This window comes from Flavobacterium sp., from assembly GCF_041911335.1.
Lineage (GTDB): Bacteria > Bacteroidota > Bacteroidia > Flavobacteriales > Flavobacteriaceae > Flavobacterium.
On the sequence record NZ_JAYRPD010000071.1, the window covers coordinates 1 to 111,549 of the forward strand.

Consider the following 111,549-nt stretch of genomic DNA (forward strand, 5'->3'; position numbering starts at 1 on the left):
AATTTTTTACTATATTTGACATAGATATTGTTTTGTTTGGCGACATCAAGATACTGAATTTCAGTATCTTGAACAATATCTAAACCATTTTTTTTTACTAAATTCTCTCTTTTTTCTCTCAAATAATTACACCCAACGGGTTAAATTAGTAAATTGCTAATCTATTTAACCAAACTATTTAAAATGAAAACCAAACTTTTCCTTTTTGCTTTATTGGTATCGTCATGCTTATTTGCGCAACGCACGCCAGAAACTATCGAATCAAAAAAATTAGGCACACGAACTTTTACAGTTGTAACACCACCATCATACGCTACTAGTCCAGAAAAAAGCTACCCAACTTTATTAGTTTTAGATGGCGAATATCTGTTAGATCCATTTGAAGGAATTTTAAAATATGGCGCGTATTGGGACGATTTACCAGAAATGATCATCATCGCTGTAAATCAAAATTATGGTGAAACTCGTTTTGCTGATAGTGAATTTGATGATGCTGGATTTCCAGCAGGATCTGGAGCGAATTTCTTCGAATTCATTGGACAAGAATTATATCCGTACATAGATAAAAAATACCGTACAATTCCTTTCCGAATGATTGCAGGTCACGATACCACTGCAGGTTTCTTGAACTTTTACCTTTACAAAGACAACCCAATTTTCAACGCCTACATTTCGTTAGCTCCAGAAATGGCTCCAGAAATGGAAAAACGCGTAGCAGAACGTTTGGCTAAAATAGCAAAACCTATTTTCTACTATCAAGCTACAGGCGAAGGTGATTTAAAAGAAATCAACGAAAAAGCTGCGGAATTAGACGCTAACATCAAAGCGATTCCAAATGCTACGTTTAAATATCAAAACGATGCATTCAAAGGTGCTTCGCATTATTCGTTAGTAGCTAAAGCGGTACCCAATTCTATTTACTTTATTTTTGATGGGTACCAACCGATTTCAATGGTGGAATTTCAAGATAAAATCCTAAAATTAGATGCCGGTTATACCGATTATTTGATTGCCAAATACGACGAATTAGAAAAACGTTTTGGTTTTAAAATGAAACCAAGATTGACCGATTTCAAAGCTATTGAAGCAGCAATCATGAAGAATAAAGCGTATAATGAGTTGTTACCATTAAGTGATTATGCTAACAAACATTATCCAAAAACAACTTTAGGAACGTACCACGAGGCATTGTATTACGAAAAAACAGGAAACTACAAAAGAGCAATCAAAACGTATCAACGAGCTTTTACTCAAGAAGCGATTCGCGAGATCACAAAAGATTTCATGTTAAATAGAGCCGAAGCTTTGAAAGGTAAAGAAGACAAACCAACTGAAGATGTTCCAGCGGAAGTACCTGCTGAAACTCCTACAGAAGAACCAACAGAAAAAAAGGAATAAAACAAAATGAGTAAAGTAAAAACCGCTTTCTTTTGCCAAAATTGTGGCACCCAATATTCAAAATGGCAAGGCCAATGTAATGCTTGCAAAGAATGGAACACCATTGTAGAAGAATTGGTTCAAAAAGAAGAAAAAGTAGCTTGGAAAACCACAACAGCTACATCTAAAGCGGCTACAAAACCTTTACTTGTAAAAGAAATAGACACCGCACAAGAAATCCGATTAAACACGACTGATAACGAGTTAAATCGGGTTTTAGGTGGCGGATTGGTTCCGGGTTCCTTAACTTTGTTAGGTGGTGAACCAGGAATTGGAAAAAGTACGTTGCTCTTGCAAATTGCTTTAAAATTACCTTATAAAACCCTTTATGTTTCGGGAGAAGAAAGCCAAAAACAAATTAAAATGCGTGCCGAACGCATTACTTCTAATGGCGATAATTGCTACATTTTAACCGAAACCAAAACCCAGAATATCTTCCGTCAAATTTTAGAAATTGAACCTGATATTGTGATTATCGATTCGATTCAAACTTTACATACCGATTATATTGAATCGTCGGCAGGAAGTATTTCTCAGATTAGAGAATGCACAGCCGAGTTGATAAAATTTGCCAAAGAAACCAATACACCGGTACTTTTAATTGGACATATCACCAAAGACGGAACCATCGCTGGACCGAAGATTTTGGAACACATGGTCGATACTGTTTTACAATTTGAAGGCGATAGAAATCACGTGTACCGAATTTTACGTTCGTTAAAAAACCGTTTTGGTTCAACTGCCGAATTAGGTATTTATGAAATGCAAGGTTCGGGTTTACGCGAAGTTGACAATCCGTCTGAAATATTAATTTCGCATAAAGACGAACAACTTTCAGGAACAGCAATTGCTACTACATTAGAAGGAATGCGTCCTTTGATGATTGAAATTCAAGCTTTAGTTAGCACTGCTGTTTACGGAACACCGCAACGAAGCACAACAGGTTACAATGCCAAACGTTTGAACATGATTTTGGCAGTTTTAGAAAAACGTGCTGGTTTCAGGTTGGGAACAAAAGATGTTTTCTTGAATGTAACCGGAGGAATTTCAGTTGAAGATACTGCGATTGATTTAGCTGTTGTGGCTGCTATTTTATCCTCAAACGAAGACATTGCAATTGAAGAAGGCTTTTGTTTTGCTGGAGAAGTTGGGCTTTCAGGTGAAATTAGACCCGTTAACCGAATTGAACAACGCATTCAGGAAGCAGAAAAATTAGGATTTACCACAATTTTTGTTTCCAAACACAATAAAATTTCTTTAAAAAACACCGGAATCAAAATTGTTTTAGTAGCTAAAATTGAAGATGTGGTGAGTGAATTGTTTGGGTAACCTTTTTAATCTTTTAAATATGATGAAAGAAAAATTAAAAATACTTCCTTTTTTACTATTGTTATTCTATTATGGGATTACCAAACTTTTTAAAGATTTGTCTTTTGAAAAGAAAATGATAATGTTATTACCTATTATTATAATTTCATTAATAATCTACATCATTCAATACAAAAACAATCCAGCGGAAAACAAAAAAACAAAATTTTACATTTTCTTCGATAGCGCGGAATTGCATTCCGTGCCCACAATCAATTTTAAAACAAATCTAACAATACGATTTCCAATTCATTCTCTAAACCGGCATAATTTCTAGCGGAGCTAAAATAGTAATCTTCAGGTAGCGTAACTATTTTATCTTTAACAGGATTATTGTGAATGTATTCAATCTTTTGTTTTATAAAGGAATTGCTATAAATATGCTCGGCATGATAGCCATCTTGCCAAACTTTATATTGTTGTTCTCGTTTTAAATGTTTACAGGCTTTTTGAAAATAGGGTAACAACCATTCTCTTCTGCTCTCAGGCTCATCTATTATGGTTTGGATAATTTTTTTGGAAGTAAATTTTTTGAAATCTCTTATTACATCCGATAAAATAAAACCATTAGTTGCTTTGCAGAATAAATGAACATGACTGCTCATGATGCAATACGCATAAATTTCTAATCCTTTATTTTGTTGACAATGCTTTAAAGAATCAGTGATAATATATTTTTGATTTAATCGTGTAAAAACATCTACCCAACCTACAGTTGTAATAGTAATAAAGTAAGCGTCTTCTGTTGTAGTGGCTTTGTATTTTGTTGACATGGCGTATAATTTATATTCAAATATAAAAAAACTATGTCAATTACAATGTTGTGCTTTTTATTTACTTTGTGGGCACGGAATGCAATTCCGCGCTATCGTTGCGGTGGGATATCCGAGCGGTAGGTTGATTAAAAAATCTTTATTTTATTAAAACATCTTCAATATCTAATACAAAAGAGTCAATATTAAAATCTTTTAACCTTTTATCATCTAAAATTATTTTAGACTTCGATATAAATTCATTTTTTAATATTTTTAAACGTTCCTCATCATTAGCTTCGTAAAACACATCAAAATCAAGTTTAATTTCATATTCGATTGCTGGTTCATTTCTGAGGATTTTTAAAGGCCTAACCATAAAAAATGGTTCAAATCCTTTTGATACACATATAAAACTGCAATATACTTTCGCTATTCTTTTATGATATACTTTCTGTTTAAACTCATTATTTAAAACTTCTTCCAAGACATCTACAATTCTAGTTTTTTCAAAACTAATTTCTCTAGAAAACTGCCCCCCAATACTAAATTCCATATCATTAATAAACTTAAAAAAACATATAATCCTAAATCCCCTCCAACAACTCCAGCGCCTTATTCACACTTTTCACGTTATCAAAAGTAAGCAATAAACGTAAGCCGTTTTTAGTTTCTTTTTCTTTTATTTTACAAACATTACCGTTGCGTTGGGCAAATTGAAGCACTTTCATAAAACGGTTACTTTGGTAAAAATCACTTTGTTGGTCGCCAATAAAATAACCTATCATTTTACCTTGTTTCATCATCAAACGTTCAATTCCCATTGCGGTAGCTTTCCATTTAATACGCACGCTATTTAGCAACGCAATAGCTGGTTTTGGTAACGCTCCAAAACGGTCGATTAGTTTTTGTTCAAATTGTTGTAAAGCTGCTTCGTCTTTAATTTGGCTCAACTCGTTGTATAAATTCAAACGTTCGGTGATGTTGTTGATGTATTCATCTGGGAACAGCAATTCAAAATCGGTATCAATTTGAATGTCTTTGACAAATTCTTTGGTTTCGATGTCGTTTTCTTCTTGGTATAAATCTTTGAATTCGTTTTCTTTCAACTCATCAATGGCTTCGTTCATGATTTTTTGGTAGGTATCAAAGCCAATTTCGTTGATAAAACCACTTTGTTCTCCGCCTAATAAATCACCCGCACCACGAATTTCCAAATCCTTCATCGCAATATTGAAACCGCTTCCTAATTCGCTGAATTGTTCCAAAGCCGTAATACGTTTTTGCGCTTCACCCGTCATCATCGAATACGGTGGTGTAATGAAATAACAAAATGCTTTTTTATTACTTCTTCCCACACGACCACGCATTTGGTGCAAATCAGACAAGCCGAAATTATTAGCGTTATTGATAAAAATTGTATTCGCATTTGGCACATCTAAACCACTTTCAATAATGGTAGTTGCGACCAAAACATCAAATTCGCCTTCCATGAAAGCTAACATCAATTCTTCTAGCTTTTTCCCATCCATTTGACCGTGACCGATGCCCACTTTTGCTCCTGGCACCAATCGCTGAATCATTCCGGCAACTTCTTTGATGTTTTCAATTCGGTTGTTAATGAAATAAACTTGTCCACCACGCTGAATTTCGTACGAAACCGCATCTCGAATAGCTTCTTCGTTAAAACGAATTACTTGTGTTTCTATAGGATAACGGTTTGGTGGAGGCGTTGTAATTACCGATAAATCGCGAGCTGCCATCAATGAAAACTGCAATGTTCTCGGAATCGGAGTTGCAGTTAACGTTAATGTATCAACATTAGTAGCAATCGTTTTCAATTTATCTTTTACGTTCACGCCAAACTTTTGTTCTTCGTCGATAATCAACAATCCTAAATCTTTAAAAACGACATTTTTATTTACTAATTGATGGGTTCCAATCAAAATATCAACTTTACCATCAGCTAATTTTTGAATAGTTTCCGATTTTTGCTTGGCAGTTCTAAATCGATTCAAATAGCTAACCGTTACTGGCATATCTTTCAAACGTTCCGAAAATGTTCGGTAATGTTGATACGCTAAAATGGTTGTTGGCACTAAAACTGCGACTTGTTTCCCATTATCTACAGCTTTAAAAGCAGCACGAATTGCCACTTCTGTTTTTCCGAAACCAACATCACCACAAACTAATCGGTCCATTGGTCGTTCGCTTTCCATATCCGTTTTTACATCTAATGTAGCCGTAATTTGATCTGGCGTATCTTCGTAAATGAACGAACTTTCTAATTCTTTTTGCAAATAACTATCGGGTGCAAACTGAAAACCTTTGTCTAATCTTCGCTTCGCATACAACTGAATTAGGTTGAAAGCAATGTGTTTTACACGTGCTTTTGTCTTTTGTTTTAGGGTTTTCCAAGCGTTGCTTCCTAATTTGTAAATCTTTGGAGGCGCGCCATCTTTTCCGTTATATTTTGAGATTTTATGAAGCGAATGAATGCTCACATACACAATATCGTTATCGGCATAAACCAATTTTATGGCTTCTTGCGTTTTACCTTCTACCTGAATTTTCTGCAAGCCACCAAACTTTCCAATTCCGTGGTCGATATGCGTTACATAATCGCCAACCGACAATGAAGTCAGTTCTTTTAACGTAATGGTTTGCTTTTTAGAATAGCCATTTTTGATGGAAAACTTATGATATCGCTCAAAAATTTGATGATCAGTATAACACGCAATTTGATTTTCTTCATCGATAAAACCTTCAAACAAAGGCAACACCATGGTTTTATATTGCTTGCGAATACTTTCATGATTGGCTTCGTCGATATCTTCAAAAATATCATGAAAACGACTCGCCTGATTTTCGTTGGAACAACATAAATAATTTTTGTAACCGTTGAAATGATTCTCGCTCAAGCTATTTAACAATAAATCGAATTGTTTATTAAATGATGGTTGCGGTTGAATATGAAATTCAACTTTTTTATCTGTTTTAAAAACGGTAGTTGAACTTAGCTCAATTACAGTAAAATCAATCGCACGTTTTAAAAACTGTTTTTGGTTAAGGAATAATTCTTCTGGTGGTGCGTGTTGAATATCTTTTGATAATTTCTCGAAAGCTTCATTGGCTTTGTCAAATAATTTATCTAATTGTTGCCCTAATAATTCGGTGTTTTGAATTACTAAAACCGTTTTTTCGTTGATATAATCTAAGAAACTTTCGCGGTTTTCTTGTAGTAATTTATTTTCGACATTGGGAATGATGGAAATCTTTTTCAGCTTTTCAACTGATAATTGGGTTTCCACATCAAAACTTCTGATGCTATCGACTTCGTTACCGAAAAATTCAATTCGGTATGGATTATCATTGGAAAACGAAAACACGTCGATAATTCCACCACGAACAGAAAATTCGCCTGGTTCTGTTACAAAATCGACGCGTTTGAAATTGTATTCGAATAAAGTTTCATTGATAAAATCGATAGACAAATTATCGCCAACCGACAATTTTAAGGTGTTTTTCTCTAATTCTTTTCGAGTAACTACTTTCTCGAAAATGGCTTCGGCATAGGAAACAATAATCGCAGGTTTTTTACGGGAATTGATTCGGTTTAAAACCTCAGCACGTAAAAGAACATTGGCATTATCCGTTTCTTCAATTTGGTAAGGTCTTCGGTATGAACTTGGATAAAAAAGAACGTCTTCGGTATTAATTAATTGCTCTAAATCGTTCAAATAATAAGCTGCTTCTTCTTTATTACTGAATAAAATCAAGAACGGAAGTTCGGATTTTTTAAACAACGAATTTGCCACAAAAGACAACGACGAGCCGACCAAACCCGTCATTTGAGACTTTTGGCGCGCTGCGAATGTACTTTCTAAAACGGCAATCTTTGGTGACTTATCGTAAATGGATATAATGTCGGACTTGCTCAAAATGAATTTTTTAATTGAATACAAAAATAAAAAAACCACTACGTTTTCAATAGAAAAGTAGTGGTTATATTGCTGAAACGTTTGTTAAAAAATGAATTTCTTAGCAACCGTAACGTTATTTTCTAATGTTGTTTTAATGATTAATGCTTGATTGTTCGCTATTAAATTTGAAAGGACAACTTCTGAAGCGTTTATTTTATCTTTTGAAAATACAACTCTACCAAGCATATCGTAAACCATTACACTTGCAATATTTGATTTTGTAGAAACCACTTTTGGTTGGTTATCATTTTTGAAAACATATACCGAATTTTCGTTTCCTGTAAAATCTTCATTTGACAATGGAATATTTTGATAGTGAATTTTAAATCTAGTATCAAAAGTCCCAATGGCAGTACTGAAAGTAAAAGCACTATTTTTCAAATTATGGAAAGTTCCGTTAGTCGTGTCTTCTAAGAAAATGTCTTTATCAGCGAAAAAAGTATCAAAATGATCAATCGCAATATCAAAAGTTCCCGCTTGTGTTGTCATATATCCTAAAGGAACAACATCTGTAATTACCCATGGATACGCTTTTGCTTGAATTCCTAATGGATACGTTAAAGACGGAATTAAAGAATAAAAACGAATTGCTCCCTGAGTTGACGCTAAGGCATCAGATCCAAAATCATAACCATCCGTTGCGTCTTCTTGATAACCAATCGCTATTTGTTTAAAAGCCCCTTGTGTATTAGTCATATTTAGATGGTAATAATAATTTAAAGGTAAGTCTTGCGCTTCTCTATAAAATTGCGAATTATTTCCGTCAACACGCATTGCATTAGTTAAATTAAAAGATGAAGTAGTAGCTGCTGAGGCAAAGAAACCTTGTCCTGCACCAATGTAAATTCCAGGAGCATCACCACCAGTTACTGCGGCAGTTCCCGTTGTTCTTGTACGAATCGCGTAATCATCTGTTGTAAAAACATTATTCGTAATTGCGGAATTATGCGTCCAAAAATAAAGTGTCCCTAAATTACTATTATCAATCAAAGTAATTACATTAATTGCAGAAGGGTAAGGATTTGAAATAAAATTATAGTTCAACAACATTGGATTAAATGCTTCTACATTTACTGAAATATTTCCGTTGTTTGGAGTTCCAACAAATTCTCCGTTAAAAACTTGCGGTGTAGTTGTATAACCCTGTGGCGCTCTAATTGCATAACCTTTACCTGGAGCCATAACATTTGATTGGTTTTCAATCACCCAGTTATTAACTGCCGGATTTGCATTATATGAATAAAATTTATCTCCTAAAGTAAGCGGTGAAAACACATTTAAAACTTGACCTGAAACTGGCGCTCCCCAATATGTAAATTCGTATTGGCGCATTGGTTTTGCATTTCTCTTGTAATTAATGTTTCCAGTATTTACAGCTAAAGCATTTGCTTGTAAAAGAGCTGCATCATTTTCAAAAACCAAATTTGATCCAGCAACAACATTAACTCCATTTTCAACAGATATAGTGTGATTTGAATTGATAGTTACAATTGCGTTGTTTGAAACAGAAATAGAACAAGCTGCTAAATTTGCTGTAGAAGAATAATCTCCTGTGAAAACAACATTTTTATTAGCATTTGGTTCACCTTTATCCCATGACGTTCCGTTCCAAGTGGTAGTCATTGCACACTTTTGAACCAATAAATTGTTAGCATGTAAATTATTTAAATCATTTCCAGGATCTGTATTACCAACATATAATTTGAATCCAGAAAACTGCCCAGTTCTTATTCCTGAAGAATAAACTTCTGAACCTCTCGTTATGATTACTTCATACGAATTTACATCTGTTTGATTTACTTGCAACATAAAAATTGATGCTTGATCATAAGCCCAACCCAAATCTGCAACCGTTGTTGTTGAATATACATCTGAACCAACATTAAAATTGAATAACGCACCAAAGTTCTGGTCCATTAAATCGATTCCTTTATAGCCGTTTCTATATGCAATTGCCAAATCAATCTTAAAAGATTGTCCAGGCAACAAATACTGACGACCACTAACAGCAGGCGAACCAGTGTTTGTTAAAAAACGTTGTGCATTTGCTTGAACAGATGTCCCTCCTGGATTTGCATACATAGAAAAAGAACTTCCAGAAGTATTAATATCTCCAAATCCTTGAGCAGAAGAACTCCCTAAAAAATGCCCTGCAAAATGAGTTCCATCGGTATTTTGAGTCCATAAATCCCAAACTGAAAAACCAGTTCCAGCGTTACTTCCATTTGTCCATGTACCATAATTAGCAGCACTATCAGAGAATAAAGTAGCCTGAGCTAAACTTGATTGTAAATGAAATAATGCGAAAACTGTCGCGATTATTAAAGAGCAATTTTTTTTCATGTGTAACTATTTGATAGTAAATATAATAAAATATTTTATTTGATTCCGTCTGAAATTTCCATCTTCTCACGCATTCTGTTTGGATCAGCATGGCGAGCAGTATCTAATGCTTGTAACATTAGTTCTTCCCCTATTTCTTTTGGGATAGCTTTTTTGATAATAATTTCATCCCATTGATTATACAATCCTTTAATTTCTTCATTTATTTCTGGAATTAATTTGGCAATTCTTTGCTCTGGAATTACTCTTAAATTCATAAATGTTTCTAACGATTTTAATTTCGTATTAAGGGTTGTTATTCTACTTAAAATTTGAGGTTTATTGTATTCTAATGGAATAGTTAAAGACAAAGTATCTGCTTTTTTTGACAAATTCTTAGTTTTCATTTGAAAAGCCGACAAAGTAGATTGTGGTTTTTGAAGCATTTCGATTTCAAACTGGCGCCATTCGTTCCATTTGTTCAAAGTAACATTTATTTCTGGTCGTGCATTAGGAAAATTAAATTGCCACATTTTAGAAATGTTTTTAAAAACAGCTTCGTTTCTTTGTGCTACTTTTTGGGCTTCTAATTGCTGGTTTTCATTTTCGCATGAAATTAATGTCAATACTAAAAGTGTTAAACTATATAAAAAAACTTTCATTCGGATAAATTAAAAAGCAAAGGTACAAATGTTTACTTAACGTAGTTACTTTTCTAATAATATCTTAACACTGGTTTTGCACCTAAATTGTTAATCCATTAAGAAAAGTCTTTGAAAAGATGTTAATTTATTAAATATCCAAATTAAGCTGGTGATTTGTAAAAATATCACAAAAAATCATCTAAAAAATTACTTCTAAATGTTATATTTGTTACCACTTTTACACAACCAAATGGATACGAAAATTTTAATAATTGGTGCTTGTGGTCAAATTGGCACCGAACTTACAGCTAAATTAAGAGCAACTTACGGAGTTAACAACGTTATTGCATCAGATATTAGAAAATTAGAAAATGATGTAGTTAAAAACGGAATTTTTGAAGTAGTAAACGCTCTTGATTATAACCAAATTGAGCATTTACTTGAGAAATATCAAATTACTGATGTGTATTTAATGGCGGCATTGCTTTCGGCTACAGCTGAGAAAAATCCGGCTTTTGCTTGGGATTTAAATATGAATTCGTTGTTTCATGTTTTAAATTTAGCCAAAGCAGGAAAAATCAAAAAGATTTTTTGGCCTTCGAGTATTGCCGTTTTTGGACCTACAACTCCAAGACACAATACACCTCAATATACTGTTATGGAGCCTTCAACGGTTTATGGAATCTCGAAACAATCAGGCGAAAGATGGTGTGAATATTACCACAAACAATATGGTGTAGATGTAAGAAGTATTCGTTATCCTGGTTTAATTAGCTGGAGTACCGAAGCTGGTGGAGGAACTACCGATTACGCAGTAGATATTTATCACAAAGCGATTACCGATGGAAAATTCACGAGTTTCTTATCTGAAAACTCTGAATTACCTATGATGTATATGGACGATGCAATTAAAGCAACTATCGGAATTATGCAAGCTCCATCGGAACAAATTAAAATTCGTTCGTCTTATAATTTAGCTGCGATGAGTTTTACTCCTAAACAAATTGGCGAAGAAATTAAGAAACACTATCCAAATTTCGAATTAAGCTACGAACCTGATTTCCGCCAGAAAATCGCTGATAGTTGGCCAGCAAGTATTGACGATACTTCGGCAAGAGAAGATTGGGGTTGGAAAAACGATTTCGACTTAGAGAGTATGACAGTGGATATGTTCAAAAATTTAAAAGAAAAAATTTATAATAAATAAAAAAAACGTCCCGAAATATCGGGACGTTTTCCATTAAAACAAAAAACAAACCTACTCCTGAACGATAGGAGCTCTCAATGATTCTAACACTGCCACAACTTCATTTATAAGTGCTGGATCAGTTACGCCATTTAAACCTGCCGCTGCTCCAACATATCCAATAAATTTATCGTATTCTGCATTATTTGATTTTTTTCCCATTCTAGGATTTTGAGCTGGATCATGAGCTGCCACCATGTTTAATCCTGTGTAGGTATTAGTAGCTCCGCCACCTGTATTTGCCGAAAAGAAATCAGTTAAATTATCACTCAAAATAGCTACGTTAGTAGTGTTTCCGCTTAAAGCTTCTGAAATTACTGGTGCAAAATGTTGCCCTAAATTTCCTTCTGCTCCTACCACAATGTCAGAAACAATTAAAGTAATTGTAGAATCTACAACCGAACGATAGCTTAAACGCCCTTGTTCTATCATTTGTCCTGGATTGTTAGGATCCGCAACCATTGTAGTTCCTCCTAATTTTTGATATAACGTTTGTGGTTCTGGAGTCTTATCATCGTCACTACATGAAGTAACAAACGCTCCCGATGCAATAAATAAAGCCAATAAGGCTAGTTTTGAAAAATTTTTCATAGTAATAGTATTTAGAAATTAATTAAAAATTCGTTGAATTCCTCTTGAAAATTTATAGCTGAAGCTATCCTCATTCATTACTGGACAAGCTGTTTTGTTTTCTAATTCTTTTGGTAAAACAAAACGCTCTGCTTTGTAATTACCCATAGCCATAAGTTTATTGTAAATAGTTTTCGAATCAGCCACTTTGATATCATGAAAGAAAACTAAAACACCTGTTTCTTTATTTAACCTATCTGTTTTTACACCTGGAATGGATTTTAAGTTTCGATGAATCTCTTTTGCTTTAAGCGAATCTATTGGCTCTTTGAAATCGATTCGACTAATTTGCAAGGACGCGTTATCTACTTCAAGCGGTTTTGCAGTTGCAATATGAACCACTAAAACCACAAATAAAATCAGGAAGATTCCGAAGATACTTCCTAAAGCAATTTTGACTTTTCTATTAATTTTCATTTTGTTTGAGATTTTTGTTTAGTTGCATTTACGAGAACTACATCAACTTGGTTTTCTCAAACTATAAAAAATTAAATTTTTTAACATTTGGCTATAAAAAATCCCAAGACAAATTATCTTGGGATTAACTATTACTTATGTTTATTTTTACTTCTTTTCGGAAAGAATTTTATCTTCTATTACCGATTTTATTTTTACAACTTCATCCACATTGTCATTTGGAACCGTCATTGAAAGCACATAATGTTTAATTTTCCACTGCCCATTTTCTTGAACCAAAACACCTGAACCGCGACAGATTTTCATTTGTGTACTTAACAATTCATCAAACCAAACGATTTTTCCATTTTCACTAAAATAGATATTACGTTCAATAGCTTTAAAATTCCATGCTCTTCCTTTATCAAAATAAGGTTTTGCAAATGCTTGAAATTCTTTTTTGTTCCAATTTTCTGTTGCATCAGTACCAATAAAAATTGATTCATCTGACATTGCATTAAAATAGGCATTGAAATTTGCTTGCGCTGCCGCCTTATGCCAATTATCTAAAATAGCATTAATTGATGATTTTTGAGTATCTAAATTCTGATGAGTTGAACAACTAACAATAACTAGAAAAAAAAGATAATAGAGTTTCATTTTTGATTGTTTAAAAAATTGAGTATATCAAAAATAACATATTCTACCTAAAATTTTTCGTTATGTTGAGACAAATCAAGACCAAGTTGCTCTGATTCTTCTGAAACTCGTAACGGAATAAACCAATTTGCTACTTTGTATAATAAAATAGATCCAAAAAAAGTAAAGAAAGCAACCAATATCAATGCCATCATGTGGTGTCCAAAAACCGACCAACCACCGTGAAGTAAACTTGCATTTTCTCCTTCAGCAAAAATAGCTGTTAAAATCATTCCCATAATACCACCAACACCATGACAAGCAAAAACATCAAGTGTATCATCAATTTCTTTAAGTTTTTTCCAATACAACATTTTATTAGAAACTATTGCGGTAATAAATCCAAAGAAAATACTTTTTGGAATGGATACAAATCCTGCAGCTGGCGTTATAGCAACTAATCCTACAACAGCTCCAATACATGCTCCAAGAGCGGAAGCTTTACGACCATTAATTCTATCAAAAAACACCCAAGTTAACATGGCTGAGGCTGAAGCTACAGTAGTTGTTGCAAAAGCCATTGCTGCAGTTCCATTAGCAGCCAAAGCCGAACCCGCATTAAAACCAAACCAACCAAACCATAACATTCCGGTTCCAAGTAGTACAAAAGGAATATTCGTTGGAATATGTTCGCTATTTTTACGTTTACCAAGCACTAAAACACCTGCTAAAGCAGCAAATCCTGCGCTCATGTGAACTACTGTTCCACCTGCAAAATCTTTAACTCCAAAATAAGAACCTAATAATCCGCTAGGATGCCAAACCATATGACATAATGGAGTATAAATAAATAATGTAAACAAACAAATAAAGAACAAGTAACCTATAAAACGCACACGTTCTGCAAATGAACCTGTAATAATTGCCGGTGTAATTACTGCAAACTTCATTTGAAACAAAGCAAACAAAACAAAAGGAATTGTTCCTGCTAATTGTTTGTGAGGCAACGAACCTACATTATCAAAAAACATAAAATCAAATGGGTTTCCAATTATTCCATAATGTTTTCCTCCTATTTCAAAACCTAGACTATCTCCAAAAGAAAGACTAAATCCTACAACAACCCAAAGTAAACTCACCACACCAAGTGATATAAAACTTTGTAACATCGTAGAAATTACATTTTTCTTTCCCACCATTCCACCATAGAAAAAAGACAATCCTGGCGTCATTAATAACACGAAGGATGATGATGTTAACAACCAAGCAACATCGGCAAAATTTATAGCTTCAACCGTTGAAAATTGTGATTGCAATTCATTTTTATTTTCCCAAAACAAACTAATTATCGATACTATCGAAATAATCACAAAAGAAACCAACCATCTTTTTTTTACTTTCATACCCCTATTTTTTTATAGGGTAAATTTAATAAAAAGTATTTTATTTAAAAAACTTTATGAAAAATAGGGGGTTGTTTTAATAATTTATATAAATTTTTTATTTAATACCTCTAAAAATATAGGGTAAAAATTAAAAAGTATTAATTACAACCGTTTTTACATTTATAAACTCTTTAATACCATCTTCAGACAATTCTCTTCCATAACCAGATTTTTTAACACCACCGAAAGGCAGTCTTGGATCTGATTTCACCATTTCGTTAATGAAAACCGCACCTTCATTAAAATCAACAATTCTATTTTTAATTACATCTACATTTTGTGTAAAAACCGAAACCCCCAATCCAAACTCCGATTGATTACTTAATTTAATTGCTTCATCAACATTTTTAAAAGTCACAATCGCAGCAACTGGTCCAAAAGTTTCTTCTTTAAAAATCGGCATTTCAGTAGTTACTTCAGTCAAAATAGTAGGTTCATAAAAAGCGTCTTTCCTGTTTCCGCCAACAATTAACTTTGCTCCCATTTGAATGGATTTTTGAACTTGAATTTCCAATTCTTCGGCTAAGTCAACTCGTGCTAACGAACCAATTTGAGTTTGTTTATCTAACGGATTTCCAGTTTTTAAGTTTAGAATGGCAACTTTGAATTTATCAATAAACTCTTCTGCAATATTTTCGTGAACTAAAAATCGCTTAGCTGCAATACAACTTTGACCTGTATTTTGCATTCGAGCGTTTACTGCTGTTGCAACTGCTTTTTCAAGGTTTGCGTCTTCTAAAATGATGAAAGCATTACTTCCGCCTAATTCTAACACGCACTTTTTTAAATGTTTTCCTGCTTCTGTAGCAACTGCTATTCCGGCTTGTTCGCTTCCTGTTAAAGAAACAGCTTTAATGATTGGATTTGCGATTATATTTGCTACTTCACTGCTTGAAATCGGTAAATCTAGACAACAACCTTTTGGAAAACCAGCTTGTTCAAATATTTCTTGAATTAATTTAGCCGATTTTGGAACATTACTCGCGTGTTTAACCACAACGGTATTTCCTGCAATTAGTGTTGGAACCGCAAATCGGAATACTTGCCAAAACGGAAAATTCCATGGCATTACGCCTAAAATAACACCCAAAGGTTCGTAAGTAACAAAACTTTCAGAAGCTTCGGTTTTTATGTTTTTTGTGGCTAAAAAAGTTTCAGCATTTTCGTAATAGTAATTACACAAAAGCGCACATTTTTCAACCTCAGCGATGGCTTGTGAAATGGGTTTGTGCATTTCGGTAGTGATACAGGTTGCATATTTTTCTTTGTTTTCTAAAAGTAGTTTAGCTAATTGAGGCAAAAAAGAAATTCTATTTTGAATACTTAAATTGCGCCAAGAAAGCTGTGTATTTTCTGAAACTTTTAAAAGATGTTGCATGCTGAAAGGTTTTTGTAAAAATACTAATTTTAATTGAAACCGAGGTTCGCGTTAAGGATGGAAGAGGAAATCCTTTATTTGTAAAATTGCCAAATTTTATAAATAAAGATTGCAACGAACAGCCCGACTCGCTAAAGCGGAGTAACGCCCAAATTAAAAAAGGAAATGATATCTTTGTAAGGTATTTTACAACTTAAATAAAATGGAAGATTGTTTTGAAACCTTAATTTCGAGTTATTTGGATTCGAAAGTGGGCATTGTGGAACATTTTGTATCGGAAGAGTTAGCGCAACATTTGGTAAAGAGATTGTTTGAATTGAAAGAACAAAACTTACTAAAAGCCGCTGGAATTGGAAATGCCGCAAAATTAACTCAAAATTTGGCGATAAGAAGTGATGCTATTTATTGGCTAGACCGAGCGAATAATAATGAATATGAAAATGCATTTTTAGATCAAGTAGATGCTTTTGTGGCGTATTTGAACCGCAGTTGTTATACTGGAATTACGGGTTATGAATTTCATTTTGCGTTGTTTGATAAGGGTAGTTTTTACAGAAAGCATTTAGATCAATTTCAAGATAATTCAAGCCGACAGTTTTCGATGATTACCTATTTGAACGAAAATTGGCAACCAGAAGATGGTGGTGAATTGTGTATTTACGATGGTGATGTAACTCAAAAAATAGCTCCAACCAACAGAAAAACCGTTTTCTTTAAGAGTAATGAATTGGTTCATGAAGTTTTGGAAAGTCACAAACCTCGATTGAGCGTTACGGGTTGGTTAAGAAGAGATTAAAATAAAAAAACCGATACAATGTATCGGTTTTTTGCTGCTCCCCCTCTTGGGCTCGAACCAAGGACCCTCTGATTAACAGTCAGATGCTCTAACCAACTGAGCTAAGGAGGAATCACCTCAAAGGTTTATGTTTTGCTAAAAAGTTGCTCCCCCTCTTGGGCTCGAACCAAGGACCCTCTGATTAACAGTCAGATGCTCTAACCAACTGAGCTAAGGAGGAAGGTATTTATCTTTTTAGCGAGTGCAAATATAAACTGATTTTTTGTTATCGCAAATTATTTTATTGAAAAAATTATAAAAGTTTATCTACCACTAATTGGTAAATATCTTTTCCAAAAGTTAAAGCCATTAGCGTCAACAAGATAATCATTCCAGCGGTTTGAACATAACCTGCTGCTTTGTCTGATAATTTTTTCCCCGTAATCATTTCAACTATTGTAAATAATGCATGTCCGCCATCTAATCCAGGTATTGGTAACAAGTTCATAAAGGCTAATCCGATTGAGAATAAAGCGGTAAAATTCCAAATGAATTCCCAATCCCAGGTATCTGGTAAACGACGCGCAATTCCGATTGGACTTTGAACGTGTTTGTAAGCTTCTGTTTTAGGACGTAATATTAATTTGAACTGTTTTACATTATAAACCAATAATGCCCAAGATTCTTTGACTGCAGCTGGAACTGCTTGTCCAAAAGACAATTGATTATTTACTTCGTAATCTGATTTATCTAAGGGTTTATTAAAGAACCCTAATTTCCCTTCTTTATCTACCTTAGCTTTTAAAGTTAATACTTCGGCACCTCTTAAAATAGATAAGGAAATACTGTCGTTTTTATGTTTAGAAATATTTTCTTTATATTCATCATAATAATTGAAGAATGTTCCGTTTACTGCTTTTATTTTATCTCCTTTTTTTAATCCTGCGATATCAGCTTGTGATTTTGGAACTACAGAATCTACTACTGATCCTAAAAAACGAGGTCCAACAAACTCTTTCCCTTCTTTACTGATGATTTCACCTTTCATTTCATCGGTTAAAATCACATCTACTTTTTGACCATTACGTTCTACCTCAACTTTATCACCAAGTAAAACATCTAATGTCAATCGGTTAAAACTTGGTTGGTGTTTTCCGTCTACTGAAAGAATTTTATCACCATTTCTAAATCCTGCTTTCTGACCTACTTCACCAAATACTAATCCGTTTTCTTGAATTTTTTCAGTAGCAATGAATTTCTGTCCAACAGTTGCATACATAATGGTAAAAATCAACCATGCTAAGATTACATTTACAATGATTCCGCCCAACATAATAATCAAACGTTGCCAAGCTGGTTTTGAACGGAATTCCCAAGGTTCTGCAGGAGCATTCATTTGTTCTGTATCCATACTTTCGTCAATCATTCCTGAAAGTTTTACATAACCTCCTAATGGTAACCATCCGATTCCCCATTCAGTTTCACCTATTTTCTTTTTCACTAAAGAAAAACCAGCATCCATAAACAAGTAAAATTTCTCTACTCGCACTTTGAACATCTTAGCCGTGATGTAGTGACCAAATTCGTGAAGAATTACTAAAACTGATAATATGAATAATATTTGTGCTACTTGAATCATTTTTACGCATTTATTTAAACGACAAAAGTAAGGTTTTCACCTTACTTTTCATCATTATTTTATTTGTGAACTATTTTTTTATAAAATTTTTATGAATTGCGCCTTCTGAAGTAGTGATTTTCATTACGTGCATTCCCGAACTCAAATTATCAATTCTAAAATCAGCTGTTTGATGTGTTGCTAATAATTGGCCTAAAGTATTATAAATTTCAACTTTCTCTAATTGTGTAGTTGTTGGCATCATAATGTGTAATTCATCATTTGCTGGATTTGGGTAAACCGAAATCGCTCGTTCTAATTCGAAAGATTCATTTGCTAATGTTACCACATTATTTTTAGAAATAATATGTTTGTTTGGATCAAATGTCACTCCAGCCACAACAAACGGAACTGGCACTATAAATTCTTGATTATTAACTGTGTTATTTACAACCACATCATGATTTATACCTCCAGCACTTGTTAGTCTAATTTGTAAAGGCATTTCAAAAAAAGAAACTGACGCATGCGACTGTGTTTGACTTACTGTAATTTTTGCCTGACCAGCACCCCAATTTTGAGCCGTAATGGTATATGTAGGATAGCCTTGCATGTAAAGCCAATCGTTGAAAAATTCCGATAGACTACTTCCATGAACTGCTTCCAAATGACTTTTTAAATTATTTGTTAGGGCATATCCATAAGCCAAATTAGAATCAGACAAATAATTACGTAAAGCTTGGAAAAAATTTGCATCACCCATCACCCAACGCAACATATGCGTTACCATAGACCCTTTATCATATGTTAATCTAGAAGAAAATATTCTATTTACGTTTGTTAAATCAGAATCTTGAAGATATACATATCCTGTTGTTTGTGAAGTAATAGAATTTATTTTATTAGTTTTCCAAGTCACAAATGGAGTAGCTCCGTCTAAATTTTCAACTACTAATCCAGACATGTATTCTGTAAGTCCCTCATTTAACCAAATGTCTTTCCAAGAACCACATGTGATTTTATCGCCAAACCATTGATGTGCCATTTCATGAGCGATTAAATTTCTTCCAAAACTTCCCATAAAAGAAACCGTTGTATGCTCCATTCCGCCACCCCAGCCAAATTGAGCATGTCCGTATTTTTCATTTCTAAACGGATAAGGCTCCAGTAAAGATTCGTATAAATTTATTATTGTTGGAGTAGTTCCTAATTGTGTTGCAGAAGTTGCAGAAGCATAACTTTCAGGATATAAATAATTTACAATAGGAAAATAAGGACTTGCAACTGTTCCCAATCCGCCTTGTTGATTATAAATTTGATAATTTGTTACTGCAATAGCTATCAAATAAGCTGGTATTGGGTAACCGTGATGAAAATGAGTTGTTTTATTACCTCCAGAAATAGTTTGAGAAACTTCTAATCCATTAGAAACACTAACATAAGCAGATGGTGCAGTAATATAAACATCTATTGAATTAACTTTATCATTCAAATCTTGTTTACAAGGCCACCAATCTCTTGCTCCGTAGGGTTCAGAAAGTGTAAAAATCACTGGAGTACCACCATGAGTTCCTCTAGTAAATGCTCCTTCCGCTTGAGGCGGAGAACCTGCATACGTAATTACAACTGTTGCAGAATTACCTGTAGCCAAAGTAGCAGGTAAATTAATATTTAACTCGTAATTGCTTTGACTAAAAGTTAAACTAGAACTATTCATTGTTACTGAACTCACTACTAATTCGGTTGCCATATCAAAAGTTACAACATTCATATCGCTTAATGCAGTAAAAGTTGTGGTAACTATTCCGCTAATATATGGGGTGGTATTATTCGGATCTACATTAAATCGCAATTCATGATAACTAATATCATAATTTTGAGTATTGGGGTTGGCTCTAAAATTTATGGTTGCTGAAGCCGACTTCATTTCTGCTTCTACCATTCTATCAAATTCAGAATTATCCGTTTGGGCAAAACCGATAACTCCAAATAAGAGTAATAAACTTAAAGTAATTTTTTTCATTTTTTGTAGGTTATAAAATTTTGGGGGAACTTTTATGTAATTTTACTTTATTAAAAACTAATAGAATTAAGCTTAAAATTATCAATTTAAATAAAAATCAAGCGAATATACAACAATATCTTCGTTTTAATACTACTTTTTGTAAGAATTTAATCAATTCACAAAAACACATAAGTGAAATCGTTTTTTATGTATTATCTGAATCCAATTTCTTAAATTTGCATCCTTAAAATCCTATATATTATGTTACAGATAGCGTACATTAGAGAAAACAAAGACGAAGTAGTAAAACGATTAGCTAAGAAAAACTTAGATGCTAAAAGTGCAATCGAAGAAGTAATTGTACTAGACGAAAAAAGAAGAGCAACTCAAGTTGAATTAGACACTATCAAATCCGAGTCAAATAAGCTATCCAAAGATATTGGCGATTTAATGAAAAGTGGTGAAAAAGCAAAAGCTGAAATCTTAAAAGAAAAATCAGTTCAACTTCGTGAAAAAGACAAAGAATTGACCGAAGTATTGAATACATATGCCACTAAATTACAAGAAGAATTATACAAATTACCTAATTTACCAGCCGACATCGTTCCGGAAGGAAAAACTCCAGAAGAAAACTTAAACGTGTATCAAGAAGGTGAAATTCCGAAATTACACGAAGGTGCTTTACCTCACTGGGAATTAGCAAAAAAATACGATTTAATTGATTTCGAATTAGGCGTAAAAATCACAGGTGCAGGTTTCCCAGTTTACAAAGGAAAATGTGCTAAATTACAACGTGCTTTAATCACTTATTTCCTTGATAAAAATACCGATGCTGGTTACTTAGAATACCAAGTTCCACATTTAGTAAATGAGGCTTCTGGTTTTGGAACAGGGCAATTACCTGATAAAGAAGGACAAATGTACCATGTAGGTGTAGATGATTTGTATTTAATCCCAACAGCGGAAGTTCCAGTAACGAATATCTTCAGAGATGTGTTATTGAACGAAAATGATTTACCAGTACTTTGCACAGGATACACGCCATGTTTCCGTCGTGAAGCAGGTTCTTATGGTGCTCACGTTCGTGGATTGAATCGTTTGCACCAATTTGACAAAGTAGAAATTGTTCGTATTGAACATCCTGAAAAATCTTACGAAGCATTAGATGGAATGGTGGAACACGTAAAAGGAATTTTACAAGAATTAAAATTACCATATAGAATTCTAAGATTATGCGGTGGCGATATGAGTTTTGCTTCTGCCTTAACTTATGATTTTGAAGTGTATTCAACAGCACAAGAGCGTTGGTTAGAAATTAGTTCGGTTTCTAATTTTGAAACCTTCCAAGCAAATCGTTTGAAATTACGTTTTAAAGACAAAGAAGGTAAAAACCAATTAGCACACACGTTGAATGGAAGTTCATTGGCTTTACCAAGAGTATTAGCTGGAATTTTAGAAAACTATCAAACGCCAGAAGGTATCGTAGTTCCTGAAGTTTTAAGAAAATACACTGGATTTGATATCATTAACTAAACGTTAATCTTTATAAAATAATGTACTAATTTGACGCTAAAAAGTGTTACTTTAGTACATTATTTGTTTTATTTATGTTGCAAAAAATAGTTTTTTTTATTCTCTTTTTGTCCTCGTTTTGTGTTTCGGCACAGAACGAGCAATTGGCTATGGACTATTTTGAAAAAGGCGAGTTTCAAAAAGCACTTACTCTATTTGAAGAAATTTCGACCAAACAACCTTCCAACTATTTCTTCTTTCAAAAAGTGGTGGAATGTTACCAACAATTGCAACAATACGATAAAGCGGAAAACGCCATCACCAAACGAAAAGACAAATACAACCAACCTTTATTATTAGTTGAACTTGGTTATAATTACCAACTTCAAAAAAACACGGATAAAGCAGAAAAAAATTACGAATTAGCCATTCAAGAAATTGAAAAAGAGCCAAATTATGCCTACCAAGTTGCTAATTCATTCGAGAAAAAAGTATTATTGCCTTGGGCGTTAAAAGCGTATGAAACGGCTCAAAAGAAAAATCCTAATCTAAATTTCGATTACCAAACTGCTATGATTCAAGGGCAATTGGGCAATTTAGAAGTCATGTTGAACAAATTATTAGATTACGGTTTCAATACGCCAGATGGAACTCCAATGGTTCAAAATCAGTTGACTCGTTTTTTAATGGACGATACCGATGGTACTTTTGCAGCGACTATTCGAAAAAACTTATTGCTAAGAACTCAAAAGTCGCAAGATGTATATTGGAACCAATTTTTAAGTTGGTTTTTCGTTCAGCAAAAAGAATACGGAAAAGCATTTATTCAAGAGAAAGCGGTTTACAAGAGAAATCCAGAAAGTTTTTACAACATTGTCACTTTGGGAAGCATGGCAATGGAAGAAAAACAATTTGAGGATGCTAAACTAATTTTGGAATTTGTTTTGGAAAATACCCAAGATGTAGAATTACAAATGAAAGCGCATCATTTTCTAATTTCCATGGAAATGGAATCAGCGACTTCAAAAGACTATCCTGCTATTGATTTAAAACTTCAAGAGTTGTTGAAAAAATATGGCATTAGTCCGTATTCAACAGACTTGCAAATTCTCTCGGCTCACTTTAAAACGTTTTATTTGAATCAATCGAAATTAGGAATTGAATTGTTGCAAAACACCTTGAAACTTCCATTAAATGTGAGAGAACAATCAGAAGTTAAAATGGAATTAGCTGATATTATGGTCTATGATGAAAAATTCAATCAAGCCATTTTGTATTATGCACAAGTAGAAGATAATTTAAAAAACGATGTTTTGGCTCATGAAGCTAGTTTAAAATTAGCAAAAGCCAACTTCTACAAAAAAGACTTCGATTGGACCTTGCAACAAGTAAAAGTCTTGAAACAATCGCCAAGTTTATTAATTGCAAATGATGCGATTGAAATGTTTTTACTTATTCAAGACAATTCAGCCGAAGACAGTTTACGAGTAGCACTTCAAGCCTATTCAACAGCAGATTTAAAATTGTATCAGAATAAAAAAGAAGAAGCACTTCAACTCTTTTTAGCCATTTTACAAAAACACAAAGGCGAAAGCATCGAAGAAGGAACCTTATTCAAAGTTGGCAAAATTTATGAAGAAAAAGGCGATTTCAACAAAGCCTTAACGTATTATCAAAATATTTTAGACAACCATAAAGACGGAATTTACAAAGATGAAGCTTTATACTTTTCAGCAGAGATTTATAGAAAACATCTTTTAGACAACGAAAAAGCAAAAGCATTATACGAAAAAGTAGTTTTAGAACATCCCGATAGTTTGTATTATACCGAAAGTAGAAAACAATACAGAACATTGCGAGGTGATTCGACAATTTGATTTTACACAGAGATTCACAAAGATCCTTTTCCTAACTTTGTATTGAGGAGAGATACATAGAGACATTTAGTTTTATTATATTAAAGTAGGGTTTTGAATTTATTCTTTGCGAACTTTGCGAAAAACTTAGCATTCTTTGTGTTATAATATTGAACTTGAAATTTATTAAAAATGATTATATACAACGTAACGATAAACGTAGACGAAAGCATTCATTCCGATTGGTTAAAGTGGATGCAAAACAAACATATTAACGATGTTTTAGCAACCGGTTTGTTTACCAATGCTAAAATGGTTCGCGTTTTGGTAGAAGAAGAAATGGGTGGCGTAACATATGCCGTTCAATATTTTACCGATTCTAGAGCCAAATTGGAAGACTATTACCAAAATCACGCACCAAGATTACGCCAAGAAGGCTTACAACTTTTTGCAGATAAAATGTTAGCGTTTAGAACGGAGTTGGAAGTGATGGAAGAATTCTACAATGCAGGAAACTAACCTATTTTGTCTTTTCCGTGAAAACGGAAAACTCTTTTATGAAAGCACATATATATTATGTTTACATATTAGCCAATAAAAACAACTCTGTACTTTATGTTGGAGTTACAAATGATATTATTAGAAGAGTTGCAGAACATAAAAGCAAAATAAATAAAGGATTTACATACCGATACAACGTTGATAAATTAGTTTACTTTGAAGTTCATGGCTACATTGAAGATGCTATTCTTCGGGAAAAGCGTTTGAAGAAATGGAACCGTCAATGGAAAATCGATTTGATTGAAAAAGAAAATAAAAATTGGGAAGATTTATCATTGGAATGGTATAATAATTCTAATTAAAAGATTCCCGACTTCTCGGGAATGAAAAAAAAGGAACATATAATGGAAAAAGTAACCGCAAAAAAACACTTAGGACAACATTTCCTAAAAGACGAAAGCATCGCAAAAGATATTGCTGATACACTTTCGCTAGAAGGCTATTCTAAAATTTTGGAAATTGGTCCAGGAATGGGTGTTTTAACCAAATATTTATTGGACAAACCAACCGAAACCTTTGTAATTGAAATCGATAAAGAATCGGTGGAATATTTGGGCGTTCACTATCCAAAATTAGAAAATCATATCATTTCGAAAGACTTTTTAAAATACAATTTAAACGAAGTTTTCAATGGCGAACCTTTTGCAATTATTGGAAATTTTCCATACAATATTTCGACTCAAATTGTATTCAAAACTCTAGAAATGCGCGATCAAATTCCGGAATTCGCTGGGATGTTTCAAAAAGAAGTAGCCGAAAGAATTTGCGAGAAAAAAGGAAGTAAAACCTATGGAATTCTATCCGTTTTAGCCCAAGCATTTTATGAGGCAGAATACTTATTTACAGTTCCGCCGGATGTTTTCAATCCACCACCAAAAGTAGATTCTGGTGTAATGCGATTAAGAAGAAAAGCAGATTATTCGTTACCATGTGATGAAAAATTATTCTTCCGAGTAGTGAAAACCGCTTTTCAACAAAGAAGAAAAACGTTGCGAAATAGCTTAAAAACATTCAATTTTTCTGATAATTTAAAAGAAGATAGTATCTTTGACCTGCGTCCGGAGCAACTTTCGGTAGAACAATTTATTGAAATCACCCAAAAAATAGCAGCCGATGGAGTTTAAAATCAGCAGAGAGTTTCTAACTGAAATAGAACAACTTATAAGTGAAAACAAGTCGCAAGAATTACTTTTGCTTCTTGAAGATATTCACTTTGCTGATATTGCCGAAATCATGGAAGAACTCGATGATTATGGCGCTTCTTACATTTTTAACACCTTAGATTCTGAAAAAACAGCCGAAATTCTTCTCGAATTAGATGAAGAAGTTCGTGAAAAAATCTTACGCAATTTATCTCCAAAAGAAATTGCAGAAGAGCTTGACGAATTAAGTACAGACGACGCTGCCGACATTATTGCCGAGTTACCTCAAGACAAAAAGGAACAAGTAATTTCGGAATTAGAAGATGTTGAACACGCAAAAGACATTGTTGACTTATTACGCTATGACGAGGACACCGCTGGTGGTTTGATGGGAAAAGAGTTGGTAAAAGTCAACGAAAACTGGAATGTTTTAACTTGCGTAAAGGAAATGCGCGCACAAGCCGAAAATGTTTCAAGAGTACATTCCATTTATGTGGTTGATGATGAAGAACGATTAAAAGGTCGTTTATCATTAAAAGATTTATTAACTACCTCAACAAAAACACCTATTAGCGATGTTTACATTAAAAAAGTAGATTATGTAAAAGTTGATACAAAAGATGTAGAAGTTGCCCGAATTATGCAAAAATACGACTTGGAAGCCATTCCAGTTGTAGATGAATTAGGAAGATTAGTAGGAAGAATTACCATTGATGACATCGTAGACGTAATCAAGGAAGAAGCTGACAAAGATTACCAGTTAGCAGCCGGTATCTCGCAAGACGTTGAAGCAGACGATAGCGTTTTACAATTAACAAAAGCGCGTTTACCTTGGTTGGTTTTAGCCTTACTAGGAGGTTTTATATCGGTACATGTTCTAGGAATATTTGAACCCATAATGGCTGTTCATCCTGAATTATTTTTCTTCACTCCATTGATTGCCGCAATGGCGGGAAATGTGGGAGTTCAATCTTCTGCGATTATTGTACAAGGTTTAGCTAACAACACTATAATTGGTCCTGTTGTAGAGCGATTATTAAAAGAACTTTCTTTGAGTTTGTTAAACGGAGTCATTCTTTCAGTAATCTTATTAGCAGGCAGTTATTTCTTATTAGGTTACGAAATTCATGTGGGTTATACCGTTGCAACTGCCTTACTTTCGGTAATTATTATGGCATCATTAATTGGAACTTTTATTCCGATTATCTTGAACAAATACGGAGTTGACCCTGCATTAGCAACAGGTCCGTTTATTACGACAAGTAACGATATCTTAGGGATTTTGACCTATTTTACTATTGCTAAGATTATTTTGGGGATTTAGTATAATCGCATTCTTCTGGAATAGTCAAATATTTATCAATTTTTACCACATTTAAAAGTTCTTGTTTGAAAGTAATTTCTCCTTTTAGATTTGTATAATAAATAATTTTAAATAAACCATTTGGCAAAATTGGCGTTTTACTATATAAATTATAAAAAAGTGGATTATATAATAAGGGCCTGAAATCTTGACTATTTTTATCGATAATAATGTGTGCGGACTGAATTTTTTTTCTTTTCTGATATTTAATACTTTTTATAGATTTTATCTCATAATGAAAATAAGAAACATCATTAATTAAAGTGTCGTTGTGCTTCACAAAAGCATATTCATTAGCTTTATTATTGTATTGATTCGTATATTTTACTACAGAATTACATTCATTAGAAAATACTTCAGCTTTATAAAAATCTTGAATTGCAATTCTTGATACTGATGAAATACCATTATGATCTAGAAAAATCAAATTCATATTTATGGAATCTTTGTCTCTTGATTCACCCAAATAATAGTTAATACTTTTAGAGTTAACTAAATATAAATTTGACTTTTTAGTTTTGGAATCGATGGAAGTATACTCGTATAACAATTTATAATCAAAATGATATTGTTTCTGAGAAAATCCAAAACCACTAAGGAAACAAATTAACAATAAAAAAAAAACGTTTCATAATTCTATATTTTCTTACAATTTTACAAAATATTTATAAGCTTCCCAACCTTTTCCATTTTATTTCACTCTATAGAATAAACACTAAAGTTTATAGAGATGAAAAAAATACTTCTAATTACATTATTCTGTTTTTCGGCAATCACATTTGCTCAAAAACCTATTTTTACAACTGCTAAAATTAAAAGCGCAACTGTTTATGGCAATTCGGCTGAATTATTACAATCAGCAGCCGTAACACTTCCTTCAGGAACTAGCGAGATTGTTATTAAAAATGTTGCCGATTATATCAATGAAAACACCATTCAAATTGGTGCTCCCGCAAACGTTACGGTTTTATCAGTTCAGTTTACACGAAATTTTATTTCGGAATATGAAATTGATGAAAGCAATCCGATGATTAAAAAAGTTCGTGATAGCATTGCCATCATCGAAAAAGAAATGGGAAAAATTGCCAACGAAAAAGTGTCTTATTCCAAAACCATTGATTTATTAGATAAAAATCAAAATGTAGCGGGACAAAATTCTGGATTGAATGTCACCGAATTAATGAAACTAGTAGATTATTACCGAGCGAAAAGAAATGAATTGAGTAATTTGGTTGATATGCTTTATGAAAAGGAAAACAAGTTAAAAGACAAACTATCAAAACTGAATTCAAAATTAGAATTGAACACTCAAAAACAAGAGAAAACCTCACAAGGAAAATTAGTTTTACAAGTAATGACTGATGCTGCAAGTTCAGTGAATTTAGACATCAATTATTTAACGAATAACGCTTCTTGGTCTCCCTTTTACGATTTACGTGCGGACAATATCAATTCGCCAATCAACTTAATGTACAAAGCAAAAGTGGTACAAAACACAGGAATCGATTGGAAAAAAGTAAAACTAACGCTTTCAAGTGGTAATCCAAATCAAAACAACACAGCTCCTATTTTACAAGCTTGGTTTTTGAGATATGGATATCCAAGAACTTATGGTTATACAAATGATGACACTAAAATGAATGAAGTTGTGGTTACAAGTTCGGTTGGTATTAAAAGAAAAGATTATGAATCCTCAATCTCCAACTACACCACTATCAACGAAAACCAATTGAACGTTTCTTTTGATATTGATATTCCATATGACATTTTATCGAATGGAAAAGCGCATAGTGTTGCCTTAAAAGATTTGAAATTACCTGCAACTTATAAATATTACGCCGTTCCAAAAGTTGAAAAAGAAGCCTTTTTATTAGCTGAAATTAGCGAATATTCTAAATTCAATTTATTACCTGGTGAAGCGAATATAATCTTCGAAGGAATGTATGTTGGTAAAACAATGATTAACCCAAATCAAACTTCAGATACTTTGAATTTGAGTATGGGAAGAGATAAAAAAATTGCCATCAAACGTGAAAAAATCGCAGATAAATCGGGAACTAAATTCTTATCAGGCTACAAAGAACAAACGTTTACATATGATATTACCGTGAAAAACAACAAAAAAGAAGCAATTGAAATGTTGTTAAAAGATCAATATCCAATTAGCACCGATAAAGAAATCACAATCGAACTGTTAGACAACGGAAAAGCCAAAGCAAACCCAGAAACAGGAATTCTAACTTGGGATATAAAACTTGGCGCTGGAGAAACCAAGAAATTCAGAATCAGTTATAAAGTCAAATATCCAAAGGATAAGTTTATAGATAACTTGTAAAATAGTCGCAGTTGACAGTCTCAGTTTTCAGTAATATACTGCTAACTGAGACTGAAAACTGTACACTATTATGGTGCTGGATTTGGAATTAATTCCTGAATTTTTTCAATTTCAGCTACTATTTCGTCTGATAAAATGGTGTCAAAAGCTTGAATATTTTCTTGCAATTGTTCTAAAGTTGTTGCTCCAATTATCGTTGAAGTCACAAATTTTTGACGATGCACAAAAGCAATCGCCATTTGGGTTAATGTTAAACCGTTAGCTTCTGCTAATTCTTTGTATAATTTGGTTGCTTTGAAGCAATTTTCATTGGTATAACGAACGAAATTTGGAAACAATTTCATACGTGAATTCTCAGGATAACCGTTCAAATATTTCCCAGATAAAAATCCGAAACCAAGTGGTGAATACGCTAACAATCCAACATTCTCACGCATTCCAATTTCTGACAAACCAACTTCATACAATCGATTTAATAGAGAAAACGGATTTTGTATGGTTGCAATTCTTGGTAAACCGTGCTTTTCACTTTCCATTAAAAAACGCATCACACCCCAAGGATTTTCATTTGAAAGTCCAATATGTTTGATTTTGCCTTCCTTGATTAAACCATCATACACTGTTAACACATCAAAAATATTGTCTTGCCATTTGGTATCAATTTCTTGAACACCGCGTTTTTGAAACATGTTCATCACTCGTTCTGGCCAATGCATTTGGTATAAATCGATATAATCGGTTTGAAGATTTTTTAAACTCAATTCTACCGCTTCGTGAATGCTTTTCTTAGAAAAATCTAAAGGCTGACGAATATATTCCATTCCACGATTTGGACCAGCAATTTTTGTTGCCAACACTAATTTCTCACGTTCCGAAGCACCAATTTTCTTAATCCAAGTTCCGATATAACGCTCTGTGCTTCCAAAAATTTGAGCGTTGCCACCAATAGGATACATTTCGGCAGTATCAATAAAATTGATTCCTTTTTCAATAGCGTAATCCAATTGACTATGCGATTCACTTTCAGTATTTTGATTTCCAAAAGTCATCGTTCCTAAACAGATTTTACTGACTTTTAGTTCGGTATTTGGTAGTGTTGTGTAGTTCATTGTTATATTAAAAGTAGCAAAGATACAAAGTAGTAAAGTTTATTAAAAAGAAAAAAGTTCAAAGAAATTCTCTGAACTTTTAAACTTTTAAACTATAACCTTTTAAACTTCTTATAGTTCATTCAACATTTTAGAAATCTCATCTAACTTAGGCGTTAAGATGATTTCGATTCTTCTGTTTTTTGCTTTACCTTCTGCCGTATCGTTACTCATTAATGGTGCATACTCACCACGACCAGCAGCTGTTAGGTTTTCTTTTTTCACTTTAGCATTAGCCGATAAAATATTTACAATTGCAGTAGCACGTTTTGTAGACAAATCCCAGTTGTTTTCCACTCCACCACCAATAGTTCCAGTGATTTTATCGTTATCCGTGTGTCCTTCAATTAAAACTGAAATTTCAGGATTATCTCCTAAAACTTTACCAACTAAATCCACTGCTTTCTTCCCTTCTGAACCCACTGTCCAACTTCCTGATTCGAAAAGTAATTTATTCTCCATAGAAACGTATACTTTTCCATCTTTTTCCGTTACTGTTAATCCTTTTCCTTCGAAAGCTTTTAACGATTTGGTTAGTGTTTCTTTTAACTTTTTCATAGCCGCATCTTTGTCGGCCATCATTTTTTCTAGCTCAGCTAAACGTGCTGAAGATGCTTCTAGGTCTTTTTTCAATTTATTTAAACGATCTTGTTCCGCTGCTAAAGCTTTTTGTTTTGCTTCTAACTCAGCCAACAATTGTCTGTTTTTATTAATATTAGCTTCTAAAGCATCATTGCTATCTTTTTCAAGTGCAGCGTATGAAGCTTTTAGATTGTCTAAACTCTTTTTGGTTGCTGCATAATCTGCTGCTAATTTATCGCGCTCTGCCTTAGTTTTATCTAATTCCGATTGCAATTTATTTTTATCCGCTTCTAACTGATTTTTATCGGATTTTAAAGTGGTATTTTCATCCGATAAAGCGTTGTGTTCTTTCTTTAAATCGGCATATTTGTTTTCTAAATCTTGGTAGATTTTTTTAGAAACACATGAAGTAGTTAAACTTAAAACTACACAAGCAAGGGCAATTTTTCTAATCATTTTATATTGTTTTTACATTTTAACTTTACACAGAGATTCACTGAGTTTTTTATTATTTAGATTCTGTTGAAAAGAGATACACAGAGACGTTTTACTTTTTACCTTTATTGAATTTGAACTTGTTTTTTTATTTAATTTCTACTAAAACTGGGCAATGGTCAGAATGTTTTGCTTCAGGCAAAATTAAGGCTCTTTGAATTTTATCTTTCAAAGGTTCGGCTGCCAAACAATAATCGATTCTCCAACCTTTGTTATTATTTCGAGCATTGGCTCTGTAACTCCACCAACTGTAATTATGTGGTTCTTTATTTAAATGACGGAAAGTATCGATAAATCCACTTTTCATGAAACTGTCTAACCAAGCGCGTTCTTCAGGTAAAAAACCAGAAATTTTGGCATTTCGTATAGGATCATGAATATCAATAGCTTCGTGACAAATATTGTAATCACCACAAATTACCAAGTTAGGAACTTCCTTTTTCAAGTCGTTTACATAGTTTTGAAAGTCGTCCATATACTTGAATTTATGATCCAATCTATCAATATTTGTGCCAGATGGAAGATACAAACTCATTACTGATAAGCCATCGAAATCCAAACGTAGATTTCTTCCTTCAAAATCCATGTAAGGAATTCCTGTTCCAAAAACCACATTCTTGGGTTCAATTTTGGATAAAACTGCAACACCGCTATATCCTTTCTTCTCTGCTGGAAAATAATATTGGTACGGATAACCTGCAGCTTCAATTTCTAATTTTGGAATTTGGTCTTCGGTTGCTTTAATTTCTTGCAAACAAATAACATCGGGGTTTGCTTGATGTAACCATTCTAAAAAACCTTTGGTAATGGCAGCACGAATTCCGTTAACGTTGTATGATATGATTTTCATTTACTTCTCTAGCTTTTGACCAAATATAGGAAAAAGGTTTTTAAAAATAAAGTTTAGCATTTGGAGAATTCTTAATCCACTAACTATCAACCCAATAAAAAATGTAACAAATTTGCATTTTTATTGCAAAACTAAAAGTATAAAAATTCAACAATATTCTTATCTTTGTTTCTTGCTCAAAAAACAAAAAATAAATGGGTTTAGTTACTGCTAAAGAAGTTGCAAAAGCAATCAATGCTGACAAATACGGGGTTTTCGGGACTTTCTCGGGCTGGTTGCTCATGAAAGTGCTAAAGATTTCTTCGCTGAACAAAATTTATGATAGAAACAAACATTTGAGTGAATTGGAATTTTTAAATGCTATTTTAGATGAATTCCAAATCAAATTTGAAATCCCAGAAGAAGATTTAAAACGTTTACCAAAAGACGGCGCTTATATTACCATTTCCAATCATCCACTTGGCGGAATTGATGGTATTTTACTACTGAAGTTAATGCTTGAAAGAGAACCTAATTTCAAAATTATCGCCAACTTTTTATTGCATAGAATTGAACCGATGAAGCCGTACATTATGCCGGTAAATCCGTTTGAAAATCATAAAGATGCAAAATCGAGCGTTGTTGGAATCAAAGAAACATTACGTCATTTAAGCGATGGAAAACCATTAGGAATGTTTCCTGCGGGAGAAGTTTCAACTTATAAAGACGGAAAATTAGTAGTTGATAAACCTTGGGAAGAAGGCGCTATCAAAGTGATTCGTAAAGCGCAAGTTCCAGTAGTTCCTATCTATTTTCATGCTAAGAATAGTAAATTATTTTACTTCTTATCGAAGATTGATGATACGCTTAGAACTGCTAAATTACCAAGTGAGCTATTAACTCAAAAAGATAGAGTAATTAAAGTTCGTATTGGAAAACCTATTTCGGTAGCGGAACAAAACGAATATCAAGATATTGAAAGTTATGGCGATTTCTTACGCAAGAAAACCTATATGCTTTCGAATGCTTTTGAAGATGAAAGCAAAATTAATTTGCCGAAATTAACAATTCCAAAACCTCCAAAACAAATTGCAAAACCAGCCAATCAGGACCAAATTTTAGAGGAAATGGCTTGTTTAAAAAAAGGTGATTATCGTTTATTACAAAGTAAAAATTATGAGGTGTACTTCGTAACGGCCGATAAAATTCCGAATATCTTACATGAAATTGGACGTTTACGAGAAATCACGTTTAGAGAAGTTGGCGAAGGGACTAATGAATCTTTAGACTTAGACGCTTACGACAAATATTATCACCATATGTTCTTGTGGGATGAAGAAGCACAATGTATTGCAGGTGCTTATCGTATGGGACTAGGTTCGCATATTTATCCAAAACATGGAATTGATGGTTTTTATTTGCACGAATTGTTCCGCTTTGAACCAGAACTGTATGATATGATGAGTAAATCTATCGAAATGGGTAGGGCGTTCATTATTAAAGAATACCAACAAAAACCAATGCCATTGTTCTTGTTATGGAAAGGAATTGTACATACCACTTTACATTATCCAGAACATAAATATTTAATTGGTGGTGTAAGTATTAGTAATCAATTCTCTGATTTTTCTAAATCGTTGATGATTGAATTTATGAAATCGCACTATTACGATCCGTATATTGCGCAATACGTTCACCCGAAAAAAGAATACAAAGTAAAACTAAAAGACGCCGACAAAGATTTCGTATTCAACGAAACAGAAGCGGATTTGAATAAGTTTGACAAAATAATTGATGAAGTAGAACCAGGAAATTTACGATTACCAGTTTTAATTAAGAAATACATCAAACAAAACGCTAGAGTTGTAGCATTTAATGTTGACCCTTTATTCAACAATTCAGTTGATGGCTTAATGTACATCAAAATTGCTGATTTGCCTGAAAGTACAGTAAAACCTGTTATGGAGGAATTTCAAGCAGAATTGGAAAGAAAAGAAAAAGGCTAATCGATTGATTAGCCTTTTTATATAGTTTTAATAATTACAATTCAACATCCTCTACCTTTTTCTTAAACTCTTCCCAAGCTTCTTTTGTTAAAATTGGCTTTGATTCTATCTTTTTACCTTTTAAATAATTCAAAATAGTTTTGGCTCTCGCTTCTGATTCGGGATGTGTGGAAACCCAATACGTGTATTTGTGTAACTCATTATCTAAAGATAATTCGTAAAGAAAATCAGCAAATGGTCTTGGGTCGATATTCGCGTTAAGCAAATATTTCACACTTTGCATGTCGGCTTCCGTTTCTAAACTTCTGTCGTAGGCTGATGATGAAAGTGTTTTTAAAATCTCACTTAAAACCGCACCATTTGAACCCGTTGTAATCGATAATAAAACAGAAAGTCCAATTTCTTTCGATAATTTTTTCATTACGTGATTGCCTTCAATATGCGCAATTTCGTGACCTAAAACACCTAATAACGCTTGCTCGTTTTTACAAGCTTTTATTAAACCTGTGTAAACCACCAAATGATTATCAGGCATTGCAAAAGCGTTTACTTCGTCTTTATCAATAATATGCACTTTTAAACTATCTCTTTCGATACCGTTTTCTTTACAAATGGGCAATAATAAGGAATCCAACGTATTCACAATCGAATCATCAAAAATAATGGTTTCGGTGTCTTCGATTTCGTTCCAAATGATATCACCCAAACTTTTTTCGGTACCCGATTTAGCTTCTTCTACTCTAAAATGTTTCACAAAATCAATTTGCGATAACAACATCCAAACACCAAAAAATAGTGCTACTACAATTAATCCTTTACTTAATACTTTCATTTGTTTTGCAAATTAAATTAGTAACATCTCCAAAAAAGAAGAATTCAGTGTGTTGTCCTTTTCTTACTTTAGTTGCAATAATTAAAGTTGAGAAAAACTCAACCAAGTTAAAAATCACTAGTGTAATAATATAGGCGAAGTAATAATTGGTTGCTGTTTCGTCATAAAATAAAACAGAAACCGTCCACCAAAAACCTGCACTGTTAAAGAAAAACAACCCTAATTGAGAAACCAAAGCTTGCGTACAATGCCATTTTACAAACGCCGTACTTTTTCGGTTTCCTAAATAAAAGAAAATACTCGCCATTAAATTTAAAATAGGCAAAGGCAAACCTCCAATTACGGCTACTAATGACATCAAATAACTATTCGATGCACGCTCTAATTCCGATTCGTGAGGTTGATAATTAAATTTTGCTGTTGTAATCATAGATTTTTTTTAATGTTCCAAATCCAATTAGCTATTACCAGAACGATAAGTACAATAGCGACTTTTCGCTTTCTTATTATCGTTTCAATTTTTAAATAAGCGGTATAAAACGTTTCCTTTTTTTGAATGAAATCATAGCCAATCCAAACGGGAGCGACTAACATGATTAATCCAACAATTATACCAAAAGGATTGATTAAAATTGCAGAAAGAAAATTTCCGTGCGAAAGTTGCATTACAGAACGTGTAGTTCCGCAAGAAGGACAAGGAACAGTGGTTACTTTTTTAAACAAACAAACAGTAAATTCTTGACTTTGAATTTCGTGTTCGTGTTGTAACGAAAAAAGCAACCAACCATACCCTATAAAACAAGCAAATAAAATAAAAAGGTATAGCTTGTTTTTATTCATATATGTAAAATTAGATTTTTTATCGGACATATATGCAATCGCCCTTTTCATTGGTTTTTGCTAACGCAAATTTTTTATTGGCGATTTCATTATTAGAACATAAAAGTTCTGTTGAATAATTCCATGTTTTTCTCTTTGGTAGCCCCTTGAATTAAAAACCAATCCACGATAGCCCAAACTCCTAAACCACCACAAGTAAGTAGTTTTCCAACTCCCATACCAGTATCACCAATATAAAAACGATCAATTCCATAATATCCTGCAAAAATCGAAATTAATAATGCCGTTGTTGGATCTTTAAATTGAAGTGTTTGTACCATTGGCCATTTATCATCATCCATTTGTAATAAACGTTCTCTGATTGCATTTAATTGATGACCTTCGAAAAATTTGGCGTTCGTCATCATGAACATGTCTACTTTTTGTGATTCCATTGTAAAATTGTTTGTTTTAGTTGTCTCCTACTCGTAAGGCTTTTCGGATGCGCCATAAAATGCTAATATAAAAATATTTTCTGTATTAGTCGACAACGAATAGAATTGTTACAAACATTATTGATAAATCTTACAAATCTTATCTACAATGGTTTGCGCTAACTTTTGATGACTTTCAAAAGTCCATCCTGCAATATGTGGTGTTAGCAATACATTTTCAGCTTGTAATAAATATTCGAAAGCGGCTGGTTTTTCACCTTCAAATAAAGTTTCGAAAGATAGTTTTTCGTATTCCAAAACATCTAAACCTGCGCCTAAAATTTTACCTGATTTCAATGCTTCAACTAAATCAGCCGTTACCACCGAATTTCCTCTTGCCGTATTAATGAACCAAAATGGTTTTTTAAATTGATTAATAAAATCAGCATTTATCATTTTATCAGTTTCAGGAGTCCAAGGTGTGTGTAAACTTAGAACATCGGCTCTTTCTTGAAGTTCAGATAATGAAACTTGAATCGCATTGGCATCTCCCATATTCGGTAAAATATCATGACATAAAACGGTTACGTCAAATCCGCGTAATTTTTTTGCGAATGATTTTCCCATGTTTCCATAACCGATAATTCCAATCGTTTTGCCTTCTAACTCATGTCCGCGATTGGCTTCACGCTTCCATTGACCGGATTTCACTTCGTTATTGGCTTTGTTTAGATTATTAAAAAGCGATAATAACATTCCAATAGCGTGTTCGCCAACGGCATTTGCATTTCCCTCTGGAGCAGCGATTAAATGAATTCCTTTCGCTGTAGCGTAATCACAATCAATGCTTTCCAAACCAGCACCAACACGGGCGATGAATTGTAAATTTGTGGCTTTATCTAAAAAGGTTTTATCAATTTTAAAACGACTACGAATGACAATACCATGATAGTTTTCAATTTTAGCTTCTACTTCTTGTTTGGATGAAGAAAAATCGGCTTCATTTTGAAAACCGGCTTGTTCTAATTGTTCCCAAAGTAAAGGGTGATTACTATCGATATGAAGTATTTTAATTTGTGATAAATTCATAATTTTCTATTGAAATATAAAAGTACAAAATTGATTCAAAAAAAATGAGGCCCATTCGACCTCATTAATTTTTACATGCTCAACCAAGTTTCTGGATTTAAAGTTGTGGTATTTTGCAATACTAAAAACTTAATCACCGCTTTACCTGATGAATCCGTGTGGATTCTTCCTATATTTTGTTTGATACTTACTTTTTGTCCTTTTGAAACACTAACAGATGACAAATTCAGATACACCGTAATGAAATCTCCATGTTGAATGTAAACCGCTTTATTATTGGCCGAAATTACTTGTACTTGTAATACTTCACCACCAAAAACTGCTCTTGCCGATGAACCTGGTTCGGTTGAAATTTCAACACCACTGTTGTGAATCGTTAGGTTTTTATGAATCGGATGCGGTTGATCGCCGTGTTTCAATGACACATATCCTTTTGCTACTGGCCAAGGTAATTTTCCTTTATTCGCTTTAAAATTATCCGAAGCCACTTTTCCTTCTGCAGATAAAACAAACTTTGAAGCTGCAGTTGTTCCGGCTTTTGGAGCTGTAGTTCCTGACTTCTCTGCGTTACGTTTGTTAGCAGCAGCAATTTCGGCAGCAATTAATTTTTTAATTTTTGCATCAATATCTTTTGCTTCTTTTTGCTTTTTGGTAATCTCAGCTGCTAATTTCTTTTTATCTTTTTGTATCGACTTAACTAAGCGTTCTTGCTCTTGTTTTTCTTTTTCTAACTCTTGCTTTTCTTTTTCAGTTTGTGCTAAAACAACTTCTTTTTCCTTTTTGCTTTCAGACAAACGTTTTTCGGCTTGTAATAATTTTGTTTGCTTGTCTTTAATTTCTTCACCTTGCATTTTTCTGAATCCTGCATATTGTTTCATGTATTGGATTCGTTTGTAAGCTTGGAGGAAATTCTCAGAGGAAAGAATAAACATAATTCTACTTTGCTCGTTTCTACTTTTATATGATTTTACAATCATTTTTTCGTAGTCTTCTTTTAGCACTTTTAATTCTCTATTTAACTTGTTCATTTCTAACTGAGTTAAATAAATTTCATCGCTTAAAATTCGAGTTTGCTTTGCGGTTGTATTCAATAACTTTTGTCGTAATTGAATCAACTGCTTTTGTTGATTTATTTGGCTTAAAACCGATTTTTCTTTCTTCTTCTCGGTTTCTAAACGCGATTTACTTTCTGAAATTTCTTTCAGAATTTGTGCTTTGCGCTCTTCTAACTTTTGCTGTTCAGAAGGTTGAGCAAAACATAGGCTTGTAATGAAAAAGAAAAAAACGATTTTAATGAATTGGTTCATGCAATAAGGATTTTTACAAAGGTAGTTTTTTTACTTAAATAAAAAATTAATTGATTTCAACCGCAGTGTAACCACTAGGTACTGAATAAGGATAACTCAAATTCTCATTAAATGTTGTGTTCTTATATTCAATATCAATTGCTATTTTGTCTTTTTGTTCCGCTTTAATATTGATTTCGTTTGGTAAAAACATACCTTTATCTTCTTTGTACGAAGGATAACGAATTTCTAAATTTCGGTTTTTACTAGCTTGATTTATCGTTTCTTTTTTCAACAAATAATTAGCGCCCTCAAAATAAAATTCTTTTGCAACATCAGAATCATTTGGCAACGACAACTTAAACATTTTCTCTATTACTTCAGAAACCCATTTATCTTTTGTTAAATCATCAATTGCTTTCCCAAGAAATAAATTCTGCACTTTATTGAAATCTAAATCAGTACCCAACCAATTACTTAACATACTAAAATCGCCTTCAAAATACGTATTATTTATTTTTTCATAATAACTTACTTTGGTTGGAGTAATCATAGCTTTTGCCATTGGTATTCCTAAGAACTTAATGTTTATCCAAATGATTTCATCTTTTTTAATTCGAATATCAGCATTTAGAGAATGTGATTGCTTTTCATCTTCGTACTTTGCATTTGCTCTAATGCTCAAGGTTTTAAAATCGTGTTGATTTTTGTAATGCCCTTTGATTACTTTAGAAACTTCGGTGTTTTCATTGGCAGCTGCTGTTGCAACGGTTTGCTTTGATTTACATCCGATTAAAAAAACGATTAAAATGGCTGATATAATTGACTTCATTTATTTTTGTAATTGCTTTAATTTGTTGGTATACACTTGTTTTTTAGCATTATCATTCAAATTTTCGCAACTGATAATTAATTGTTTGTAAAAATTAACATTGAAACGATTGTTGTAAATTCCAGATTCTGACGGATTAAATTCAACAACAAAATCCAAGCCATTTTCTAAAATATTCTTTGCTTTTTTATATTCTTTAAGTTGATTGTATCCTAAACCGGCATAAAAATAAAACCCAACTTGGGTAGGAAATGACTCCAAATATTCTTCTGCTTTCTTAGTTACTAATTGAAAATCTTGCTTTTGAATTAACACTTCTAAATACAATTCCATGGCTTCTACATCATCTGAATTTTTTTTGATTCCTTTCTCAAAATATTTCGTCGCATTTTCTAAATCATTCTTTTTCCAGAAAAATTTGGCTACTTCTTTTGCTACATTGATTTCTCTATCGTTATCAAAATAAGGAATTGCTTTGTCAATATCTTTTAAATAGGTTGGATTTTTAACAGCAAAAATCAAAAACTCATTGAACACGCGATGTTTGATTTTCAAATCCATTCGGTCGTTGTCCAAAACTTTAAACATCGATTTTGACGCATTTTCGCCATCGTTATTATTTAAGTGAAATTTCACTAAACTTACGTGTGCCCAATCGGAATTTGGAATTTCTTTTTCCAATTGTTTTGCCACTTCAAAAGCTTTATCTTCTTGATTGAAACTCGTATACAAAACAATCAAATCGATATAATTTTGTTCTACTTTTGGACTCTTTTTGATCGCTTCTTCTAATTGTTCTTTCTGTGGTTTTGAATAAGTGTTTGATTCTTGAATCTTCAATTTATAGAATTCCATGGCGCTGGTCAACTTGGATTTCGATTCCATGTCTTTCAACAATTCCAAGGCTTTCGTGTGTTGATTTGTGTTCATGTAAAGCGAAACCAAATCTTCTTTCATGTTAGCATCAAACTCAATTAATTTCTCTACAATAGGAATTGATTTTTGGTAATCTTTCGTTTGATAATACACGTCGTATAATCCGTTCCAATACCAACGTTGTTTGTTGTCTAACTCGATTGCTTTTTTGAAAGCATTTTCCGCATCAATATAATTTTTAAGGCTCAAATAATTTTTACCCAATTCATATTGAAAAGAAGCATTTTTAGGTTCTTTTTCAATACATTTTTGAATCGCCACAATCGCTTTATCGTAATTTTCGATGCCGCGTTGTTTCACGGCTTCGTAAAAATTATTTTCCAATTGGTCATCCACCAAAGCAATCGCATCGGGATTTTCTTGCGCAAACAAGTGATTCCCAAAACTGAAAAGCAGGAACGCCAAAAAAGCTATATGTTTTTTCTTTATCATCTATTCTAAAACCGAATAATCTCCGATACTAATACTTGTAAAATTGCCATCAAAACTAGCATGATTTCCTATCATTGCGTTATCTAAATTGGCATTTTTAATATGTGCGTGAGTTTGAATCAAACTATTTTTTATAGTAGAATCAATCACGTGACATCCTTTCCCTAATGAAACATTTGGTCCAACCGTAGCATTAATCAACACTACATCTTCACCAATATAACATGGAGGAATAATAGTTGAATTCTCTAATTTCACATCGTAATCAACTAAATGTTCGCCATCGTTATGTAAAAAACCTAACATTCTCGTGTTGGTTTCTACTGTAACGTCTTTATTTCCACAATCCATCCACTCGTCTACTTGTCCTGGTACAAATTTCATGCCTTTTGCCATCATTTGTTTGATACCATCGTTGATTTGGTATTCGCCACCATGGATAATGTTGTTGTCTAACACCGATTGTAATTCGTTTTTCAACACCGCAATATCTTTGAAATAGTAAATTCCTATAACCGCTAAATCAGATACAAATTCTTTTGGTTTCTCTACCAATTCAATTATTTCTCCATTATCATTCAAGTTTACCACACCAAAAGCTTCTGGTTGATCCACTTGTTTTACCCAAATAACGCTATCAGCAGTTGTGTCTAAATCAAAATCGGCACAAATTAACGTGTCTGCATAAGCAATAACCGCTGGTCCAGACAAAGAATCCTTAGCACACATAATCGCATGACCTGTTCCTAATGCTTCGTTTTGATAGTAAATCGTTCCTCTTGCGCCTAACTTTTGAGCAATCGCAATTAAATCTTCTTCTACTTTTTTACCAAAACTCTCATGAATAATAAACGCCACTTCGTCTATTTTCTGATTTAAAACGCCAGCAATATCTTCCACTAAACGGTGAACAATTGGTTTTCCAGCAACTGGAATTAATGGTTTTGGAACTGTTAATGTATGTGGGCGAAGGCGTGAACCACGACCTGCCATTGGTACGATTATTTTCATGGTATCTTTTTATTTTAAACACAAAGCTTGCAAAGGTTTTTCGCAAAGTTCGCTATGATTATATTTTTGATTTTTCTAAACGTTTTATACTGAAGACTTCGACTTCGCTCAGTCTGACAAACTGCTAACTGAGACTGAACACTGAGCACTTACTTCACTCCCGTACTACCAAAACCACCTTCTCCTCTTGAGGTTTCGGACAATTCAGTTACTTCAACCCATTCTGCTCTTTCGTGTTTGGCGATGATTAATTGGGCTATACGTTCTCCGTTTTCGATTACGAAATCTTCATTGGATAAATTTACTAAAATCACACCAATTTCTCCACGATAATCGGCATCTACTGTTCCGGGCGAGTTTAAAACGGTGATTCCTTTTTTGGCCGCTAAACCACTTCTTGGACGTACTTGCGCTTCGTAACCTATTGGTAATTCAATAAAAAGTCCAGTTTTTACGATGGTTCTTTCTAATGATTTTAAGGTGATGGGTTCTGAAATATTCGCACGTAAATCCATTCCTGCCGAAGCGATAGTTTCGTAGTTAGGTAGCTCGTGATTGGATCTATTGATGATTTTGATTTGCATATTATTTTCTTCTGATAATCGTTAAAATGGTTTCTTTTTCGTTTCGATACACAAAGTAAGCAAAAAACAAGATAGCTGCAATTCCGAATACATAAGTTTCACGTAAAATTGGCACATAAAATGAAGTTCCCGAAAGCACTATTGCCAATCCCAAATAGGTGAAAATCGATTTCTTGTCATAAGGAATTGGATATTTCTTTTGTCCCATGTAATACGAAATAAACATCATGGTTCCGTAAGCCAAAATAGTAGCAATTGCTGAACCCATGTAACTTATGATTGGAATTAAAAGTAGGTTTAAAACTAAAGTTACAATTGCTCCAACAATAGAAATGTATGCACCAATTCGGGTTTTGTCGATTAGTTTGTACCAAATGGATAAATTGGTGTAAATACCTAAAAAGAAATTCGCCAAAACGATTAATGGCACGACATCCATCGCATCCCAATATGTTTCTTTCGGTACCAAAATCAATTTCAAAATATCGGCAAAAACGATAACGCCTAAGCAAATAAACGAACCAAAAATGACAAAATACTTGGTAATCGTAGCGTAGGTTTGAGGCGCATTTTCATTCTTAGCATGACTAAAGAAAAACGGTTCAATTCCTAAAGAATAAGCGGTTCGGAACAACACCATAAACATCCCTATTTTATAACAAGCGGAATAGGCTCCAATATCTGCCATGTCGACATCCATCCAATCCAATAAGATTTTATCAAAATGTTCGTTGATAGCGAATGCAATTCCGGCTACTAAAATGGGTAAACCGTATTTCATCATTTTCTTCCACAAGTCAGCATCAAATTGCCATTTGATTTTGAAATAATCGGGTAAAACGAATAATAATGTTACTAAACTTGCGATTAAACTTGAAACGAAAATATAACCAATTTGAAAATCATCATGATAAATAGTTTGTATGAATGCATTAGAAGATTCGTTTGCGATATCGGGTAGAAAAATCAAAAAGAAAACGTTGCAAAGCAAATTAATTAAGACGTTTGAAATCTTAATTACGGCATATTTTATAGGACGACCTTCGGCTCTAATTTTGGAAAACGGAATAATCGCCAACGCATCTAAAGCTAGAATCCAAATGGTAAAAACGATATATTCCACATTGATTTCTGACCAAAGTGCTAAGTTGTTTCGAAACAAAAGGAATAATACTAAAAAACCAATTGTTGACCAAAAAAGCGAAATAGTAGATGTTGAAATTACTTTTCCTTTATTTTCTTCCGAATTATAAAATCGGAAAAAAGCAGTTTCCATTCCGTAAGATAAAATCACATTGAAAAAAACCAGATAGGAAAAAATAACGGAAACTTCACCCATTTTTTCTTTATCGGTAAGATAATAAACAAAAATGGGATTCAGAATAAAGCTGATAATTCTAGGCAAAACCGTTGCTATGCCGTAAATTGCCGTTTGTTTAAAAAGACTTTTATAGAGGCTCAAATTTTATTTATTTATAGACAACAAATATAATTAAAACTTTGGTCTAGCAGAAGGATATTCTAAAGCTGGTTTTTCAACTACATTCGTAATTTTTTGTTGGTATTCTTTTCCGTTTTTTGAGAATACTAGAATAGCCTCATTATCTTTAAGTTCTATATTGTTTTTTGGACTAGTGGATGTGCTTTTTTTATCTCCCTCAAATCTTTCCTGATTAACTCCTGTAATTATTGCAGCGTTATAAGACAAGGCATCTTGCTGGGTAAATGGCACTTCAAAACCTTTAAAAATAATGCGTTTTAGTTCTACTCCTTTTGGCAATTCAGATTTTAATTTTAAATTAAAATTTATTCCTCCTCCGCCTCCACGAACACCACCAATCCAGCCTTGATAAAAAGCCTCTGCTACTTTAATTTCGGACTGTGCTTCTGCTTTGTTAGCAGTTCCACATGAAACTAAAAACCCTACAAAAAAAGCAACAATTATATTTTTCATATTTCTTATTTTAAATATTTCACAAAATGAAATCCTTTGGGTACAAATCCGTGATTCATGTAGAATTTTTGTGCTCCAAAATTGGTAGTATATGCATCTAAAGCAATCATATTACAATTTTCATCAATGGCCTTTTGGTTGAGATATTCTGTCATGATACTGCCAATTCCTTTGGAACGAAAATCTTCGTGTACGACCACATTATCCATTTCTAGATATTTGCCACTCCACAATTTAGTTCCAATCCAAAATCCTGCCAAACCCATAGTGATTCCATTTTCGACTACAATCAATTGTTTGTAATTGTGCGGAATCATTTTGTCTAACAAGTTTCCATAAATTTCAAGCGTATAATCAGGATACAATTGTTGGATGATAGGCAATTGCTCTAACATTTCGGCTTTTGTTCCTAATTCGAGTAACTTTGGCATTTTATTTTTCTAATAGATTTTCGTTGAATAAATTTAAAATTCTTCGGTATTCATCAACCCAAGAATACGTTTCGGTAAACCCATGCGCTTCTACTGGAAATACAGCTAAATCCCAATCTTTCTTTCCTAATTCGATGAAACGTTGTGTTAATCGCACAATGTCTTGGAATTGCACGTTATCATCTACCATTCCGTGTAACATTAACAATTTGTCTTGTAAGTTATTCGCAAAATAGATTGGCGAACTTTTTTTGTAAGCTTCTGGATCAGTTTCTGGGAAATTCAAAATGTTTGACGTGTATCCATGATTATAATGCGCCCAATCGGTAACTGAACGCAAAGCGGCTCCTGCTTTGAATTCACCTGGTTCTGTCAACAAAGCCATTAATGTAATAAATCCACCATACGAACCACCGTAAATTCCTACTCGGTTAGCGTCGATTCCTAAATTTTGAACCAAATATTTCTTTCCATCTAATTGATCTGATAAATCTTTTCCGCCCATGTGACGATAGATTCCCGTTCTGAAATCACGACCATAACCATCGCTGGCTCTGAAATCGATGTCTAAAACTGTATAACCTAAATCGGTTAACATATTGTGAAACATGTATTCTCTGTGATACGTGCTCCAATAATTGTGTGCATTTTGCAAATATCCCGCGCCGTGCACAAAAATTACTGCGGCTTTGTTCTTGTTTTCTACTTTTGGTTGGTACAAACGCGCGTAAACATTGGTTCCGTCTTCGGCTTTGAAGGTGATAATCTCTGGCGTTTTCCAGTTGTATTTTTTGAATTCTGGCGTAGTGGAAAACGTAATTTGTTTCAATTCCGAATTTGGCTTATTAGCTCCAACGTATAATTCCCAAGGTTTGTTTTTATACGAATAGCGCACCAAAAGTGTTTGTTCGTCTGGAGATAATTCTACTTCGTAATTGCCATCATTTGTTAAGATTCCGGTCATTTTTTTGGAAGCGATATCCAATTTATAAAAACTTCTGTTACCTGGATGCGTTGTTGTGGTTATGATGTAAAATGATTTTTTATCGTTGGATAATTTCACTTCACGAACTTCCCAATTTCCTTTTGTTAACGCTTCTTTTTTCTTGGTTTTTAAATTGTACGTGTACAAGTGTGAAAAACCACTAGTTTCCGATTGAAAATAAAAAGTAACATTATCAATAAAACCTAAAGTTCCGCCACCAAAACTATAATTTGGAATTCCCGGTCCGCCAATCCAAGCGTCATCATGTTGATGATCTAACTCGGTGATTTTTCCTGAAACCAAATCCAATTGCACAATCCAACGGTGTTTGTTGTCTTGGCTTCTAATTTCAAAAACGGCATTTTTTCCATCTTTGCTATACACTGGACTTTGCATTACTATAGGAATATCATATTCCGAATCGCCTTTTAAATTTTCGTAGTCTTGGTAATATTTTGGTGCGTCTTTAATTCCGGTTAAATTCGAAAAAGAAACATAATACGTTGTATCTTTTTCTATATTGAAAATTCCGAATTTATGTTTGCTGAAATTTTCTGTTGAAACTTTTGCTCTTGCTTTTTCTTGACGTGTAAATCCATCATCTGTAATGAAGTTTTCAACGTTTGTTGATGGCTGGTTTGGATAATCTGAAAGTCTGAAGGTTACAAATTTTCCATCTGTTGAGGGTTTAATTTGCTCTAAAGAGGATTTGTCGTAATAAATTTCTTTTGGGAATTTCTCTTTTTTAGATTTTGATTTTTCTTCATACCATTTCGAAGATGCTTCTTCATCACGAACAAATTGAAACAATTCTTTTTGTTGGTTTTTTAAGAACGAATCTTCTTCCTTTGATGCTTTATTTTCTTTTCCCGATTTAAAATTGGTCAATTGTACAATCGAAAAATCTTTGGTATTGAATTGATACACATTTCTATTTTGCTGAAAGAAAATCACATCAGCATTCGTACTCCTTTCAACCGAGTTAATTCTGTCGGCTAATTGAATGACTTTTTTCGTCTTTTTAGTGGTTTTGGTATACGAATACAAAACGCCTTGATTCGTATAATACACCACGTCATAGTCTTTTTGAGTTGCCATGAAATCCAAATCGTAAATAGGATTTGAAGTCGTTACTTTTTGAGGTATTTTTAAGGAAGCATTCCAGAAATAAGTGCTGTTTCCTATTTCGTTATTTGGATTCCAATCAAATAAAACGGTTTGCCCATCAATAGACCAACGGTGATTATCAGGTTGGTGCCCGATGAATTCATTTCCTTTCATGATGTCTTCTAAACGAAGATTTTGCGAATAACCAAAAAACGTGAAAAGTAGTAAGAAGAAACAGCAATATTTTTTCATTGGAAATAGTTTGTATACTTACAAATATACCAATAAAAGTAAATGAGGGAAAAAAGGTTTTGTTAAATGAATAATCTTTATTTGAAGAATAATTCTTTGAATATGAGGATTGTGATTTCGAGTTATTGGATTTTTTTAATTTTTACATTTCAGTTTTACAGAATTGGAAATTAAAATTCCATGAAAAACTTCATATCCGTTTTTATTTAATTCTTTTAATTGATCCTTGTTTAAAAAATCCAAAATCATTTTTTTGTCTTGTTTAAATCCTAACCTAAAGTCATATTCTTTTTTTGAATCAAGAAAAATAAAACTATAATCTCCAATTAAAGAATTATTACTATCGTTTAAAATGGGTAAATAAACTACGCTTCTAAAAATTCTTGATTCATTTGGTTGTAATGTGATTAAATTTTCATTAAACAAACTTTCTCCATAATTGATGTATTTGTCAGAAAATTCATTACTCAATATTTTTAAATTCTTTTCATTGCAATCATCTTTAAAATTTGATGTTCCTATTTTATTTTGAGACATATCATAATCAATATTCAATAAAAAGTTCAAACCTCCTAAATTTAAATCTAACTTGTTTTCAAATTCATTTTTATAAATTCCCGCAAATGATTCAATTTTTTTATAGTCCAGAAAAATAACATATTTTTTATCACTAACATTTGTAATTTTAAAATCAATTCTATTAAGGGCTTTTTCTCTCTGTTCGTCAGAATACACAACAATTTCTGACTTAAGTTGTTCAGGATTAACTTGAATAAAGTTGATTTCATCGTTTAATAACTCAAATTCCAAATCATTTTTTAGAGAAAAATCCGCAATCTCTTTTTTTTCTTCACAACCAAATAAACATATTAAAATTAAAACAAATATAAATTTCATACTATTAAAGATTTATCATCCTCACAAATATAAAACAAAAAAGTCCCGAATAAATCGGGACTCTTTATAATATCTAAATTAAAATTAGTTATTCAAAGCTTCTGCTCCACCAACAATTTCTAAAATTTCTCCAGTAATTGCTGCTTGACGTGCTTTGTTGTATGTTAATTTTAATTGGTTTCTTAATTCTGTAGCGTTATCAGTTGCTTTGTGCATTGCGGTCATACGTGCTCCGTGTTCTGCTGCAAATGAATCTCTAATCGATTTGTATAATTGTGTTTTTAATGATTTTGGAATCAAAGTCAACACAATTTCTTCTTTAGAAGGTTCAAAGATATAGTCAGAAGCTACAACTTCACCTCCAACAATTGGAGCTAAAGGTAAAAACTGTTGGGTTCTAACAATTTGAGTCGCTGCATTTTTGAATTCGTTATATACGATTTCAATTTTATCATACTCACCTGCCACGAATTTATCCATTAACTGTTGCGCAATTGCAGCTGCATTGTCAAAAGTCAATTGATCAAAAACACTGTTTTGAACGTCAACCACATTGTGTGTTTTACGTAAAACATCGTTTCCTTTTTTACCGATAGCAAAAACATCTACTTGTTTTCCTTGGTAAGCATCAGCTACTACTTTTACTTGTTTGATAACGTTTGAATTGAACGCACCACACAAACCTCTATTAGAAGTAATTGCAACGATAAGTACTTTTTTTACTTCTCTTTGAGTTGTAAAAGCACCACCTACTTCTCCTTCAAGAGTTGCACTTAAGTTTTGTAATAGTTCAGTAAGTTTTTCTGCATACGGACGCATAGCCGTAATGGCATCTTGCGCTTTTTTTAATTTAGCAGCAGAAACCATTTTCATCGCCGATGTAATTTGCATCGTAGATGAAACAGAAGTAATCCTATTACGTATTTCCTTTAAGTTTGCCATTTTGTTAATTTGTCAATGTGCCAATTTATCAATGTGTCAATTAATTGTCTAATTGACACATTGTCTAATTGATTAATTAATTATATTTTGCTGAAATTTCTTTAGCTACGTTTTCTAAAACGTCAGTAATTTTGTCGTCAAATTTACCAGCTTTTAACGCATCTAATGTATCTCTGTGTTTTGCGTTTAAGAACTCTAAATAATCTTTTTCGAATTCTTTAACTTTATCAACTGGCACATTTCTTAACAAGTTTTTAGAACCTGCATAGATAATTGCTACCTGATTTTCAACTGTAAATGGAGAGTTTAATCCTTGTTTTAAGATTTCAACGTTTCTCTTACCATTTTCAATTACGTTTAAAGTAACCGCATCTAAGTCAGAACCAAATTTCGCGAAAGCTTCTAATTCACGGAATTGCGCTTGGTCTAATTTTAATGTACCTGCTACTTTTTTCATTGATTTGATTTGTGCATTACCTCCAACACGAGATACAGAAATACCTACGTTGATAGCAGGACGAACTCCAGAGTTGAATAAATCACCATCTAAGAAGATCTGTCCGTCTGTAATCGAAATTACGTTTGTTGGGATATAAGCAGAAACGTCACCCGCTTGTGTTTCGATAATTGGTAACGCTGTTAACGAACCACCACCTTTAACGATTCCTTTGATAGAATCTGGTAAATCGTTCATGTTTTTAGCGATTTCGTCGTTAGCGATAACTTTACAAGCTCTTTCTAATAAACGAGAGTGTAAGTAGAAAACGTCTCCAGGGTAAGCCTCACGTCCTGGTGGTCTTCTTAATAATAAAGATACCTCACGGTAAGCTACTGCTTGTTTAGATAAATCATCATAAACAATTAAAGCTGGACGGCCAGAATCTCTGAAATATTCTCCGATTGCAGCACCCGCCATAGGAGCGTAAACTTGCATTGGAGCAGGATCTGAAGCGTTAGCCGCTACGATGATAGTATAAGCCATAGCTCCTTTTTCTTCTAATGTTTTTGCTAAAGCAGCAACAGTTGAAGCTTTTTGACCTACAGCTACATAGATACAGAATACAGGTTGACCTGCATCATAAAATTCTTTTTGATTTAAGATCGTATCGATACAAACTGTTGATTTACCTGTTTGACGGTCACCAATAACTAACTCACGTTGTCCACGACCTACCGGAATCATCGCATCAACTGCTTTTACTCCTGTTTGTAATGGCTCAGTTACTGGCTGACGGAAAATAACTCCAGGTGCTTTTCTTTCTAATGGCATCTCATATAACTCACCACCGATTGGACCTTTACCGTCAATTGGGTTACCTAAAGTATCTACAACACGACCTACCATTTGCTCACCTACTTTAAGAGAAGCAATACGTTGTGTTCTTTTTACAGTAGAACCTTCTTTGATTCCTGTTGATGGTCCTAAAAGTACCACCCCAACATTGTCTTCTTCTAAGTTCAATACGATAGCCTCTAATCCGTTTTCGAATTGTACTAACTCTCCGTATTGAGCGTTTGATAATCCGTAAACACGAGCGATACCGTCTCCAACTTGAAGTACTGTTCCAACTTCTTCTAACGATGCACCAGATTCAAAACCTGATAATTGTTGTTTTAATATTGCTGAAATTTCAGCAGGTTTAATTTCCGCCATTTTGATATATCTTTAATGGTATATTAATTACTAAACTCTCTTTTTAAATTTTGCAGTCTGCTTGACACAGATGCATTGTATTGTTTGTCGCCCATTCTTAAAATAAATCCACCAATGATAGCTGGATCTACAATATTTTGAATGGTAATATTTTTATTTGAAAACGATGCAATTTTTGCCAATACTTTAGCTTCTAACTCAGGTGTAATTGGGAAAGCGGTAGTTACCTTTGCAATCTCAATTCCGTTAAGTTCATCGTATAAAGCATTGAACTGTAAAGCAACATCATTTAATAATTCAAATCTTTTGTTTACTAAAAGCAATTGAAATAATCCTTTTGTCTCTTTTTGAGCAGAAGCAAAAATTTCGTTTAAAGAAGAAAATTTAATTTCACCTTTAACTATTGGACTTTGCAAGAAATCTTTTAATTCAGCGCTGTCTTTAATTGCATTTACAATTGAAGTCATGTCAGAATTTACAGCTTGTGTGCTGTTGTTTACTTGGGCAATGTCCAAAATGGCTTTAGCGTATCGAATTGCTGCTCTAGTTCCTGCCATGATATTAGTTTAATTTAGCGTCACCTAACATTTTCTCAACCAATTTAGTTTGAGCTTCTTTGTTAGATAATTCTCCTTTTAATAATGTCTCAGCAATTTCTAATGACAAAGAAGAAACTTGATTTTTCAATTCTGCCATAGCTGCATTTTTCTCACTTTCGATTGAAGCTTTCGCTGATTCAATCATTTTTTCACCTTGTGCTTGCGCTTCAGATTTAGCATCAGCAATCATTTTTTCTTTGATTTCTCTTGCTTCTTTGATCATAGCATCTCTTTCCGCTCTTGCTTCAGCTAATAATTTTTCATTATCTGATTTAAGATTTTGCATTTCTTTCTTAGCATTTTCTGCAGCTAACAATGCATTGGAAATTCCTTCTTCACGAGCGGCTAATGCTGCTAAGATAGGTTTCCAAGCAAATTTAGCTAATAATACAATTAATATTACTAAGATAATAGCTTGCCAAAAAAACAAACCGTAAGAAAAATCGTTGATTAACTTATCCATTTATATAGTCTTTATAAAATTCTTTTTTAAATACTCTGTTTAATTAAACAACACTTGTAGCCAACCGCTACAGGTGTTGTTTTTTTTAATTAAGCTCCTAAGATTAAAGCACCGAATGCTAAACCTTCTAATAACGCTCCAATGATAATCATTGCAGTTTGGATTTTTCCAGCAGCTTCTGGTTGACGAGCAATAGCATCCATTGCAGATCCACCAATTTTACCTAAACCTAAACCAGCTCCGATTACGATTAAACCAGCTCCTACTAAATTTGGAATTGTCATGATAATTGATTTATATAATTAAACAAAATTTATACTAATTAATGGTGATCGTCGTGATGATGATCTTGTACTGCCATACCTATAAATAAAGATGACAACATTGTAAAAATATACGCTTGTAAAAACGCTACTAATATTTCAATAACCGAAATAAACAAAGTTAACACTAATGAAACTGCTGTAGCTCCACCTACTGTTAATTGTTCTTTCATTAAAAATACGATTGCAATTAATCCCATTACTACTGTGTGACCCGCTGTAATGTTAGCAAAAAGACGAATCATTAATGAGAATGGTTTTGTGAACATACCTAATACCTCAATTGGTGCTAAGATAATTTTCATTGGAACAGGAACTCCTGGCATCCAAAAAATATGTCCCCAATAATCTTTGTTCGCACTGAATTGTGTAATAAAGAAAGTAAATAAAGCAGCACATAAAGTGAAAGCAATATTTCCTGTTACGTTAATTCCTAGCGGTGTTAATCCTAATAAGTTTAGTAACCAAATTAAGAAGAATACCGTTAACAAATAAGGCATGAATTTTTTATACTTTTTCTCACCAATGTTTGGTCTTGCGATTTCATCACGCACATAGATTACTAAAGGCTCTAATACTCTGCTGAAACCTTTAGGTAAATTATTGTGTCCGTTTTTGTATGTTTTTGCTAATCCAACAAATAAGAAGAATAAGATTGCCGCAGTAAGAATTAACGAAACTACGTTTTTAGTCATCGAAAAATTCAAAGGCATTTTATTTGTTGGGTGGTGGTGATCATCCATAGTTAAATCACCAGCAGCGTTTGTTTCGTAAATTTTTCCGTGGAATAATTTGTAGAATTTACCATCTACTTCAGCAACTGTTTCACCGTAGTGGAATTTAGATGCTGAAAAAACTTTTAAACCTCCATCAATTAAAATTACTGGAAGTGGGAACCCATAATGCTTACCTTCTGCCTCATCAGCAAAAAATGTAAAATAGTAATCATCCTGAAGGTGGTGCTGAATATGAGCATTAACAACTTCTTTTGGCGATTTTGCTTCTTCTGCGTGCTCTCCATGTGCTTCAACTTCTGTTGTTGCAGGCGCTGTGGCTACTTGTAAAGAATCAGTAGTTTCACTTGCAGAAAAAACCATTGAACTTGTTAAAAACAATATCGCTGTTAAAATGGAAATGGGTTTCCTTAAAATCATCATAACTATAATTCTTATGTTTCCTAAAAATTTTTGCAAAAGTACAATTTTAATTAATATTCCAAGTTTCTTGAATACATATTTTTTAAAGAATTATCGATTTTTCATTCCTTTATCCTTTTTTGTTTAATAATCTTATTACAAAATAGGCGTCTAGACATAAAAAAATTAGAAAAGCGATGAAAAAATTAATTTTTAATTCTTTTGCGATAACCGTTCCTTGAAACAAAAATTGGGTAGCAATCACATAACTTAAAATCACTTTTGCAGAGGTTAACCCTAAAAAGGCATATCCTAATTGTTCTTTTGCTTTTTTATCAATTTGAAACAACGCTAATAAAATAAGTGCCGTTAAAACCGCCTGACTCACATAGGAAACCAAAAAATTGGTCATATTAAAATTTGCATCCACAAACTTAGCGATTCCAAAATGAATTCCAAAAAGTATTCCAACTACTATTGCTGCCTTGGCATAAACTGACATATCTTATTTATTTTTATTTATTTGATTCACTTGACTTATTACTTGATAAATGGCGATGAAGACTCCAATTAATGTAAAAATCTTAAAATTGGTTTCCGCTACATTATAATTCGTTTTATCTAACCAGGTTCCTAAGTAGGAAAATCCAAAAATAACTAATCCCATTTGAAATGGTATAGTGATTAAAGCTAACCATTTATTCGGTTGTCTTTTTTTGGAATCCATGTTAATTTAGGATTTATTTTATTTACAACTAAATTTATGAACTGCGCATTTCGCAACTTGCTTCAAACCTAGCACCTGGTTCAACAGATAATTTACCAACGATTACTTCTCCCGTAATATGTGCTTTTGATTTTACATTTAGCATTCCTTCGGCTTGTAACTTTCCTGAAAATATACCTTCGATGTCGATACTTTTACAAACGATATCACCTATTACTTCTCCTGTTGGACCAATTACAATTTTTCCTTCGGAAGTGAAATTTCCTTTAAGCTTTCCATCTAAACGAAAATCGGCCAAAGTGGTAATGTCTCCTGTAATAGTAGTTCCTTCAACAATTCTATTTGTTTTGCCTAATAAATGGTCTTGATTCTTTACTTTTTCAAACATATTAATAGGGATTTGGGTTCTTATTTATTTAACAAAATCCATTCGTCCAACTTTTTCTTCATTTGTACAATCTTGTAATCCTCAGTTGAAATGATATAAACTTTGTCAGTTAGTTTGTAATTTTTATGCAATTGTAATACCAATAAAACCGATATCGCAGCATCTTTATTGTCAAAACCATGAATGACAATAAAATTATCGGTTAAGGTGTAAATATCTTCAGATGATTTTAATGCTACTGCATTGGTGTCTTTAATATACTTCGCTATTTTATCTGTTAGATTTTTAACTTCTTTTCCGTAAGGATACGTTTTAGGGAAGATAATTTTATAGCTTGTTGGCTGAGCTAATCCAAAATCAAGTGCTTCAATTAATGGCACTTCCATTTGCACCATTTTTTCAGCTTGTTTTCCTTCTTCTGTATTTGGATACGTTAAAGCAACGAAATTTAATGCTTTTTTATACTCTTCAACACCTTTTAATCGTCCCGTTATTTTTGCTTTTAGCATTTCAAATTTTGGAAGCGATTCTTCTCCTGCAAATTTAAAAATTGCTTCGTCGACCTCTACAAAAACTTCTCTTAATTCATTGCTTTCAAACTTCTTATACAAAGCATTAAAAACCAATTCTGGATTGTCATTATCGGTAATCTCAACTTCTGGATTGTTCAAAATTTGCGCATAACGGCTATCTGGATATTGAGCCAAGATTTGTTGTTTGATATCTGTCGCTTTAGAAGGCGAAATTTGCTGATAAATTTTGTACAAATTGTACATCGCCGGAAGCACCAAACGTTCTTCGGGTTTGTTTTTTAATAATTGCTCTAATCGAGAAGCCGCTAATTCATATTCTTTGAATTTTTCTTTGTAAATTAATCCTAACTGATAATAAGCTAAGTTTCTATCTTTTGCCAAACTATCTAAGAGCTTTGAATCTGTTGGAATTTGATTTAAATAAAAATCAGTAGTATATTTTGGATTTTCAACGACCGCAACTGAATCTTTATCCGTTTTATTTTCATCAACATTTTCGGCATCAGCATCAGCATTAGCTCCTTTTTCAGAAGACCATCTCCAATTATCTTTTGATGCCCTTTTCCCCCATTTGTTTTGGAAATCTTTCTTACCAAATTCAACTGCTACAGGATTATAAAAATAAAAACTAGAATTATCTGTTCCCATACCCGGTGGCAAAAAAGAAGGATTATTTGGACTTTGCACTTGAATATCCTTACTTTTTGTGTTTGGATTTACCAATCCTAATCCATTAGAATTATTATTGTTGGCCTGTAAATTAGCTTCTTTTTGAGCTTTTTCAGCTGCTATTTTAGCCTTTCTATCATCTTCCGCTTTTAATTTTATGATGTAATCCTCGTAATATGCTTTTCTCTCAGAATCAGACATGGCAACAACATCTAAAATACTATCGTTTTTCTGTGCAATAGTTTCATATTTGATTACATCTTCTAAATTATCTCGTTTCTTTTTTATCTTTCTGTATTCTCTTGTACGCTCGTTCAAATTTATAAGTGTACTATCATAATATTTTCCAGCCGATCTGTAATCCGCTTCTCTAAAGTAAATCTCTCCTAAATTTCTATAATTAGACGCTACTAAATATTTATCATTAGAAACTGATTTTATCGATTTGTTATAATACTTTTTGGCCGATTTATTCTTAGTATTTTTATCATAAAAAACACCAACTTGATGATTCAAAACATCCAAATAAGGACGGTTTTCTCTATCTTCAATTAACTTGTTGAATTTTTCTAAAAATGCTAACGTATCTCCTTTTGTATAATTAAATTGTTGGGCTTGTTTGGCATGAGCCTGAATTACATAACGACGTGGTGCTTTTCGATTCATTTGAATTACTTCTTCAAAAGCAGCATATGCACTATCATTATATTGCATTTGCTCGTAAAGTTGACCTAAAATAAAAGTATATCTTGCTTTTTCTTCATTATTTTTTGTTGCTTCTTTAGCCACTTTTAAAGCCGAAATAGCCGTGTCTTTAACTTGAATGTTCATGTAAGCTTGTGCCAACATTGCATTTGCGTCAGCCAAATCCTGCCCTTGAATTTTTGAGTCTTTTAAAAGTCGTTTTAAATTTTTGATGGCTACATCTTCGTTATCTAAACGAATGTTTACTTTTTCGCGCCATACTTTAGCATGGTAAATTCGATCACTAAGTGGATATTTATACAAAATGTAATTTAGTGATTCTAAAGAAGGAATGAAACGATTTTCATAATAACGAGCTTTTGCTAACAAAAGATAAGCTTCATCCATTTGCGGATTTTTTTCAGTTCCGGCGATATTCATAGAGTGCTTTTGAATAGCTTTTACCGCTTTTTCTTCAGCACGCTCAAAATTTTTATTTTTTGTTTGTCCTGGTAAAATAGCTTCTTCAGCATCAGATGTTCGCTCAACAGGAAGCACTTCCCAAAAGTTATCTTTATAGGTTTGCTTAAGCTCTTCAAGTCCTTTTTCTAAAGCAATATTACCATTATACAAAACGTTATATTTTGTAGTGACAGCATGAAAATTACGATTAACAAACTTATCTTTTTTAACAGAACAAGCTATTAAAAAAAACAAAAAACCTACGACAAGAGAGTATTTAATTATAGTGCTTTTCAATGTAAAAACGTTTTTGTACTTTAACTACTAAAATCACTTTTTAGTATGTATAGAATGGTAAAAATACGTTTCTTTTTTTGATGTGAAAAAAAATAGAAGACTTTTTATTAATCGAACACATTTTTAAGGTCTTTTATTACCTTAAATGCTACATCAATTTGGTCGTCACTAACAATAATGGTAAATTCATTTGTAGTTGAAATTACTTCGTGAATGATAATTCCTTCCCAAGCCAATCTTTGAAAAATATAATAGTAAACACCTGGAGTCGAAATGTTTTCCTGAGGCAATTTTACTGTTATAGAAGATAAATTTTCGATTTTGTGTGTTAACTTCTCGTTTTTAAAAATAGCCTCCACCATTGGTTCAATTGATGTGCTTGTTACAATATTGGTTTCATTAACACCGCGAGAAGAAGTATAAAAAATATCTTGTTGCTTGTTAATTTCCGAAATTAACTTGGCTTGATTGTCTAAAAGTGAATCCGAACTAATAAAAGTAAAATCGGTTAGCGAAGAACGAACAGTGATTTCGCCAATATTTTTTAAGACTTTAGAAATTTTATAATTGATTTTGAAATCTAATTCTTCAGAAAGTCTTTTCAGAGACATTACTACAGCACCTTGTTTAACATCTTTTCCTAAATGTGCTTCTAATTCGGGCATCATTATTCTTGCTAAAGAAGTTAAATTAATAATTCCTTGCGAAAGTGAGCTCAATAAAAAAGGCTTCGATTTAATGTATTGCTCTACTACTGAGGATATTGTTTTCATGCTTTTAGTTGTTTGTTTGGCGCAAATATAAAAACAAAAAACAAATTGTTATAAATTTAACATTAAAAATAATAAAACGCTTCTTCAATATGTTCTATAACAAATTCCGAATTTTCTTTATGAATAGCCACAATATCAAATCGAACTTCAACATCTAAATCGTTTTGAGTAACATACTCATTTATAGCTTTTACCAACAATTGAATTTTCTTAGGTTTTACAAAATCTTGAGGCAGACCAAATTCAATACTCGAACGCGTTTTTACTTCTACAACAGCTAGTATTCCATTTTTTTGGGCAATAACATCGATTTCGGCTTTATCAAAAACCCAATTCGTTTCCAAAATTTCATAGCCATTTTTTTCTAAGAAATCAACCGCTAATTCTTCTCCAAATTTTCCTAAATCGTTATGTTCTGCCATTTTATTTCTTAAATCAGCAATCGTTAATCATCAATCAAAAATCAATTTTACTTCTTTTTCGTTAACTTCAAAATCTACTTGTTTTCCAAGAATCAAAGTTCGGTTGTCTTTTTGATGTCCGGCTGGAAATTCGAAAGCTATTGGAATATTATATTCTTTGGCAATTGCAGTAATAATTTGCACTTCGTTTTGCCCGAACGGAATTTCGTTATCGTGCATGTCGGCCATACTTCCCACAATAATTCCTTTTACATTTTCGAAATAACCATTGCGTTTTAGGTTGTACATCATTCTATCGATGTGATACAAATATTCATCCAAATCTTCAATAAATAGAATTTTTCCTTTCGTATCAATCGATGATTTCGAACCCAATAAACTATATAAAATAGAAATATTTCCACCTACTAACTCGCCCGAAGCTTTTCCTTTTATATCATACGATTTTGATGGAATTGTATATGAAATATCTTCTCCAAAAATTGCTTTTCGCAAAGTTTCTTTTACATCTTCCGGTGCTTTTGGAACTGTAAATGGCATAATCGAATGCAAGGTCGCAACTCTTTCTACATTCAATTGACTGTGTAAAACCGTAACATCAGAAAATCCCATAATCCATTTCGGATGTTTTTTGAATTTGGTAAAATCTAACGAATCGATAATTCGAACCGTACCATAACCGCCACGCGCACACCAAATCGCTTTGATGTTGTCATCATCCATCATTTCTTGAAAATCGGCAATTCTTTCGGCATCAGTCCCACCCAGTTGGCAACTATCTAAGCCTATGGTTCTTCCTAATTTAGCTTTTAAACCCCAAGATTCTAATAATTCAATAGCGGGTTTTGCATCTTCTGGAAAAAATTTACGAGCCGTACAAACAATAGCAACTGTGTCGCCTTTTTTTAGATAAGGTGGAATTTTCATTTTCTTTTGCGAATGAGAAAAGTTTGAAATTAAAATAAGTACCAAAATAAATCTATACATCGTCAGATTTTATTAACTCAAAAGTAAACAAAATCCAATTAAAATTCGGGATTTCGTCACTAATCGATTATTTTTGTTTCAGTTTTTAATAAAATAATCTTTGCGTTCTTAAATTAACAGTTCTGTTGTTCGGAATTTAACGCAAAGTTTGGAAGTTTTTCGCAAAGTTAAAAAAGGAAAAATGACAGAAAATGAAATCTCAAATAAAGTTATTGGAATTGCCATTGAAGTTCACAATGCATTAGGTCCTGGCTTACTTGAAAACACATATAAAGAATGTCTTTATTATAAACTAATTCAAGCAGGATTTAAAGTTGAAAAAGAAAAATCAATTCCATTGATTTTCGAAGAAGTAAAACTAGATTGCGGTTACAGAATCGATTTAATTGTTGAAGACAAACTCGTTATTGAATTAAAAAGTGTTGAAGAACTTTCCGAACTTCATTTTGCTCAAACTTTAACTTATTTAAGGCTTGGTAACTTCAAATTGGGCTTACTTTTAAACTTTAATTCCGTTCTTTTAAAAGAAGGTATTAGACGAGTTGTGAATAAATTATAATTTTCACGACATTTGCACTTTTAAAACTTAAAATCGCTTTAGCGAAAAACTTAAAAAGACTTTGCGAAGCTTTGCGAAAAACTTTGCACCTTTGCGTTAAAACTCAACTTAAAAAACTTAACTCCCGATGCTTCGGGATTTACGTTAAAATAAAAAAATTATGTTAGAAAATCCGAAAAGATATACGATTACAGCGGCTTTACCTTATACAAATGGACCTATTCACATTGGACATTTAGCAGGTGTTTATGTTCCTTCCGATATTTATGCAAGATATTTGCGTTTGCAAGGAAAAGATGTGGCTTTCATTTGCGGAAGTGATGAGCACGGTGTGGCGATTTCAATGAAAGCTAAAAAAGAAGGCATTACGCCTCAACAAGTAATTGATAAATATGACGGAATTATTCGTCAATCGTTTTTAGATTTCGGAATTTCTTTTGATAATTATTCAAGAACTTCTTCGGAGATTCATCATAAAACAGCTTCAGAATTCTTTAAAAAATTATACGATAACGGCGATTTCATCGAAGAAACTACCGAACAATTATACGATGCAAAAGCTGACCAATTTTTAGCCGACCGTTTCGTAACCGGAACTTGTCCAAAGTGCGACAATCCAGAAGCATATGGCGATCAATGTGAAAAATGTGGTTCAACTTTAAATGCTACGGATTTAATTAATCCTAAATCAACTATCACAGGAGAAACTCCGATTTTAAAATCAACGAAGCACTGGTTTTTACCTTTAAATCGTTACGAATCGTTCTTAAGAGAATGGATTTTGGAAGGTCACAAAAACGATTGGAAACCAAATGTTTACGGACAAGTAAAATCGTGGGTTGATGGCGGTTTGGAGCCAAGAGCGGTAACGCGTGATTTGGATTGGGGAATTGATGTTCCAGTGGAAGGTGCCGAAGGAAAAAAATTATATGTTTGGTTTGATGCGCCAATCGGCTACATTTCTTCAACCAAAGAATGGGCGGCTCGCGAAGGAAAAGATTGGGAACCGTATTGGAAAGATGCCGATACAAAATTGGTTCACTTCATTGGAAAAGACAATATCGTTTTCCATTGCATCATTTTCCCTGCAATGTTAAAAGCAGAAGGAAGTTTCATTTTACCCGATAATGTTCCAGCAAATGAATTTTTAAATTTAGAAGGAAACAAATTATCGACTTCTAAAAACTGGGCGGTTTGGTTACACGAATATTTACAAGATTTCCCAGAAAAACAAGATTCGTTGCGTTATGCGTTAACAGCAAATGCGCCAGAAACTAAAGATAACGACTTCACTTGGAAAGATTTTCAAGCGAGAAACAACAATGAATTAGCAGCGATTTTTGGAAATTTCATCAATCGTGTTGTAGTGTTAACCAATAAATATTACAACGGAATTGTTCCTGCTCCAAACGAATTTTCAGAAGTTGACGAACAAACATTAGCCGAATTAAAAGCGTATCCAGCCGTAATTTCAAGTTCAATTGAGCGTTACAGATTCAGAGAAGCGTTAGGCGAATTAATGAACGTAGCTCGTTTAGGAAACAAATATTTAGCGGATGAAGAACCATGGAAAATGGTAAAAGAAAATCCGGCAAGAGTACAAACGCAAATGTATGTGGCGTTGCAAATTGCTTCTGCATTAGCGGTTTTATCAGAGCCATTTTTACCATTTACAGCTAAAAAATTATCAAATATTTTAAAAATCGATGCTTTAGGTTGGAACGATGTAACGACTAAAACAGATTTGTTACCAGCTGGACATCAAATTGGTCAAGCCGAAATTTTGTTTGCCCAAATTGAAGATGCCGAAATCCAAAAGCAATTAGACAAATTAGAAGCAACTAAAACTGCCAATAAAGTGGAAAACGCAAAAGCGGAACCGCAAAAAGAAATCATTACCTTCGAAGATTTTGCCAAAGTAGATTTACGAATTGGAACCATCATCGAAGCAGAAAAAATGCCAAAAGCTAACAAATTGTTAGTTTTAAAAGTAGATACTGGAATTGATGTTAGAACCATTGTTTCTGGAATTGCAGAGCATTTTACCCCAGAAGAAGTCATTGGAAAACGCGTTACGGTTTTAGTAAACTTAGCACCAAGAGCTTTACGTGGTGTAGAAAGTGAAGGAATGTTGTTGTTAACGAATAATGCAGAAGGTAAATTGGTTTTCGTAAATCCAGATGCGGAAGGTGTAATTAATGGTGCGATGATATCTTAGTACTATTTGTAAAGACGAAGCTATGCTTCGTCTCTCTATTGTCATGAAAAAGTACAACAACAAATACCGTATTGAATCTGTAAGACTTAAAAATTGGGATTACAGAAATAATGGTGCTTACTTTATTACTATTAATACTGGAAATAGAAAACACTTTTTTGGCGAAATCATCAATAGCGAAATGCAACTATCACCAATTGGTGAATATGCCCAAAACTTTTGGATGGAAATCCCAAAACATTTTTCTTTTGTAGAATTGGGTAACTTTGTTGTAATGCCAAATCACACACATGGTATATTGATAATCAATAACGTAAAATCGTTACACTGTTACGATATGGATAAATCGTTGCATTGCAACGATTCTACAGGGAATCAATATTTTTCAGATATATCACCAAAATCGGGTTCTATATCTACAATTGTTCGGTCTTATAAATCTGTGGTTTCAAAACATGCTCGATTATTAAATCCTGAATTTAATTGGCAACCCAAATTTCATGACCATATAATACGTAATTCGGAATCATTCGAACGTATTCAAAATTATATTGAAAACAATCCTTCTAATTGGAAAGAAGATAAATTTTACTCAACATGAATCCAAAAATAATCGCTTTCGACGCCGACGATACTTTATGGCACAACGAACCTTATTTCGATGAAGCACAAGAACGCTTTTGTGTGTTGTTTCAAGATTATGCTTCGAGTCAGGAAATTTTGGGAATGATTTTGAATCATCAGGTGAAAAATTTGCCTTTGTATGGTTTCGGAATTAAAGCGTTCACGTTGTCGATGATTGAAACTGCATTGCAATTAACCAATCATCAAATTTCTGGAAAAGGAATTGAGCAAATTTTAGCCATTGGGAAAGATTTGTTGCAAAAACCGGTCGAATTATTACCAAACGTAGAATCCGTTTTGGAACAGTTGAAAGGAAAATATAAATTGGTTGTAGCCACAAAAGGCGATTTAAAAGACCAACATCGTAAATTACACGATTCTGGAATTGGACACTATTTTCATCATATTGAAGTATTAAGCGACAAAGCCGAATTAGACTACGAAAAAATGTTAGGTCGTTTGGATTGCAAACCTGAAGATTTTCTAATGATTGGAAATTCATTAAAATCTGATGTTTTACCTATTTTGAACATTGGTGGGCATACGATTCACATTCCCTATCATACTACTTGGGAATACGAGAAAATTGATTTTGAAATTCAACATAAAAACTTCAAAGCATTAACTAATATTGAAGAGGTCTTAACAATATTATAAGAATTATCATTCGTTGAAATAATTATTATTTCATAACTTTACATCAAAACGGAAAAAAGATGTTGACAAAAAGTATTTTAGACGCTTTAAATAAGCAAATTAGAATAGAAGCCGAATCTTCGCAAATTTATTTATCAATGGCTTGCTGGGCAGAAGTTCAAGGCTTAGAAGGCGTTGCACAATTCATGTACAATCAATCAGATGAAGAGCGTACGCACATGCTAAAATTGGTGAAATATGTAAACGAAAGAGGTGGCCATGCAGAAATTACCGATTTGAAAGCTCCGAAAACAAAATTTGGAACTTTTAAAGAAATGTTTGAAGAATTGTACCAACACGAATTGTTTGTTTCAAACTCAATTAATGAATTGGTTCACATTACGTTAGGTGAAAGAGATTACTCAACACACAATTTCTTACAATGGTATGTGGCGGAACAAATTGAAGAAGAAGCACAAGCGAAAACTATTTTAGATAAAATCAATTTAATTGGCGAAGATCGTGGTGGGTTGTACTTATTTGATCGAGATATCCAACAATTATCGGTTACCAGTTCTATTGCGATAAATCCACAGTAATTTTTATTTAGAATATTTAAAAATAATATTATCTTTGCAAAGTCAAATGAATTTCTGATGAGCAAAGACGAAAAAAAGAAGGACAAAAAGAAAAAGAAGAAGAAAAACAAACAACTTCTTTTGACCGAAATAAAAATTACAGAAAACTGCAAATCAAAATGTTGTGGCAAATTTGAAAAAGGCGAACACAAACGCTGTAAACGCTGTCCAATGTTTGATTTAATAAAAAAAGCATCCTAAACCTTCTCCTTACCGAGAAGGTTTTTTAATTTCAAAAACGAAAAAATTGAAAAAAGAAATAGACATTAGTAACTGGAACCGAAAAGGACATTTTGAATTTTTCTCAGCTTTCCAAGAACCTTTTTTCGGAATTACCACAACCATTGATTGTACGATTGCTTATGGAAAATCGAAAGCAATGCAAATTTCCTTTTTTGTATATTACCTTCATAAGACTCTTGTGGCGGTAAATAAAATTGAAAATTTTAGATACAGAATCGAAGGTGAAAATGTATATCTATACGATGAAATCGACGCTTCGGCAACCATAATGCGAAAAGACAAAACATTTGGATTTTCCTTTATGAAATTTCATGAAGACATTCACGAATTCAATACAATTGTTCAAACAGAAATTAAAAGAATTCAAACCACAACTGGAATTTTAACTAGAGAATATCCGGAAAATATTATTCATTTTTCTGCTGTTCCTTGGATTAATTTTACAGGTTTAACCCATTCACGAAATTTTAAAATTGAAGACAGTTGTCCAAAAATTTCCTTTGGAAAAGTAGTGGAAGAAAACGGAAAAAAATCGATGGCGCTTTCTGTTACCGCACATCATGGTTTGGTTGATGGTTATCACGTGGGATTGTTAGTAGAAGAATTTCAAAATTTAATGAATTCGTAAATGTTTTCCATTGCTTTTCATCCCATTTTTAAACATCCATTACCCGAAGGACATCGTTTTCCGATGTTGAAATATGAGTTGTTACCACAACAATTAGTTCACGAAGGCATTGCTCAAAAAAGTGATTTTTTTGAACCTGAAATAATTCCAATTGAACCCGTTTTGAGAGTTCATACCAAAGAATATGTGTCCGATTTATTACAGTTGACTTTGGAGCCAAAAGCAGCTAGAAAAATTGGTTTTCCCCTTTCCAAAGAATTAGTAGAAAGAGAATTACGAATAGCACAAGGAACCATTTTAGGCGCTGAAAAAGCATTTGAAACCAAAATTGCATTTAACATCGCTGGCGGAACCCATCATGCTTATTCTAATCGTGGAGAAGCGTTTTGTTTATTGAATGATCAAGCTATTGCAGCGCAATATTTGCTAGACACAAGATTGGCAAAAAAAGTATTAATCATTGATTTAGACGTTCATCAAGGAAACGGAACGGCTGAAATTTTTCAAAAAAACGATAACGTCTTTACCTTTTCTACACATGGAAAATCGAATTATCCATTTAAAAAAGAAACTTCTGATTTAGATATTGCCTTTGAAGATAACACTTCAGATGATGAATTTTTAAAAACCATTTCAGCTATTATTCCAAAATTAATAGAAGAACAAAAACCCGATTTCATTTTCTATTTGTCCGGAGTTGATATTTTGGCTTCCGATAAATTAGGAAAATTAGGTTGCTCTATTGAAGGTTGTAAAAAAAGAGATGAAATTGTTTTCGAAAATTGTGAGCGTTACCAAATTCCCGTTCAAGTAAGTATGGGCGGCGGTTATTCACCAGAAATAAAAACAATTATTGAAGCACACACGAATACGTATCGTGTAGCTCATGATATATTTAGTCGAAATAAGTCCAATTAAGTCCGTCACTGATAACAATAACCGTTCTACGAGTGCCCCCGTACATATATATGTAAGTAGAACCAGTAGTTGAATTTTTTGGAAATAACAATTCTGATGCAGTAGTCAATTGTGCTGTAACTGAATTTTGAATGTTTCTAATAATGTAAACGCGCCCTGGCACTAATTTTGGATCTGGTAATTGAAATTTATCATCTTGAGCTAGAGGTCTTACTGAAATGTAAACTCCGTCATTTATTAAAGTTGCCGTCCCTAGGCCTCCAGTATTCGTTCCGTTTAATGTTACTGTTTTAACAGACAAATTACCATTAATGTCCAACGTACTTAACGGATTTGTTGTATTGATTCCCACTTGTGAAAAACTCAGGCTTGAAACCAACAAAAAGGCTAAAAAAATGAAAGAAGGATAAATTTTTGACTTCATAATTATCAATTTGATAAAGTAAAGTTATCTTTTTAGTAATAAATAAAAAAACGCGCACACTTACGAAAACGTTATAGTGTTGATAAATTATTGATTTTGAATAAAAAAAGCGACCTACATGGTCGCTTTCCTTTCAAACAGCATTCAAAATAGCTAAAATATCTTCTCCGAATCGCTCCGATTTTTGTTTCCCAAAACCTTTAATTTGTTGTAATTCATCTAAGTTGCTTGGCTTATACATCGCTAAATCGATTAATTCTGAATTGTGACAAATCATATACTTTTTTAGTTTCAAAGCTTCCGATTTTTCGTTTCTCCACTGATTCAAATAACCGTAAACTTGTTTGTCTTTCGGATTCAAATCTTCATACGATTTTCGTTCTATTCGTTCAGGTTTTTCTTGTTCTTCTGATTCGTAATGAACAATCACCGACCAATGGGCTTCTTCACTTTCCACAAATTGTGTACTCGACTTTTTAAAAACAACCGAATTCAAAAAAGTATTCAATTGTTGTTGATCGTACTCCAAAAATGCGTTATCCAAACGGATTGAAAATACTCTAACTTGCATAACATCTTATTTACCGATTAACAAAATTTCGTTTGCTATTACTTCTGTAACATAGCGTTTGTTTCCGTCTTTGTCGTCGTAACTTCTGTGTGTTAACTTACCTTCTATTCCGATTTCTTTTCCTTTAGTTACAAATCGTTCGATAATGTCAGCAGTTTTTCCCCAAGCGGTTACTCGGTGCCATTGCGTTTGTTCTACTTTGTCACCGTTTTCACGATAATAAACTTCGTTTGTAGCGATGCTGATGTTTGCTAATTTTTTTCCTCCTTCAAGGTTTTTGATTTCTGGTTCTTGACCAACGTGTCCGATTAATTGTACTGAATTCTTCATGGCGTATAAATATTAAATGTTTATGTTAATTGAATTTTGAAATTGAATTTGTCCCGAAGCTTCGGGATTGAACTTGATTATTTGCTTAATAAAACTAATTCATTCGCAACCACTTCTGTGATATAACGTTTGTTTCCGTCTTTATCATCGTAACTTCTGTGGGTTAGTTTACCTTCAATGGCTACATGACTTCCTTTGGTTAATAATTTTTCTATGATGTCTACTGTTTTTCCCCAAGCGGAAACGCGGTGCCATTCGGTTTGTTCTACTTTTTCACCTTTGGCGTTGGTGTAACTTTCATTTGTAGCGATAGTGAAGTTAGCTACTCTTCCAGATTCTAAGTTTTTGATTTCTGGTTCTTGACCTACATGTCCGATTAATTGTACTCTGTTTTTCATGGCGTGTAATATTTAATGTTAATAATTATGTTACTTTTTTAGTCGCAGTCGCAGTTTTCAGTCGCAGGTATTTAATTTAATGATTTACAACCGAATTTAGTTGGATTTAGAATCATATAATTAATTATTTTACCAATTTCTTCTGACTTATTTACCAAATCAATATATTGTGACTTCGATAAATAATTACATTCTAAAGCAAAATCTAACCAAACTGAAGTTTCAGAATTTTCTCCGTCTGAATCAGTAAGCTTACTTATAAAATGATTTATATATCTTCTCTTTCTGTAAGCTTTCGCAATATTGGCACATACACTTCTTGATGATCTTCTAACTTGATCTGTTAATGCATATTTTTCTTCTTTTGGAAATGAATCAGATACTTTTTTAATTTCCATAGCTAATGAAAAAGCTTTTTGATAGGCTAATAATTTTTTGAAATCCATTCTTTTTAATTTTCTGAAAACTGTGACTGAACACTGCGACTAATATTTCGTTCATTTCGACAGTGCAAAGATGGGACAAGAAAAAACCTTATTCGGTATTTAGCCATTTAATTTCGGTTGTAAATATTTGTAAGCGTTTGCAAACGGAAAATTTTTTTGTATATTAGCTTTAATTATAAGACTTTACAGATGAAAAAATCAATCTTTCAAAAAAGTATTTATTTTTTACTTTTTATTTGTTCATTTAGCGCATTTGCACAAAACACTCTGAATTACAACGATGAAAAAGGTTCGCCAAAAGCTACTTTACAAGATGTAAAATGGTTTGTTGGCAATTGGAAAGGTGAAGCTTTAGGTGGCATTTGTCAAGAAACTTGGAATGAACCTATTGGGAATTCGATGATGTTTAGTTTTAAATTAGTGGTTGATGGGAAAGTTGCTTTTTATGAATTAGGTCACATTATTGAAAAAGACAAAACGCTTTTATTACAGCTCAAACATTTTGATATGAACTTAAAAGGTTGGGAAAAAGCAGAAGTAAGCGAGAATTTTAGATTAGTAAAAATTACCCCAACCCATGTGTATTTCGACAAATTTACATTTGAGAAAATTTCGGATAATGAAATTAATATTTATGTGGTTTTTGAAGAAAGTGGTAAAGAAATGAAGTTTAATTTTAAGAAGTAAGCCATGAGTAAAACCTGTTTAGAATGTGGCGATAAAATCATCGGTCGCGAAGACAAAAAGTTTTGTTCGGATGGATGCCGCAATGCGTACAACAACAAAATGAACAAAGATCAGAACAATCTGATGCGCAACATTAACAACAAATTGCGTAAAAATTACCGCATTTTGTGTGAACTCAACCCAGAAGACAAAGGAAAAACCACGAAAACTAAATTACTAAGTAAAGGTTTCGATTTTGAGTTTTTTACCAGCATGTTACAAACCAAAACCGGCAACACCTATTTCTTTTTGTACGACCAAGGTTATCGTGCTTTGGAAGATGATTTTTATATGTTGGTGAAGAAAGATAGTTAAGAGAATAGATGAAAGAAGAAAGAAAAAAGATTGCCATCCTCGGCTGCGGTTGGCTGGGTTTACCTTTAGCCAAATCATTGCTTTCAAAAGGTTACAAAGTAAAAGGTTCTACGACTTCGGAAAGTAAATTAAAATTGTTGAAAAATGCTGGGATTTCGCCATTTCAAATTCAGTTGGAAGAACATCAAATAATTGGATCCATTAAAGATTTTCTAAAAGAAACTGATGTTTTAGTTATTGATATTCCGCCTGGATTGAGAAGAGAAACTTCGACTTCTAAGGAAATGACATTTGTAAATAAAATAAAAAATCTAATTCCATTAATCGAAAAATCAGGTGTTCAGAAAGTTATTTTTGTGAGTTCGACTTCAGTTTATGGTGATGGTTTTCCAATTGTTGAAATTACAGAAGAAACAAAACCCAATCCCGATACCGAAAGCGGCAAACAACTAGTTATTGCCGAAACGCTTTTACAATCAAATAAGGATTTTAAAACAACTGTCATTCATTTTGGTGGTTTACTAGGCGATGATCGTCATCCAGTAAAATTTTTAGCAGGAAGAACAAATGTTGAAAATCCGGACGCTCCAGTAAATATGATTCAAAGGGAAGATTGTATTGGAATTATTGAAAAGGCTCTCAATTTCGCTCGAGATGACAATTGGGAATGGAATCAAAACTTTAACGCTGTCGCACCTCAGCACCCAACACGCAAAACATATTATCACAAAAAAGCTGAAATATTAAATTTGCCATTGCCTACCTTTGCCAAAAATTCGGAATCGAAAGGCAAAATCATTTCTAGTGAAAAAGTAGAAACGATTTTGGGCTATTCGTTCCAAAAAGAAATTTAGTAATGGCGTATTTTAGCGTATTTCACAATTACATCAAGCAAAAGAAAAATGCAATTGGCTTGCCCTTTTTGGCATTAATTTGGATCAGCTTTTTTTGGGGAACCACTTGGATTGCTTCCAAAGAAGGCGTAAAACACATGCCGCCGATGCAATTGGTAGCGCTGCGTCAACTTTTTGGCGGTTTGATTTATTTACTTTATTTCTTAATCAAAAAACATCCCTGGCCAAACAAACGACAATGGCGAAACATTCTTATTTTGAGTGTATTGAATTTTATACTAAGTAATGGTTTAAGTACTTGGGGCGTGAAATATATTTCAAGTGGTTTGGGTGCGATTATTGGTTCGATATTTCCACTTTGGATTGTAATCATCAGTTTGTTTCGGGGACAAAAAACATCTTGGAAAGCGGTTGTGGGTTTAATTGTAGCTTTTAGTGGCATTTGCGTTATTTTCTACGATTACCTCAACGATTTCTTACAACCTGAATTCCGATTTGGGATTTTACTTTCGGTAATTGCTACGTTTACTTGGGCGTTGTCCTCGATTTATATCAAGGAAAATAAGACGAATTTCAATCCGTATTTTAGTTTGGGATTGCAAATGTTGATTTCAAGTATTGTGATTTCGAGCGTTATTGGATTTAATGGTACTTCAGTTCCGTTGAGTGAAATTCCTGCGATTTCTTGGTGGTCTATTGTTTACTTGGTGGTTTTTGGTTCAGTGTTGACGTTTATTGCTTTTATTTATGCGTTGGAAAATTTACCAACAGAAATCAGCAGTTTATATTCGTATATCAATCCGATGGTGGCGTTGTTTTTCGGTTATTTGTTGTTTAATGAACCTTTGACCACAGCGATTATCATTGGTGGAACAATAACGATTATTGGATTATATTTAGTGAATCGAGCGATTAAGAAGAAATAGTTTTTAGCCACAGATTAAAGGATTTTCACGGATTGTAATCCTTCTAATCTTTTAATCCGTGGCGATAATCTTTACTAATCAACAAAAAAAATCCCACCTAAAAGATGGGATTTGATTTATTTTTTGAATTTGATTACCAAATTTTCACACGTTTCTCAAAAGGCAAATACATACCGTTATGTGGTAAAATATTGAACGCTTTGTAGAACGCTTCCACATTTTGTAACGGCACATAAGCACGATACATTCCTGGTGAATGTGGATCCGTTTTTACTTGGTTTTTAATCGCTTCGTCACGCATTTTACTTCTCCAAATGGTTGCCCAAGAAATAAAGAAACGTTGCTCTGGAGTAAATCCGTCGATTAATCCAGGGTTTCCATTTTCTTTCAAATAGATTTGTAATCCATCATAAGCTGCGTTAACGCCACCTAAATCTCCGATGTTTTCACCTAAAGTGAATTTTCCATCAACAAAAATTCCAGGTAATGGTTCTAAAGCTGAATATTGATCTGCTAAAGCGCTTCCTAAAGTGGTGAATTGTTTTAAATCTTCATCGCTCCACCAGTTTACTAAATTTCCATCAGCGTTGTATCTTGAACCTGAATCATCAAATCCGTGAGAAATTTCGTGACCAATTACGGCTCCAATTCCACCATAATTTACCGCTTCATCTGCTTTGTAATCATAGAAAGGTGGTTGCAAAATCGCAGCTGGAAATACAATCTCATTGTTTGTTGGACTGAAATATGCATTTACCGTTTGTGGCGACATTCCCCATTCTTCTTTGTCAACAGGTTTTCCTAATTTCTCAAGATTTTTCTTGTGGCTCCATTTTGCGTACATTCTTGAATTATCAAAATACGTTCCGCCTTGTTCTGGAGATTTCACTTCTAAAGCTGAATAATCTTTCCATTTATCAGGATATCCAATTTTCACTCGGAATTTGTTCAATTTGATTTTCGCATTTTCCTTAGTAGCTTTGGTCATCCAAGGTAAATTGTCAATTCTGTTGTCAAACGCTTTCATCACGTTAGCAATCATGGCTTGCGCTTTTTCTTTCGCTTCTGGCGGGAATTTTTTAGCTACGTATAATTTTCCTAATGCTTCACCTAATCTTCCGTTAACCGTTGCTAAAGCTCTTTCCTCTGCTGGACGTTGTTTTACTGCACCAGTTAAGGTTTTTCCGTAGAAATCAAAATTTGCATTTTCAATATCCGTTGATAACAAACCTGCCGAACCTCTTAAAGCAGTCCAACGCATATACGCTTTCCAGTCTTCAACTTGGTTGTCTTTCAAAATCGTTTCAACCGCTTGTAAATATTTTGGTTGCGAAACTACTAACGAATCTACTTTTCCAATTCCAACGGTTTGGAAATACGTATCCCATTTTACGGTTGGTGCTAATTTTTGTAAATCAGCAAAACTCATTGGATTGTACGTATTTCTTCTGTCTCTTCTTTGAACACGGTCTAAAGTAGCCGTTGACATTTTAGTTTCTAAAGCTAAAATTTTCTTTGCATTCGCATTTGCAATAGCTTCAGATTCTCCGATGAATTGTAACATTTTCGTTACGTGAGCTACATATTTTTCGCGCTTTTCTTTGTTGTCTGGCGCATCTGAAACGTAGTAATTTCTATCAGGTAAACCAAGACTACCTGTTCCTACATAAATTACATTTTTGTTACTGTTTTTAGCATCCGCTCCAATGTAACTTCCGAAGAAACCTAATCCCATTTCAGGTTCCATTTCTGCTAATAAAGCTACTAATTGGTCGGCATTTTGAACGCTATTAATTTTCGCTAAATAAGGTTTTAACGGGTCGATTCCTGCTTTATTTCTACTTACTGTATCTAAAACCGTTTTGTATAAGCTAATTGCTTTTGCTTGGTCTGAATTTGGATCGATCGTTTTGTCTTTAATAGCTTCTTTCAAGATGGCCATTACATCGTCATCGGTGTTTTTACGAAGTTCATCAAAACTTCCCCAACGCGTTCTGTCTGCTGGAATTTCGGTTTTATCTAACCATGCTCCATTTACATAACGATTGAAATTATCGGCTGGATTTACTGATTTATCCATATATCCAACGTTGATTCCTACAGCCTCTTTTTTTGTAGTTGCTTCTTGTGAAGATTTACACGAATATAGTGCAACTGACAAAAAAAGGAAGCCGAAACTTCCTTTTAAGATGAATTTATTCATAGTTATTCTTTAATAATTCTTTTAACTGTTGATTGATTGTTTGCTGAAATTTTTACAAAATAAATTCCTTGTGCAACGGCTGATAAATCTAATGAAACTTCCGCATTTGAAATTGCAAAATCTTTTTTAGACCAAACGATTTTTCCTGTTACATCGTAAACATCAATTGCTGATGGTTCAATAGTACCTAATGCAATGTTGAATATTCCTTTTGAAGGGTTTGGATATAACACAATATTTTGTAATTCAAAGTTTTGATTAGAAAGTGTTCCATTGATTACAAAATCATCAATGTTAACTCCTAATCGATTTGCCGATTCATCAGAGTGGAAAACTATTCTAAAAATCACATTCGTTTCTGTGTTTAGTGCATTTAATGGATAAGAATAGGTTTTTAAAGTTGTATCAGCGCCTGTCCATTGAGCACCTGGGCAATTATAACAATCATTTCCAGCAGTTGCAGATGTTCTATCACTATTATACCATCCTGCACCCATAGTTCCTAAAACTGTCCAACTTGCTCCAAAATTAGTTGAGTATTGAACATAAACCACATCCCAATTTTGCTCTAAATCAAACTTCATTGCAAAACTAATTTGTGGATTAATTATATTGGATAAGTTATAGCATTGAGAAACTAAATAAGATTTAGTTGCATCTGGATAGTTACCTGTTAAATTTGTGGTATAAACGGTATTACCAGATGTTGTCATTGTTCCTCCTAACCTCGTTCCTCTAACCCATAAAGAACCTGTTCCTCCTTCGTTATATGAAATTAAGGCATCTGTAGTATTTGTAAATGGGTTTACTACGCCAACAACTCCTCCATCATTAACATAAAACGTTGTACTTCCTGAATTGTTATCAGAATAAGCATCGCTAGCTGTGGTTGTATTAACATTTAAAACATGTGTACCTCTTGTTAGTGTAGCTGAAGGTAAATTAATAACTGCAGAAGCTGCAGAAGCTAAAGTATTATTCCAAACATAGTTGTAAGGCGTTCCATCGATTGTGTAATTAACCGTTACAGAAGAAATAGAAGTTGTTCCATTATTTTTTACTTCAACTTGTGGGGCAACACTACCACCACAATTGATATTGATTCCAGGATTTTGAATACTAACAAATTTTAAATCAATTGGTGGTACTTGAACTGGAATATCAGTTTGCCATATTCCTCTTCCGTATGTTGCGGCAATTAATTTTGCATCTTCTAAATTAATTTCCAAATCTCTTACTGATACATTAGGCAAATTGGTATCAAAAGGAGACCATGAAGACATAGAATCATCACGATAATAAACGCCTAAACTAGTTCCTACATATAATGGATTATCTGTATTTCTTCCTTGATGAACAATACATTCTTTACCAATTGAAGGAAGTCCTGTTGAAAAATCAGTAAAATTAACTCCTCCATTTGTTGATTTCAAAACTTTACCCGAAGCACCTTCTGTAACTAAATAAACGATGTTGCTATCTGTAGAATGAACTTCGATAAAAGTTATATTTCCATTTACGGAATTGAACACATTTGTAAAATTCACTCCTCTATCAGTGCTCTTGTAAAGACCAACACCATTTGCAACATACATAACGTCATCATTTGATGGATCTACAGCAATTTCTTCTAAATTACCCGTTCCTAAAGATGTTGCATTTTGTTGTACCCAAGCACTACCTACCAATTTGTATAAACCAGCAAACCCAGAAAACAATTCTCCTGAATTATTCGCTATTAAAGGAGTTACCCAGTTACCATTTACTCCTCCTGGAGAAGAGACTGATCCTGAATTAGAATTTCCAGCATTATTACTGATGTACATATTCTTTCCGTTTTGAATAAATCCATAATACTGATTTGGATTATTTGGATTAATTGCTGTATCCATACCATCAGCACCATAATAATTTTTCCATTGACTTCCGCTGTAGGCATGGCCTCCGTTATCTTGCAACCCTCCTACCATATTAGCAGAAGATTGTTTAGCAACCGCAATCTTATAAAATTGGCTAATTTGAGCTCCAGCTGTTAAGTCTGTGAAATTAATTCCATTGTTTTCCGAAACATAAATTCCCCCATCACTTCCACAAAACAACTTAGTTCCATGAAAACCTAAATAATGAATATCTGCATGGGTATAAGAAGGACCTGTAGGATTACTCCAACTATTAATTTTGGTTAAGTTTGTTCCTCCATTGGTTGATTTCCAAACATTCAAACAACCCGTATAAATTTCTTCTGCGTTAGTGGAAGAGACCCCTAAAGCTAAATCATACCAAGCTTGTGATGGTGATGTTGTATTTTCAAAAATATTTGTTGTTGTATTTCTAGCAGTAAATGTCGTCCCTCCATCAGTTGATCTATAGATTCCTTGAAAATTGTAATTATCTGTACTTAATTTAGAACTCAATATGTAGATATATTCTGGATTTGCTGGAGTAACATCCATTACAAATCTTCCTGAAGTAGCGGGTAATCCAGTTGAAACTTGAGTAAAAGTGGTTCCAGTATCTGTAGAACGATAAAAGGCATTTGAAGTTACCGCATACACAGTAGAAGGGTCTCCTGGTTTCAAACGAATATTTCCTTGAGAAAAACTACCCGTTTGAACTCGAGTCCATGAAGTTCCTGCATTTATAGTTTTGTATATTCCATTATTGGTAGCACACCAAAGTATTTGATTGTTCGTTGGATGAATTACAAGATCACCAGCTCTTGATGGGTTTGAACCTCCCATAGTTCCAGTAGGATTCCAAGTTAGTCCACCATCTGTTGATTTATAAACCCCTACTGAATAAGAATCTCCAGCATCTTTATCTCCAGTTGCTATATAAATGGTATTTGAGTTCGAATAATCTACTGCAATACCAGAAACCCCAATTTGAGGCAATTCATCTGTTAAAGGCGTCCAAGCAGTCCCATTATTGGTAGATTTCCAAATTCCACCTGCAGGCGAACCTAAATAAATTGTATTGGGATTGGATGGATCAACATGAATAATATTTACACGACCTTGCCCAGAAGACCACGAACCTGTATTTGTATGTGTAAATGGTCCAACAGGTTGCCAATTACTTAGAGGCAGCGCTCTGCTCGTACTGTTTCTGTTAGCCTTAACTTGATTTTTTTGTCTCCATGCATTCCAAAATTGCTCAGATGGAATAATATAACCTTGTTCATTGGTTAAATTTTTCCAATAATATTCCCAACGCATAAAAGGTTTATAACCTGATCCTTTAACATTTTTATCTCTGGTAGACCAATAAGTGTTAAAAGCCTCAACTATTTCATCAATAGTTGCTTCTCCTTTTTTAGTTGTGTTGATGTCAGCCATCCATGGAGCAGAAGGATTGTATTGTGAAAAACCTAAAAAGGAACACAATAAGCTAATAATCAAGTAATTTTTAATCATATTTTTAGTAATTTTATGGTATAATTTTACAAATATAACTAAGAAAATCAATATTTTATAATTTTAACAAATATCTATTGGTGTTTTAACAAAACTCATTTGATTTATGATTAATTTTGCAAAAAAAATATATGCTTGATTTTCTAGCTCCTTATAAAAAGTTTTTCATCATTTTTGGAATACTTTCCATTGTTATTTATTTAGGTATTTACAGCTTACTGGCTCCCAAAAAAACATTACCTATCTATTCTCCAAGAGATATTAATCCTGAATTAGTAGATTCTACAATACAACATATTGGTAACGATCATAAAATTGCCGATTTTGCATTTATAAATCAAAATGGAAAATTAATCACTCAAAAAGATTACGAAAATACCATTTATGTAGCCGATTTCTTTTTTACCACTTGCCCTACAATTTGTCCAAAAATGACAAACAATATGGCTTGGTTACAAAATCAATTAAAAAATAATCCTGAAGTAAAATTGTTGTCATTTTCGGTTACCCCAGATATTGACACACCTGAAGTTTTGAAAAAATATGCTATCGAAAAAGGTGTTGATGATTCGAGATGGAATTTAGTAACTGGAGACAAAAAGGATATTTATTATTTAGCAAGAAAATCCTATTTAGCTGTAAAAACAGGTAAGCCAGAAGAATTATACGACATGGTGCATACCGAAAATTTTATTTTGGTAGATAAGAATAAAAGAATTCGCGGATTTTACGATGGCACTAATCTAGACCAACCCAAGAATGATCCCAAAACAAAGAACATGAAACAACTTTTAGAAGATATTTTGTGGCTTAGTGAAAACCAATAATGTTAAATTCATGTTTAAATTTACTAATTCTGATAAAAATCAATTTTTGTCCAATTATAATTTTTACTTTTGTATTTTAATTCAATCTAAATAAGGAAATGGAAATTTGTTCTTCTGAACTTAAAATTGGAGAAGTTGCCGAAATAACCTCCATCAATCTAGATGAAATCCCACTAAAGTTATTAGAAATGGGGTGTTTGCCTGGAAATTCCATTACCTTAATTCAAGTTGCACCATTAGGTGATCCTTTATACTTTAACGTTAATGATTCGCATGTAGCTATTCGATTAGAAACGGCTAAAGAAATCACCGTTACCAAATTGTAATTCTCATGAGTAAAAATCCTATCAAAGTTGCTTTAATTGGAAACCCAAATGTGGGCAAAACATCGGTTTTTAATGAATTAACAGGATTGAATCAACAAGTGGGAAATTACCCAGGAATTACGGTTGAAAAAAAACAAGGGATTTGCAAATTAAACGAAACCACAAAAGCTAAAATCATCGATTTACCTGGAACTTACAGTTTAAACGCAAGTTCTATTGATGAAAATGTGGTGATTGAATTATTACTAAATAAGAATGACGAAGATTTCCCAGATGTTGCCGTTGTGGTCACCGAAGTGGAAAATTTAAAACGAAACTTACTCCTTTTTACCCAAATTAAAGATTTAGAAATTCCAACTATTTTAGTCATTAATATGGCGGATAGAATGGAATTGAAAGGAATTGAACTCGATATTCCTGTTTTAGAAAAAGAACTAAAAACGAAGATTGCTTTAATTAGTTCCCGCAAAAAAATCGGAATTGATAACTTAAAAAAACTAATTCTTAATTACGAAACGCTTTCAACCGAACCTTGTTTGAATGCTTCGTCAATTGATCCAGAATATTTTAACAATTTAAGAAGAGCATTTCCAAATCAACTATTGTATAAACTTTGGTTGGTGATTACGCAAGATGTAAACTTCTTAAATTTAGACCGAAACGAAATCAAAAGTTCGTTTACCAAATCACATTCCGATTTAAAAAAACTACAACAGAAAGAAACCATAAAACGTTATCAATTTATCAATGATACGCTAAAATTAGGTCAAAAAATAGACGTTTCAAAAGCAACGGATATTCGTGCAAAAATCGACCGAATTCTGACGCATAAGATTTTTGGTTATGTGATTTTCTTCGGAATTTTAATGCTGATTTTCCAATTTTTATTTGATTGGAGCAGCATTCCGATGGATTTCATTGATGAAACCTTTGCTAATTTAAGTTCGCTTGCCAAGCAACATCTTCCAGCAGGAGAATTTACCAATTTAATCAGCGAAGGATTGATTCCAGGAATTGGTGGAATTGTGATTTTCATTCCGCAAATTGCCTTTTTGTTCTTGTTTATTTCCGTATTAGAAGAAAGCGGTTATATGAGTCGCGTAGTATTTTTGATGGATAAAATCATGCGAAAATTTGGGTTGTCTGGAAAAAGTATTGTGCCTTTAATTTCAGGAACTGCTTGTGCGATTCCAGCGATTATGAGTGCGAGAAATATCGAAAATTGGAAAGAACGATTGATTACGATTTTAGTTACTCCATTCACCACTTGTTCCGCAAGATTACCGGTTTATGCGATTTTAATTTCCTTAATTATTCCTGAGAAAAGAGTGTTAGGTTTTTTGAGTTTACAAGGTTTAACCTTAATGGGATTATATTTATTAGGATTTGGAATGGCTGTTTTTTCAGCTTATCTATTAAACAAATATTTGAAATTAAACTGCAAATCGTATTTCGTAGTTGAAATGCCAAGTTATAAAATTCCGATGTTTAAAAATGTTGGGATTAACGTTTTAGAAAAAACTAAAGCCTTTGTTTTTGGTGCTGGAAAAATCATTTTAGCATTGTCTGTTATTTTATGGTTTTTAGGTTCACACGGATTAAGTGATGATTTTAACAACGCTGAAAAAATCATAACTGAACAAAATCAGAACAAAAACATTACTTCAGAAGAATTTGAAGACCAAGTAAACTCCTTCAAGCTTGAGAATTCATATATCGGTTTCATGGGAAAAGCCATTGAACCTGTCATTCGACCTTTAGGTTACGATTGGAAAATTGGCGTTGCCGTGGTAAGTTCGTTTGCTGCTCGTGAAGTTTTCGTTGGAACTTTAGCCACCATTTACAGTGTAGGAAGTCATAGTGAAGAAGAAACAACCATTAAAAATCGAATGGCTGCCGAAGTTCATCCTGAAACAGGAAATAAAGTATTCAATTTTGCAACTGGAATTTCATTGTTGTTATTTTATGCTTTCGCCATGCAGTGTATTTCTACTTTAGCGATTGTGAAAAAAGAAACCAATTCGTGGAAATGGCCGATAATTCAGTTGGTTTTCATGAGTGGATTTGCTTACATTACATCTTTAATTGCTTATCAATTCTTGAAATAAAATGATACAGGAAATCTTAGTCTATCTTTCTCTTACCATTGCAGTAGGCTTTTTAGTAAAAAAATTCTTTTGGAAAAAACGCAAAAAGAAATCAAAACCTTGTGGCGACGATTGTTCGTGTCATTAACCTAAAGCGACATCTAAAGTCATCATCACTATAAATCCGCCTATAAAACCTAAAGTAGCGATATCGGTATTTTTATCTTGTTGCGTTTCGGGAATTACTTCTTCAACCACCACAAAAATCATGGCTCCGGCTGCAAAAGCTAAAGCATAAGGCAATATTGGCGTGAAAAAAGTAACCGCAACTGCTCCTAAAACTCCAAAAATAGGTTCTACTAAAGCCGACGATTGTCCGTACATAAAGCTTTTTCTTCTGCTCATTCCCATTCTTCGTAACGGCATTGAAACCGCAATTCCTTCAGGAAAATTTTGAATTCCAATCCCAATAGCTAAAGTAACCGCTCCAGCAATTGATGCTTCTGGAATTCCCGCTGCCACTCCACCAAACAAAACCCCAACAGCTAATCCTTCTGGAATATTGTGTAAAGTTATGGCTAAAACTAATAGTGTAGTTCTTTGCCAAGGCGATTTAATTCCTTCCGTTTCTTTGAAATTAATGTGCATGTGTGGCAAGACTTTATCCAATCCGAAAATAAATAAAGCTCCTAAAGCAAACCCAAAAGCAGCTGGAATTACTTTTACAAAACCATCACCATCACTCATTTCAATAGCGGGTGCTAACAAACTCCAAAAACTTGCCGCAACCATTACGCCGCCAGTAAAACCTAGCATTCCATCTAACACTACACGATTCATATTCTTAAAAAAGAACACGAACGAAGCACCAAATGCTGTTAAACCCCAAGTAAAAGTAGTAGCCAAAAATGCCGCCAAAATCGGGTCAATACTTTCAAAAAAATCTATAATCGCATCAAACATAATTATTGTACATATAAATTATTAGCAATTTTATTCGAAATCGTTAATCTTTTTCCATCAATTTCAACCGTTAACGTATCATCAAAATCTTCTTTGTCGATTACTTTAACAACCGAACCTAATGCTATTTTTTGCTTGTCTAAATATTTTAAAAAATCGGTAGAAGAATCTTTTACTCCGACACAATGAAAAGAAGCGTTAATTTCTACTTCTGACAACAATTGTTTTTCGATTTTCTTAATCACACCTTTTGCATCAGGAATAGGATCACCGTGTGGATCAGCGACTGGAAAACCTAAAAAAGCATCTAACTTATTAATCAATTGTTCCGATTTGATGTGTTCTAATTCTTCCGCAATTTCATGCACTTCATCCCAGGAGAAACCTAATTTATCCACTAAAAAAACTTCCCACAAACGGTGTTTTCTCACAATCATTTTTGCTGAATGCAAGCCTTTATCAGTAAGCGTAACGCCTTGATATTTTTGATAACTTACCAAATCTTTATCTGAAAGTCTTTTCATCATATCGGTAACCGATGACGCTTTGGTATCGAGCATTCCCGCAATAGCATTCGTGTTGACACCTTTTGGAGAAACCAACGACAAATGATAAATAACTTTAATATAATTTTCTTCAGAAATGGTCATAAACATTTTATTTTGACAAATATACAAAGTTTTTAAATATCAAAATATTTTTTTAGACAAGGCTAAAAAACGATTTGAAACTATTACAACAAATTATTTATCTTTGAACAATGCAACATTATCATTACATCTTCACAGGTTCAGGATTATCGGCTTTGATGACAGTTTATGAAATGCTTTCATCAGGCAAGTTTAATGATAAATCGATTTTATTAATTGATGAGAATACTAAAAAAGTAAACGACAGAACATGGTGCTTTTGGGACGAAGATAATTTGTTTTATAACATCGTTTCAAAAAAATGGAATCAAGCTATTTTTGCGAATGAGAAATTTAATCGAGTTTTAGAATTAGCACCTTATCAATACAAGAAAATTAATGGTTTGGATTTTTACGAATTGGTTTTCAAAAAGATTTCCGAACATAAAAACATTCATTTTCTAAATCAAAAAGTAGTTGATTTTACAGAATTAGGAAATCATTGCATTGTAAAAACAGAAAACGAAACCTTCACTTGTAACAAAATTTTCAATTCAATTTACAATCCAGAAGTTGTTACAGCGCAAACCAAATTCCCATTAATTCATCAACATTTTATTGGTTGGTTTATCAAAAGTAAAGAAGCTGTTTTTACACCCAATTGCGCTACTTTCATGGATTTTTCGGTAGAACAAAAAGGTAACACAAGATTTATGTATGTTTTACCAACATCAGAAAATGAAGCTTTATTGGAATACACCTTATTTTCAAAAAACTTACTTTCTAAAGGAGAATATGAAGCTGAAATTCAAAAATATATTGAAAATTTAGGAATTACAGAATTCGAAATCATCGAAAAAGAACAAGGCAATATTCCGATGACGTGTTACCCTTTCTGGAAACACAACACTAAAAACATTGTTAATATAGGTTCAGCTGGCGGTTGGACGAAAGCAAGTACAGGTTATACTTTTAAAAATGCATCCAAAAAATCAAAAGCTTTAGTTCGATTTCTAAAATCAGAATCCGATTTTACAAAATTCCATAAAAAAGATAAATTTTGGTTTTATGATTTATTACTGTTGGATATTTTAGGTTCTAAAAACGAATTGGGTTCTAAAATATTTTCATCGATGTTTAAAAGTGGAAATTCAACTGTGATTTTCAAATTTTTAGATGAAGAAACTTCCATTTCAGAAGATTTACAAGTCATTTGGAGATGTCCAAAAATGATTTTTGTACAGGCGCTTATTGGTAGAATTTTTAAATAAGAACTAACTATCAAATCATAACAAATCTTTATGAATTCCAATTCTGTAACAAGCAAAAAACTTTGTAACTTTGTCACTCGTTAACTTATAACACTATACATTATGTATCCAGAAGAAATGGTAAACCCAATGCGTGCTGAATTAACAGACGCAGGTTTCAAAAATTTATATACAGCAGATGACGTAAAAAACGCTATCAAAGCTGAAGGCACAACTTTAGTTGTAATTAATTCGGTTTGTGGTTGTGCTGCTAGAAATGCGCGTCCAGGAGCGAAAATGAGTTTAGAAGGCGGTAAAAAACCTGCTAACTTAATCACGGTTTTTGCTGGAGTTGATAAAGAAGCAGTAGATGCAGCAAGAACTGAAATGTTTCCTTTTCCACCATCGTCTCCAAGTATGGCTTTGTTTAAAAATGGCGAATTGGTTCACATGTTAGAACGTCATCATATCGAAGGTCGTCCGGCAGAATTAATTGCTGAAAATTTAAAAGACGCTTACAACGAATTTTGCTAAAAAATTTAGTTGAAAAATAGTAACCCTGAAGGAGTTTAAAAGCACTTTCAGGTTTTTTTTATTATTAAAGCAACCATTTTACTTTTTTTACATCTTTTATATAAACAACTATCATGAAAACAAAAATTCTATTAATATGCTTTTCATTTTTATTGTTAAGCATGCAATGTGATGATGAAAATCATTCTGGTATTACTCCAGAAATGTTAGATAACAAAAAACAAGAAATTCTCGATTATATCAACAGTTTTTCTTGTGCTGAAGCTTCAGGATGTAATTCTATTGCGTTTGGCGCTAAACCTTGTGGTGGACCAAGAGAATTTTTGGTTTATCCAAACTCGGTAGATCAAGTTACATTACAAAACTTAGTTGATGAATATTACGACATGGATAATGAATACAACATACAAACGGGAGCTGTTTCTGATTGTATGGTAGTAACTGCTCCAAGTAATATTGATTGCGTAAATGGCGTTTGTACAATTATTGATTAAAAAACAGAAATGATTACTATGCAAGCATATAGAAAGACCACCAAATATGGTGGTTTTTTTATTTTATAACTTACTTTTGCACAAATTGGTTTCAAATGGAAAAAATTCTATCCTATCCACTTTCAATAGTTTATTACATTCTATTTTTACTTTGGCTATTTGTTTTTCATCCTATACAATGGGTTTGCTTTAATCTTTTTGGATATAATGCACATCGTATAAGTGTTGCTTACCTAAATTTATTTTTAGTTAGAACAGCGCATTTTTTAGGGACAACCTATCACATTAAAGGAATGGAAAATGTTCCTGAAAACAAACCTTTAGTTATTGTTGCGAATCATCAAAGTTTACATGATATTACTACAATCATTTGGTTTTTACGAAAAGTACATCCAAAATTTATCAGTAAAATCGAATTAGGAAAAGGAATTCCGAGCGTTTCCTATAATTTAAAACACGGAGGATCAGCATTAATTGACAGAAAAGATCCAAAACAAGCTTTACCCGAAATTAAAAAAGTAGCCGAATTAATTAACAAAAATAACTACTCGGTTGTCATATTCCCAGAAGGAACAAGAAGTAAAACTGGAACACCTAAACCATTCGCTGTAAACGGTTTAAAAATGTTATACAAATTTGCTCCAGATGCCTACTTCTTACCCATTACCATAAATAATTCATGGAGAATGACTAAATTCGGTACTTTCCCTCTCGGATTAGGAACTCGTTTAGAATTCACCATTCATGAGCCTATGAAAATTTCAGAACATCCGTTTGAAGAAATTTTTGAAAAAACCGAATCTGTAATTACAAAACATATTAAAATATAACCCCTATGTCTATTCAAAATGTCCGTTTAGAAGTGATGCAATTTCTAGAAAAGAAAATTGACCACTTCATGGAAGAATTCTTAATTCCAGTTGAAAAAATCTGGCAACCTACTGATTTATTACCTGATTCGTCAAAAGAAAATTTCTTAGAAGAAGTAAAAGAATTACGTGAAATCGCAAAAGATTTACCTTATGATTTTTGGGTAGTTTTAGTGGGTGATACTATTACTGAAGAGGCTTTACCAACCTACGAAACGTGGTTAATGGATGTAGAAGGTGTTTCGCAAAAAGGAGAAAAAGGCGATAACGGTTGGGCAAAATGGTTACGCCAATGGACCGGTGAAGAAAACCGTCACGGCGATGTATTAAACAAATATTTATACCTTTCGGGAAGAGTTAATATGCGCGAAGTTGAAATTACAACACAGCATTTAATCAACGATGGTTTTGATCCCGGAACCGATAGAGACCCATATAAAAACTTTGTTTTTACCAGTTTTCAAGAATTAGCTACGTATGTTTCACACAATCGTGTAGCACAGATGGCGAAGAAATTTGGTGATAAAAAATTATTCAAAATGTGTAATTTAATTGCTGGAGACGAAATGCGTCATCACTTAGCGTATAGCGAATTTGTGAAGCGTATTTTTGAAATTGACCCTAGCGAAATGATGTTGTCATTTCAATACATGATGAAGAAAAAAATTACGATGCCAGCGCATTTGATTAGAGAATCAGGCGAAAGCATTGGAACTGCATTTGAAAAATTCTCAGAATCAGCACAACGTTTAGGTGTTTACACGGCGATGGATTATGTAGATATTCTGAAAAAATTAAATGAAAAATGGGAAATCGATAAAATTACTAATCTTAGCGATGAAGCTGAAAAAGCTAGAGATTATTTAATGAAATTACCTGAAAGAATGACAAGAATTTCTGAACGATTGGTAGTTCCTGCTGAAGGACAACTTTTTAAATGGGTACAACCTGCCTTAGTAAAATAAGATTCAAAAAACATAATTTCAGATTCCAAATTCGATTATGAGTTTGGATTTTTTTTTTGTAAATTAGAACCATGCAAATTATCAACAATACTATACTTTTTGTAAAGAATCAACTAACTCATGCTGAGGGTGGTCACGATTGGTTTCACATAGAACGCGTTTATAAAAATGCTTTATTAATTGCCGAAGAAGAAGAATGTGACTTAACTGTAGTGAAATTAGCCGCTTTACTTCATGATATTGCCGATTCAAAATTTCATGGTGGCGATGAAATGGTTGGTCCTAAAACAGCGAGAACTTTTTTAGAATCGCAAAATGTTTCAGAAGACATCATTTTACACGTAATTGCTATTATTGAAAATATTTCGTTTAAAGGTGGGAATTTCGAAAAGAAATTCAATTCCAAAGAATTAGAAATTGTTCAAGATGCCGATCGATTGGATGCGATTGGCGCGATTGGAATTGCTCGTACTTTCAATTATGGAGGATTTAAAAACAGACCACTTTACAATCCAAATATTCAACCAAACTTAAACATGAGTAAGGAAGAATATAAGAATAGTGAATCGCCAACTTTGAATCATTTCTACGAAAAACTTCTACTTCTTAAAGATAAAATGAATACCGAAACAGGTAAAAAAATCGCCCAAAAACGCCATGATTTTATGGTAACATTTTTGAGTCAATTTTATGCGGAATGGGATGGTGAAGTATAGTGAGCAGTCGCAGTTTTCAGTATTCAGTCACAATAAAAAACTTATTTTGGTTTGTTATTTTTAATATCATTTTATCTGCTAAAAAATTTCTAAATGATATTAAATAAATATTCTAAATACCCTTATCGTGAAAACTGAAAACTGTGACTGAAAACTAAATCCTATTTCCCAGGAAAATCGGCTTTTCTTTTTTCTAAAAATGCCGTTGTTCCTTCTTTAAAATCTTCTGTTCCGAAAGAAAGACCAAAGTTTTTAATTTCTACTTCATAACCGTTTGTGCCGTCTTCAAAATTGGCATTAATTGCTTCAATTGCTTTTGCGATAGCTACACTAGAATTTTTTGTGATTTTTGTTGCAATTCCTTTTGTAAAATCTAACAATTCCTCTTGAGCTACAACATGGTTTACTAAGCCGTAGTTTTTAGCGGTTTCAGCATCAATCATTCCTGCTGTCATAATCATTTCCATAGCACGACCTTTTCCTACTAATTGTGCTAAACGTTGTGTTCCTCCATAACCCGGAATAACTCCTAAAGTTACTTCAGGTAATCCCATTTTTGCATTTGTTGAAGCTGTTCTAAAATGACATGACATCGCTAATTCTAATCCACCACCTAAAGCAAAACCATTAACTGCTGCAATTACTGGAGTGCTTAAATTTTGCACAAAATCAAACAACAATCTTTGGCCTTCAGCAGCTAATTTTCCGCCTTCTTCTACTGAAAAATTAGCAAATTCTGAAATATCGGCTCCAGCTACAAAAGCTTTTTCTCCGCTACCCGTTACAATAATTGCTTTTACGGATTTATCTTCGTTTAACGATTTAAACCCATCGTGTAATTCTTGAATGGTTGCTTTATTTAAAGCGTTTAATTTTGTAGGTCTGTTAATCGTTACAATTGCAATAGCGTCTTGTTTTTCAATAAGAATATTTTCCATTTTTGTTTGTTTTGATTATTTATTTATTGGGAAAGAAACCAAAAATTCAGTTCCCACATTAGGTTCCGTTTCAAAGGTAATCGTTCCGTTATAATTTTCTATGATATTTTTAATAATAGCTAAACCAAGACCCATTCCGCTTGATTTTGTAGTGAATTTTGGTTCAAAAACGCGTTCCTGATTTTCTTTTGAAATTCCTTTTCCGTTGTCTTTTACTGCAATTTTAACTTCGTTATCTTGTCTAAAAACCGTAACAAAAACCAATTTATTTTCTTGTTCTTCCGGGATAGCTTGAATTGCGTTTTTAACCAAATTGGTAATTACACGAATTAGTTGTGTTCGATCTAATTTAGCTATAATTTCATCTTCCAATGCTGAAAACTGAATGTAATCTTCATTAAAAATTTCCAAAGCCATTTTTACAATTCGAACTACATTTAACGTTTCATTTTGTTGAGCTGGCATGGTAGCAAAATTTGAAAAAGCACCCGCAACTGCCGTCATGGTATCGATTTGTTGTAAAATGGTTTTGGTGTATTCATCCAATTTTTGAGCTATATTTGGGTCATTAACATCAAATTTTCTTTGAAAACTTTGCACAGTTAATCGCATTGGTGTTAGTGGATTTTTGATTTCATGTGCCACTTGTTTTGCCATTTCGCGCCAAGCTTGTTCTCTTTCGCTTTGTGCTAAAATGGTGGCGCTTTCTTCTAATTTATCCACCATATTGTTATAGGAATTAATCAAAAGATTAATTTCTTTACTTCCGTCCTCTATGACAATTTTTTCGTTGCGTTGGTTCAGTTGTGTTTCTTCCATTTTATCACTAATTATCTTAAGTGATTTTGTAATATAACTCGACAAGAAATAAGACAATATGATTGAAATTAAAAACATGAAAATATAAACTTGTCCAAATCGAATTAAGAAATTTTGAACTTCATTATCGTAAAACTCCGTATTTTCTTCGTATGGTAAATTTAAAATTGCTAAAGGTTTAAATTTTGTATCTTTTAAGTAGGTGTAGGACGAACGAAAAGATTGATCATCTACTTTTGAAAACTCAATATAACGTTTATCAAGTGAAGATTGAATAATCTTTAATGTGGAAGGATTAATTTTTGGTTTGTCTTGATCTAATTTAAAAATAGCTTTTGATGAAATAATCAACTTCCCTTTTAAATCAAACAAATTGATTTCCATACTGTGAACATCAGCTATTTCTGTAATTTTATCTCTAAAAATATATTTTAAATTTTCAGTTGTTAATTCAAAACTTGTGTTTTGTAAAACATAATTAATGTGCTCGGTGATAGCAACTTCTTTTCGTTCTAAACGATCTTGATGATATACACGAGCTTCTTTTCTGAATTGATAAATAGAAACTGCTGCAATAAGGACAGATGCTATCAATGTTAAGAATATCATCGAAAGAAATATTCTTACACGAAGCGAAAGGTTTTTAAAGTTTAATATTCTGTCCATTAATTACGCTAAAAATTAGCTGTTATTTTTTTCTCTAATTTTTTTATACAATTTGAAACCCAGCATTAATAGAATTGAGAAAGTAATAATTCCTACTACTCCAAAAATCCAATTAATTGCATTCTTTAAAATTACTAAAAAAACTACAGCAAAAAGAATAATAGTAGCACCTTCATTCCAAATTCTAAAAAAACTTGATGTGTGTTTCACTTCATTATTTTGTAATTGTTTAAATATTTGATGGCATTTTAAATGATACAAATACAATAAAAACACAAATGCTAATTTTACATGCATCCATGGTTGGGTTAACCAAACCTTACCTACTTCAGCAAAAAACAACATCCAAAAAGCAAAAATACTTGCTAAAACAGCGCTTGGCCAAGTTATAATGTACCACAAACGATATTGCATTAATTGGTATTGTTTAATCAATATGTCTTGTTCAGGTTGTGGTTTTTGTTTAGCCTCTGCGTGATAGACAAATAATCTAACAATATAAAACAACCCAGCAAACCAAGTAACCACAAAAATTAAATGCAACGATTTTATGTAATTGTATAATTCCATTTATATTAATTTTGAAAAGCCCATTGATCAATCCAACGGCTCATGGTTTTTACCCAATCTTCACTATCGTTTAAACATGGAATGGATAAGAAATTTTCACCTCCGTTTTCTTTAAAACTATGTGCTGCTTCCATTCCTATTTCTTCTAATGTTTCCAAACAATCCGACACGAAAGCTGGTGTTACAACTGCTAAGTTTTTGATTCCTTTTTGAGCCAAACCATCAATTGTAGCATCAGTATAAGGTTGCAACCATGGATCACGACCTAAACGTGATTGGAATGAAGTACTATATTTTCCTTCCTCCAAACCTAAAAACTCAGCCACTTGTCTTGTGGTTTCATAACATTGGTGACGATAGCAAAATTCATGTGCTTTTGAAGGCGTATTACAACAACTTCCATCAATTTTACAATGCGATTTTGTTACATCTGATTTTCTAATATGACGCTCGGGAACACCGTGATAAGAAAACAATAAATAATCCGATTTGAAATTATCTAAAGCTGATTTGATAGAATTAGACAAATCACGAACATAATCTGGTTGGTTGTAAAAAGCTGGAAGAACCGTGAATTCCATATTTGGGAATTGTTTTTTTCGGATTTCCTCTGCTAATACTAAAATAGTTTCGGTTGTAGCCATGGCAAATTGAGGATACAATGGAATTAATAAAACCTCACCAACCCCTTGGTCATGCAATTGTTGTAAGCCAAATTCGATACTCGGATTTCCATAACGCATGGCCAGACCAACAGGAATACTGACTTGTTCTTGAACTTTATTCTGTAATCGTTTTGACAACTCAATTAAAGGCGATCCTTCTTCCCACCAAATTTTTTTATATGCTTTAGCTGATTTTTTTGGACGTGTATTCAAAATAATTCCTTTAACTAAAAGCGCTCTAAGTAAATAAGGAACATCAATAACGCGTTCGTCCATTAAGAACTCATCTAGATATTTTCTAACATCTTTAGGTTCAGGACTATCTGGCGAACCTAAATTAATTAACAGTACTCCTTTTTTCATTTTCTTTTTTTTATAAAAGTAATCAATCTTATTCTTAAGAAAAGTTTTATATACGTTTTTTATTTATGATACGATTTACAAAATCAATATAATTGAACTATTCAATATTAGCATTCAAATTCATCAAATATTTTTTGGGAGTTGTTCCAAACTTCTTCTTGAAAGCCGCAATAAAATGACTTCCTGTACTATATCCAATTTTTAACCCCACTTCGTTTACATTATACGAACCACTATCTAGCAATTGTCGTGCGTAGTCCATTTTGTAATCAAATAGAAAACCATAAACCGTATCGCCATAAATTTGCTTGAAACCCATTTTTAACTTTTTAAGACTCAACCCTACTTGTTCAGACAAAACTTCTAACGTAGGTGGTTCCGCCATATTAGCGATAATAATTTCTTTTGCTTTCTTAATTTTTAAAACATTTTCTTCATCAATCAAAAACGGACATTGTTCTGCATTTGGATCTTCTGAACGATTGAAATATAAACTTAACAGTTCATATCCTTTTCCTTTATAATACAAGTTTTTAATAAAAGAATTTAAATTATAATGAAAAATCTGACTTAACACAATTGACATAGAAGGACTTATATCGTTTTCTTTGTAATATTTCTTGTCTTTATTTTCTTCACTTAAAAAAGGAATGTTCTCAGCTTCTGCTGAAAATAATCCATGAAATTTTTTTATCGAAACAATTACCGAAATTATCCAAGTATTGGGTGCCAATTCTAAATGAATTGGTAATTCTTTTTGCGGATTATAAAACAAAAGGGATTTCTCTTCTTTTAAATCTAAAGCATAATTTCCCTGATTAAAAATAAATTTACCTTTTCCCTTTAAACCAAAATGAAACTGAATAAGGCCTTGATTTACAGGTCGTTCAATTTTAATTGTTTCGTTACTATCATTTTGAAAACGCAATAAAATAAATTCGTTTTCAATTTTTATTTCTTCTAATGAACCCATAGCGATATTTTTCCGTATATATACAAAATAGGTCGAAACAATATTATTTAGAATTATTCTATATAAAGCAGTTCTCAACCCTCGAATACATTACAAATTTAGTGAAATATCACAAAAGAGACACCATTGTCTTTAAAATATCGTTGAGCGACACAAAAAGTACTTTTAGCGTTGTTTTTATAAAATTGGAAAATATAATTTTGTTAAACTTTTAGGAAAGATTAGATCATATGGAAAACAATACATTCGCAAAGCATCCAACTTTCTATGCCGTAGGTTTGAGTTATAAGAAAGCGGATGCTGAAATGAGAGGGAAATTTAGTTTGGATGAACAAGCCAAGACCAACTTATTGCATCAAGCCAAAGCTGAAGGTATTGATAGTTTAATTGTAACTTCTACTTGCAATAGAACTGAAATTTATGGGTTTGCACAACATCCATTTCAATTAATCAAATTATTGTGTGAAAACAGTCAAGGAACGGTTGAAGATTTTCAAAAAGTAGCTTTTGTATACAAAAATAGTGAAGCCATTAATCATATGTTTCGTGTTGGTACTGGTTTAGACAGTCAAATCTTAGGTGATTTTGAAATCATCAGTCAATTAAAAAATGCCTTTGTAATAAGTAAAGAATTAAACTTAGTAAATGCTTTTTTAGAAAGATTAGTCAATGCGGTAATTCAGGCGAGTAGAAAAATCAAAAACGAAACCGAAATTTCTTCAGGCGCAACTTCTGTGTCTTTTGCATCGGTTCAATATATTTTTAAAAATGTAGAAGACATTGCTTCTAAAAACATTTTACTTTTTGGAACAGGAAAAATCGGAAGAAATACTTGTGAAAACCTTGTAAAACATACAAAACACCAGCAAATCACATTAATCAACAGAACTAAAGAAAAAGCCGAAAGATTAGCTCGAAAACTTGATGTTATTGTAAAAGATTATGCAGATTTACAAATAGAACTTCAAAAAGCAGATGTGGTTGTGGTAGCAACCGGAGCTCAAAACCCAACTGTTGACAAAGCCATCTTAAATTTGAAAAAACCTTTATTGATTTTAGATTTATCGATTCCGAAAAACGTAAACGAAAATGTAAAAGATATTGAAGGTGTTACTTTAGTTCACATGGATGAACTTTCGCAAATTACGGATGAAACTCTTGAAAATAGAAAAAAACACATTCCAGCTGCCGAAGCTATTATAGATGAAATTAAAGATGAATTTATCGCTTGGACCAAACAACGTAAATTTGCACCAACCATACATGCTTTAAAAGCAAAACTGAATACAATAAAAGAAGGAGAATTGAATTTTCAACGTAAAAAATTAGCAAATTTCGACGAGGAACAAGCTGAATTGATTACTGCAAGAATCATTCAGAAAATAACGAATCATTTTGCTAATCATTTAAAAGATGATGAAACTATGGTGGACGAAAGTATTGAATGGATTGAGAAAATTTTCCAATTAGAAACGGTTTCAAAATAATGAGCAAAACAATCCGAATAGGAACTCGTGATAGCGAATTAGCCCTTTGGCAAGCACACACAGTACAAAAGAAATTAAATGATTTAGGTTACAAAACTGAAATTACTGCAGTTAAATCACAAGGAGATATCATTCTTGACAAACCACTTTACGAATTAGGAATCACTGGAATTTTTACCAAAACCTTAGACATCGCAATGATTAATGGCCAGGTAGATATTGCGGTACATTCAATGAAAGATGTGCCAACGGCTTTACCTATTGGAATTGTTCAAGCCGCTGTTTTGGAACGTGCCAACACAGTTGATATTTTAGTTCATAAAGGCAATTTAGATTTTTTAAATTCGGAAGGAACTATTGCAACGGGAAGTTTGAGAAGACAAGCCCAATGGCTAAATAAATATCCAAATCACAATGTGGTTGATTTACGTGGAAATGTAAATACGCGTATGCAAAAACTACATGATAGCGATTGGAACGGAGCTGTTTTTGCAGCCGCTGGATTAGAACGCATCAATTTAAAACCAGAAAATTATATCAATTTAAGTTGGATGATTCCAGCACCAGCACAAGGTGCAATGGTTGTTGTTGCTATGGAAAAAGATGATTTTTGTAAAGAAGCATTATCCAAATTAAACCATGCTGAGACCGAAATTTGTACCCACATTGAACGTGAATTCTTAAAAACACTTGAAGGTGGTTGTACAGCACCAATTGGAGCTTTAGCAACATTTTCATCAGATAAAATTGATTTTGAAGGCGTTTTATTCTCTTTGGACGGAAAAGAAAAACACACAATCAAAAAAAGTTGTACTTTTGATTCTTTTAAAAACTTCGGAAAAAATTGTGCCGAAGCAATTTTAAACAATGGCGGAAGTGCTTTAATGGAAAGCATTCGTCGTGATTTAAAAAAGTAATTTTGTTCCAAAATGGAGAAAGAATCGTTACTCAATTATTTATATCGCTTTTTTGATATCATCGTACTCCTTTTCATAGTTTTTGACTTTGGATATGACTTCGAAGAAAATTATAATTCGCCACATGTTATTGGGTTAATTTTTCTTACCATTGGACTTCTAGCGTTCAACACGTTTAAATTCTTAACCTTTAAATACAAAAGCAATAAAAAAGTAGCACTTGTAAATATGGTTTTAATAACCGGAATGTTGCTTGCCTCTGGAATAGTTGCTATCCTAAATTTTAATTTTCCTTTTGATTATATTCTTCAAAAAGTAAAACCAATATTTGAAGGTGGACTTATCTTTTATTTTTTACTAAGACTCTTAGTTTTAGTTCGTCATATTTATGATATTTATTTTAATCCTGCCATTGTATTTGTTGGAAGTTTTATGATTTTAGCCCTAACAGGAGGCTTTTTATTGATGCTTCCAAGTGCAACCACAAATGGAATAACTTTTACAAATGCCTTGTTTACCTCTGCAAGTGCCGTTTGTGTTACGGGATTAACGGTAGTTGATACATCATCAGCATTCACGATTGTAGGACAATCCATAATTTTAGTTTTAATTCAATTAGGTGGAATCGGAATTTTAACCTTCACTTCCTTCTTTGCTTTCTTTTTTAGAGGAAGTTCTTCTTTTAAAGAAGGTTTAAACACTAAAGATTTTATTGCTCATGAAGGTTTAAAAGACGTTTTTAGAGCGGCATTGAATGTGGTAATTTTTACTATTGGTGTAGAAGCAGTTGGAGCTGCTTTTATTTACTCTTCCATTTTAGATGTCACAACCATTGAAAATAAATTTTTCTTCTCCATTTTCCATTCAATTTCCGCTTTCTGTAATGCCGGATTTTCCATTTTGTCTGCAGGACTTTATGATGAAGCCATTCGTTTTGATTATTTCTTACAATGGATTGTAATGACTTTGATTGTTTTGGGTGGTTTAGGTCATAACATCGTCTTTAATTTTTATCAGAAAATCAAAACCCATTTGGTGGAGCTATTCGATAAAACAATTATTCATAAAAAGGTTAGAATCATTACTTTAAACACACAAATTGTTATTTACACTACAATATTTTTATTGGTGGGTGGTTTCATTTTCTTGTTTATTTCAGAATACAACAATACTTTATTAGAACACCATTCTATTTTTGGTAAAATAACAGCCGCATCGTTCAACGCAGTTACTCCAAGAACTGCCGGATTTAATGCTGTTGATTTCACACAAATGAATGTTCCTTCTCTTTTGTTTATCATTTTTTTAATGTGGATTGGAGGTTCGCCTGCATCTACTGCCGGTGGTATAAAAACAAGTACCTTTGCATTAGCAACACTAAATATTTTTGCCGTGGCAAGCGGAAAGAGCAGAATTCAATTGTTTGGAAGAAGAATTTCATCAGAATCTACCTCTCGTGCATTTGCTATTTTGTGTATCTCGTTAATAACAATTGGGATATCAATTGTGGCAATGTTAATTTTTGAACCAAAAGGAACACCATTATTAACCGTTGCTTTTGAATGCTTCTCTGCATATAGTACAGTAGGATTAAGTTTAAACTATACACCAACCGTTACAGAACCAAGTAAATATGTTTTAATTGCTTGTATGTTTATAGGTCGTATTGGAATGCTCAACTTAATGGTAGGTTTATTACGTAGATTGAATCATCAATTTTACGAATATCCAAAAGAAAATATATTAATCAACTAAACTTGTCCAAATGAAAATCATCGTATTTGGTTTAGGAAACTTCGGAATGTCGCTTGCTATCAGTTTAACTGAAACAGGAAACGAAGTAATTGGTGTAGATAAAAACATCGAAAAAGTAAATTTAGTAAAAGATAAAATTTCGCATGCAATTGCCTTAGATTCTACTAATGAATTGTCTTACGAAGCTTTACCTTTAAAAGATGCTGATAAAGTAGTGGTAGCCATAGGAGAAAATGAAGGTGCAGCTATTATTACAACAGCCATTATTAAAAAATTGAGTGATGTAAAAATCATTAGTAGAGCTTTGTCGCCTATACACGACACAGTTTTAGAAGCGATGGGAATTCACAGCATTATTCACCCAGAACAAGAATCGGCAGACCGATTAACGAAGCAAATCAATTTTAAATCGACTTTAGAAAATTACCAATTAGATGATAATTATACCATTTCTGAAGTAAAAGCAAAACCAGAATTCTTTGGAAAAACATTAGCTGAATTAGATTCTATCGATAAATATCGTTTGACATTAGTTACTATTATCCGAAAAAGAGAAAAACGAAATCTTATTGGAAAAAAATCCATTGTTAAAGAAACGATTGGTCGTCCGTCACCAGATACCATTGTATTGGAAGACGATATCTTAGTAGTTTACGGATACAATAAAGACATTGAAACGTATTGTTTAGGACAAGAAGAACACCAAATTAGAAGTTAAAATGACGCGAATTCTCTCTACAAAAAAACTTTCAAAAGCATTAAAAGACAAACTTTCTGATGCTAAAATTGGACTTGTAGAAAAGAATTTTATTCAAACTAAATCTATTGATTTTGAAACACCTCAGCTCAATGATTACTTAATATTTACAAGTAAAGAAGCGGTAAAAAGTGTTTTAAAATCTGAAACAAAAAACGTTCTTTCAAAGTCTTGTTTGTGTGTGGGAAATAAAACCCGAAGTTTTCTAGAAAAGAAAGGATTCACCGTTTTAGAAAGTACCGATTATGCCGAAGAATTGATTCAAATAATTGCTTCGAAATATAAAAGTAATACGTTTACTTTCTTTTGCGGAAATATCAGAAGAAATACGATTCCTGCTTTTTTTCAGCAAAATAAAATCGCATATAACGAAATTGTCGTATATGAAACCAAGCTGAAACCACACCAAATCAAAGAAATATGTGATGGTGTTTTGTTTTACAGTCCGTCTGGAGTCAATAGCTTTTTAGAAAAGAACACTTTAGAAAATAAAACTTGTTTTTGCATTGGAACCACCACGGCAAAAGCATTAGAAAACAAAACAAAAAACATAGTAATTACATCACAACCCACCGTGGAACATGTAATTGATGAAGTAATAAAATATTATAAATAAAATAGCGCTTTTGATTTTTCTCGAGAAATTATCAGGAAGAAACAAATTGCAATTAAAACAAAAACCATGTTAAAGAACGACTTATTTTTACGAGCATTAAAAGGAGAAACTGTTGAACGTCCACCTGTTTGGATGATGCGTCAAGCCGGAAGATATTTACCAGAATTTAGAGCTTTGCGCGATAAATATGATTTCTTCACCCGTTGCGAAACTCCAGAATTAGCAGCTGAAATCACAGTGCAACCTATCCGAATTGTAAAACCAGATGCTGCGATTTTATTCTCAGATATTTTAGTAGTTCCAAGAGCTATGGGAATTCACGTAGAATTAAAAGACAATTTAGGTCCGATAATTCCAAATCCTATTCGTACAGCTGAACAAGTAAATCAGGTTTTTGTGCCGAATATTCACGAAACTTTAGGTTACGTGATGGATGCGGTAAAATTAACCAAAGAAATGTTGAATGACGAAGTGCCTTTAATTGGTTTCGCTGGTTCGCCATGGACAATTTTCTGTTATGCTGTAGAAGGAAAAGGTTCTAAAAGTTTTGATACAGCAAAAGGATTTTGTTTTTCAAATCCTGTAGCAGCACACTTATTGTTGCAAAAAATCACCGATACCACGATTTTATACTTGAAAGAAAAAGTAAAAGCAGGTTGTAATGCGATTCAGATTTTTGACTCTTGGGGAGGAATGCTTTCTCCAGTAGATTATCAAGAATTCTCTTGGAAATACATCAACCAAATTGTAGAAGCTTTAGCTGAAGAAACAGAAGTAATCGTTTTTGGAAAAGGGTGTTGGTTCGCACTTAACGAAATGTCAAAATCAAAAGCATCTGCTTTAGGAGTAGATTGGACATGTTCACCAAGAAATGCACGTTACTTAACTGGTGGTGACATCACGTTACAAGGAAATTTTGATCCAAGCCGTTTATTATCGCCAATTCCAACCATCAAAAAAATGGTTCACGAAATGATTGACGAATTCGGAAAAGACAAATACATTGTAAACTTAGGTCACGGCATTTTACCAAATATTCCTGTGGATCATGCTAAGGCTTTTGTGGAAGCAGTGAAAGAGTATAAATAATTATGAATGGTGTTAATTTGAAATACTTGTCCATTTTACTATTTCTTTTTATTTGCATTCCAACTCCACATGTTAGTTTGCCTTTTTTTTTAGTAATTGGTTTATTGATACTTCAAATCTTTTCTTTAACAGATGAGTTTATATTGCTTTCAATTGAAAATTTATTTCTGATATTATCAATTTTAGGAATAATTTTATATTTAAATAAAAGATTAATATTGGGTTTTCTAGGTCAATTGCTGCTAATTACAGCGGTTATTGTTTTTGTAAAAATTGAAAATTTAAAACATTTTGAATTCACAATTCCTTTTACAATACACTTACTAATATCAAGCTTATATTTTTTAAAATTGTTTAGAGTAAAAAATGAAAAATAAATTCTACACCTACATACAAAACCTACAAGATCAAATCTGTAAAGGATTAGAAGCTATTGATGGTAGTACCAAATTTCGTGAAGACATTTGGGAACGACCAGAAGGCGGTGGCGGTCGCACACGTGTTATTGAAAACGGTCAAGTTTTTGAAAAAGGTGGTGTAAACATCTCTGCTGTTCATGGAAAATTGCCTGATACGATGCAAAAAATGTTCGGCGTAGGAGAAGCAGATTTCTTTGCTTGCGGATTGAGTTTGGTCATTCATCCAAAAAACCCAATGGTGCCTACGGTTCATGCTAATTGGCGCTATTTTGAAATGTATGACGAAAACGGTAACATCATCAACCAATGGTTTGGTGGCGGACAAGATTTAACTCCGTATTATCTGTTTGAAGAAGATGCCAAACATTTTCATCAAACCTGTAAAACAGCTTGCGACAAACACAATCCCGAATTTTATCCCAACTATAAAAAGAAATGCGACGAGTATTTCTGGAATGCACATCGCAATGAAGCAAGAGGAATTGGTGGTTTGTTTTTCGATTATTTAAAAGAAACCGAAACCATGAAAATGGAAGATTGGTACAACTTTGTAACTGAAGTTGGGAATTCATTCTTGCAAGCATATGTTCCCATTGTGGAAAGAAGAAAAGATTTACCTTATTCAGATGCGCAAAGAACTTGGCAAGAAATTCGCCGTGGTCGCTATGTAGAATTCAATTTGGTTCACGATAAAGGCACACTTTTCGGTCTTAAAACTAACGGAAGAATAGAAAGTATTTTGATGAGTTTGCCACCACATGTACAATGGGTGTACGACCATCATCCTGAACCAGGAAGCGAAGAAGAAAAATTATTGAAAATATTAGCAAAACCAATAGATTGGGTATAATTATCCAATATCAATCACAAATCATAAAATAATATGTTTCCAATACACAGAGGTCGTCGTTTAAGAGTAAACGAATCCATAAGAAGTTTAGTTCGCGAAACCAGCTTGAGTCCGGCTGATTTTATGTTTCCGATGTTTATCATGGAAGGAGAAAATACTAAAGTAGAAATCCCTTCTATGCCAGGAATTTTCCGTCGTACATTAGATTTAACGGTAGAAGAAGTGAAAGAATTATTCGCTTTAGGAATTCGTGCCGTAAATATTTATGTAAAAGTTAGCGATGATTTAAAAGATAACACTGGAAAAGAAGCCTGGAATGATAATGGTTTGATGCAAAGAGCTATTCGTGCTATTAAAGCAGCTTGTCCAGAAATGATTGTAATGCCAGATGTAGCGTTAGACCCGTATTCGATTTATGGCCATGATGGAATTATCGAAAAAGGCGATGTGGCTAACGATGCCACCAATGATGCTTTAGTAAAAATGGCGGTTTCTCACGCAAAAGCGGGTGCCGATTTTGTTGCCCCAAGTGATATGATGGATGGACGTGTTTTACGTTTACGTCAAGGTTTAGATGCTGCGGGATTTCACAATGTGGGAATCATGAGTTATTCAGCTAAATATGCTTCGGCGTTTTATGGTCCTTTTAGAGACGCTTTGGATTCGGCTCCAAAAGATGCTGATGTAGAAGTTCCGAAAGACAAAAAAACCTACCAAATGGATTATGCTAATCGCATCGAAGCGGTTAAAGAAGCACTTTGGGATGTGGAAGAAGGCGCTGATATGGTAATGGTTAAGCCAGGAATCGCTTATTTAGATATTGTTCGTGAAGTTAAAAATGCGGTGGATGTTCCGGTAACAGTTTTTCATGTTTCAGGAGAATATGCGATGATTAAAGCCGCTTCCGAAAGAGGTTGGTTAGACCATGACAAAATTATGATGGAGCAATTAATGTGTATCAAAAGAGCGGGTGCGAGTTTGATTTCAACTTATTTTGCTAAAGAAGCGGCAATTCTATTAAATAAAAAGTAATATGACAAATGTCACAAATTAACTGAAATCTATAGTGTAATTTTATCAATATTTCTAAATCATATCAAAATGAAACTTATATTTAAATCGTTTGCTGTTTTTACATTAGCCATTTCTTTAACGAATTGTGGCGAAAAAAAAGAAACTGATGCCTACGGAAATCCTGTTGAAGAAAAAACAGAAGTAGTAACAGAAACTACAGTTGATCCATTACTAGCAAAAGGGCAAGAATTGTTCGAAGGTAAAGGAACATGTACTGCTTGTCATAAAGCAGATGCAAAAGTTGTAGGTCCTTCTATTAAAGAAATTGCAAAGATTTACAAAGAAAAAGGTGCAAGTATTGCTGCTTTCATTAACGAAGAAGGCGAAGCGATTGTTGACCCATCACAATACGAAACTATGAAAGCTAACTTTGCCATTACAAAAGCCATGACGGCTGAAGAACGCAAAGCCTTAGAAGTATATATGATGAGTTTCGAGTAAAAAATTTACTCAACCACCAATTTAAAGCCCACGCGCGGAATGTTTTCAATTCTCACGTGGGTTTCTTCTTTTATGATTTTTCGCAATCTTGAAATAAATACATCTAAACTTCTGCCAAGGAAATAATCATCACTCCCCCATAATTCCATTAAGATTTTTTCGCGTTTTAAAACGGTATTCGGGTTGTCTAAAAACAGTTTTAAAAGTGAGGCTTCTCTTTCGGTTAAAGTTATGCTTTGATTGTCATTTTTTAATAAATAATTCTCAGGTTCAAACTGAAAACTTCCAAATGTATATTGTTTTTGTGTTGAATTATCGGTTGATTTCTGACTTCGGTTTAAGAAAATTTCTATTTTTAAAATCAATTCTTCTATTGAATATGGTTTTACCAAATAATCATCAGCACCCAATTTTAAACCCTTAATTCGGTCATCTTTCATGGTTTTTGCTGAAAGGAAAATAATCGGAATTTCTTGATTTCGTTTTCTGATTTCAGTTGCCATTTCAAATCCATCCATATCGGGCAACATAATATCCAAAACACACAAATCGAAAGATTCTTTACAAAACAATTGAAAAGCCTCTTTGCCATTTGCACAATGGGTCACATCAAAATGTTGCTCTAAATTATCAGCGGTTAAAAACGCTAAAGTTTCGTCGTCTTCAACATACAAAATACGCTTCTTACTCATAATCGTTTTTATTAATTTGAATGGATATAGTGATTCCTTTTTCTTCGTTGTTTTTGGCATCGACTTTCCATTTATGCCATTCGCAAACGCGTTTTACATACGAAAGTCCAATTCCAAATCCTTCTATATCCTTACTATCTTCTCGTGTTACTCTATAAAATTTATCAAAAATAAATGGTAAATCATTTTCTGGAATTCCACAACCGTTATCAGTGAATTTTAAAGTCAATCCTTTTGAATTTTCTTTTGATTGGATTTTGATTTCTGGATTTTGATTAGAATATTTTACTGCATTATCGATTATGTTGTAAATCACGTTATAAAAATGAAATTCATCGGCTTGAATACTATAATTTCGATCTAATTGAATATCGATGTTAATCTCTTTTTGATGTTTTAAAAATATGTTTTCTCGAACTAATTCCAATAATACTTTCAAATCAACTTTCGATTTTTCTAGTTCAATTTGTTTGCTTTCCGTCTTGGCTACATATAGAATTTTCTCGATATGTTGGTTCAGTTTATTACTTTGATTGATAATAATCTGCATGTATTTTGAAAGCTTAGGATTATCGATAATTTCCTTTTGAGTATTGGCGTAATTGGAAGCAATCAAAATAGAAGCCAATGGTGTTTTAAACTCATGCGTCATATTATTGATAAAATCTTTCTGCAAATCGGTATATCTCTTTTGCTTTAACATCAATAAAACGGAATACACGTAAATGATTAAAACCAAGAACAATACTCCTGTAAAAATCCAATATTGAGATAAACTTCTAAAATAGGTTTGTTTGATATTGGGAAAACGAACTGCAAAATAGTACGTTAAATCACTATTTTTAGAGAAACAATCGGCACAAAATTTTGAAGGTTCTTTTCCTTTTGCAGAAACATAGTTCCCATAAACCATTGCATCAGAACTACAGTCATAAATAGCATATTCATAATCTAATTCCAACTTTACTTTTTCAAACTCGTTTTTTAAATATTGTTCTAAAATATTATTTTCAAAAACATCATTAACATTTGCAACAAAGTAATTTTCTGAAACTTTTTTAATTTGGTTACCTATTGGAAGCTCTTTTTTATTGTCTCTGTAGATTTTATTAACCACATCTTGCAAGGCAAAATGAATTTTATCTTCGATATCCTTCTTCTCAAAAATATAGGCTTGATTGAGTAAAAACAATTGCATTATGATTACACCAACAATTGCTATAAACCCAGCTAAGATTACGGTATTAAATTTGTTAAACTTCATAATGAGTTCGATATTACAAAAAAAGTGTCATTAAAAACCTCTATTAACATGTCATTAACAATCATTAAAATTTAATTAACAACATCAATTTAAAAGTTTTTTAGTTTTGTGTCAACAAATTTAAAATAACTAAAAATATTATAGAGTATGAAATCATTTAAATTATCTATTATCGCACTTTTTGTTGCATCTGCTTCATTTGCACAAGTGAAAGATGCTAAAATTGAAGCGTCTAAATCTATGCAAGTTGCTCCTGTTGAAGTTAAAACCCCTGCTGCACCGGTTCAATCTGCAATCAAATGGGATCAAGAAATTCATGACTTTGGTGATATTGAAAAAGGGAAACCTGTAACTTATGAATTCACCTTCACAAATACAACTAAAGAAACGGTTTTAATTACAAATGTAAGACCAGCTTGTGGATGTACTGCAGCAAATTACACAAAAACTCCAATCAAACCTGGAGAAAAAGGAATGGTAGCTGCTACATTTAACGCTGCAGCTGGTGGTCAATTTCAAAAATCAGTTACTATTACAACAACAGAAAATGGTGTTGAAGCAGTTAAAACTTTATCATTCAAAGGAAAAGTTTTAGAGCCTGCAACTGATAAAAAAGAAGAAATCAAATCATAACAATATTATTAATTCAACTTTTTACATCTTATTAAGCCACCTTTACGGGTGGTTTTTTTATATTTGAAAATGGAAATTATCACGATTAAAACACCTCTAGGTGTAGCCGAAATACAAGGAGATCAAAATGGAATCTCTAAAATATGTATATTGGATGAACCTGTAGAAATAACAACTAAAATTCCCGAAATTTTCAATGAAGTTATTTCCCAACTTCAAGACTATTTTGATGGAAAAAGGAAAGAATTTACATTCGCAATAAATCCAATTGGATCCGACTTTCAGAAAAAAGTTTGGCAAGAATTACTTCATATTCCATTTGGAAAAACCTGTTCTTATTTAGAATTATCAAAAAAATTAGGGGATGTAAAAGCAATTCGAGCCGTTGCTTCAGCCAATGGGAAAAATCCACTTTGGATTGTGGTTCCTTGTCATCGCGTTATTGGAAGTGATGGTTCCCTTACGGGTTATGCAGGTGGCTTGTGGCGTAAAAAATGGCTTTTAGAGCATGAAAATCCTACTCAACAAGAAAGTTTATTTTAGATTGTTGTAAAATCAAATCACTTTTTGCTATTTTTATAACGCAATCTTATAAAATTAGCTCATGAAATTTCTCTTAAAATTCCTCAAATGGTTTGCTATTATTATAGTAAGCATCATCGTTTTAATGTACCTTTTTAATGTAGATTATTTATTACGAGCAGTAAGAACCATTTACTTCAAAGGCTATACGACTGCATTTTTAGAAGATTATAAAGAATTTCCAAACAGAGAAATCAAAAAAGGAACTGCACAACCATGGGCAATTGCTTCCGATTATAATTCCGTTCCCGCTACTGAAGTATTGACAAAAAATCACAAAGAACTGCAAACCATTGCGTATCTCATCATTAAAAATGATAGCATTTGGCACGAAAGTTATTTTGATGGATTTGATAAAAATTCTAAAACCAATTCTTTTTCTATGGCAAAAAGTGTGGTTACTATAGCTATGGGGAAAGCAATCATGGAAGGAAAAATGAAAAGTTTAGATCAAAAAGTAACCGACTTTTTTCCTGAACTAAAAGGAAAATATGCCAAAGAAGTTACTATCGGCGATTTATCTTCAATGGCTTCTGGATTAAGTTGGGATGAAAAATATTATAGTCCGTTTTCTATTGTAACTCGTGCTTATTTTGATGATAATTTGAAGGATGTGATTCTAGGATTAGACATCAAAGAAAAACCGGGACAATCTTTCAAATATTTAAGTGGTGCTACTCAATTATTAGCGATTTGTATTGAAAAAGCCACTGGTGAGCATCTATCAGATTATGTTTCGAAACACTTTTGGCAGCCTATGGGAGCAGAGAACGAAGCGCTTTGGCAATTAGATGAAGCGCCTGACGGAATTGAAAAAGCCTATTGTTGTATTGCAAGTAATGCAAGAGATTTTGCCCGTTTTGGAAAACTTTATCTAAATAATGGAATGTGGAATGGACAACAATTATTAGATAGTGCTTTTGTGAAAAAATGTATCAAGCCTCGTTTCGAAAAAAGTCCAGAATATGGCTATGGGTGGTGGATGCACGAAATTAAAGGAAAAAAACTTTTTTACATGCGCGGTCATTTAGGACAATTTGTAATCGTAATTCCTGAAGACGATTTAATCATTGTTAGATTAGGACATTTGAAAGGACTTCAAACTAAAACAGACCCACATAGTAACGATTTATATATTTATGTTGAAGAAACCTACAACATGTTAGCACAAAGGGATAAGAAAAAATAGCACATTAATTTAAACAACTACTACTCTCATGATTGAAAAAATTAATTTAAACAACATCCTGTTTTTAGACATTGAAACGGTTCCAGAATACCACAATTATCGCGGTTTAGATAATGAAACTCAACAACTTTGGGAACAAAAAACGCAATATCAAAGAAAAGATGAAGTCTCAGCGGAAGATTTTTACGAACGCGCTGGAATTTGGGCTGAATTTGGAAAAATCATTACCATTTCAGTGGGTTACTTTGTTAATAAAGCCGATATTCGAAACTTTCGTGTTACTAGTTTTTGGGGTGATGAAAAGAAAATTTTAAACGATTTTTCTAATTTATTGAATACGCATTTTAATGGTGCCCAACATGTTTTGTGTGGTCATAATGCCAAAGAATTTGATATTCCTTTTATTGCTCGACGTATGATAATTAATGGAATTGCTCTTCCTAATAAGTTGAATTTATTTGGTAAAAAACCATGGGAAGTACCTCATTTAGATACTTTAGAATTATGGAAATTTGGCGATTATAAACATTTTACTTCTTTAAAACTATTAACTAAAGTTCTTGGAATTCCTTCACCAAAAGACGACATTGACGGTAGCGAAGTCGCACACGTTTTTTATGTAGAAAACGACATCGACAGAATAATTACGTATTGTGAAAAAGATGTAATTGCTGTAGCTCAAATTTTCCTGCGATTAAGACGAGAAGATTTGTTAGTTGAAGATGAAATTATTCATGTTTAAAATTGAACTTAATTTTTGAAATTGAACTTGAATTTGATTTACTACATTTACAAAAAATATAACACATGGTTTTAAGTAGATTCTGGTTAGTGATATTTATATCGTCTATCTTTTTTATTGTTTTTGGATTGTTCTCATCGCAGTACTATTCTATTGATTATGTGTTGAATGGCAAACAGGGCGAACCCCTTTTAATCGGTGAAAAATATTTAAATGAACTGCCTCAATTTGTACAAGATAGTGTTCAAAAAAAGGAAGATAAAACATTCGTCTTAAATAAAAATGAAGCCGATGCCGACACCACATACGTCTACAACAAACAAACCGTAAAAATCTACAGCGGAAAACAAAAAGCCGATGGTTTACTTCCTATGACCAAAAGCAGTTTATTCGATTTGATTCTACCTTTAATTGCTTACTTAGCTTTCTTTTGTGGAATCATGGAATTGCTTATCATTTCAGGCGCTTCGGAAAGATTGGCTAAGAAATTAAGTCCGTTGTTTGCAAAAGTTTTTCCTTCGATTCCTAAAAACCACGAATCGATTTCTTATATGACATTGAATTTTTCTGCTAACTTTTTAGGATTGGATTCAGCCGCAACTCCATTTGGATTAAAAGCCATGCAAAGTTTACAAGAACTAAATCCGGATAAAGACAAAGCGAGTGATGCCCAAATCATGTTTATGTGTTTGCATGCAGCGGGTTTAACTTTAATCCCAACCTCCATCATTGGTTATCGTGCGGCTGAAAATGCTGCTAATCCTGCTGATGTAATGTTGCCTTGTATTATTACATCGTTCATCGGAACTATTGCTGCTTTCATTTTAGTCGGAATCAAACAAAAAGTGAACTTCAAAAGTGCTTCTTTATTAGCGGCTTTAATGGGAGTTATCGGAGCGATTGTTGGATTATTATTCTATGTAAACAGTTTGGATTTAATCGGAAAAAACTATTTTACTTCTAACCTTTCGGGATTATTATTAATCTTAATCATTGGAGGAACTTTGATATTTTCTTTCGTTCAAGAGAAGAAATTCGTGGAACAAAAAACAACCATTTTCGACACTTTTGTAGCTGGAGCTAATAACGGATTAAAAACTGGAGTTACTATTTTTCCTTATGTAATGGGAATGTTAGTAGCGATTTCCTTATTCAGAAACAGTGGTTTGTTTGAAATTATTGCCAACGGAATTTCCTTTTTCTTTGCACATCTTGGTGTAGCCAAAGAAATTACCGATTCACTTCCTGTAGCGATGTTGCGTCCTTTTAGTTCTGGTGGTTCACGAGGATTTATGATTGATGCGATGAAGCAATTTGGTCCTGATTCCTTAACCGGAAGATTGAGCTGTATTTTCCAATGTAGTGCCGAAACGACTTTCTATGTAATTGCGGTTTATTTTGGAAGTATCAACGTGAAAAACACTCGTTATACCTTAGGAATGATGCTTTTAGTAGATTTAATTTGTGTTATTACCGCTATTTTTGTGGCGAGTTGGTTTTTTTAACGAGTTGAATTCCTGCAAGGTTTCCAAAACCTTGTAGGTATCAAAAAAAATATACCATGAAATTAGAAGTTTTAGAAAAAGACAAAGTATATCACATTTACAACCGAGGCATAAATAGTGAAACTATTTTTAATTCAGACGAAAACAAACACTATTTTTTAAAACTCTATTCAAAATATTTGGAAAACAAAGCCGATACTTTTGCTTATTGTTTAATGGATAATCACTTTCATTTTATTATTCGAATTGTAAATGAAAAAGAAATTACTCAAGCTCTTTCAAATCTTTTCAATGCATATGCAAAAGCTTTTAACAAACAAAACAATAGAACTGGAAGTTTGTTTGAAAAACATTTTAAAAGAATACAAATTATAAATGAAACGTATTTATTAAATTTGATTCAATATGTTCATTTAAATCCTAAACATCATTTAGATATTAACTACAAAAACTTTCCGTTCTCTTCTTATCAATCAATAATTTCAGATAAACCAACGAAATTACTTAGGAACGAAGTAATTCAATTATTCGATTCTAAAAATAACTTTATTTATTGCCATGACTTTAAAAATGAAATTTTATCTGAAAAACATATGCTTGAATAAAAACAGATAATCTTTCAAACAAACCTACAAGGTCAAAAAAGACCTTGCAGGTTAGTAGACTCAAAACTTTCAAGATTGCTTTTGGAAACCTTATAGGTTATCCGTAACTTTACCTTTCAAAACATACACACAATGGACTTTTTATATCAAGACCCGTATCCAATTTTAAAAGACGATACACAATACAAAAAATTAACTTCTGACTATGTAAAAGTAGAGCAACTTGGCGATAGAGAAATCTTAGTGGTGGACCCAAAAGGATTAGAATTATTAGCTCAAGAAGCTATGGACGACGTTTCGTTTATGTTACGTTCGGCACATTTACAAAAACTAAGAAACATTATCGAAGACCCTGAAGCAACAGACAACGACCGTTTTGTGGCTTATAATTTATTGCAAAATGCTGCTGTAGCTGTAGAAGGTCAATTGCCTTCTTGCCAAGATACTGGAACTGCAATTGTAGTTGCTAAAAAAGGTGAAAACGTTTACACAGGAGTTGATGATGGCGAATGGTTGTCAAAAGGAATTTACAATACGTACCAAAATAAAAATCTTCGCTACTCGCAAATTGTTCCGATTTCGATGTTTGAAGAAAAAAACTCAGGTTCTAACTTACCAGCGCAAATTGATATTTATGCGAAAAAAGGAAATTCATATGAATTCTTATTTTTAACAAAAGGTGGTGGTTCGGCGAACAAAACGTTTTTATATCAAAAGACAAAATCGTTGTTGAATGAAAAATCGTTAGACGAATTTGTTCGTGAGCGCATTATGGATTTAGGAACGGCGGCTTGTCCTCCGTATCACTTGGCTATTGTAATTGGTGGAACTTCTGCGGAGGCAAACTTAGCAGCCGTGAAAAAAGCTTCGGCAGGTTATTATGACAATCTTCCAACTTCTGGAAATATGGCAGGTCAAGCGTTTCGCGATTTAGAATGGGAAAAAAGAGTACAGATTATTTGTCAAGAAAGTCAAATTGGAGCGCAATTTGGTGGAAAATATTTAACACATGATGTTCGTGTAATCCGTTTACCACGTCACGCGGCTTCTTGTCCGGTGGGAATGGGAGTTTCTTGTTCGGCAGATAGAAATATCAAAGGAAAAATCACGAAAGATGGTATTTTCTTAGAACAATTGGAAACCAATCCAGCTCAGTTTTTACCAACAACTGCTCCTCATTTAGAGCCAGCGGTAGAAATTGATTTGAACAAACCAATGGCTGAAATTTTAGCTGAGTTATCAAAATACCCAATTAAAACACGTTTGAAATTAAACGGAACTTTGATTGTAGCTCGCGATATTGCACATGCAAAAATCAAAGAATTATTAGACGCTGGAAAACCAATGCCAGAGTATTTCAAAAACCATCCTGTATATTACGCTGGACCAGCAAAAACTCCAGACGGAATGCCTTCAGGAAGTTTTGGACCAACCACTGCAGGAAGAATGGACGTTTATGTAGACGAATTCCAAGCGGCTGGCGGAAGCATGATTATGTTAGCTAAAGGAAACCGAAGCAAAGACGTAATGAACGCTTGTAAAAAACACGGCGGTTTCTATCTAGGTTCGATTGGTGGTCCTGCTGCAATTTTAGCGAAAGAAAACATCTTATCGGTTGAAGTTGTAGATTTCCCAGAATTAGGAATGGAAGCCGTAAGAAAAATCGAAGTAAAAGATTTCCCTGCATTTATTATTACCGATGATAAAGGGAATGATTTTTTTATGAATCTTTAGTTTAGAAAAAAGAGAAAAGAAGCAAGAAAATAGACAAACCTGCAAGGTTTTTAGAACCTTGTAGGTTTTTTTATTCTAGAATATATTTCAAAATAAATTATTGCAAATACTCCCAGAAATTATCCTTATTAACTATTAACGTTTCTTTTGGGTGGTATTTTTCCGTGAATGATTTTGTGAAATTTACTTTTTTGTTGGGATTGTATTTAATTTCATAAGCCGAAATTTCTCCTTCGTTTATTTCAATAAAATCAATTTCTGCTTGTTGCGTGTTTCTCCAATAATGTGTTTTTCCATAAAAACCAGTATAACTTAGTTGTTTCATTTTTTCGCTAATAAAGAAATTTTCAAACAAAGCGCCTACGTCCTGTCTGCTTTGCAATGGATTGAATTGTCCTATAATAGCGTTTCTTATACCGTTATCATAAAAATAGATTTTTGGTTTTGCTGTAATTTCATTTCTTTGATTCGTTGAAAATGGATGCAGTCTAAAAATAACATATACTTTCTCTAACAAATCGATATAATTGATGACCGTCATGCGATCAACACCTAATATTTTTGCCAATTCATTGTAAGACACTTCGCTCCCTAGCTGCAACGCTAGTGCATTAAGCAATTTCATTAACAAATCAGGTTTTTTTATGTTTACTAGTTCTAAAACATCTTGGTACAGATAACTCCCTGAAAGTTGTAAAAGTATTTTCTTTTTATTTGAATTTGTAACTACTTCAGGATACATTCCATAAATTAAAAACTCTTCTAATCTACTAAATGCATTAGGAAAGGAATAATGATTTTTGATTTCACTCCACGACAAGGGAAATAATTGATGCTCCCATTTTCTTCCCGTTAATGGTTCATTAATTTGATTACCTAAATCAAGAGACGAAGAACCTGTTAAGATAAATTGTTTATTCAATTTTGCATCTACAAGCATTTTAATCGTTAAACCAATATTTTCTATACGTTGGGCTTCATCAATGACAATGGTTTCATAGTCCATAACCATTTGCATCAAAAATTGAAAATTAGCATTGACTAATTGCAATCTGGTTTGTGGATCATCACCATTTAAGAACAAGGTTTTTTTGTCTTCTACTATTTTTTGTATTAACGTTGTTTTTCCTACTTGTCTTGGTCCAATAACAACAACAGCTTTCTTGTTGTCGCAATCGGTTATTAAATTTTGGGTTATCGTTCTTGCTATCATGTTACAAATATAATAAATTATGACTCAAACCACAAAATATTATAATTTTTTAGGGTTTAAACCACAATAAATTATATTTATAAAAAATTGAAGATTTTCCTGCGTTTATTATTACAGATGATAAAGGGAATGATTTTTTTATGAATTTGTAAAGTATTAAGATAGAAGAATTAAGTATTAAGATAGCCTGTAAGTTGAAAGACTTGCAGGTTTTTTTAATGACTGTTTGCAGCCAATGTAATTGGCATATACATTTCAGTATAAGAATTTTATTTGTTTATATTTGTTTTCCTAATTTTAAAAAATGAAATTTATCACATATATATTTTTAACAATCCTATCATTGATTATTTTTTCATGTAAAACCAATAAAAATGTGAGGTTTTACCGTGATTTAAGTGCGGAAATAATTACCAAAACAGATAATAATAGAAAAGTAATTCAAAAAAACGATATTACTAAAGTAATTTCTAAAGATAGTTTTAGTGTTAAAATTCTTAGAATTAAAGAAGATTTTACTTTTAACAATTTTTCTTTAGACACAGTTCATGATTTTTTTAATAATTCAAAAATCATTAAGTACAAACAACTTCAGAAAAATTGTTTTGAAATTCTTGTAGAGAATACATTATTTCAATTTGAAATAAAAAGAAACAATAATAAACAACACAAAGAAATTTATAGAAAATTTATTAATAGTATCTTATTATTAAATTAACCCGTTGGGTGAAATTAAATGATTTGAATTTTGATATTATTAATTGGTCTGTCAAAGATAAATTTATTGATATATTGCACTAATGTTAGAGAGGTTATTTTTGCTAAAATTCTAGTTTTAAAACCTTCAAAAG

The 111,549-nt window shown here is 32.9% G+C and carries 111 protein-coding genes, 2 tRNA genes and 1 pseudogene; 50 read left to right on the forward strand and 64 right to left on the reverse strand.

Going from position 1 to position 111,549, the window contains the following annotated elements:
- Window positions 1–183 precede the first annotated feature (183 nt).
- Both ACE3PD_RS10730 and radA read left to right on the forward strand, forming a co-directional pair.
- Window positions 184–1,398: an alpha/beta hydrolase gene (locus tag ACE3PD_RS10730; protein WP_374402308.1), complete on the forward strand. Its 1,215-nt coding sequence runs from the start codon at window positions 184–186 to the stop codon at window positions 1,396–1,398.
- Between the two features lie 6 nt (window positions 1,399–1,404).
- A complete protein-coding gene (radA, locus tag ACE3PD_RS10735; protein WP_374402310.1) occupies window positions 1,405–2,766 on the forward strand; it encodes a DNA repair protein RadA in 1,362 nt (453 codons plus the stop codon).
- Between the two features lie 257 nt (window positions 2,767–3,023).
- Here the strand turns inward: radA and ACE3PD_RS10740 are convergent, their stop codons facing one another.
- The 5 genes from ACE3PD_RS10740 to ACE3PD_RS10760 form a co-directional block, all read right to left on the reverse strand.
- The gene (locus ACE3PD_RS10740; RefSeq protein WP_374402312.1) at window positions 3,024–3,578 is read right to left on the reverse strand and encodes a transposase; all 555 of its coding nucleotides are present in this window, start codon (window positions 3,576–3,578) and stop codon (window positions 3,024–3,026) included.
- Window positions 3,579–3,717: 139 nt separating this feature from the next.
- Complete coding sequence (locus ACE3PD_RS10745; RefSeq protein ID WP_374402314.1) at window positions 3,718–4,113, reverse strand: hypothetical protein; 396 nt, start codon at window positions 4,111–4,113, stop codon at window positions 3,718–3,720.
- A 31-nt stretch (window positions 4,114–4,144) separates the two neighbouring features.
- Window positions 4,145–7,408 carry a transcription-repair coupling factor gene (gene mfd / locus ACE3PD_RS10750; protein WP_374402516.1) on the reverse strand — a complete coding sequence of 1,088 codons (3,264 nt, stop codon included), beginning with the start codon at window positions 7,406–7,408 and terminating at the stop codon, window positions 4,145–4,147.
- Window positions 7,409–7,582: 174 nt separating this feature from the next.
- Window positions 7,583–9,883, reverse strand: coding sequence for a T9SS sorting signal type C domain-containing protein (locus ACE3PD_RS10755; RefSeq protein WP_374402316.1), 2,301 nt, complete (start codon window positions 9,881–9,883; stop codon window positions 7,583–7,585).
- Between the two features lie 35 nt (window positions 9,884–9,918).
- Entirely contained in the window at window positions 9,919–10,524 is a 606-nt protein-coding gene (locus tag ACE3PD_RS10760; RefSeq protein WP_374402318.1) for a hypothetical protein, read from the reverse strand.
- 232 nt (window positions 10,525–10,756) lie between these two features.
- Between ACE3PD_RS10760 and ACE3PD_RS10765 the strand changes: the two genes are divergently transcribed.
- On the forward strand, window positions 10,757–11,713 hold the full coding sequence (locus ACE3PD_RS10765) for an NAD-dependent epimerase/dehydratase family protein (RefSeq protein WP_374402320.1): 957 nt from the start codon (window positions 10,757–10,759) through the stop codon (window positions 11,711–11,713).
- 51 nt (window positions 11,714–11,764) lie between these two features.
- Here ACE3PD_RS10765 and ACE3PD_RS10770 read toward each other — a convergent pair whose 3' ends face one another.
- From ACE3PD_RS10770 to ACE3PD_RS10790, 5 genes are all read right to left on the reverse strand, one after another.
- Window positions 11,765–12,343: a hypothetical protein gene (locus ACE3PD_RS10770; RefSeq protein ID WP_374402323.1), complete on the reverse strand. Its 579-nt coding sequence runs from the start codon at window positions 12,341–12,343 to the stop codon at window positions 11,765–11,767.
- 18 nt (window positions 12,344–12,361) lie between these two features.
- Window positions 12,362–12,799 carry a hypothetical protein gene (locus ACE3PD_RS10775; protein ID WP_374402325.1) on the reverse strand — a complete coding sequence of 146 codons (438 nt, stop codon included), beginning with the start codon at window positions 12,797–12,799 and terminating at the stop codon, window positions 12,362–12,364.
- A 147-nt stretch (window positions 12,800–12,946) separates the two neighbouring features.
- Entirely contained in the window at window positions 12,947–13,438 is a 492-nt protein-coding gene (locus ACE3PD_RS10780) for a nuclear transport factor 2 family protein (protein ID WP_374402327.1), read from the reverse strand.
- Window positions 13,439–13,485: 47 nt separating this feature from the next.
- Window positions 13,486–14,820 carry an ammonium transporter gene (locus tag ACE3PD_RS10785; RefSeq protein WP_231835520.1) on the reverse strand — a complete coding sequence of 445 codons (1,335 nt, stop codon included), beginning with the start codon at window positions 14,818–14,820 and terminating at the stop codon, window positions 13,486–13,488.
- A gap of 130 nt (window positions 14,821–14,950) precedes the next feature.
- On the reverse strand, window positions 14,951–16,240 hold the full coding sequence (locus ACE3PD_RS10790) for an NAD-dependent succinate-semialdehyde dehydrogenase (RefSeq protein WP_374402329.1): 1,290 nt from the start codon (window positions 16,238–16,240) through the stop codon (window positions 14,951–14,953).
- A gap of 202 nt (window positions 16,241–16,442) precedes the next feature.
- Here ACE3PD_RS10790 and ACE3PD_RS10795 point away from each other — a divergent pair, with 202 nt between their 5' ends.
- Window positions 16,443–17,036, forward strand: coding sequence for a 2OG-Fe(II) oxygenase (locus tag ACE3PD_RS10795; RefSeq protein ID WP_374402331.1), 594 nt, complete (start codon window positions 16,443–16,445; stop codon window positions 17,034–17,036).
- A gap of 37 nt (window positions 17,037–17,073) precedes the next feature.
- Here ACE3PD_RS10795 and ACE3PD_RS10800 read toward each other — a convergent pair.
- The 4 genes from ACE3PD_RS10800 to ACE3PD_RS10815 form a co-directional block, all read right to left on the reverse strand.
- Window positions 17,074–17,147: transfer RNA gene (locus ACE3PD_RS10800), tRNA-Asn, on the reverse strand.
- A gap of 35 nt (window positions 17,148–17,182) precedes the next feature.
- Window positions 17,183–17,256: transfer RNA gene (locus tag ACE3PD_RS10805), tRNA-Asn, on the reverse strand.
- 72 nt (window positions 17,257–17,328) lie between these two features.
- A complete protein-coding gene (gene rseP, locus ACE3PD_RS10810; protein ID WP_374402333.1) occupies window positions 17,329–18,654 on the reverse strand; it encodes an RIP metalloprotease RseP in 1,326 nt (441 codons plus the stop codon).
- A 70-nt stretch (window positions 18,655–18,724) separates the two neighbouring features.
- Window positions 18,725–20,656, reverse strand: a complete 1,932-nt coding sequence (locus tag ACE3PD_RS10815; protein WP_374402335.1) for a M1 family aminopeptidase — start codon at window positions 20,654–20,656, stop codon at window positions 18,725–18,727.
- A 243-nt stretch (window positions 20,657–20,899) separates the two neighbouring features.
- On the opposite strand from ACE3PD_RS10815, the gene serS reads away from it, so the two are divergent.
- The 6 genes from serS (at window position 20,900) to mgtE (ending at window position 27,033) form a co-directional block, all read left to right on the forward strand.
- A complete protein-coding gene (gene serS, locus ACE3PD_RS10820) occupies window positions 20,900–22,171 on the forward strand; it encodes a serine--tRNA ligase (protein WP_374402337.1) in 1,272 nt (423 codons plus the stop codon).
- Between the two features lie 149 nt (window positions 22,172–22,320).
- A complete protein-coding gene (locus ACE3PD_RS10825) occupies window positions 22,321–24,027 on the forward strand; it encodes a tetratricopeptide repeat protein (protein WP_374402339.1) in 1,707 nt (568 codons plus the stop codon).
- A 171-nt stretch (window positions 24,028–24,198) separates the two neighbouring features.
- Window positions 24,199–24,525: a DUF4286 family protein gene (locus ACE3PD_RS10830; RefSeq protein WP_374402341.1), complete on the forward strand. Its 327-nt coding sequence runs from the start codon at window positions 24,199–24,201 to the stop codon at window positions 24,523–24,525.
- A gap of 38 nt (window positions 24,526–24,563) precedes the next feature.
- A complete protein-coding gene (locus ACE3PD_RS10835) occupies window positions 24,564–24,869 on the forward strand; it encodes a GIY-YIG nuclease family protein (protein ID WP_374402343.1) in 306 nt (101 codons plus the stop codon).
- Between the two features lie 42 nt (window positions 24,870–24,911).
- On the forward strand, window positions 24,912–25,691 hold the full coding sequence (gene rsmA / locus ACE3PD_RS10840; RefSeq protein WP_374402345.1) for a 16S rRNA (adenine(1518)-N(6)/adenine(1519)-N(6))-dimethyltransferase RsmA: 780 nt from the start codon (window positions 24,912–24,914) through the stop codon (window positions 25,689–25,691).
- Window positions 25,681–27,033: a magnesium transporter gene (mgtE, locus tag ACE3PD_RS10845; protein WP_374402347.1), complete on the forward strand. Its 1,353-nt coding sequence runs from the start codon at window positions 25,681–25,683 to the stop codon at window positions 27,031–27,033. The genes rsmA and mgtE overlap by 11 nt, the downstream gene beginning before the upstream one ends.
- Here mgtE and ACE3PD_RS10850 read toward each other — a convergent pair.
- A complete protein-coding gene (locus tag ACE3PD_RS10850) occupies window positions 27,017–27,505 on the reverse strand; it encodes a hypothetical protein (protein WP_374402349.1) in 489 nt (162 codons plus the stop codon). The two genes, mgtE and ACE3PD_RS10850, sit on opposite strands and share 17 nt — an antisense overlap.
- 297 nt (window positions 27,506–27,802) lie before the next feature.
- Between ACE3PD_RS10850 and ACE3PD_RS10855 the strand changes: the two genes are divergently transcribed.
- Window positions 27,803–29,407: a DUF4139 domain-containing protein gene (locus ACE3PD_RS10855; protein ID WP_374402351.1), complete on the forward strand. Its 1,605-nt coding sequence runs from the start codon at window positions 27,803–27,805 to the stop codon at window positions 29,405–29,407.
- 68 nt (window positions 29,408–29,475) lie between these two features.
- Here the strand turns inward: ACE3PD_RS10855 and ACE3PD_RS10860 are convergent, their stop codons facing one another.
- The 3 genes from ACE3PD_RS10860 to ACE3PD_RS10870 form a co-directional block, all read right to left on the reverse strand.
- A complete protein-coding gene (locus ACE3PD_RS10860) occupies window positions 29,476–30,516 on the reverse strand; it encodes an aldo/keto reductase (protein WP_374402353.1) in 1,041 nt (346 codons plus the stop codon).
- Window positions 30,517–30,627: 111 nt separating this feature from the next.
- Window positions 30,628–31,593: an OmpA family protein gene (locus tag ACE3PD_RS10865; protein WP_374402355.1), complete on the reverse strand. Its 966-nt coding sequence runs from the start codon at window positions 31,591–31,593 to the stop codon at window positions 30,628–30,630.
- 127 nt (window positions 31,594–31,720) lie between these two features.
- The gene (locus ACE3PD_RS10870; RefSeq protein ID WP_374402358.1) at window positions 31,721–32,482 is read right to left on the reverse strand and encodes an exodeoxyribonuclease III; all 762 of its coding nucleotides are present in this window, start codon (window positions 32,480–32,482) and stop codon (window positions 31,721–31,723) included.
- A gap of 194 nt (window positions 32,483–32,676) precedes the next feature.
- Between ACE3PD_RS10870 and ACE3PD_RS10875 the strand changes: the two genes are divergently transcribed.
- Window positions 32,677–34,467: a GNAT family N-acyltransferase gene (locus tag ACE3PD_RS10875; protein ID WP_374402360.1), complete on the forward strand. Its 1,791-nt coding sequence runs from the start codon at window positions 32,677–32,679 to the stop codon at window positions 34,465–34,467.
- 34 nt (window positions 34,468–34,501) lie between these two features.
- On the opposite strand, the gene ACE3PD_RS10880 is transcribed toward ACE3PD_RS10875, so the two are convergent.
- From ACE3PD_RS10880 to ACE3PD_RS11015, 28 genes are all read right to left on the reverse strand, one after another.
- Entirely contained in the window at window positions 34,502–35,299 is a 798-nt protein-coding gene (locus ACE3PD_RS10880) for a M48 family metallopeptidase (protein WP_374402362.1), read from the reverse strand.
- Window positions 35,283–35,729: a hypothetical protein gene (locus tag ACE3PD_RS10885; protein ID WP_374402364.1), complete on the reverse strand. Its 447-nt coding sequence runs from the start codon at window positions 35,727–35,729 to the stop codon at window positions 35,283–35,285. The genes ACE3PD_RS10880 and ACE3PD_RS10885 overlap by 17 nt, the downstream gene beginning before the upstream one ends.
- The gene (locus tag ACE3PD_RS10890; RefSeq protein ID WP_374402366.1) at window positions 35,726–36,190 is read right to left on the reverse strand and encodes a DUF2752 domain-containing protein; all 465 of its coding nucleotides are present in this window, start codon (window positions 36,188–36,190) and stop codon (window positions 35,726–35,728) included. Before ACE3PD_RS10890 ends, ACE3PD_RS10885 begins: the two co-directional genes overlap by 4 nt.
- 41 nt (window positions 36,191–36,231) lie before the next feature.
- Window positions 36,232–36,573, reverse strand: a complete 342-nt coding sequence (locus tag ACE3PD_RS10895) for a TM2 domain-containing protein (RefSeq protein WP_374402368.1) — start codon at window positions 36,571–36,573, stop codon at window positions 36,232–36,234.
- Window positions 36,574–36,690: 117 nt separating this feature from the next.
- On the reverse strand, window positions 36,691–37,641 hold the full coding sequence (locus tag ACE3PD_RS10900) for a 2-hydroxyacid dehydrogenase (protein WP_374402370.1): 951 nt from the start codon (window positions 37,639–37,641) through the stop codon (window positions 36,691–36,693).
- A gap of 71 nt (window positions 37,642–37,712) precedes the next feature.
- Window positions 37,713–38,948: a murein hydrolase activator EnvC gene (locus ACE3PD_RS10905; RefSeq protein ID WP_374402372.1), complete on the reverse strand. Its 1,236-nt coding sequence runs from the start codon at window positions 38,946–38,948 to the stop codon at window positions 37,713–37,715.
- 46 nt (window positions 38,949–38,994) lie between these two features.
- On the reverse strand, window positions 38,995–39,759 hold the full coding sequence (locus ACE3PD_RS10910; protein ID WP_374402374.1) for a DUF4292 domain-containing protein: 765 nt from the start codon (window positions 39,757–39,759) through the stop codon (window positions 38,995–38,997).
- Window positions 39,760–41,127 (reverse strand): tetratricopeptide repeat protein, encoded by a 1,368-nt coding sequence (locus ACE3PD_RS10915; RefSeq protein ID WP_374402376.1) that lies wholly within the window; start codon window positions 41,125–41,127, stop codon window positions 39,760–39,762.
- Entirely contained in the window at window positions 41,128–42,138 is a 1,011-nt protein-coding gene (locus tag ACE3PD_RS10920; RefSeq protein WP_374402378.1) for a sugar phosphate nucleotidyltransferase, read from the reverse strand.
- Window positions 42,139–42,287: 149 nt separating this feature from the next.
- A complete protein-coding gene (dut, locus tag ACE3PD_RS10925) occupies window positions 42,288–42,722 on the reverse strand; it encodes a dUTP diphosphatase (protein WP_374402380.1) in 435 nt (144 codons plus the stop codon).
- Between the two features lies 1 nt (window position 42,723).
- Window positions 42,724–44,184: a lipopolysaccharide biosynthesis protein gene (locus tag ACE3PD_RS10930; protein ID WP_374402382.1), complete on the reverse strand. Its 1,461-nt coding sequence runs from the start codon at window positions 44,182–44,184 to the stop codon at window positions 42,724–42,726.
- A 30-nt stretch (window positions 44,185–44,214) separates the two neighbouring features.
- Window positions 44,215–44,676 (reverse strand): hypothetical protein, encoded by a 462-nt coding sequence (locus tag ACE3PD_RS10935; protein ID WP_374402384.1) that lies wholly within the window; start codon window positions 44,674–44,676, stop codon window positions 44,215–44,217.
- Between the two features lie 5 nt (window positions 44,677–44,681).
- The gene (locus ACE3PD_RS10940) at window positions 44,682–45,107 is read right to left on the reverse strand and encodes a GNAT family N-acetyltransferase (protein WP_374402386.1); all 426 of its coding nucleotides are present in this window, start codon (window positions 45,105–45,107) and stop codon (window positions 44,682–44,684) included.
- Window position 45,108: 1 nt separating this feature from the next.
- Window positions 45,109–47,451, reverse strand: coding sequence for a prolyl oligopeptidase family serine peptidase (locus ACE3PD_RS10945; protein WP_374402388.1), 2,343 nt, complete (start codon window positions 47,449–47,451; stop codon window positions 45,109–45,111).
- A 135-nt stretch (window positions 47,452–47,586) separates the two neighbouring features.
- A complete protein-coding gene (locus ACE3PD_RS10950; RefSeq protein ID WP_374402390.1) occupies window positions 47,587–48,348 on the reverse strand; it encodes a hypothetical protein in 762 nt (253 codons plus the stop codon).
- An 84-nt stretch (window positions 48,349–48,432) separates the two neighbouring features.
- The gene (atpG, locus tag ACE3PD_RS10955) at window positions 48,433–49,290 is read right to left on the reverse strand and encodes an ATP synthase F1 subunit gamma (RefSeq protein ID WP_374402393.1); all 858 of its coding nucleotides are present in this window, start codon (window positions 49,288–49,290) and stop codon (window positions 48,433–48,435) included.
- Window positions 49,291–49,366: 76 nt separating this feature from the next.
- On the reverse strand, window positions 49,367–50,944 hold the full coding sequence (gene atpA, locus ACE3PD_RS10960) for a F0F1 ATP synthase subunit alpha (RefSeq protein ID WP_374402394.1): 1,578 nt from the start codon (window positions 50,942–50,944) through the stop codon (window positions 49,367–49,369).
- 23 nt (window positions 50,945–50,967) lie between these two features.
- Entirely contained in the window at window positions 50,968–51,501 is a 534-nt protein-coding gene (gene atpH / locus ACE3PD_RS10965) for an ATP synthase F1 subunit delta (RefSeq protein WP_153201109.1), read from the reverse strand.
- A gap of 4 nt (window positions 51,502–51,505) precedes the next feature.
- Window positions 51,506–52,006 carry a F0F1 ATP synthase subunit B gene (locus ACE3PD_RS10970; protein WP_374402396.1) on the reverse strand — a complete coding sequence of 167 codons (501 nt, stop codon included), beginning with the start codon at window positions 52,004–52,006 and terminating at the stop codon, window positions 51,506–51,508.
- 89 nt (window positions 52,007–52,095) lie between these two features.
- Complete coding sequence (locus tag ACE3PD_RS10975; protein WP_014165720.1) at window positions 52,096–52,290, reverse strand: ATP synthase F0 subunit C; 195 nt, start codon at window positions 52,288–52,290, stop codon at window positions 52,096–52,098.
- Between the two features lie 38 nt (window positions 52,291–52,328).
- On the reverse strand, window positions 52,329–53,486 hold the full coding sequence (gene atpB, locus ACE3PD_RS10980) for a F0F1 ATP synthase subunit A (RefSeq protein ID WP_374402399.1): 1,158 nt from the start codon (window positions 53,484–53,486) through the stop codon (window positions 52,329–52,331).
- Between the two features lie 109 nt (window positions 53,487–53,595).
- A complete protein-coding gene (locus ACE3PD_RS10985) occupies window positions 53,596–53,967 on the reverse strand; it encodes a hypothetical protein (RefSeq protein ID WP_374402401.1) in 372 nt (123 codons plus the stop codon).
- Between the two features lie 3 nt (window positions 53,968–53,970).
- Entirely contained in the window at window positions 53,971–54,192 is a 222-nt protein-coding gene (locus tag ACE3PD_RS10990; protein ID WP_374402403.1) for an AtpZ/AtpI family protein, read from the reverse strand.
- A gap of 34 nt (window positions 54,193–54,226) precedes the next feature.
- Window positions 54,227–54,580 (reverse strand): polymer-forming cytoskeletal protein, encoded by a 354-nt coding sequence (locus ACE3PD_RS10995; RefSeq protein ID WP_374402405.1) that lies wholly within the window; start codon window positions 54,578–54,580, stop codon window positions 54,227–54,229.
- Window positions 54,581–54,600: 20 nt separating this feature from the next.
- On the reverse strand, window positions 54,601–57,099 hold the full coding sequence (locus ACE3PD_RS11000) for a gliding motility protein (RefSeq protein ID WP_374402407.1): 2,499 nt from the start codon (window positions 57,097–57,099) through the stop codon (window positions 54,601–54,603).
- A 233-nt stretch (window positions 57,100–57,332) separates the two neighbouring features.
- Entirely contained in the window at window positions 57,333–57,998 is a 666-nt protein-coding gene (locus ACE3PD_RS11005; RefSeq protein WP_026725490.1) for an aspartate kinase, read from the reverse strand.
- 62 nt (window positions 57,999–58,060) lie between these two features.
- Window positions 58,061–58,420, reverse strand: coding sequence for a YraN family protein (locus ACE3PD_RS11010; protein ID WP_374402411.1), 360 nt, complete (start codon window positions 58,418–58,420; stop codon window positions 58,061–58,063).
- Between the two features lie 30 nt (window positions 58,421–58,450).
- Entirely contained in the window at window positions 58,451–59,347 is an 897-nt protein-coding gene (locus ACE3PD_RS11015) for an LD-carboxypeptidase (protein ID WP_374402413.1), read from the reverse strand.
- Window positions 59,348–59,588: 241 nt separating this feature from the next.
- Between ACE3PD_RS11015 and ACE3PD_RS11020 the strand changes: the two genes are divergently transcribed.
- The 8 genes from ACE3PD_RS11020 to ACE3PD_RS11055 all read left to right on the forward strand — a co-directional run bounded on the left by ACE3PD_RS11020 (window position 59,589) and on the right by ACE3PD_RS11055 (window position 65,871).
- Complete coding sequence (locus tag ACE3PD_RS11020; protein ID WP_374402414.1) at window positions 59,589–59,966, forward strand: GxxExxY protein; 378 nt, start codon at window positions 59,589–59,591, stop codon at window positions 59,964–59,966.
- 160 nt (window positions 59,967–60,126) lie between these two features.
- Complete coding sequence (gene metG, locus ACE3PD_RS11025) at window positions 60,127–62,184, forward strand: methionine--tRNA ligase (protein ID WP_374402416.1); 2,058 nt, start codon at window positions 60,127–60,129, stop codon at window positions 62,182–62,184.
- 22 nt (window positions 62,185–62,206) lie between these two features.
- Window positions 62,207–62,785: a transposase gene (locus tag ACE3PD_RS11030; protein WP_374402419.1), complete on the forward strand. Its 579-nt coding sequence runs from the start codon at window positions 62,207–62,209 to the stop codon at window positions 62,783–62,785.
- Window positions 62,782–63,465: an HAD family hydrolase gene (locus ACE3PD_RS11035; protein ID WP_374402421.1), complete on the forward strand. Its 684-nt coding sequence runs from the start codon at window positions 62,782–62,784 to the stop codon at window positions 63,463–63,465. The genes ACE3PD_RS11030 and ACE3PD_RS11035 overlap by 4 nt, the downstream gene beginning before the upstream one ends.
- Before the next feature lie 59 nt (window positions 63,466–63,524).
- A complete protein-coding gene (locus ACE3PD_RS11040) occupies window positions 63,525–64,043 on the forward strand; it encodes a ferritin (RefSeq protein WP_374402423.1) in 519 nt (172 codons plus the stop codon).
- A 57-nt stretch (window positions 64,044–64,100) separates the two neighbouring features.
- Window positions 64,101–64,283 (forward strand): hypothetical protein, encoded by a 183-nt coding sequence (locus ACE3PD_RS11045; RefSeq protein ID WP_374402426.1) that lies wholly within the window; start codon window positions 64,101–64,103, stop codon window positions 64,281–64,283.
- A 46-nt stretch (window positions 64,284–64,329) separates the two neighbouring features.
- Window positions 64,330–64,953, forward strand: a complete 624-nt coding sequence (locus tag ACE3PD_RS11050) for a CatA-like O-acetyltransferase (protein ID WP_374402428.1) — start codon at window positions 64,330–64,332, stop codon at window positions 64,951–64,953.
- Window positions 64,954–65,871, forward strand: a complete 918-nt coding sequence (locus tag ACE3PD_RS11055; protein WP_374402430.1) for a histone deacetylase — start codon at window positions 64,954–64,956, stop codon at window positions 65,869–65,871.
- Here ACE3PD_RS11055 and ACE3PD_RS11060 read toward each other — a convergent pair.
- The 5 genes from ACE3PD_RS11060 to ACE3PD_RS11080 form a co-directional block, all read right to left on the reverse strand.
- Complete coding sequence (locus tag ACE3PD_RS11060) at window positions 65,849–66,295, reverse strand: hypothetical protein (protein ID WP_374402432.1); 447 nt, start codon at window positions 66,293–66,295, stop codon at window positions 65,849–65,851. The genes ACE3PD_RS11055 and ACE3PD_RS11060 overlap by 23 nt on opposite strands.
- Before the next feature lie 133 nt (window positions 66,296–66,428).
- A complete protein-coding gene (locus tag ACE3PD_RS11065) occupies window positions 66,429–66,866 on the reverse strand; it encodes an HRDC domain-containing protein (protein ID WP_374402434.1) in 438 nt (145 codons plus the stop codon).
- A 6-nt stretch (window positions 66,867–66,872) separates the two neighbouring features.
- The gene (locus tag ACE3PD_RS11070) at window positions 66,873–67,196 is read right to left on the reverse strand and encodes a single-stranded DNA-binding protein (protein ID WP_111566398.1); all 324 of its coding nucleotides are present in this window, start codon (window positions 67,194–67,196) and stop codon (window positions 66,873–66,875) included.
- A gap of 77 nt (window positions 67,197–67,273) precedes the next feature.
- Window positions 67,274–67,594, reverse strand: coding sequence for a single-stranded DNA-binding protein (locus ACE3PD_RS11075; RefSeq protein ID WP_291110382.1), 321 nt, complete (start codon window positions 67,592–67,594; stop codon window positions 67,274–67,276).
- 71 nt (window positions 67,595–67,665) lie between these two features.
- On the reverse strand, window positions 67,666–68,040 hold the full coding sequence (locus ACE3PD_RS11080; RefSeq protein WP_374402437.1) for a four helix bundle protein: 375 nt from the start codon (window positions 68,038–68,040) through the stop codon (window positions 67,666–67,668).
- 189 nt (window positions 68,041–68,229) lie between these two features.
- Between ACE3PD_RS11080 and ACE3PD_RS11085 the strand changes: the two genes are divergently transcribed.
- From ACE3PD_RS11085 to ACE3PD_RS11100, 4 genes are read left to right on the forward strand one after another with little or no spacing between them, the layout of a single operon-like run.
- A complete protein-coding gene (locus ACE3PD_RS11085) occupies window positions 68,230–68,727 on the forward strand; it encodes a DUF6265 family protein (protein ID WP_374402439.1) in 498 nt (165 codons plus the stop codon).
- 3 nt (window positions 68,728–68,730) lie between these two features.
- Window positions 68,731–69,081, forward strand: a complete 351-nt coding sequence (locus tag ACE3PD_RS11090; RefSeq protein WP_113987668.1) for a hypothetical protein — start codon at window positions 68,731–68,733, stop codon at window positions 69,079–69,081.
- An 8-nt stretch (window positions 69,082–69,089) separates the two neighbouring features.
- Window positions 69,090–69,935: an SDR family oxidoreductase gene (locus ACE3PD_RS11095; protein ID WP_374402441.1), complete on the forward strand. Its 846-nt coding sequence runs from the start codon at window positions 69,090–69,092 to the stop codon at window positions 69,933–69,935.
- A 2-nt stretch (window positions 69,936–69,937) separates the two neighbouring features.
- Window positions 69,938–70,861: a DMT family transporter gene (locus tag ACE3PD_RS11100; protein WP_374402443.1), complete on the forward strand. Its 924-nt coding sequence runs from the start codon at window positions 69,938–69,940 to the stop codon at window positions 70,859–70,861.
- 133 nt (window positions 70,862–70,994) lie between these two features.
- Here the strand turns inward: ACE3PD_RS11100 and ACE3PD_RS11105 are convergent, their stop codons facing one another.
- Window positions 70,995–73,064, reverse strand: a complete 2,070-nt coding sequence (locus ACE3PD_RS11105; protein ID WP_374402445.1) for a M13 family metallopeptidase — start codon at window positions 73,062–73,064, stop codon at window positions 70,995–70,997.
- 2 nt (window positions 73,065–73,066) lie between these two features.
- Window positions 73,067–76,480, reverse strand: coding sequence for a T9SS type A sorting domain-containing protein (locus tag ACE3PD_RS11110; RefSeq protein WP_374402447.1), 3,414 nt, complete (start codon window positions 76,478–76,480; stop codon window positions 73,067–73,069).
- A 131-nt stretch (window positions 76,481–76,611) separates the two neighbouring features.
- Here ACE3PD_RS11110 and ACE3PD_RS11115 point away from each other — a divergent pair, with 131 nt between their 5' ends.
- From ACE3PD_RS11115 to feoB, 3 genes are all read left to right on the forward strand, one after another.
- Window positions 76,612–77,307 carry an SCO family protein gene (locus ACE3PD_RS11115; RefSeq protein ID WP_374402449.1) on the forward strand — a complete coding sequence of 232 codons (696 nt, stop codon included), beginning with the start codon at window positions 76,612–76,614 and terminating at the stop codon, window positions 77,305–77,307.
- Window positions 77,308–77,405: 98 nt separating this feature from the next.
- Window positions 77,406–77,633, forward strand: a complete 228-nt coding sequence (locus ACE3PD_RS11120) for a ferrous iron transport protein A (protein WP_374402451.1) — start codon at window positions 77,406–77,408, stop codon at window positions 77,631–77,633.
- A 5-nt stretch (window positions 77,634–77,638) separates the two neighbouring features.
- A complete protein-coding gene (gene feoB, locus ACE3PD_RS11125) occupies window positions 77,639–79,741 on the forward strand; it encodes a ferrous iron transport protein B (RefSeq protein ID WP_374402454.1) in 2,103 nt (700 codons plus the stop codon).
- 123 nt (window positions 79,742–79,864) lie between these two features.
- Here the strand turns inward: feoB and ACE3PD_RS11130 are convergent, their stop codons facing one another.
- The gene (locus ACE3PD_RS11130) at window positions 79,865–80,683 is read right to left on the reverse strand and encodes a ZIP family metal transporter (protein ID WP_374402456.1); all 819 of its coding nucleotides are present in this window, start codon (window positions 80,681–80,683) and stop codon (window positions 79,865–79,867) included.
- Window positions 80,684–80,685: 2 nt separating this feature from the next.
- On the reverse strand, window positions 80,686–81,333 hold the full coding sequence (locus ACE3PD_RS11135; protein ID WP_374402458.1) for a metal-dependent transcriptional regulator: 648 nt from the start codon (window positions 81,331–81,333) through the stop codon (window positions 80,686–80,688).
- 110 nt (window positions 81,334–81,443) lie between these two features.
- On the opposite strand from ACE3PD_RS11135, the gene ACE3PD_RS11140 reads away from it, so the two are divergent.
- The 6 genes from ACE3PD_RS11140 to ACE3PD_RS11165 all read left to right on the forward strand — a co-directional run bounded on the left by ACE3PD_RS11140 (window position 81,444) and on the right by ACE3PD_RS11165 (window position 86,140).
- Window positions 81,444–82,583, forward strand: coding sequence for a lycopene cyclase family protein (locus ACE3PD_RS11140; protein WP_374402460.1), 1,140 nt, complete (start codon window positions 81,444–81,446; stop codon window positions 82,581–82,583).
- A gap of 102 nt (window positions 82,584–82,685) precedes the next feature.
- Window positions 82,686–83,096: a BrxA/BrxB family bacilliredoxin gene (locus ACE3PD_RS11145; protein WP_374402462.1), complete on the forward strand. Its 411-nt coding sequence runs from the start codon at window positions 82,686–82,688 to the stop codon at window positions 83,094–83,096.
- A 113-nt stretch (window positions 83,097–83,209) separates the two neighbouring features.
- Window positions 83,210–83,590, forward strand: coding sequence for a hypothetical protein (locus ACE3PD_RS11150; RefSeq protein WP_374402464.1), 381 nt, complete (start codon window positions 83,210–83,212; stop codon window positions 83,588–83,590).
- A 95-nt stretch (window positions 83,591–83,685) separates the two neighbouring features.
- A complete protein-coding gene (locus ACE3PD_RS11155; protein ID WP_374402466.1) occupies window positions 83,686–84,420 on the forward strand; it encodes a lysophospholipid acyltransferase family protein in 735 nt (244 codons plus the stop codon).
- 5 nt (window positions 84,421–84,425) lie between these two features.
- Window positions 84,426–85,424: an acyl-ACP desaturase gene (locus ACE3PD_RS11160; RefSeq protein WP_374402468.1), complete on the forward strand. Its 999-nt coding sequence runs from the start codon at window positions 84,426–84,428 to the stop codon at window positions 85,422–85,424.
- 71 nt (window positions 85,425–85,495) lie between these two features.
- Window positions 85,496–86,140, forward strand: a complete 645-nt coding sequence (locus ACE3PD_RS11165; RefSeq protein WP_374402471.1) for an HD domain-containing protein — start codon at window positions 85,496–85,498, stop codon at window positions 86,138–86,140.
- A gap of 161 nt (window positions 86,141–86,301) precedes the next feature.
- On the opposite strand, the gene ACE3PD_RS11170 is transcribed toward ACE3PD_RS11165, so the two are convergent.
- From ACE3PD_RS11170 to ACE3PD_RS11190, 5 genes are all read right to left on the reverse strand, one after another.
- Window positions 86,302–87,078: an enoyl-CoA hydratase/isomerase family protein gene (locus ACE3PD_RS11170; protein ID WP_374402472.1), complete on the reverse strand. Its 777-nt coding sequence runs from the start codon at window positions 87,076–87,078 to the stop codon at window positions 86,302–86,304.
- 15 nt (window positions 87,079–87,093) lie between these two features.
- Window positions 87,094–88,506, reverse strand: coding sequence for a PAS domain-containing sensor histidine kinase (locus ACE3PD_RS11175; protein WP_374402518.1), 1,413 nt, complete (start codon window positions 88,504–88,506; stop codon window positions 87,094–87,096).
- Window positions 88,507–88,578: 72 nt separating this feature from the next.
- On the reverse strand, window positions 88,579–89,133 hold the full coding sequence (locus ACE3PD_RS11180) for a CopD family protein (RefSeq protein WP_374402474.1): 555 nt from the start codon (window positions 89,131–89,133) through the stop codon (window positions 88,579–88,581).
- A gap of 5 nt (window positions 89,134–89,138) precedes the next feature.
- Window positions 89,139–90,161: a ferrochelatase gene (hemH, locus tag ACE3PD_RS11185; RefSeq protein WP_374402476.1), complete on the reverse strand. Its 1,023-nt coding sequence runs from the start codon at window positions 90,159–90,161 to the stop codon at window positions 89,139–89,141.
- Window positions 90,162–90,258: 97 nt separating this feature from the next.
- Window positions 90,259–91,134, reverse strand: a complete 876-nt coding sequence (locus ACE3PD_RS11190; RefSeq protein WP_374402478.1) for a helix-turn-helix transcriptional regulator — start codon at window positions 91,132–91,134, stop codon at window positions 90,259–90,261.
- A gap of 230 nt (window positions 91,135–91,364) precedes the next feature.
- On the opposite strand from ACE3PD_RS11190, the gene hemA reads away from it, so the two are divergent.
- The 9 genes from hemA to ACE3PD_RS11235 all read left to right on the forward strand — a co-directional run bounded on the left by hemA (window position 91,365) and on the right by ACE3PD_RS11235 (window position 100,539).
- Entirely contained in the window at window positions 91,365–92,621 is a 1,257-nt protein-coding gene (gene hemA / locus ACE3PD_RS11195) for a glutamyl-tRNA reductase (RefSeq protein ID WP_374402480.1), read from the forward strand.
- Window positions 92,618–93,538, forward strand: a complete 921-nt coding sequence (hemC, locus tag ACE3PD_RS11200) for a hydroxymethylbilane synthase (RefSeq protein ID WP_374402520.1) — start codon at window positions 92,618–92,620, stop codon at window positions 93,536–93,538. The genes hemA and hemC overlap by 4 nt, the downstream gene beginning before the upstream one ends.
- A gap of 12 nt (window positions 93,539–93,550) precedes the next feature.
- Window positions 93,551–95,293 carry a TrkH family potassium uptake protein gene (locus tag ACE3PD_RS11205; protein ID WP_374402482.1) on the forward strand — a complete coding sequence of 581 codons (1,743 nt, stop codon included), beginning with the start codon at window positions 93,551–93,553 and terminating at the stop codon, window positions 95,291–95,293.
- Between the two features lie 10 nt (window positions 95,294–95,303).
- Window positions 95,304–96,011 (forward strand): TrkA family potassium uptake protein, encoded by a 708-nt coding sequence (locus ACE3PD_RS11210; protein WP_374402484.1) that lies wholly within the window; start codon window positions 95,304–95,306, stop codon window positions 96,009–96,011.
- A 1-nt stretch (window position 96,012) separates the two neighbouring features.
- Window positions 96,013–96,666, forward strand: a complete 654-nt coding sequence (locus ACE3PD_RS11215; RefSeq protein WP_374402486.1) for a uroporphyrinogen-III synthase — start codon at window positions 96,013–96,015, stop codon at window positions 96,664–96,666.
- A gap of 66 nt (window positions 96,667–96,732) precedes the next feature.
- A complete protein-coding gene (hemE, locus tag ACE3PD_RS11220) occupies window positions 96,733–97,755 on the forward strand; it encodes a uroporphyrinogen decarboxylase (protein ID WP_374402488.1) in 1,023 nt (340 codons plus the stop codon).
- 366 nt (window positions 97,756–98,121) lie between these two features.
- The gene (gene hemF, locus ACE3PD_RS11225) at window positions 98,122–99,024 is read left to right on the forward strand and encodes an oxygen-dependent coproporphyrinogen oxidase (RefSeq protein ID WP_374402491.1); all 903 of its coding nucleotides are present in this window, start codon (window positions 98,122–98,124) and stop codon (window positions 99,022–99,024) included.
- A gap of 33 nt (window positions 99,025–99,057) precedes the next feature.
- Window positions 99,058–100,056 carry a porphobilinogen synthase gene (gene hemB, locus ACE3PD_RS11230; protein ID WP_374402493.1) on the forward strand — a complete coding sequence of 333 codons (999 nt, stop codon included), beginning with the start codon at window positions 99,058–99,060 and terminating at the stop codon, window positions 100,054–100,056.
- A gap of 69 nt (window positions 100,057–100,125) precedes the next feature.
- Window positions 100,126–100,539 (forward strand): c-type cytochrome, encoded by a 414-nt coding sequence (locus ACE3PD_RS11235; RefSeq protein WP_374402495.1) that lies wholly within the window; start codon window positions 100,126–100,128, stop codon window positions 100,537–100,539.
- A gap of 5 nt (window positions 100,540–100,544) precedes the next feature.
- Here the strand turns inward: ACE3PD_RS11235 and ACE3PD_RS11240 are convergent, their stop codons facing one another.
- Both ACE3PD_RS11240 and ACE3PD_RS11245 read right to left on the reverse strand, forming a co-directional pair.
- Complete coding sequence (locus ACE3PD_RS11240; RefSeq protein ID WP_231835603.1) at window positions 100,545–101,231, reverse strand: response regulator transcription factor; 687 nt, start codon at window positions 101,229–101,231, stop codon at window positions 100,545–100,547.
- Window positions 101,224–102,495: a sensor histidine kinase gene (locus tag ACE3PD_RS11245; RefSeq protein ID WP_374402498.1), complete on the reverse strand. Its 1,272-nt coding sequence runs from the start codon at window positions 102,493–102,495 to the stop codon at window positions 101,224–101,226. Before ACE3PD_RS11245 ends, ACE3PD_RS11240 begins: the two co-directional genes overlap by 8 nt.
- Window positions 102,496–102,642: 147 nt before the next feature.
- Here ACE3PD_RS11245 and ACE3PD_RS11250 point away from each other — a divergent pair, with 147 nt between their 5' ends.
- The 7 genes from ACE3PD_RS11250 (at window position 102,643) to ACE3PD_RS11280 (ending at window position 109,485) form a co-directional block, all read left to right on the forward strand.
- Window positions 102,643–103,128, forward strand: coding sequence for a DUF1573 domain-containing protein (locus ACE3PD_RS11250; RefSeq protein ID WP_374402500.1), 486 nt, complete (start codon window positions 102,643–102,645; stop codon window positions 103,126–103,128).
- A 69-nt stretch (window positions 103,129–103,197) separates the two neighbouring features.
- Complete coding sequence (locus ACE3PD_RS11255; protein ID WP_374402501.1) at window positions 103,198–103,671, forward strand: methylated-DNA--[protein]-cysteine S-methyltransferase; 474 nt, start codon at window positions 103,198–103,200, stop codon at window positions 103,669–103,671.
- Window positions 103,672–103,732: 61 nt separating this feature from the next.
- Window positions 103,733–104,899 (forward strand): serine hydrolase domain-containing protein, encoded by a 1,167-nt coding sequence (locus tag ACE3PD_RS11260; RefSeq protein WP_374402503.1) that lies wholly within the window; start codon window positions 103,733–103,735, stop codon window positions 104,897–104,899.
- Window positions 104,900–104,927: 28 nt separating this feature from the next.
- Complete coding sequence (locus tag ACE3PD_RS11265) at window positions 104,928–105,641, forward strand: 3'-5' exonuclease (protein ID WP_374402505.1); 714 nt, start codon at window positions 104,928–104,930, stop codon at window positions 105,639–105,641.
- Between the two features lie 65 nt (window positions 105,642–105,706).
- Window positions 105,707–107,146, forward strand: a complete 1,440-nt coding sequence (locus tag ACE3PD_RS11270) for a nucleoside recognition domain-containing protein (RefSeq protein WP_374402507.1) — start codon at window positions 105,707–105,709, stop codon at window positions 107,144–107,146.
- A 56-nt stretch (window positions 107,147–107,202) separates the two neighbouring features.
- Window positions 107,203–107,751 carry a transposase gene (locus ACE3PD_RS11275; protein ID WP_374402509.1) on the forward strand — a complete coding sequence of 183 codons (549 nt, stop codon included), beginning with the start codon at window positions 107,203–107,205 and terminating at the stop codon, window positions 107,749–107,751.
- Between the two features lie 132 nt (window positions 107,752–107,883).
- Window positions 107,884–109,485, forward strand: a complete 1,602-nt coding sequence (locus ACE3PD_RS11280) for a fumarate hydratase (protein ID WP_374402511.1) — start codon at window positions 107,884–107,886, stop codon at window positions 109,483–109,485.
- 97 nt (window positions 109,486–109,582) lie between these two features.
- Here ACE3PD_RS11280 and ACE3PD_RS11285 read toward each other — a convergent pair whose 3' ends face one another.
- Window positions 109,583–110,698: an ATP-binding protein gene (locus tag ACE3PD_RS11285; RefSeq protein ID WP_374402512.1), complete on the reverse strand. Its 1,116-nt coding sequence runs from the start codon at window positions 110,696–110,698 to the stop codon at window positions 109,583–109,585.
- Between the two features lie 304 nt (window positions 110,699–111,002).
- On the opposite strand from ACE3PD_RS11285, the gene ACE3PD_RS11290 reads away from it, so the two are divergent.
- Window positions 111,003–111,416, forward strand: coding sequence for a hypothetical protein (locus ACE3PD_RS11290; protein WP_374402514.1), 414 nt, complete (start codon window positions 111,003–111,005; stop codon window positions 111,414–111,416).
- A gap of 14 nt (window positions 111,417–111,430) precedes the next feature.
- On the opposite strand, the pseudogene ACE3PD_RS11295 reads toward ACE3PD_RS11290, so the two are convergent.
- A pseudogene (locus ACE3PD_RS11295) lies at window positions 111,431–111,549 on the reverse strand (IS982 family transposase); the annotation flags it as partial.

Excerpts from the sequence above, each read along its gene's own strand:
- ACE3PD_RS10730 (WP_374402308.1), top strand. The coding sequence starts at position 184 with ATGAAAACCAAACTTTTCCTTTTTGCTTTATTGGTATCGTCATGCTTA.
- radA (WP_374402310.1), top strand. The coding sequence starts at position 1,405 with ATGAGTAAAGTAAAAACCGCTTTCTTTTGCCAAAATTGTGGCACCCAA.
- ACE3PD_RS10740 (WP_374402312.1), bottom strand. The coding sequence starts at position 3,578 with ATGTCAACAAAATACAAAGCCACTACAACAGAAGACGCTTACTTTATT.
- ACE3PD_RS10745 (WP_374402314.1), bottom strand. The coding sequence starts at position 4,113 with ATGGAATTTAGTATTGGGGGGCAGTTTTCTAGAGAAATTAGTTTTGAA.
- mfd (WP_374402516.1), bottom strand. The coding sequence starts at position 7,408 with ATGACGGGTTTGGTCGGCTCGTCGTTGTCTTTTGTGGCAAATTCGTTG.
- ACE3PD_RS10755 (WP_374402316.1), bottom strand. The coding sequence starts at position 9,883 with ATGAAAAAAAATTGCTCTTTAATAATCGCGACAGTTTTCGCATTATTT.
- ACE3PD_RS10760 (WP_374402318.1), bottom strand. The coding sequence starts at position 10,524 with ATGAAAGTTTTTTTATATAGTTTAACACTTTTAGTATTGACATTAATT.
- ACE3PD_RS10765 (WP_374402320.1), top strand. The coding sequence starts at position 10,757 with ATGGATACGAAAATTTTAATAATTGGTGCTTGTGGTCAAATTGGCACC.
- ACE3PD_RS10770 (WP_374402323.1), bottom strand. The coding sequence starts at position 12,343 with ATGAAAAATTTTTCAAAACTAGCCTTATTGGCTTTATTTATTGCATCG.
- ACE3PD_RS10775 (WP_374402325.1), bottom strand. The coding sequence starts at position 12,799 with ATGAAAATTAATAGAAAAGTCAAAATTGCTTTAGGAAGTATCTTCGGA.
- ACE3PD_RS10780 (WP_374402327.1), bottom strand. The coding sequence starts at position 13,438 with ATGAAACTCTATTATCTTTTTTTTCTAGTTATTGTTAGTTGTTCAACT.
- ACE3PD_RS10785 (WP_231835520.1), bottom strand. The coding sequence starts at position 14,820 with ATGAAAGTAAAAAAAAGATGGTTGGTTTCTTTTGTGATTATTTCGATA.
- ACE3PD_RS10790 (WP_374402329.1), bottom strand. The coding sequence starts at position 16,240 with ATGCAACATCTTTTAAAAGTTTCAGAAAATACACAGCTTTCTTGGCGC.
- ACE3PD_RS10795 (WP_374402331.1), top strand. The coding sequence starts at position 16,443 with ATGGAAGATTGTTTTGAAACCTTAATTTCGAGTTATTTGGATTCGAAA.
- rseP (WP_374402333.1), bottom strand. The coding sequence starts at position 18,654 with ATGATTCAAGTAGCACAAATATTATTCATATTATCAGTTTTAGTAATT.
- ACE3PD_RS10815 (WP_374402335.1), bottom strand. The coding sequence starts at position 20,656 with ATGAAAAAAATTACTTTAAGTTTATTACTCTTATTTGGAGTTATCGGT.
- serS (WP_374402337.1), top strand. The coding sequence starts at position 20,900 with ATGTTACAGATAGCGTACATTAGAGAAAACAAAGACGAAGTAGTAAAA.
- ACE3PD_RS10825 (WP_374402339.1), top strand. The coding sequence starts at position 22,321 with ATGGACTATTTTGAAAAAGGCGAGTTTCAAAAAGCACTTACTCTATTT.
- ACE3PD_RS10830 (WP_374402341.1), top strand. The coding sequence starts at position 24,199 with ATGATTATATACAACGTAACGATAAACGTAGACGAAAGCATTCATTCC.
- ACE3PD_RS10835 (WP_374402343.1), top strand. The coding sequence starts at position 24,564 with ATGAAAGCACATATATATTATGTTTACATATTAGCCAATAAAAACAAC.
- rsmA (WP_374402345.1), top strand. The coding sequence starts at position 24,912 with ATGGAAAAAGTAACCGCAAAAAAACACTTAGGACAACATTTCCTAAAA.
- mgtE (WP_374402347.1), top strand. The coding sequence starts at position 25,681 with ATGGAGTTTAAAATCAGCAGAGAGTTTCTAACTGAAATAGAACAACTT.
- ACE3PD_RS10850 (WP_374402349.1), bottom strand. The coding sequence starts at position 27,505 with ATGAATTTGATTTTTCTAGATCATAATGGTATTTCATCAGTATCAAGA.
- ACE3PD_RS10855 (WP_374402351.1), top strand. The coding sequence starts at position 27,803 with ATGAAAAAAATACTTCTAATTACATTATTCTGTTTTTCGGCAATCACA.
- ACE3PD_RS10860 (WP_374402353.1), bottom strand. The coding sequence starts at position 30,516 with ATGAACTACACAACACTACCAAATACCGAACTAAAAGTCAGTAAAATC.
- ACE3PD_RS10865 (WP_374402355.1), bottom strand. The coding sequence starts at position 31,593 with ATGATTAGAAAAATTGCCCTTGCTTGTGTAGTTTTAAGTTTAACTACT.
- ACE3PD_RS10870 (WP_374402358.1), bottom strand. The coding sequence starts at position 32,482 with ATGAAAATCATATCATACAACGTTAACGGAATTCGTGCTGCCATTACC.
- ACE3PD_RS10875 (WP_374402360.1), top strand. The coding sequence starts at position 32,677 with ATGGGTTTAGTTACTGCTAAAGAAGTTGCAAAAGCAATCAATGCTGAC.
- ACE3PD_RS10880 (WP_374402362.1), bottom strand. The coding sequence starts at position 35,299 with ATGAAAGTATTAAGTAAAGGATTAATTGTAGTAGCACTATTTTTTGGT.
- ACE3PD_RS10885 (WP_374402364.1), bottom strand. The coding sequence starts at position 35,729 with ATGATTACAACAGCAAAATTTAATTATCAACCTCACGAATCGGAATTA.
- ACE3PD_RS10890 (WP_374402366.1), bottom strand. The coding sequence starts at position 36,190 with ATGAAAAGGGCGATTGCATATATGTCCGATAAAAAATCTAATTTTACA.
- ACE3PD_RS10895 (WP_374402368.1), bottom strand. The coding sequence starts at position 36,573 with ATGGAATCACAAAAAGTAGACATGTTCATGATGACGAACGCCAAATTT.
- ACE3PD_RS10900 (WP_374402370.1), bottom strand. The coding sequence starts at position 37,641 with ATGAATTTATCACAAATTAAAATACTTCATATCGATAGTAATCACCCT.
- ACE3PD_RS10905 (WP_374402372.1), bottom strand. The coding sequence starts at position 38,948 with ATGAACCAATTCATTAAAATCGTTTTTTTCTTTTTCATTACAAGCCTA.
- ACE3PD_RS10910 (WP_374402374.1), bottom strand. The coding sequence starts at position 39,759 with ATGAAGTCAATTATATCAGCCATTTTAATCGTTTTTTTAATCGGATGT.
- ACE3PD_RS10915 (WP_374402376.1), bottom strand. The coding sequence starts at position 41,127 with ATGATAAAGAAAAAACATATAGCTTTTTTGGCGTTCCTGCTTTTCAGT.
- ACE3PD_RS10920 (WP_374402378.1), bottom strand. The coding sequence starts at position 42,138 with ATGAAAATAATCGTACCAATGGCAGGTCGTGGTTCACGCCTTCGCCCA.
- dut (WP_374402380.1), bottom strand. The coding sequence starts at position 42,722 with ATGCAAATCAAAATCATCAATAGATCCAATCACGAGCTACCTAACTAC.
- ACE3PD_RS10935 (WP_374402384.1), bottom strand. The coding sequence starts at position 44,676 with ATGAAAAATATAATTGTTGCTTTTTTTGTAGGGTTTTTAGTTTCATGT.
- ACE3PD_RS10940 (WP_374402386.1), bottom strand. The coding sequence starts at position 45,107 with ATGCCAAAGTTACTCGAATTAGGAACAAAAGCCGAAATGTTAGAGCAA.
- ACE3PD_RS10945 (WP_374402388.1), bottom strand. The coding sequence starts at position 47,451 with ATGAAAAAATATTGCTGTTTCTTCTTACTACTTTTCACGTTTTTTGGT.
- ACE3PD_RS10950 (WP_374402390.1), bottom strand. The coding sequence starts at position 48,348 with ATGAAATTTATATTTGTTTTAATTTTAATATGTTTATTTGGTTGTGAA.
- atpG (WP_374402393.1), bottom strand. The coding sequence starts at position 49,290 with ATGGCAAACTTAAAGGAAATACGTAATAGGATTACTTCTGTTTCATCT.
- atpA (WP_374402394.1), bottom strand. The coding sequence starts at position 50,944 with ATGGCGGAAATTAAACCTGCTGAAATTTCAGCAATATTAAAACAACAA.
- atpH (WP_153201109.1), bottom strand. The coding sequence starts at position 51,501 with ATGGCAGGAACTAGAGCAGCAATTCGATACGCTAAAGCCATTTTGGAC.
- ACE3PD_RS10970 (WP_374402396.1), bottom strand. The coding sequence starts at position 52,006 with ATGGATAAGTTAATCAACGATTTTTCTTACGGTTTGTTTTTTTGGCAA.
- ACE3PD_RS10975 (WP_014165720.1), bottom strand. The coding sequence starts at position 52,290 with ATGACAATTCCAAATTTAGTAGGAGCTGGTTTAATCGTAATCGGAGCT.
- atpB (WP_374402399.1), bottom strand. The coding sequence starts at position 53,486 with ATGATGATTTTAAGGAAACCCATTTCCATTTTAACAGCGATATTGTTT.
- ACE3PD_RS10985 (WP_374402401.1), bottom strand. The coding sequence starts at position 53,967 with ATGTCAGTTTATGCCAAGGCAGCAATAGTAGTTGGAATACTTTTTGGA.
- ACE3PD_RS10990 (WP_374402403.1), bottom strand. The coding sequence starts at position 54,192 with ATGGATTCCAAAAAAAGACAACCGAATAAATGGTTAGCTTTAATCACT.
- ACE3PD_RS10995 (WP_374402405.1), bottom strand. The coding sequence starts at position 54,580 with ATGTTTGAAAAAGTAAAGAATCAAGACCATTTATTAGGCAAAACAAAT.
- ACE3PD_RS11005 (WP_026725490.1), bottom strand. The coding sequence starts at position 57,998 with ATGAAAACAATATCCTCAGTAGTAGAGCAATACATTAAATCGAAGCCT.
- ACE3PD_RS11010 (WP_374402411.1), bottom strand. The coding sequence starts at position 58,420 with ATGGCAGAACATAACGATTTAGGAAAATTTGGAGAAGAATTAGCGGTT.
- ACE3PD_RS11015 (WP_374402413.1), bottom strand. The coding sequence starts at position 59,347 with ATGAAAATTCCACCTTATCTAAAAAAAGGCGACACAGTTGCTATTGTT.
- ACE3PD_RS11020 (WP_374402414.1), top strand. The coding sequence starts at position 59,589 with ATGACAGAAAATGAAATCTCAAATAAAGTTATTGGAATTGCCATTGAA.
- metG (WP_374402416.1), top strand. The coding sequence starts at position 60,127 with ATGTTAGAAAATCCGAAAAGATATACGATTACAGCGGCTTTACCTTAT.
- ACE3PD_RS11030 (WP_374402419.1), top strand. The coding sequence starts at position 62,207 with ATGCTTCGTCTCTCTATTGTCATGAAAAAGTACAACAACAAATACCGT.
- ACE3PD_RS11035 (WP_374402421.1), top strand. The coding sequence starts at position 62,782 with ATGAATCCAAAAATAATCGCTTTCGACGCCGACGATACTTTATGGCAC.
- ACE3PD_RS11040 (WP_374402423.1), top strand. The coding sequence starts at position 63,525 with ATGTTGACAAAAAGTATTTTAGACGCTTTAAATAAGCAAATTAGAATA.
- ACE3PD_RS11045 (WP_374402426.1), top strand. The coding sequence starts at position 64,101 with ATGAGCAAAGACGAAAAAAAGAAGGACAAAAAGAAAAAGAAGAAGAAA.
- ACE3PD_RS11055 (WP_374402430.1), top strand. The coding sequence starts at position 64,954 with ATGTTTTCCATTGCTTTTCATCCCATTTTTAAACATCCATTACCCGAA.
- ACE3PD_RS11060 (WP_374402432.1), bottom strand. The coding sequence starts at position 66,295 with ATGAAGTCAAAAATTTATCCTTCTTTCATTTTTTTAGCCTTTTTGTTG.
- ACE3PD_RS11065 (WP_374402434.1), bottom strand. The coding sequence starts at position 66,866 with ATGCAAGTTAGAGTATTTTCAATCCGTTTGGATAACGCATTTTTGGAG.
- ACE3PD_RS11070 (WP_111566398.1), bottom strand. The coding sequence starts at position 67,196 with ATGAAGAATTCAGTACAATTAATCGGACACGTTGGTCAAGAACCAGAA.
- ACE3PD_RS11075 (WP_291110382.1), bottom strand. The coding sequence starts at position 67,594 with ATGAAAAACAGAGTACAATTAATCGGACATGTAGGTCAAGAACCAGAA.
- ACE3PD_RS11080 (WP_374402437.1), bottom strand. The coding sequence starts at position 68,040 with ATGGATTTCAAAAAATTATTAGCCTATCAAAAAGCTTTTTCATTAGCT.
- ACE3PD_RS11085 (WP_374402439.1), top strand. The coding sequence starts at position 68,230 with ATGAAAAAATCAATCTTTCAAAAAAGTATTTATTTTTTACTTTTTATT.
- ACE3PD_RS11090 (WP_113987668.1), top strand. The coding sequence starts at position 68,731 with ATGAGTAAAACCTGTTTAGAATGTGGCGATAAAATCATCGGTCGCGAA.
- ACE3PD_RS11095 (WP_374402441.1), top strand. The coding sequence starts at position 69,090 with ATGAAAGAAGAAAGAAAAAAGATTGCCATCCTCGGCTGCGGTTGGCTG.
- ACE3PD_RS11100 (WP_374402443.1), top strand. The coding sequence starts at position 69,938 with ATGGCGTATTTTAGCGTATTTCACAATTACATCAAGCAAAAGAAAAAT.
- ACE3PD_RS11105 (WP_374402445.1), bottom strand. The coding sequence starts at position 73,064 with ATGAATAAATTCATCTTAAAAGGAAGTTTCGGCTTCCTTTTTTTGTCA.
- ACE3PD_RS11110 (WP_374402447.1), bottom strand. The coding sequence starts at position 76,480 with ATGATTAAAAATTACTTGATTATTAGCTTATTGTGTTCCTTTTTAGGT.
- ACE3PD_RS11115 (WP_374402449.1), top strand. The coding sequence starts at position 76,612 with ATGCTTGATTTTCTAGCTCCTTATAAAAAGTTTTTCATCATTTTTGGA.
- ACE3PD_RS11120 (WP_374402451.1), top strand. The coding sequence starts at position 77,406 with ATGGAAATTTGTTCTTCTGAACTTAAAATTGGAGAAGTTGCCGAAATA.
- feoB (WP_374402454.1), top strand. The coding sequence starts at position 77,639 with ATGAGTAAAAATCCTATCAAAGTTGCTTTAATTGGAAACCCAAATGTG.
- ACE3PD_RS11130 (WP_374402456.1), bottom strand. The coding sequence starts at position 80,683 with ATGTTTGATGCGATTATAGATTTTTTTGAAAGTATTGACCCGATTTTG.
- ACE3PD_RS11135 (WP_374402458.1), bottom strand. The coding sequence starts at position 81,333 with ATGACCATTTCTGAAGAAAATTATATTAAAGTTATTTATCATTTGTCG.
- ACE3PD_RS11140 (WP_374402460.1), top strand. The coding sequence starts at position 81,444 with ATGCAACATTATCATTACATCTTCACAGGTTCAGGATTATCGGCTTTG.
- ACE3PD_RS11145 (WP_374402462.1), top strand. The coding sequence starts at position 82,686 with ATGTATCCAGAAGAAATGGTAAACCCAATGCGTGCTGAATTAACAGAC.
- ACE3PD_RS11150 (WP_374402464.1), top strand. The coding sequence starts at position 83,210 with ATGAAAACAAAAATTCTATTAATATGCTTTTCATTTTTATTGTTAAGC.
- ACE3PD_RS11155 (WP_374402466.1), top strand. The coding sequence starts at position 83,686 with ATGGAAAAAATTCTATCCTATCCACTTTCAATAGTTTATTACATTCTA.
- ACE3PD_RS11160 (WP_374402468.1), top strand. The coding sequence starts at position 84,426 with ATGTCTATTCAAAATGTCCGTTTAGAAGTGATGCAATTTCTAGAAAAG.
- ACE3PD_RS11165 (WP_374402471.1), top strand. The coding sequence starts at position 85,496 with ATGCAAATTATCAACAATACTATACTTTTTGTAAAGAATCAACTAACT.
- ACE3PD_RS11170 (WP_374402472.1), bottom strand. The coding sequence starts at position 87,078 with ATGGAAAATATTCTTATTGAAAAACAAGACGCTATTGCAATTGTAACG.
- ACE3PD_RS11175 (WP_374402518.1), bottom strand. The coding sequence starts at position 88,506 with ATGATATTCTTAACATTGATAGCATCTGTCCTTATTGCAGCAGTTTCT.
- ACE3PD_RS11180 (WP_374402474.1), bottom strand. The coding sequence starts at position 89,133 with ATGGAATTATACAATTACATAAAATCGTTGCATTTAATTTTTGTGGTT.
- hemH (WP_374402476.1), bottom strand. The coding sequence starts at position 90,161 with ATGAAAAAAGGAGTACTGTTAATTAATTTAGGTTCGCCAGATAGTCCT.
- ACE3PD_RS11190 (WP_374402478.1), bottom strand. The coding sequence starts at position 91,134 with ATGGGTTCATTAGAAGAAATAAAAATTGAAAACGAATTTATTTTATTG.
- hemA (WP_374402480.1), top strand. The coding sequence starts at position 91,365 with ATGGAAAACAATACATTCGCAAAGCATCCAACTTTCTATGCCGTAGGT.
- ACE3PD_RS11205 (WP_374402482.1), top strand. The coding sequence starts at position 93,551 with ATGGAGAAAGAATCGTTACTCAATTATTTATATCGCTTTTTTGATATC.
- ACE3PD_RS11210 (WP_374402484.1), top strand. The coding sequence starts at position 95,304 with ATGAAAATCATCGTATTTGGTTTAGGAAACTTCGGAATGTCGCTTGCT.
- ACE3PD_RS11215 (WP_374402486.1), top strand. The coding sequence starts at position 96,013 with ATGACGCGAATTCTCTCTACAAAAAAACTTTCAAAAGCATTAAAAGAC.
- hemE (WP_374402488.1), top strand. The coding sequence starts at position 96,733 with ATGTTAAAGAACGACTTATTTTTACGAGCATTAAAAGGAGAAACTGTT.
- hemF (WP_374402491.1), top strand. The coding sequence starts at position 98,122 with ATGAAAAATAAATTCTACACCTACATACAAAACCTACAAGATCAAATC.
- hemB (WP_374402493.1), top strand. The coding sequence starts at position 99,058 with ATGTTTCCAATACACAGAGGTCGTCGTTTAAGAGTAAACGAATCCATA.
- ACE3PD_RS11235 (WP_374402495.1), top strand. The coding sequence starts at position 100,126 with ATGAAACTTATATTTAAATCGTTTGCTGTTTTTACATTAGCCATTTCT.
- ACE3PD_RS11240 (WP_231835603.1), bottom strand. The coding sequence starts at position 101,231 with ATGAGTAAGAAGCGTATTTTGTATGTTGAAGACGACGAAACTTTAGCG.
- ACE3PD_RS11245 (WP_374402498.1), bottom strand. The coding sequence starts at position 102,495 with ATGAAGTTTAACAAATTTAATACCGTAATCTTAGCTGGGTTTATAGCA.
- ACE3PD_RS11250 (WP_374402500.1), top strand. The coding sequence starts at position 102,643 with ATGAAATCATTTAAATTATCTATTATCGCACTTTTTGTTGCATCTGCT.
- ACE3PD_RS11255 (WP_374402501.1), top strand. The coding sequence starts at position 103,198 with ATGGAAATTATCACGATTAAAACACCTCTAGGTGTAGCCGAAATACAA.
- ACE3PD_RS11260 (WP_374402503.1), top strand. The coding sequence starts at position 103,733 with ATGAAATTTCTCTTAAAATTCCTCAAATGGTTTGCTATTATTATAGTA.
- ACE3PD_RS11265 (WP_374402505.1), top strand. The coding sequence starts at position 104,928 with ATGATTGAAAAAATTAATTTAAACAACATCCTGTTTTTAGACATTGAA.
- ACE3PD_RS11270 (WP_374402507.1), top strand. The coding sequence starts at position 105,707 with ATGGTTTTAAGTAGATTCTGGTTAGTGATATTTATATCGTCTATCTTT.
- ACE3PD_RS11275 (WP_374402509.1), top strand. The coding sequence starts at position 107,203 with ATGAAATTAGAAGTTTTAGAAAAAGACAAAGTATATCACATTTACAAC.
- ACE3PD_RS11280 (WP_374402511.1), top strand. The coding sequence starts at position 107,884 with ATGGACTTTTTATATCAAGACCCGTATCCAATTTTAAAAGACGATACA.
- ACE3PD_RS11285 (WP_374402512.1), bottom strand. The coding sequence starts at position 110,698 with ATGATAGCAAGAACGATAACCCAAAATTTAATAACCGATTGCGACAAC.
- ACE3PD_RS11290 (WP_374402514.1), top strand. The coding sequence starts at position 111,003 with ATGAAATTTATCACATATATATTTTTAACAATCCTATCATTGATTATT.